General features: G+C 37.1%; 115 protein-coding genes and 1 pseudogene (1 of these 116 only partly in view). 6 read left to right on the top strand and 110 right to left on the bottom strand.

The window, feature by feature from the left end:
* Positions 1-108: 108 nt before the first annotated feature.
* The 10 genes from F606_RS0100800 to F606_RS22550 form a co-directional block, all read right to left on the bottom strand.
* A complete protein-coding gene (locus tag F606_RS0100800) occupies positions 109-294 on the bottom strand; it encodes a hypothetical protein (protein ID WP_019551952.1) in 186 nt (61 codons plus the stop codon).
* Between the two features lie 8 nt (positions 295-302).
* Positions 303-521 (bottom strand): hypothetical protein, encoded by a 219-nt coding sequence (locus F606_RS0100795; protein ID WP_019551951.1) that lies wholly within the window; start codon positions 519-521, stop codon positions 303-305.
* A 5-nt stretch (positions 522-526) separates the two neighbouring features.
* Positions 527-1,276 carry a hypothetical protein gene (locus F606_RS0100790; protein WP_019551950.1) on the bottom strand — a complete coding sequence of 250 codons (750 nt, stop codon included), beginning with the start codon at positions 1,274-1,276 and terminating at the stop codon, positions 527-529.
* A 65-nt stretch (positions 1,277-1,341) separates the two neighbouring features.
* Positions 1,342-2,472, bottom strand: a complete 1,131-nt coding sequence (gene rffA / locus F606_RS0100785) for a dTDP-4-amino-4,6-dideoxygalactose transaminase (RefSeq protein ID WP_019551949.1) — start codon at positions 2,470-2,472, stop codon at positions 1,342-1,344.
* A 105-nt stretch (positions 2,473-2,577) separates the two neighbouring features.
* Positions 2,578-2,931, bottom strand: a complete 354-nt coding sequence (locus F606_RS0100780) for an EamA family transporter (protein ID WP_019551948.1) — start codon at positions 2,929-2,931, stop codon at positions 2,578-2,580.
* The gene (locus F606_RS0100775) at positions 2,924-3,277 is read right to left on the bottom strand and encodes a DMT family transporter (protein ID WP_019551947.1); all 354 of its coding nucleotides are present in this window, start codon (positions 3,275-3,277) and stop codon (positions 2,924-2,926) included. Before F606_RS0100775 ends, F606_RS0100780 begins: the two co-directional genes overlap by 8 nt.
* Positions 3,264-4,217, bottom strand: coding sequence for a glycosyltransferase family 2 protein (locus tag F606_RS20300; RefSeq protein WP_019551946.1), 954 nt, complete (start codon positions 4,215-4,217; stop codon positions 3,264-3,266). Before F606_RS20300 ends, F606_RS0100775 begins: the two co-directional genes overlap by 14 nt.
* A 10-nt stretch (positions 4,218-4,227) precedes the next feature.
* Positions 4,228-6,339 (bottom strand): hypothetical protein, encoded by a 2,112-nt coding sequence (locus F606_RS0100765; protein ID WP_019551945.1) that lies wholly within the window; start codon positions 6,337-6,339, stop codon positions 4,228-4,230.
* 408 nt (positions 6,340-6,747) lie between these two features.
* Positions 6,748-6,915, bottom strand: coding sequence for a hypothetical protein (locus tag F606_RS23070; RefSeq protein ID WP_019551943.1), 168 nt, complete (start codon positions 6,913-6,915; stop codon positions 6,748-6,750).
* A gap of 35 nt (positions 6,916-6,950) precedes the next feature.
* Complete coding sequence (locus tag F606_RS22550; protein WP_154651071.1) at positions 6,951-7,073, bottom strand: YvrJ family protein; 123 nt, start codon at positions 7,071-7,073, stop codon at positions 6,951-6,953.
* A gap of 112 nt (positions 7,074-7,185) precedes the next feature.
* Between F606_RS22550 and F606_RS23320 the strand changes: the two genes are divergently transcribed.
* Positions 7,186-7,554 carry a hypothetical protein gene (locus tag F606_RS23320; RefSeq protein WP_169558407.1) on the top strand — a complete coding sequence of 123 codons (369 nt, stop codon included), beginning with the start codon at positions 7,186-7,188 and terminating at the stop codon, positions 7,552-7,554.
* Positions 7,455-8,324: an IS4 family transposase gene (locus tag F606_RS21910; RefSeq protein WP_019551942.1), complete on the top strand. Its 870-nt coding sequence runs from the start codon at positions 7,455-7,457 to the stop codon at positions 8,322-8,324. The genes F606_RS23320 and F606_RS21910 overlap by 100 nt, the downstream gene beginning before the upstream one ends.
* Here the strand turns inward: F606_RS21910 and pseI are convergent.
* From pseI to istA, 14 genes and pseudogenes are all read right to left on the bottom strand, one after another.
* Positions 8,305-9,342, bottom strand: coding sequence for a pseudaminic acid synthase (gene pseI, locus F606_RS0100745; RefSeq protein ID WP_019551941.1), 1,038 nt, complete (start codon positions 9,340-9,342; stop codon positions 8,305-8,307). The two genes, F606_RS21910 and pseI, sit on opposite strands and share 20 nt — an antisense overlap.
* A gap of 3 nt (positions 9,343-9,345) precedes the next feature.
* Positions 9,346-10,362, bottom strand: a complete 1,017-nt coding sequence (locus tag F606_RS0100740; RefSeq protein WP_019551940.1) for a 3-oxoacyl-ACP synthase III family protein — start codon at positions 10,360-10,362, stop codon at positions 9,346-9,348.
* A gap of 15 nt (positions 10,363-10,377) precedes the next feature.
* Entirely contained in the window at positions 10,378-11,124 is a 747-nt protein-coding gene (locus tag F606_RS0100735; protein WP_019551939.1) for an SDR family NAD(P)-dependent oxidoreductase, read from the bottom strand.
* A 194-nt stretch (positions 11,125-11,318) separates the two neighbouring features.
* Positions 11,319-11,537 (bottom strand): hypothetical protein, encoded by a 219-nt coding sequence (locus F606_RS0100730; RefSeq protein WP_019551938.1) that lies wholly within the window; start codon positions 11,535-11,537, stop codon positions 11,319-11,321.
* Positions 11,538-11,555: 18 nt separating this feature from the next.
* On the bottom strand, positions 11,556-12,101 hold the full coding sequence (gene pseH / locus F606_RS0100725; RefSeq protein WP_019551937.1) for a UDP-4-amino-4,6-dideoxy-N-acetyl-beta-L-altrosamine N-acetyltransferase: 546 nt from the start codon (positions 12,099-12,101) through the stop codon (positions 11,556-11,558).
* A 22-nt stretch (positions 12,102-12,123) separates the two neighbouring features.
* Positions 12,124-13,185: a UDP-2,4-diacetamido-2,4,6-trideoxy-beta-L-altropyranose hydrolase gene (pseG, locus tag F606_RS0100720; RefSeq protein WP_019551936.1), complete on the bottom strand. Its 1,062-nt coding sequence runs from the start codon at positions 13,183-13,185 to the stop codon at positions 12,124-12,126.
* A gap of 7 nt (positions 13,186-13,192) precedes the next feature.
* On the bottom strand, positions 13,193-13,882 hold the full coding sequence (gene pseF, locus F606_RS0100715) for a pseudaminic acid cytidylyltransferase (RefSeq protein WP_019551935.1): 690 nt from the start codon (positions 13,880-13,882) through the stop codon (positions 13,193-13,195).
* Positions 13,870-15,027, bottom strand: coding sequence for a UDP-4-amino-4,6-dideoxy-N-acetyl-beta-L-altrosamine transaminase (gene pseC / locus F606_RS0100710; RefSeq protein WP_019551934.1), 1,158 nt, complete (start codon positions 15,025-15,027; stop codon positions 13,870-13,872). The genes pseF and pseC overlap by 13 nt, the downstream gene beginning before the upstream one ends.
* A gap of 2 nt (positions 15,028-15,029) precedes the next feature.
* Positions 15,030-16,007, bottom strand: coding sequence for a UDP-N-acetylglucosamine 4,6-dehydratase (inverting) (gene pseB, locus F606_RS0100705; RefSeq protein ID WP_019551933.1), 978 nt, complete (start codon positions 16,005-16,007; stop codon positions 15,030-15,032).
* A 231-nt stretch (positions 16,008-16,238) separates the two neighbouring features.
* A complete protein-coding gene (locus F606_RS20290) occupies positions 16,239-16,859 on the bottom strand; it encodes an IS3 family transposase (RefSeq protein ID WP_019551932.1) in 621 nt (206 codons plus the stop codon).
* 82 nt (positions 16,860-16,941) lie between these two features.
* A pseudogene (locus F606_RS23425) lies at positions 16,942-17,235 on the bottom strand (group II intron maturase-specific domain-containing protein); the annotation flags it as partial.
* Positions 17,229-17,597: a reverse transcriptase domain-containing protein gene (locus F606_RS23910; protein WP_407635967.1), complete on the bottom strand. Its 369-nt coding sequence runs from the start codon at positions 17,595-17,597 to the stop codon at positions 17,229-17,231. The pseudogene F606_RS23425 and the gene F606_RS23910, both read right to left, overlap by 7 nt.
* A gap of 7 nt (positions 17,598-17,604) precedes the next feature.
* Entirely contained in the window at positions 17,605-18,357 is a 753-nt protein-coding gene (gene istB / locus F606_RS0100690) for an IS21-like element helper ATPase IstB (RefSeq protein ID WP_019551930.1), read from the bottom strand.
* Positions 18,347-19,885, bottom strand: coding sequence for an IS21 family transposase (gene istA, locus F606_RS0100685; protein ID WP_019551929.1), 1,539 nt, complete (start codon positions 19,883-19,885; stop codon positions 18,347-18,349). The genes istB and istA overlap by 11 nt, the downstream gene beginning before the upstream one ends.
* A gap of 405 nt (positions 19,886-20,290) precedes the next feature.
* Here istA and F606_RS0100680 point away from each other — a divergent pair, with 405 nt between their 5' ends.
* Both F606_RS0100680 and F606_RS23905 read left to right on the top strand, forming a co-directional pair.
* Entirely contained in the window at positions 20,291-20,569 is a 279-nt protein-coding gene (locus tag F606_RS0100680; protein ID WP_019551928.1) for a hypothetical protein, read from the top strand.
* Positions 20,570-20,620: 51 nt separating this feature from the next.
* Complete coding sequence (locus tag F606_RS23905; protein ID WP_083923915.1) at positions 20,621-20,899, top strand: phage integrase N-terminal SAM-like domain-containing protein; 279 nt, start codon at positions 20,621-20,623, stop codon at positions 20,897-20,899.
* A 550-nt stretch (positions 20,900-21,449) separates the two neighbouring features.
* Here F606_RS23905 and F606_RS23415 read toward each other — a convergent pair.
* The 3 genes from F606_RS23415 to F606_RS22095 form a co-directional block, all read right to left on the bottom strand.
* On the bottom strand, positions 21,450-21,611 hold the full coding sequence (locus F606_RS23415) for a hypothetical protein (protein WP_211210005.1): 162 nt from the start codon (positions 21,609-21,611) through the stop codon (positions 21,450-21,452).
* 20 nt (positions 21,612-21,631) lie between these two features.
* Positions 21,632-22,543, bottom strand: a complete 912-nt coding sequence (locus F606_RS22100) for a helix-turn-helix domain-containing protein (RefSeq protein ID WP_051083308.1) — start codon at positions 22,541-22,543, stop codon at positions 21,632-21,634.
* Positions 22,544-22,688: 145 nt separating this feature from the next.
* Positions 22,689-23,018, bottom strand: coding sequence for a transposase family protein (locus tag F606_RS22095; protein ID WP_051083307.1), 330 nt, complete (start codon positions 23,016-23,018; stop codon positions 22,689-22,691).
* A 125-nt stretch (positions 23,019-23,143) separates the two neighbouring features.
* Here F606_RS22095 and F606_RS23055 point away from each other — a divergent pair, with 125 nt between their 5' ends.
* Entirely contained in the window at positions 23,144-23,311 is a 168-nt protein-coding gene (locus F606_RS23055; RefSeq protein WP_019551927.1) for a hypothetical protein, read from the top strand.
* Between the two features lie 91 nt (positions 23,312-23,402).
* Here F606_RS23055 and F606_RS0100665 read toward each other — a convergent pair whose 3' ends face one another.
* The 77 genes from F606_RS0100665 to mreB all read right to left on the bottom strand — a co-directional run bounded on the left by F606_RS0100665 (position 23,403) and on the right by mreB (position 109,704).
* Positions 23,403-24,839 carry a lipopolysaccharide biosynthesis protein gene (locus F606_RS0100665; RefSeq protein WP_019551926.1) on the bottom strand — a complete coding sequence of 479 codons (1,437 nt, stop codon included), beginning with the start codon at positions 24,837-24,839 and terminating at the stop codon, positions 23,403-23,405.
* A gap of 24 nt (positions 24,840-24,863) precedes the next feature.
* Positions 24,864-26,198: a hypothetical protein gene (locus tag F606_RS0100660; RefSeq protein WP_211210004.1), complete on the bottom strand. Its 1,335-nt coding sequence runs from the start codon at positions 26,196-26,198 to the stop codon at positions 24,864-24,866.
* A gap of 894 nt (positions 26,199-27,092) precedes the next feature.
* Positions 27,093-28,232, bottom strand: coding sequence for an NAD-dependent epimerase/dehydratase family protein (locus F606_RS0100655; protein ID WP_019551924.1), 1,140 nt, complete (start codon positions 28,230-28,232; stop codon positions 27,093-27,095).
* Positions 28,219-28,863, bottom strand: a complete 645-nt coding sequence (locus F606_RS20275) for an acyltransferase (RefSeq protein WP_019551923.1) — start codon at positions 28,861-28,863, stop codon at positions 28,219-28,221. The genes F606_RS0100655 and F606_RS20275 overlap by 14 nt, the downstream gene beginning before the upstream one ends.
* Entirely contained in the window at positions 28,844-29,857 is a 1,014-nt protein-coding gene (locus tag F606_RS20270; RefSeq protein WP_019551922.1) for a WaaS/CpsH family glycosyltransferase, read from the bottom strand. Before F606_RS20270 ends, F606_RS20275 begins: the two co-directional genes overlap by 20 nt.
* A gap of 1,032 nt (positions 29,858-30,889) precedes the next feature.
* Positions 30,890-31,705 carry a glycosyltransferase gene (locus F606_RS0100640; protein ID WP_019551921.1) on the bottom strand — a complete coding sequence of 272 codons (816 nt, stop codon included), beginning with the start codon at positions 31,703-31,705 and terminating at the stop codon, positions 30,890-30,892.
* A 172-nt stretch (positions 31,706-31,877) separates the two neighbouring features.
* Positions 31,878-32,690, bottom strand: a complete 813-nt coding sequence (locus F606_RS0100635; RefSeq protein WP_019551920.1) for a hypothetical protein — start codon at positions 32,688-32,690, stop codon at positions 31,878-31,880.
* Between the two features lies 1 nt (position 32,691).
* Entirely contained in the window at positions 32,692-33,237 is a 546-nt protein-coding gene (locus tag F606_RS0100630) for a haloacid dehalogenase-like hydrolase (protein WP_019551919.1), read from the bottom strand.
* Between the two features lie 121 nt (positions 33,238-33,358).
* Positions 33,359-34,207, bottom strand: coding sequence for a glycosyltransferase family 2 protein (locus F606_RS0100625; protein WP_019551918.1), 849 nt, complete (start codon positions 34,205-34,207; stop codon positions 33,359-33,361).
* Between the two features lie 3 nt (positions 34,208-34,210).
* Positions 34,211-35,368, bottom strand: coding sequence for a hypothetical protein (locus F606_RS0100620; RefSeq protein WP_019551917.1), 1,158 nt, complete (start codon positions 35,366-35,368; stop codon positions 34,211-34,213).
* An 846-nt stretch (positions 35,369-36,214) separates the two neighbouring features.
* Positions 36,215-37,600: a sugar transferase gene (locus F606_RS0100615; RefSeq protein WP_019551916.1), complete on the bottom strand. Its 1,386-nt coding sequence runs from the start codon at positions 37,598-37,600 to the stop codon at positions 36,215-36,217.
* 115 nt (positions 37,601-37,715) lie between these two features.
* The gene (locus F606_RS0100610) at positions 37,716-39,059 is read right to left on the bottom strand and encodes a GumC family protein (RefSeq protein ID WP_019551915.1); all 1,344 of its coding nucleotides are present in this window, start codon (positions 39,057-39,059) and stop codon (positions 37,716-37,718) included.
* 21 nt (positions 39,060-39,080) lie between these two features.
* Positions 39,081-39,854 (bottom strand): polysaccharide biosynthesis/export family protein, encoded by a 774-nt coding sequence (locus F606_RS0100605; RefSeq protein WP_019551914.1) that lies wholly within the window; start codon positions 39,852-39,854, stop codon positions 39,081-39,083.
* 526 nt (positions 39,855-40,380) lie between these two features.
* A complete protein-coding gene (locus tag F606_RS20265; protein WP_019551913.1) occupies positions 40,381-41,475 on the bottom strand; it encodes a hypothetical protein in 1,095 nt (364 codons plus the stop codon).
* A 20-nt stretch (positions 41,476-41,495) separates the two neighbouring features.
* The gene (locus F606_RS0100595) at positions 41,496-42,710 is read right to left on the bottom strand and encodes an MBOAT family O-acyltransferase (protein WP_245542065.1); all 1,215 of its coding nucleotides are present in this window, start codon (positions 42,708-42,710) and stop codon (positions 41,496-41,498) included.
* A gap of 366 nt (positions 42,711-43,076) precedes the next feature.
* Positions 43,077-44,132 carry a glycosyltransferase family 2 protein gene (locus F606_RS0100590; RefSeq protein WP_019551911.1) on the bottom strand — a complete coding sequence of 352 codons (1,056 nt, stop codon included), beginning with the start codon at positions 44,130-44,132 and terminating at the stop codon, positions 43,077-43,079.
* Between the two features lie 37 nt (positions 44,133-44,169).
* Positions 44,170-45,099, bottom strand: a complete 930-nt coding sequence (locus F606_RS0100585; RefSeq protein ID WP_019551910.1) for a WlaTC/HtrL family glycosyltransferase — start codon at positions 45,097-45,099, stop codon at positions 44,170-44,172.
* Positions 45,100-45,129: 30 nt separating this feature from the next.
* The gene (locus F606_RS0100580; protein WP_019551909.1) at positions 45,130-46,104 is read right to left on the bottom strand and encodes a glycosyltransferase family 8 protein; all 975 of its coding nucleotides are present in this window, start codon (positions 46,102-46,104) and stop codon (positions 45,130-45,132) included.
* Positions 46,105-46,120: 16 nt separating this feature from the next.
* Positions 46,121-47,038, bottom strand: a complete 918-nt coding sequence (locus tag F606_RS0100575) for a WlaTC/HtrL family glycosyltransferase (RefSeq protein ID WP_019551908.1) — start codon at positions 47,036-47,038, stop codon at positions 46,121-46,123.
* A gap of 17 nt (positions 47,039-47,055) precedes the next feature.
* Entirely contained in the window at positions 47,056-48,042 is a 987-nt protein-coding gene (locus F606_RS0100570) for a glycosyltransferase family 8 protein (protein WP_019551907.1), read from the bottom strand.
* A gap of 15 nt (positions 48,043-48,057) precedes the next feature.
* A complete protein-coding gene (locus F606_RS0100565) occupies positions 48,058-49,038 on the bottom strand; it encodes a glycosyltransferase family 8 protein (RefSeq protein WP_019551906.1) in 981 nt (326 codons plus the stop codon).
* Between the two features lie 12 nt (positions 49,039-49,050).
* Complete coding sequence (locus F606_RS0100560) at positions 49,051-50,022, bottom strand: glycosyltransferase family 8 protein (RefSeq protein WP_019551905.1); 972 nt, start codon at positions 50,020-50,022, stop codon at positions 49,051-49,053.
* Positions 50,019-51,020: a glycosyltransferase family 9 protein gene (locus F606_RS0100555; RefSeq protein WP_019551904.1), complete on the bottom strand. Its 1,002-nt coding sequence runs from the start codon at positions 51,018-51,020 to the stop codon at positions 50,019-50,021. Before F606_RS0100555 ends, F606_RS0100560 begins: the two co-directional genes overlap by 4 nt.
* 15 nt (positions 51,021-51,035) lie before the next feature.
* Positions 51,036-52,139 carry a glycosyltransferase gene (locus tag F606_RS0100550; RefSeq protein ID WP_019551903.1) on the bottom strand — a complete coding sequence of 368 codons (1,104 nt, stop codon included), beginning with the start codon at positions 52,137-52,139 and terminating at the stop codon, positions 51,036-51,038.
* A 14-nt stretch (positions 52,140-52,153) separates the two neighbouring features.
* Entirely contained in the window at positions 52,154-54,025 is a 1,872-nt protein-coding gene (locus F606_RS0100545) for an LTA synthase family protein (RefSeq protein WP_169558409.1), read from the bottom strand.
* Positions 54,026-54,184: 159 nt separating this feature from the next.
* On the bottom strand, positions 54,185-55,207 hold the full coding sequence (locus F606_RS0100540; protein WP_019551901.1) for a glycosyltransferase family 9 protein: 1,023 nt from the start codon (positions 55,205-55,207) through the stop codon (positions 54,185-54,187).
* Positions 55,208-55,226: 19 nt separating this feature from the next.
* Entirely contained in the window at positions 55,227-55,700 is a 474-nt protein-coding gene (gene rfaE2 / locus F606_RS0100535) for a D-glycero-beta-D-manno-heptose 1-phosphate adenylyltransferase (RefSeq protein WP_019551900.1), read from the bottom strand.
* A gap of 36 nt (positions 55,701-55,736) precedes the next feature.
* Positions 55,737-56,723, bottom strand: coding sequence for a bifunctional heptose 7-phosphate kinase/heptose 1-phosphate adenyltransferase (locus F606_RS0100530; protein WP_019551899.1), 987 nt, complete (start codon positions 56,721-56,723; stop codon positions 55,737-55,739).
* 9 nt (positions 56,724-56,732) lie between these two features.
* On the bottom strand, positions 56,733-58,247 hold the full coding sequence (locus F606_RS0100525) for an LPS-assembly protein LptD (RefSeq protein WP_019551898.1): 1,515 nt from the start codon (positions 58,245-58,247) through the stop codon (positions 56,733-56,735).
* Positions 58,248-58,402: 155 nt separating this feature from the next.
* On the bottom strand, positions 58,403-59,329 hold the full coding sequence (locus F606_RS0100520; RefSeq protein WP_019551897.1) for a hypothetical protein: 927 nt from the start codon (positions 59,327-59,329) through the stop codon (positions 58,403-58,405).
* Positions 59,330-59,360: 31 nt separating this feature from the next.
* Positions 59,361-59,807 (bottom strand): hypothetical protein, encoded by a 447-nt coding sequence (locus F606_RS0100515; protein WP_019551896.1) that lies wholly within the window; start codon positions 59,805-59,807, stop codon positions 59,361-59,363.
* Between the two features lie 186 nt (positions 59,808-59,993).
* A complete protein-coding gene (locus F606_RS0100510) occupies positions 59,994-61,316 on the bottom strand; it encodes an S-layer homology domain-containing protein (RefSeq protein WP_019551895.1) in 1,323 nt (440 codons plus the stop codon).
* Between the two features lie 352 nt (positions 61,317-61,668).
* The gene (locus F606_RS0100505) at positions 61,669-62,961 is read right to left on the bottom strand and encodes an S-layer homology domain-containing protein (RefSeq protein WP_019551894.1); all 1,293 of its coding nucleotides are present in this window, start codon (positions 62,959-62,961) and stop codon (positions 61,669-61,671) included.
* A gap of 182 nt (positions 62,962-63,143) precedes the next feature.
* The gene (locus F606_RS0100500; RefSeq protein WP_019551893.1) at positions 63,144-63,545 is read right to left on the bottom strand and encodes a RuvC family protein; all 402 of its coding nucleotides are present in this window, start codon (positions 63,543-63,545) and stop codon (positions 63,144-63,146) included.
* A gap of 22 nt (positions 63,546-63,567) precedes the next feature.
* Positions 63,568-64,785, bottom strand: coding sequence for a DUF3084 domain-containing protein (locus F606_RS0100495; protein WP_019551892.1), 1,218 nt, complete (start codon positions 64,783-64,785; stop codon positions 63,568-63,570).
* Between the two features lie 33 nt (positions 64,786-64,818).
* Positions 64,819-65,904 (bottom strand): LptF/LptG family permease, encoded by a 1,086-nt coding sequence (locus F606_RS0100490; RefSeq protein WP_019551891.1) that lies wholly within the window; start codon positions 65,902-65,904, stop codon positions 64,819-64,821.
* A 10-nt stretch (positions 65,905-65,914) separates the two neighbouring features.
* A complete protein-coding gene (gene lptB, locus F606_RS0100485; protein WP_019551890.1) occupies positions 65,915-66,634 on the bottom strand; it encodes an LPS export ABC transporter ATP-binding protein in 720 nt (239 codons plus the stop codon).
* Between the two features lie 63 nt (positions 66,635-66,697).
* Positions 66,698-67,384, bottom strand: a complete 687-nt coding sequence (locus F606_RS0100480) for an LptA/OstA family protein (protein ID WP_019551889.1) — start codon at positions 67,382-67,384, stop codon at positions 66,698-66,700.
* Positions 67,381-67,938 (bottom strand): LPS export ABC transporter periplasmic protein LptC, encoded by a 558-nt coding sequence (lptC, locus tag F606_RS0100475; protein ID WP_019551888.1) that lies wholly within the window; start codon positions 67,936-67,938, stop codon positions 67,381-67,383. The genes F606_RS0100480 and lptC overlap by 4 nt, the downstream gene beginning before the upstream one ends.
* Positions 67,931-68,845 (bottom strand): lysophospholipid acyltransferase family protein, encoded by a 915-nt coding sequence (locus F606_RS0100470; protein WP_026329158.1) that lies wholly within the window; start codon positions 68,843-68,845, stop codon positions 67,931-67,933. Before F606_RS0100470 ends, lptC begins: the two co-directional genes overlap by 8 nt.
* A 93-nt stretch (positions 68,846-68,938) precedes the next feature.
* Positions 68,939-69,505: a KdsC family phosphatase gene (locus tag F606_RS0100465; protein WP_019551886.1), complete on the bottom strand. Its 567-nt coding sequence runs from the start codon at positions 69,503-69,505 to the stop codon at positions 68,939-68,941.
* Position 69,506: 1 nt separating this feature from the next.
* On the bottom strand, positions 69,507-70,475 hold the full coding sequence (locus tag F606_RS0100460; protein WP_019551885.1) for a KpsF/GutQ family sugar-phosphate isomerase: 969 nt from the start codon (positions 70,473-70,475) through the stop codon (positions 69,507-69,509).
* Between the two features lie 19 nt (positions 70,476-70,494).
* Entirely contained in the window at positions 70,495-71,319 is an 825-nt protein-coding gene (kdsA, locus tag F606_RS0100455) for a 3-deoxy-8-phosphooctulonate synthase (RefSeq protein WP_019551884.1), read from the bottom strand.
* A 158-nt stretch (positions 71,320-71,477) separates the two neighbouring features.
* Positions 71,478-72,212 carry a 3-deoxy-manno-octulosonate cytidylyltransferase gene (gene kdsB / locus F606_RS0100450; RefSeq protein ID WP_019551883.1) on the bottom strand — a complete coding sequence of 245 codons (735 nt, stop codon included), beginning with the start codon at positions 72,210-72,212 and terminating at the stop codon, positions 71,478-71,480.
* Positions 72,213-72,245: 33 nt separating this feature from the next.
* Positions 72,246-74,729 carry a tetraacyldisaccharide 4'-kinase gene (lpxK, locus tag F606_RS0100445; RefSeq protein WP_019551882.1) on the bottom strand — a complete coding sequence of 828 codons (2,484 nt, stop codon included), beginning with the start codon at positions 74,727-74,729 and terminating at the stop codon, positions 72,246-72,248.
* A 76-nt stretch (positions 74,730-74,805) separates the two neighbouring features.
* Positions 74,806-76,539 carry an ABC transporter ATP-binding protein gene (locus F606_RS0100440; RefSeq protein WP_019551881.1) on the bottom strand — a complete coding sequence of 578 codons (1,734 nt, stop codon included), beginning with the start codon at positions 76,537-76,539 and terminating at the stop codon, positions 74,806-74,808.
* 28 nt (positions 76,540-76,567) lie between these two features.
* Positions 76,568-77,728 carry a lipid-A-disaccharide synthase gene (lpxB, locus tag F606_RS0100435; RefSeq protein WP_019551880.1) on the bottom strand — a complete coding sequence of 387 codons (1,161 nt, stop codon included), beginning with the start codon at positions 77,726-77,728 and terminating at the stop codon, positions 76,568-76,570.
* Positions 77,729-77,820: 92 nt separating this feature from the next.
* Complete coding sequence (locus tag F606_RS0100430) at positions 77,821-78,627, bottom strand: LpxI family protein (RefSeq protein ID WP_019551879.1); 807 nt, start codon at positions 78,625-78,627, stop codon at positions 77,821-77,823.
* A 90-nt stretch (positions 78,628-78,717) separates the two neighbouring features.
* Entirely contained in the window at positions 78,718-79,530 is an 813-nt protein-coding gene (lpxA, locus tag F606_RS0100425) for an acyl-ACP--UDP-N-acetylglucosamine O-acyltransferase (protein WP_019551878.1), read from the bottom strand.
* 205 nt (positions 79,531-79,735) lie between these two features.
* Entirely contained in the window at positions 79,736-80,179 is a 444-nt protein-coding gene (gene fabZ, locus F606_RS0100420) for a 3-hydroxyacyl-ACP dehydratase FabZ (RefSeq protein ID WP_019551877.1), read from the bottom strand.
* 74 nt (positions 80,180-80,253) lie between these two features.
* Positions 80,254-81,078 carry a UDP-3-O-acyl-N-acetylglucosamine deacetylase gene (lpxC, locus tag F606_RS0100415; RefSeq protein WP_019551876.1) on the bottom strand — a complete coding sequence of 275 codons (825 nt, stop codon included), beginning with the start codon at positions 81,076-81,078 and terminating at the stop codon, positions 80,254-80,256.
* An 85-nt stretch (positions 81,079-81,163) separates the two neighbouring features.
* Positions 81,164-82,027 (bottom strand): lysophospholipid acyltransferase family protein, encoded by an 864-nt coding sequence (locus F606_RS0100410; RefSeq protein ID WP_019551875.1) that lies wholly within the window; start codon positions 82,025-82,027, stop codon positions 81,164-81,166.
* 34 nt (positions 82,028-82,061) lie between these two features.
* On the bottom strand, positions 82,062-82,709 hold the full coding sequence (locus F606_RS0100405; RefSeq protein WP_245542064.1) for a YjbH domain-containing protein: 648 nt from the start codon (positions 82,707-82,709) through the stop codon (positions 82,062-82,064).
* 51 nt (positions 82,710-82,760) lie between these two features.
* Positions 82,761-83,786 (bottom strand): UDP-3-O-(3-hydroxymyristoyl)glucosamine N-acyltransferase, encoded by a 1,026-nt coding sequence (gene lpxD / locus F606_RS0100400; RefSeq protein WP_019551873.1) that lies wholly within the window; start codon positions 83,784-83,786, stop codon positions 82,761-82,763.
* An 18-nt stretch (positions 83,787-83,804) separates the two neighbouring features.
* Entirely contained in the window at positions 83,805-84,275 is a 471-nt protein-coding gene (locus F606_RS0100395) for an OmpH/Skp family outer membrane protein (protein WP_019551872.1), read from the bottom strand.
* Between the two features lie 27 nt (positions 84,276-84,302).
* On the bottom strand, positions 84,303-85,280 hold the full coding sequence (locus F606_RS0100390) for a hypothetical protein (protein ID WP_019551871.1): 978 nt from the start codon (positions 85,278-85,280) through the stop codon (positions 84,303-84,305).
* Between the two features lie 84 nt (positions 85,281-85,364).
* Positions 85,365-85,835, bottom strand: coding sequence for an OmpH/Skp family outer membrane protein (locus tag F606_RS0100385; RefSeq protein ID WP_019551870.1), 471 nt, complete (start codon positions 85,833-85,835; stop codon positions 85,365-85,367).
* Between the two features lie 134 nt (positions 85,836-85,969).
* The gene (locus tag F606_RS0100380; RefSeq protein ID WP_019551869.1) at positions 85,970-87,250 is read right to left on the bottom strand and encodes a hypothetical protein; all 1,281 of its coding nucleotides are present in this window, start codon (positions 87,248-87,250) and stop codon (positions 85,970-85,972) included.
* 36 nt (positions 87,251-87,286) lie between these two features.
* Positions 87,287-89,272, bottom strand: coding sequence for an outer membrane protein assembly factor (locus F606_RS0100375; protein WP_019551868.1), 1,986 nt, complete (start codon positions 89,270-89,272; stop codon positions 87,287-87,289).
* Positions 89,273-89,314: 42 nt separating this feature from the next.
* Entirely contained in the window at positions 89,315-89,914 is a 600-nt protein-coding gene (locus tag F606_RS22090) for a hypothetical protein (RefSeq protein ID WP_019551867.1), read from the bottom strand.
* Positions 89,915-90,081: 167 nt separating this feature from the next.
* Entirely contained in the window at positions 90,082-90,261 is a 180-nt protein-coding gene (locus F606_RS23885) for a sigma factor-like helix-turn-helix DNA-binding protein (protein ID WP_322786204.1), read from the bottom strand.
* A gap of 13 nt (positions 90,262-90,274) precedes the next feature.
* Positions 90,275-90,724, bottom strand: a complete 450-nt coding sequence (locus F606_RS21895) for a sigma-70 family RNA polymerase sigma factor (RefSeq protein ID WP_322786203.1) — start codon at positions 90,722-90,724, stop codon at positions 90,275-90,277.
* Between the two features lie 36 nt (positions 90,725-90,760).
* Complete coding sequence (locus F606_RS0100360; protein WP_019551866.1) at positions 90,761-95,065, bottom strand: translocation/assembly module TamB domain-containing protein; 4,305 nt, start codon at positions 95,063-95,065, stop codon at positions 90,761-90,763.
* A 250-nt stretch (positions 95,066-95,315) separates the two neighbouring features.
* On the bottom strand, positions 95,316-96,674 hold the full coding sequence (locus F606_RS0100355) for a TolC family protein (protein ID WP_019551865.1): 1,359 nt from the start codon (positions 96,672-96,674) through the stop codon (positions 95,316-95,318).
* A 44-nt stretch (positions 96,675-96,718) separates the two neighbouring features.
* The gene (locus F606_RS0100350) at positions 96,719-97,996 is read right to left on the bottom strand and encodes an MlaD family protein (RefSeq protein ID WP_019551864.1); all 1,278 of its coding nucleotides are present in this window, start codon (positions 97,994-97,996) and stop codon (positions 96,719-96,721) included.
* Complete coding sequence (locus F606_RS0100345) at positions 97,980-98,744, bottom strand: ABC transporter ATP-binding protein (RefSeq protein WP_019551863.1); 765 nt, start codon at positions 98,742-98,744, stop codon at positions 97,980-97,982. Before F606_RS0100345 ends, F606_RS0100350 begins: the two co-directional genes overlap by 17 nt.
* 9 nt (positions 98,745-98,753) lie before the next feature.
* The gene (locus F606_RS0100340) at positions 98,754-99,527 is read right to left on the bottom strand and encodes an MlaE family ABC transporter permease (RefSeq protein ID WP_019551862.1); all 774 of its coding nucleotides are present in this window, start codon (positions 99,525-99,527) and stop codon (positions 98,754-98,756) included.
* 216 nt (positions 99,528-99,743) lie between these two features.
* Positions 99,744-101,612 (bottom strand): SpoIVB peptidase S55 domain-containing protein, encoded by a 1,869-nt coding sequence (locus tag F606_RS20250; protein WP_019551861.1) that lies wholly within the window; start codon positions 101,610-101,612, stop codon positions 99,744-99,746.
* Between the two features lie 34 nt (positions 101,613-101,646).
* The gene (locus F606_RS0100330; RefSeq protein WP_019551860.1) at positions 101,647-101,943 is read right to left on the bottom strand and encodes a biotin/lipoyl-containing protein; all 297 of its coding nucleotides are present in this window, start codon (positions 101,941-101,943) and stop codon (positions 101,647-101,649) included.
* A gap of 170 nt (positions 101,944-102,113) precedes the next feature.
* Positions 102,114-103,517, bottom strand: coding sequence for a phosphodiester glycosidase family protein (locus F606_RS0100325; RefSeq protein WP_019551859.1), 1,404 nt, complete (start codon positions 103,515-103,517; stop codon positions 102,114-102,116).
* Between the two features lie 167 nt (positions 103,518-103,684).
* Positions 103,685-104,044 carry a rod-binding protein gene (locus F606_RS0100320; protein WP_019551858.1) on the bottom strand — a complete coding sequence of 120 codons (360 nt, stop codon included), beginning with the start codon at positions 104,042-104,044 and terminating at the stop codon, positions 103,685-103,687.
* Between the two features lie 17 nt (positions 104,045-104,061).
* Positions 104,062-105,183, bottom strand: a complete 1,122-nt coding sequence (locus F606_RS0100315) for a flagellar basal body P-ring protein FlgI (RefSeq protein WP_019551857.1) — start codon at positions 105,181-105,183, stop codon at positions 104,062-104,064.
* A gap of 18 nt (positions 105,184-105,201) precedes the next feature.
* A complete protein-coding gene (locus tag F606_RS0100310; protein ID WP_019551856.1) occupies positions 105,202-105,798 on the bottom strand; it encodes a flagellar basal body L-ring protein FlgH in 597 nt (198 codons plus the stop codon).
* Between the two features lie 18 nt (positions 105,799-105,816).
* Complete coding sequence (flgA, locus tag F606_RS0100305; protein WP_169558408.1) at positions 105,817-106,761, bottom strand: flagellar basal body P-ring formation chaperone FlgA; 945 nt, start codon at positions 106,759-106,761, stop codon at positions 105,817-105,819.
* 38 nt (positions 106,762-106,799) lie between these two features.
* The gene (gene flgG / locus F606_RS0100300) at positions 106,800-107,594 is read right to left on the bottom strand and encodes a flagellar basal-body rod protein FlgG (RefSeq protein WP_019551854.1); all 795 of its coding nucleotides are present in this window, start codon (positions 107,592-107,594) and stop codon (positions 106,800-106,802) included.
* A 230-nt stretch (positions 107,595-107,824) separates the two neighbouring features.
* Positions 107,825-108,613: a flagellar basal-body rod protein FlgF gene (flgF, locus tag F606_RS0100295; RefSeq protein WP_019551853.1), complete on the bottom strand. Its 789-nt coding sequence runs from the start codon at positions 108,611-108,613 to the stop codon at positions 107,825-107,827.
* Between the two features lie 59 nt (positions 108,614-108,672).
* Positions 108,673-109,704 (bottom strand): rod shape-determining protein, encoded by a 1,032-nt coding sequence (mreB, locus tag F606_RS0100290; RefSeq protein WP_019551852.1) that lies wholly within the window; start codon positions 109,702-109,704, stop codon positions 108,673-108,675.
* Between the two features lie 362 nt (positions 109,705-110,066).
* Between mreB and mutY the strand changes: the two genes are divergently transcribed.
* Positions 110,067-111,206, top strand: a complete 1,140-nt coding sequence (gene mutY / locus F606_RS0100285) for an A/G-specific adenine glycosylase (protein WP_019551851.1) — start codon at positions 110,067-110,069, stop codon at positions 111,204-111,206.
* Positions 111,207-111,330: 124 nt separating this feature from the next.
* Here mutY and F606_RS0100280 read toward each other — a convergent pair whose 3' ends face one another.
* The 6 genes from F606_RS0100280 to F606_RS0100255 form a co-directional block, all read right to left on the bottom strand.
* A complete protein-coding gene (locus F606_RS0100280; protein ID WP_019551850.1) occupies positions 111,331-111,993 on the bottom strand; it encodes a bifunctional 4-hydroxy-2-oxoglutarate aldolase/2-dehydro-3-deoxy-phosphogluconate aldolase in 663 nt (220 codons plus the stop codon).
* Between the two features lie 44 nt (positions 111,994-112,037).
* Positions 112,038-112,919 carry a 4-hydroxy-tetrahydrodipicolinate synthase gene (gene dapA / locus F606_RS0100275; RefSeq protein ID WP_019551849.1) on the bottom strand — a complete coding sequence of 294 codons (882 nt, stop codon included), beginning with the start codon at positions 112,917-112,919 and terminating at the stop codon, positions 112,038-112,040.
* Positions 112,920-112,929: 10 nt separating this feature from the next.
* Positions 112,930-113,541: an SIS domain-containing protein gene (locus F606_RS0100270; protein ID WP_019551848.1), complete on the bottom strand. Its 612-nt coding sequence runs from the start codon at positions 113,539-113,541 to the stop codon at positions 112,930-112,932.
* An 82-nt stretch (positions 113,542-113,623) separates the two neighbouring features.
* Positions 113,624-114,880 carry a PTS ascorbate transporter subunit IIC gene (locus F606_RS0100265; RefSeq protein ID WP_019551847.1) on the bottom strand — a complete coding sequence of 419 codons (1,257 nt, stop codon included), beginning with the start codon at positions 114,878-114,880 and terminating at the stop codon, positions 113,624-113,626.
* A gap of 82 nt (positions 114,881-114,962) precedes the next feature.
* Positions 114,963-115,259 (bottom strand): PTS sugar transporter subunit IIB, encoded by a 297-nt coding sequence (locus F606_RS0100260; protein ID WP_019551846.1) that lies wholly within the window; start codon positions 115,257-115,259, stop codon positions 114,963-114,965.
* A gap of 17 nt (positions 115,260-115,276) precedes the next feature.
* On the bottom strand, positions 115,277-115,343 hold the end of the coding sequence (locus F606_RS0100255) for a PTS sugar transporter subunit IIA (RefSeq protein WP_019551845.1). The gene runs 377 nt beyond the window's last position; the window shows 67 of its 444 coding nt (coding positions 378-444); its start codon lies off the right edge, out of view; its stop codon occupies positions 115,277-115,279.

Here is a 115,343-nt window from a genome sequence, read left to right as displayed (position 1 = left end):
GACTTGTTGCCGGTAAAATATAATCAGATGTTTGCGAAACAAATACAATCGCATCTATATCTTCTTTTTTATATTACTTTTGGAAAAGATGTTTTCTGCTGCTTTAAATCATAAGTCTGCAGTAGTAACGAATTCATCACTGATTCTCAACATTTCAAACCCAGTGTTTTTGGCTAAGCGTTTTGCATCTTTTTCATTAACTAGACCTTTTGTGTATTCTGTAACAGTAAATAAGTTATGCGGTAAAGCCCCATTTATTGCATTAATATGAATACCTTTAATATCAGAAATCATTTTTATCCCTATTCCTTTACTAATTCAAATAAATCACCTATTGTCTGTGCCGTTTTAACTGTTTCTGGTTTTAATTTTTTCCCAGCACTAACATTTGCCATAGCTAAAAAACTTACATAACTTAAGGAGTCCCATTCCTCAATATCTTTCAATACAGAATCCATTGTAATTTCCTCTTCCGTATCCAATAAATCAATCATTTTTTCTAAAAATTGTTCTTTTGTCATTTTTTCTATCCCCTTTTATAATGTTTAATTAATATATTAGTCATCGCTTTTATTTTATACCCAAATAATAAATGAAGTTGTAGAATAACCAAATTATTAGATGATACTGCCGTTTCCATAAATTTTCGCTCTGAAGTAATAAATTCACAAATCATACAATAATCCATCATTGACCCTAATGCCGCATCACTATATTGCAAAAAAAACCCACCTAATAGCCCATATTGCAATTTATTATTGATTGGCTTGGATAAAAAGAAACCTATCTTTTTATTTTGATATATCACAAAATACAGCAATGACCCTTTGTCAACTTCATCTTGTACCCAATTAGCATATCTAGTATTAGCAATTTCTATGCCATAATAGGAATCAATTGCTATCCGATCTGTTGTAAATATACCTTCTTTTATTTTATGCTTTATATTTTCAACATCTTGTTCATTTTCAATTAACTGAAATGTCACGTCTTGATATATTTTCTTATAAAAGTTTTTCTTTTCTAAAGCCTCGATTCGTGGCAACCGTAAGCTTATTTGATTTTCTATCAATAAAAATCCAGCTTTTTGAAAGGTCTCCGATATCTTGTGAAATTTAGTATTGACTTTAACTACAAGATATTCTGCTTTATACCTTGCTCGCAACAAATCAACTTGAGATACAATCGACATTACGTCGTCTCCTGATTCAATCAATATTTCTAATGTTTCACCGCCAAGATTTCGCATTTCCCACTCTGCTATAGTTACTTTCAAAATACCACCCCAAGTTCTTTTAATAATTACATGACTATTTTAAAAGACATGAGTATCATTAATTCTTAAAGATTATAAAAACTTTTCACCACTTCTATAACTTTAGAAATATCCTCCGACCTTAAATTATAGTACATTGGCAATCGACATAATCTTTCACTGTCTAGTGTTGTATAAACATCTCGACCATAAAAGCGACCAAGTTCTTTTCCCGCGATAGATGAATGTAATGGTATGTAATGAAACACCGCATATACTCCATTATCTTTCATATATTGCAAAAGTTTCGTCCGTTCTTCCAAATTTTGGGTCTTTATATAAAACATATGTCCATTATGTGTATCACCATCTGGAATATGAGCTAATTGTACAAGCCCCTTATCTTGCAATATCTTTAATTCTTTATAATATTGGTTCCAACTTTTTAGTCTGTTATCATTGATAGTATCTGCCTCTTCAAGTTGTGCATATAAATAAGCCGCATTTAATTCACTTGGTAAATAAGAAGAACCTATATCTACCCATGTATATTTATCCACCATACCTCTAAAAAACTGTGACCTATTTGTCCCTTTTTCTCTAATAATTTCAGCTCTATCAATATATTTTTCATTATTAATAGCAATTGCTCCGCCTTCACCCATACTATAATTTTTCGTTTCATGAAAACTATAGCAACCAAAATCAGCGATTGTGCCTAGTGCTCTGCCTTTATAAGTAGACATAACTGCTTGAGCTGCATCCTCTACCACTAGTAAATGATGTTTTTTTGCAATATCCATTATAGTATCCATTTCGCAAGCAATGCCCGCGTAGTGTACTGGAACAATTACTTTTGTTTTTTCCGTAATCGCCGCTTCAATCAAATTTTCATCAATATTCATTGTATCTGGCCTAATATCAATAAAAACAATTTTTGCACCGCGCATAACAAATGCATTTGCCGTTGAAACAAATGTATAAGATGGCATAATAACTTCATCACCTGGTTGAATATCACATAAAACAGCAGCCATTTCAAGCGCAGAAGTACCTGATGTTGTCAGTAGCACCCGATATGTTTTAAACTTTTCTTCGAGCCACTCACTACATTTTTTTGTAAACTCACCATCTCCACATATTTTCCTATTCTGTACAGCCTGTTGAATATATTCAATTTCTTTTCCTACATATGGAGGAACATTAAAATTAATCATTACAAAAATTACCTTCTTTCTAAATCTATATTTAATTGTTACTTATAAAATCGACTTTTCTATAACCATGTTTCTTAACGAAATTTTTTTTAAGGAACCCTAATATCACACTCCTTTTAATGAAAATACAATTATCCCTAAAACAATCATAAGCATTCCCATTAATTTAGACCTATTAATTTTTTCTTTTAAGAAAACTGATCCTAAAATGACAACAAAAATGCATCCTGTAAATTCCAATATTGGTCCGAAAGAAAGAGGTATGTATTTATAAGCAAAAATGGTTATTAAAGTTGATGCAAAAAACATTATATATGCTAAAATTACTTTAAAATTGAAATACTCAGCTAATTTATTAGCATGAATTTCATTAGCACTTTTTTTAAGTAATATTTGTGAGACCGAAGAAATAAAAACTGATATTATAAAAACAAAAATATATATAACCTCTTTATTCATCCGCCTTCACCACCAATATTAGTCCAATTAATATCATTGCACTTCCTAACATCATATATCCCGTTATTTCTTCATCAAAAATAACATGTCCCCATATAATCCCCCATATAATCACTGCAGATTTATTAACATAGGCCGTATTAAGGGGCATTCTTTTTAATATCTGTTGCCAGAGAATTGCATAAATAAATAATATAAATACTACAGTTCCATAACAAAATACAAAATCATAGGATAGGAATATTGTATTTGATGCCCACTTAGAAAAGATTGCACCTAATGAATATATCAAAAAAATAATATGCAAAAGTATAAAACTCTTAATTCTTGTTTTAGCCATCATCATGTCTCTGTTGTTCTTCAATATTAATCGTTTCTCTAATAACAAACTGAGGTGAAGAATTTATACTTATATAAATTCTTCCAAGATACTCACCAATCATGCCAAGCATTAACATAATTACACCACCAACAAACACAATCACTGACATTATTGAAGAATAACCCAGCACAACAGACGGATCCATTAATTTTCTTATTACTATGTACCATCCATAAAGAAACCCTATTAATGAACAAACCACTCCGATAACAGTTGCAAGCCTTAAAGGTTTTATAGAGAAAGCTGTAAAACCATTAAGCCAAAGAGCTATAAGTTTTTTTAACGTATAACCAGATATTCCGATTTCTCTTGCACGGTGATTTACTTCAACGTTGGTTATTTTATTTGTTATTCTAAGTAACAATCCTGCTATATAAGGATAAGAATGTTTATATCTTTTTGCTTCATCTATAACGAATCTTCTGCAAGCAAAATAGCTCATCAATGAAAGATCTTCAGGTTTTTCAAGTAAATATTGAGCCATTGCGTCATTGATTTTACTGCCTATATTTCTAAAAAAATCATGATTTTTTTTATTATATTTTGCAAAGACTATATCATAACCACAATTTATTTTATCAATAAGGTTAAACATCTCATTTGCAGGAGTCTGTCCATCATCATCAAGACAAATAATAATTTCCCCCGTTGCAAAGTTGAATCCCGTCATCAAAGCAGCATGCTGTCCAAAATTTTTGGCAAGAGCTATTCCTTTAATACATTTGTCTTTCTCCGCAAGTTTTTTTATCACATCAAAAACATTATCTGGGGAGCAGTCATTTATTAAAATGATTTCATAACTATATTCTTTTCTTGTTTTAACAGTTGAAACAATTTCATTTACGACATTCTCAATAGTAAATGCAGAATGATAACATGGAATAATAAATGATAATTTTGTCATATAGTTGCTCCTAATTTATTAATTTATAAATAGTAATATCTCTATTTGTGAACACTTTCTTAAGTTGTAAATCATCAAATACTAATCCAGGATGAATAAACGTCGATACTACAATATAACTGATATTATTTTCGTTCATCAAATTAACTCTATCCTTATTTATCGGTAAATACAACTCTTCATTTATCTGAAATCGCTCTACTATTTTTTTCTGCATTGCATTATTCCTTGATGTATATGCCCATCCTTCTAAAAAGATTTGTTTACCCGAATAGGCAGAATAATAAAAATACCGACTCTCATCATTAGGTGATGGTATATGTTTCACTTGAGGCTTTGAATTATAATGCCTATCAACTGCTATTATTTCATTATCTTTGACATTGTTTTTTAGCCATAGCATTCCCTCATACTCATATTTTGTGACTGCATTGATGACGGGCTCTGCTTCATATTTCATGTTTGTAATTGCCTGATATGCCACTCTAAATCCATCTAGAAAATTTCTAGCAAACATCGAAAAAGAAGAAATAGAAGAAATGACAAATAACATTATTATAAAAAATTTAAAATATCTATTTAGATTATTATAATGATCATACAGCCACATAAAAGCACTCATTTCTATAAAAGCTGTTGCTCCAAAAATAAAATACAATTGACTACTACCATCTACTGCAAATAAGTAGAAACCCATTATACCACTAATAGCAACTCCACCTATTAATAGTTCTTCTTTTTTGATAACTTTAAACTTTTTAGCTTTTAAAATAACCCAACAAATAAAAGGTACTGATATAAATGGTAAGAAAAGAAAAAAATGAACTGGTGTGATTATATTTGCTAAAAAATATTGAAAATCATTTGCATTTTCTAAATTTAAAATAAGTACTAATTTTTTAATGATATCACCTAATTTAGAATTGAGAATAATAGTTCCCGGTATGATTTTAAGAGGTTCCCCGTTAGCGCCAGCCATGGTAAATAAATATACAATTATAAAAGCCAAAGCCATCGACAAAATGAGTTTAAAGTTTAGTATTATGTTATCTTTTTTTATTAAACTAATTATAAATATAACGAAAACCGTACTAACTATCATTATTCCAAAAGGACCTTTAGCGCCTGTAAGTAAAGCTGTTAATATTCCCACTGCTATAATTTCATTAGTACATACCTTATTATTTCTATATATTTTAATTAAAAAACTCATCAACAATAAAAATATGGGAATTCCCAGGTCAATTCCATTTGGTAGGATAACTAGGTCTAAAATAGTAACGTTCAAAAAGAGTCCTGCAGTATTTTTAAAAAGATAAATCATACTTGCACATCCTGTGAACAGGAATGTCCATACAAAAAATCTATTTTTGCACACATTATGAAAAATTGTTTCTGCAAATACATATAATGATACTACAAGAAAAGGTATCATCACAAATTGAGAATAAACAAAAGCTATTTTTTCTGTTGAAATGCCTGTTGTTAAACCAAGCACCGCTCGAAAGATAAATACAAAATAATGATACTTAAAATCTAATTCAGCAAATCTCGCATCATATACTGGAAAATCTCTCTTTAATGCATCAACATTACCTATATTCCATAATAAATCTTGGTATATACTGGATATACCTGTGATGTCTGGAGGTAAGTTTCTGAAACTTACACAGACAAACGAAATAATTAGGATAAAGCAAATTATAAATACTAATTTATAATCGACCAGCTTAAAATTTTTAAGATTATTAATTTTAAATTTTTCTGCCATTAAGACCAAAGAAACTATAGATAAAATTGGACCGATACTATATAAAGCAAACCTAAAATTTGTTAAATAACAAATAAAATACAGCAAAATAGTCAGAGCTACTCCGAAAGCAAAGGAATATACTATTTTTTCGATTACGCTATCTATGATGTCTACCTTTAATAATTTTACTATTAAAAATCCGGGTAAAAGCACATAAAACAAATTGAATCCAATATATTTTACCAAATCTAAAATTGAAAATTTCAATACCATGTAACTTATGAGAAAAAAAATGCTAAGAACCACTATACCTATTTTAGGTATAATATCTGCTTGATTAATATAATATTTTTTTATATACCCTATCATATATGCATGTCCTTTCGCCAATTGATTTATAATTCGCTATAATATGAAAATCTATATGATAATTAATATTATCGACTATATTTAAAAGTCTTTTTTATTTAATGAAAAAACTACATCGTAAAATTCTTTTAGTTGGTGATTGATATGACTAAGAATATCTATTGTAGTATCTACATATAAATCTAAACAATTTTTTTTATAATATGGATTAATAATTTTAATTTTATTTTTCTTATGAATTGCTTCATGAATACCAGCAGCAATACTATCTTTTTTGCAACTAACATCAATAATACTGTTACCACTGATTCTTCCTTTTTGCCTATCTCCAATATTAACCGAAAAAGCACCTCATGACGGGGCTTCAATGATTCCAGACAAAGAATTACCAATAAAACACGAAACCTTTTATAATAAATGATGAAAGTCCTTATTTTTTAGGTTTACAAAATATTCACAATCATTTTCATTACAATAAGTAATTATTCGTTTTTTTATAATATCAGCATTGGTATCTGCATTATTCCCAATAAATTTCAGATTATCCTCATCTTTAAAACAATTTAGTGCAGTCATAAAATTTGGCTCCTTTATAACGCTTCGTTCATTTTCTAAAGTTTCTCTTCAATCACGCGTATCAAATCACAGATACTGCTGTCTAGTATATCCAGCTTCTTTTCAATGCGCACCAGTAAAAATGCACTGACGACGATTGGAAAGCCATAGCTTGGCATATACCACACGTGTTGATTATCCAAAAATCGGGAATAAACTAATGAGAAAATAGGCACCATTCCTGTAAAATCGTAATTGTCAAAGAAAACGATCAGAAATTAGGTGCCTACAATGAATGATTTCAGCATAGTTCAGACCCTCTTTAAACAATTTATTACAGAACAAGATATTTGCAATGTTCTTCAACAATATAACTATGTTGATACGGCTCGTAAATTTAAGGTTAATGATTTAGTGGATTTCTTTGCTTCATCTGCTATTTTACGATGGAAAAGTTTCCGCCACGGCTGTGATGTATTGGAATCCGTCAATTTTTCAACGGTTTCAAAAAAGCTAAATCAATTTCTTTTGGTGTTTTTAAAGATTTATTTCTCCTTGCGTTGTCACGCTGTAATCGGAAAATTAGACGTACTTTACATCTTCCCAAACCTTTGTTATCCGTCGATTCTACAACAATTACATTTGGCGAAAATCGTTTAAAATGGGCTGTTTTTCATGGTAAACGTTCCGGGATAAAATTGCATATCGCTCTTGAAAATTCTACACAGATGCCTGAGCAAGTCGAAGAAACTATTGCATTAATACATGACAACTTAATGCTTGAAAAGCTTCTTGATCCAGCCTCTATTCTTGTAGCAGCAGATCGGGCGTATTTCAAAATTAAAAGACCCGATGAATTTTTAGCAACAAAGCAATCTTTTGTTATTCGGCTGAAAGCAAATATTGAAACATCTCCCCCTAAATCTTTGAAACGTTTACCACAAGAAGGTTCCAATGTTACGGCAGATTATACATGTTTAGTTGGAACTGAACAAAATCGATCTTCTTATCGCCATCGCATCGTTGAATTTACGGATTACGAAGGAAAGAGCATTCGCGTAATTACGAATTTGTATAGCATTGATGCTGATACAATTGCACAAACCTATAAAGCGAGATCGGCAATTGAGGCATTTTTCAAGTGGTTGAAACAACAGATGAATCTAGCGACAATCTTTGGTAATAGCCTAAATACCGTGTACAACCATTTATATGAAGTATTATTGACATACGTAATATTGAATGGCATTTATAAGGTTCTTTCTGTATGTGTAAAATTCAAAAAACTATCTTTATTGCAATTTACACGCAATCTTTTTGCTAAAAATCTACCTCTAGAATGGATGTATTACCTTGAAGACGCTATTAATAATTTGATGGAAAATATGGCTAATCAACACGTGTGTCTCTTTATATCAAATTCCAGCTAACCGCTGTTCCTCTTACAACATCACATTTAACTTTTTTTCCCAATACTACATCATAATACTTTGGACTAAGCCCCAAACCTGGTCGTATACTTCGCATATTTTTTTCGGTAATAACTTCTCCAGCCTTCATATCTTCTACGATATATAAACTACGCCGAAACTGTAAAGATTTTTCCTCCTGTTCTGCACGCTCATAGCTAACATGACCGAGTGCCTGATATGCACTCTTGCATTCACGTACAAGCTGCGCCATTTCTGCTGGCTCTAGAGAAAATGCTGCATCTACCCCACCATCTGCGCGTGATATCGTAAAGTGCTTCTCTATGACAGCTCCACCAAGTACAACACTTGCTACGGCTGCACCGATCCCAAGTGTATGATCTGACAAACCCACATTACAATTAAACAATTGCTTCATATGCGGAATCGTTAGTAGATTCGTCCCTTCCGGTGTAGATGGATAGTTGCTAGTACATTTTAAAAGAGTCAAGTCCCTACAGCCATTCTCTCTGGCGGTTCTAACAAGATCATCCAGTTCCGCAACTGTCGTCATTCCGGTGGAGGCAATGATCGGTTTACCTGTCTGAGCAACTTTTTTTATCAAAGATAAGTCTGTATTTTCAAAAGAAGCAATCTTATAGCACGGGACCTCCAAACCCTCCAAAAAATCAACTGAACTTGCATCAAATGGCGTACTGAATCCGATAATCCCCAATTCTTTACAGCGTTCGAATATCGGTTCATGCCATTCCCACGGAGTATAGGCTTTTTGATAAAGCTTGTATAAAGACGTTCCATTCCATAGACTATTTTTATCTTCAATAAAGAATTCTCTATCATCTATATCTAATGTCATTGTATCAGCTGTGTATGTCTGTAATTTTATTGCATTAACTCCGGCACCGGCTGCTAACTCAACAATCTCCAATGCTCGATCTAAAGATTGATTATGATTACCCGACATTTCGGCAATAATAAAAGGTGCTCCTTTTTTCTCTAAATGAAAAGTGTTATTCATAATTTATACCTTCTTTAGTTTTTTTATTTCACTCAAATCTAATATACAGCCAGCCCATGACAAGCCTACGCCAAAACCTAATACCATAACATTGTTACATACTTTTGCCTTGCTTACTGCCATCATGTCCACTAACGCAATTGGTATTGAATTTGAAACTGTATTGCCATAGTTACTAACATCATTCCAATAAGGTTGATCCAACAGTCCACATTTTTCCTGTAAGAACTTCAGTATAAATTTATTCGCCTGATGGAACACATAGTAATCTATATCTTCTTTACTCATTTTACACTTATTTAAAATTGCTACTAACATATCCGGTACTACTTCTAATGCAAAATTACTAATAGCAGCACCATTCATATAAAGATTGGCATTCGTTCTGACATTTCCATATTTATCTTGTTCTTCTTTAATCAAGCTTTCATCGTAATGTACTTTTTGTGCTCCCATTGGTACAATCAAATTCTTGTATCCACTGCCATCTGTCCCAAATGTAATTCCTTTTATTCCTTTACTTTCTGATTCTTTTCCTGTAATCAAGGTTGCTGTAGCTGCATCACCAAATAAAGGACGAACCGTATTATCTTGACGATTGATATATTTACTATATGTTTCCGCTGTAAGAAGTAAAACATTTCGTGCTTGCCCTGTTTCGATCAAGCCTTGCGCCATAGAAATTCCATAAATATAACCCGAACAGCCTAAATTAAAATCAAAAGCACCAATTGTTTTGGGTAAGCCAAGTTTGTCCTGTAAAATGCAGGCAGTCGTTGGTAATACATAATCTGGAGATTGCGTACAAAGCAAAAGAAAATCTATAGATTCTTTCTCTATCATATTATTAGAGAATAATTTTTCTGCAGCCTTAAGTGCCAAATCAGAAGCACATTCATTTTCAGTTGCTATATGTCTGTGGTAAATTCCCGTTTTCTTCGTTAATCGATTCAATTCGTTATCTTCTGTTTTTTCTGGTAAATAATATGCAAGAGCACTTATATATGCTTGTAAACTCATTTTCAACCACCCTATTCACGCTAAATATCCACCATCTACAACAATATCTGTTCCTGTAATCCACCTAGCTCGGTCACTTAATAAAAATAAAACAATACCAGAAACATCATCAACAGAGCCTTCACCAAGCAAATTATTTTCAAAGAATTTTTCTAAATCAGCTAGCTGTGCTGCTTGATCCGTCATATTTGTTTTTACCCAGCCAGGAGTTATTGTGTTAATTCGATGATGTTTCCCAGCGATTTCTTTTGCTATTGATTTAGCACCTATTTGTAAAGCAGCTTTTGCTCCCGCATAGGCAAACATTCCCTTTTCAGCACTATGAGCACAAATCGAAGAAAATAGAATATTGGACATTCCCTGTTTGCCATACTTATTTTTTGTACATATCTGAATTAAATTTGCACCTGCCCAAAAGCTAATATCCATAATCTCATGTGCCACTTTTTCATTATACATCTTTATAGGTGTAATATCACTGATTCCCGCTGCATGAACAACACCATTGAGTTTCCCATTTTCATTCACAAACTTACAAACAGCAATTTCTAAAGCTTCTTTATCCGTTACATCACACGCGGCATATTTTATTTGCATTGGATATAATGTACTCAGTTCTCGCAATTTATTTTCACCACGAGCAAGCCCCAATATCAGTGCTCCTGCCTCAGCAAGTTCCATAGCAATTTGTCGTCCCATCCCCGAAGAGGCCCCTGTAATAACAAACCTTTTACCTGAAAAATCATATATTACTTCTTTCATCTCGCGATCGTCCTTACTATATTTTTTTTCAATAAATCATAACCGTTGTTACAACTAATAGTCCCATGCTAAATCCACAATCAATCATAACCTTGTCCAATTCAAATTTTTATCACAAGATTTTTTGGCATATAATAATTGAATATACACTGGTCGTGTAGTAATATAAATATATTTTGTATCAGAATTTATTGTTATCCCTTTACTAACTCAAATAAATCACCTATTGTCTGTGCAGCTTTAACCTTCTCTGCTACCAAAACTTTACCCGCACTCACATTTGCCATTGCCAAAAAACTAACATAACTTAAAGAGTCCCATTCTTCAATATCCGTTAATATGGATTCCATGGTTATTTTATTTTCAGAATCCAATATATCATTCATTTTTTCTAAAAATTGTTCTTTTGTCATAAGTATATCCTCCAAATTTTAAATAAAGTTAGCTAGCTCTTCTTTTTTTTTAATCCAATCTTTTTTGTTCAATTCTAAAAGCACTACTTTTTCCCTTTGTCCATTTTTTATATAATAATCAACTTTATCGGCAACTATTTTGTATCCAATAAATTCATCTATTTTTAACGCTCTTTTATTATTTTGAAAAACAACCGTTTCAAGTGTACTCATCTGTAACTGCTCAAATGCATACTCCACACTCATGTACATCAAATATAAACCAGTATCAATAGGGGATACATTTAACTTGCCCAAATATGCACCAGGAGAACATTTTTTAGCATTAACATCATAATCTGTATAACCAATATAACCTATTGATTCTTTTTTATATTCAAATACAAAATTTCTTATAGGATTATATTGTTTAATTCGCTGAAACCAATTTTGGTGTTCTTCCCAGGTAATACGATGATCTGTTAACATTAGTGAATGTATTCTATCAGAATTCCGCCATTCCAATACCATTTTTAAATCTTCTTTAGCTAGTGGACGCATTGAATAAACACTCAATGTTTTCATATATTACTCTCTCTCCAAATTTCTATAATAAATTCACATCAAAGTTCGCCTTATTGTAAAAATTTTTTTTCATTCTATTAATCATAACGTCATAAATAGTTTTATCATTAAATAACTTACAGACTATATTATAAAGTCTTTGTACTGTTATTTGATTTGAGAAACCAGCATAATAAATAACTTCTTTTTCTCCACAAAACCGGCTCCCAGTAATCTGATTTTCTGCAATAGCAATCACAATAGTTGGTAAGCCCAAAAAGCATCTCTCCCAAGTCGTAGTCCCACCTGCCCCTATTGCCAAATCTGCTTCATTCATAAACTCTGCTATATTATCGACCTGACAAAAGTACTGTATGCCATTATATTGAGAGCAAAAAACTTCTACTTGTCCTTTGTGAGGATTACTCTTTCCTACAATAACATTGATTTGAATACCGGAAAGCTTAAACATAGTAAGAGCTTTCAATGCCTTCATAGTTTCATTCGTTAAGTCACTTCCACCAAAAAAGACTAATATATTTTTTATATTTCCGTCCCGAACCCGCATCTTCTTCCTTGCTTCATAAAATTCTTCTCTAAGAAGTGCATACTGTGGTCCTAATAACATTTTGCATGCACTTGAAACAAGTCCATTATATCGTGTTTTCATGTCACTATAATAATTTTGATCAAGCAAAATATTACAATCATGCTTCCGATTTGCTAAATCATCAATAACCATAATTTTCTTCACATAAGGGCGCACAACTTTTTCCCAGATTTCATCAATCGCATAGCTGTCAACAATAAGATATGCAACGTCCAATTGCTGCAAAACTTCTTGTGTTTGCTCTGCATCAAATGGTTGTTTTACCGTCAGCCATTTTTCATAATCTTCTAGTTCAATATTAACTTCTGCTTTTGGTAATACATACAACTCATAACCTTGCTGCATAATCAGACAATTCAGGTTTCCCTCTAACTCACGAGAAATGAACACGATATCTTCTTCTTTTTCTTTTTTTAATTGTCCCGCCAACGTAAGGCAACGCATTAAATGACCACTACCAATCTGCGTTGATGAATCCACACGAAAAACTATCATTTGCAAATCACCTATTTTTCATTACCTGATATTTCAACTCAGCAATTTTCCAATCATCAAGGGTATCGATGTCCTGCACATCCACTTCATCAAGAATATATGGTATCGTCTTTTGTAAAAAGGCATTTTTAGTTTCTAAAAATACATTTATTTTCCAAAAATAATATTGCCCTGCATCATGATAAAAAAGTTCTAAATCTTGCGATCTAGAACGCATATATTCTGGCCATTTATAACTTAATTTTCCATTGTTCATAATAAAACATCGCTGCGGCGGATAAGAAAATCTCACAACCGGAATTAACGCATCTGCTTTTTTTTCTTGAACTTCCATAAAAGAATCTTTTAATTTTTTTGCCGTTACAAATGGTGCTGTTGGATAGATACAACACATCCAATCAAACGCTTTTCCTATATTCTTATAATCGCAAAGCACTTCCTTTAAAACATCCGCCGTTGTTGCATAATCATCTGATGCTTGTTCACTACGAAAAAACGGCACGATTGCCCCATACTTTTTCGCAACTTCTGCAATTTCTTGATCATCTGTAGACACCATTACTTCATCAAAAATCATACTTTCAAGTGCTGCCTGTATCGAATACGCAAGAATCGGCTTGCCACAAAATTCTTTTATATTTTTGTGAGGAATACGCTTACTACCACCGCGTGCTGTTATAATTGCTATACTGCGCATTGCAAAACCTTCTGTAATGCCTCTACAATTTGCCCCTGCTGTTCATCCGTCAAACTATAATAAAGCGGCAACGTAAAAACTTCTTCATAATACTGCTCACTAACAGGAAAATCACCACTTTTAAAACCAAGCTGCTGATAATACGGCTGCATATGTACCGGAATATAATGTACATTTAAAACAATACCTTTTTCTTTCATTTGCACAAAAAATTCTTTTTTAGACAATTTTATTTTACCAAAATCTAACCGTACTACATAAAGATGCCACGACGAATTTGTTCCAGCAGCTTGATATGGCAACGTTAATGGTAAGTTTTGCAACAACTCATTATATCGCTTAGCCAAGTATCTGCGCCTAGCAACAAATTCATCCAAACGATCCATCTGACTGTATCCTAATGCTGCCTGCATATCAGTCATTCGATAATTGAAGCCTAAGTCTATTTGCTGGTAATACCAAGGACCATCTGATTTGCCTTGTAAGAGTGCTTCATCTCGCGTAATACCATGACTGCGAAATAACAGCAATTTCTGATATAATTCTTTATTATTCGTCAAAACCATCCCGCCTTCACCCGTTGTAATGATTTTTACAGGATGAAAACTAAAAATAGTCATATCTGAATATTTACATGAACCTATTTTACTATCTTTATAGTTGCCCCCAATGCAATGTGAAGCATCTTCCAACACGATAAAGCTATATTGTTGGGCCAGCTCATATATACGTTCCATATCACAAGATTGCCCCGAAAAATGAACCGGCACAACTATTTTTGGTTTTTTTTCTGTATTTTTAAGTTTCAATTCCAGTTCAGCAACACTTATATTATATGTTGCTGAATCAATATCAACAAAATCAACTTCTGCACCACAATAGCGAGCACAATTTGCTGAAGCTACAAAGGTATTCGGCGAAGTCCAAAGGATGTCATCCTTACCAACACCCGCTGCCAAGCAAGCAATATGCAATGCCGATGTAGCATTAGTTACAGCTACAGCATATTGAGCACCACAATATTTTGCTACACGTTTCTCAAACTTTTCAATCATTGGACCTTGTGTCAAAAAATCAGATTTCAATACATCTATAACCTGATTTATATCTGTTTGATTTATATCTTGTTTTCCATAAAATATCATAATTAATTCATCTCTTTCAATTCATCTACAGTTAAAAAATGAGGATTAGTACCAGAATTATATTCAAATCCATCTTTTACTGGCAAGCCTTTTTCACCCAATTGATTGTGAGTATAATCCATCCCTAAATTCGTAGAAGGCATTATAACATAATGATCTCCAAATTCTAACGTTTCATAATAGATATCGGATGGACACATAATTTCATGCAATTTTTCTCCAGGGCGAATTCCGATAATTTTTATTGGCATTTCCGGCGCAATTGCTTTTGCAAGATCCATTATACGCATAGAAGGAATTTTGGGGATAAATATTTCTCCGCCCTGCATGCGCTCAAAATTTTTCAAGACAAAGTCCACACCATCTTCTAATTTAAGCCAAAATCGCGTCATTCTCGCATCTGTTACTGGAAGTTCTTTAATTCCATCTTTTAATAACTTTTGAAAAAATGGAACCACCGATCCACGTGACCCCACAACATTCCCATACCGAACTACAGAAAATCTTGTGGGACGATTCCCCACCAAATTATTTGCTGCCGTAAATAATTTATCAGAAGCTAACTTTGTCGCCCCATAGAGATTAATCGGATTAGCTGCTTTATCGGTAGATAAAGCAATAACCTTCTGCACACCACAAGCAATTGATGCATTAATCACATTCTGTGCACCATAAATATTGGTTTTAATACATTCCATAGGATTATACTCTGCCGCTGGAACTTGTTTTAACGCTGCTGCGTGAACAACATAGTCTACTTGGTACATGGCTTGCTTCAGCCTTGCTTCGTCACGAACATCACCAATAAAATAACGCATACAATGTTGATTGTATGTCTGACTCATCTCAAATTGTTTCAATTCATCACGTGAAAAAACTATAACCTTTTTCGGATTATACTTTTCCAGTAAAATTTTAATAAACTTTTTGCCAAACGAACCAGTCCCGCCTGTAACTAAAATCGACTTATCATTAAACATTGAACCCACTCCAAACGATTTAATTTTATTTTGCTTTTACTTCTTAAAAACATGATTCATTTAAAACCACATCATAATCATATCATAATTTCTTTTAACTACCAAACAAACTTATCCAAAACCAGTAGCGATAAATAATATCATATTATTCATAAATCCACCATTTCTCTATTCCTTATAATTTCTTTAATTCTTTCCTCAATATCGGTAGATGTCAAACTAGTTGTCGCATTAAATACCTATTTTATAAAGTTCTTTTTCCTGCTTTTCTGGATTTAGCCACACTTCATTTGAAATCAACCAATCCCTTGTCTGCCGTGCCAAACGTTCTGGATTTTTTGCTTTAGCAGCTTCATAAACCTGATTCCGCTTTTCCAAAACGGCTTCGCCTTGACCGCTATGACGCTGATGTGGCGTAAGAAATTTAATTCTACTATGATTATGCTTATTGTTATACCAGTCGACAAAATCTTTCACCCAGCCTCTTGAACTATCAAGCGTTGTAAAGCCTTTTACAGGATAATCTGGACAGTATTTGCACGTTCGGAACATTGCCTCAGTAGAGGGTTTGTCATTACTGTCTCTTGGACGACTTCGGGATGGCGTAATTCTCAATTGGTATAAGGTTTCTAGCATGGAAGCACCTTTCATCGGGCTGCCGTTATCCGAGTGTAAAACAAAAGGGATTTTTCTTTCTCTCATAATATTTTGTGCCATTGTCGCTCGCTGGATAAGCTGACCTGTATGTTCGACTGACTCTTCATTCCATACTTCCCAGCAGACAATTTCTCGGCTGAAAATATCTAAAATCAGATACAGGTAAAAATAAGTACCTTTCGCTGGTTCAAGCAAGTAGGGGTGAGTAGACCGAGGGAGTTCCCCCCTCAGCCCCTCGCAGAAACGGACGTAAACCTCTCAGCTCATCCGACTCCCATTATCCAGCCTTGGAAACATATCCCAATTTCCAGTGTATAAAAGATTTTGTATTTGAATTTTCCAGTTTTGCTAATTTTTGCCTTGCCTTTGTTTTATGCCGTGCAAGATGCTTATATTTCCGTCTCATCCATCGAACTAAATAGTCATTCATGTGATTCCATATCACGGACATTTCGGATGGGTAGAATCGACCATAATAGTTATTCCATCCTTTTAATACAGCATCAAACATAAAAGAAAGGTCTTCCAGTTCTTTATCGTATTTCAGTTGCACATGCCAGCGTCTTAAGTTTGTCTCATGTTTCGAAGTGCATCCCGGCTAACTACCGGCAAGAAATTTACGTATAATCTTCCATATTTATCTTTTGCCCTACGAGGTCTAAATTTATATCCCAAAAAAGTAAATTGTATATAGGGATAATCTTCTTGCCGATTCACACCCTTGCAATATACTATTTTCGTCTTTTCAGGATGCAATTCAAGCCCACATTCATGAAAGCATTCACCTATCTTATGCAATATATATTCAACCTGTTTATGGCTTTTACAGTGAATTACACCATCATCTGCATAACGACAGAATGAATATTTCGGTGTTTGAAAAACACTCTTCCGGCGGTGGAAATCTTTATTCCGGCGATTGGAAACCGTCAGAACAGATTTAAAGATTCTGCTTAAGTCCGTATTCGTGACGCATATTTATACCATCACTATGAATTTCAATCGTGTATGAGTCGTGAACAATGCGGTCAAGAATGGCATCCGCCAAGGTAGGCTCGCCAATCTTTGTATGCCAGCCAGCTGGAGCAAATTGGGAACAGAAAATGGTTGAAGCATGCTTATGACGGGCGTGGATAATCTCCAATAAGTCCCGAGCCTGAACTTCCGTCAGTTTGATCAGCAGCCATTCATCTAGGATGAGCAGCTTATATTTTGCGTATTGCTTGACGATTTTAGTAAAATTTCCTTCGGTTCGTGCCATTTCCATCTCAATGAAAAGTTCTGGGAGCCGGAGATACTTCACAGTGTAGAAGTTTTTGCAGGATTCAACACCAAACGCACATGCGAGATAGGATTTTCCAGAACCGGTAGCGCCTAAAAGAATGAGGTTGTAGGCATCCGGAATATAGCGGCAGCTTGCCAGATCTAATATCTGATTACGGTTGAGTTTACGTGTTGGAGCATAGTTGATATCTGCGATGCTGGCCTGTGTCTGATCAAAATCTGCGTGCTTGATTAGGCGTTTTAAATGGTTGTTCTTACGACTGGTGTATTCTCGGTCAACGATGAGCCCAATCCGTTCTATAAAGGAAAGTTGCTCCATGGAGCTATCCGCTAGCTGCTGGCGTAAGGCATCAGCCATTGTAGTCAAACGCATTTCGATGAGTTTCTCAAGTGTTGCTTCATTTGTCATGATGTTCCAGCCTCCTGTAATACTCAGCGCCACGGACATAGCCATAAGCTGGTTCTTCTTTTACAGGTTCTGGTTCATCTTTTTGGTTTTCCAAAATTGTTTTTATGCTCTTGAAACTAGTATTGGGTGAATAATTCAATGCTTTCTGACAAGCGGTTTCCAGCTGTTTATTGGAGTATTTCTTTGATAACTGCAGGAGTCCCATGCAACTACGATAAGCTTGCTGCTCAACTTTTCGAGAAGACAAAATAGATTTTACGGCAGCAACGGTATTTATGCCTATTTTTTCAGCCCAAAGAGTAAATCTTTTTGCATCCCATTGCAGATATTGTTTATGATCTTCCGGCATATGTTCTGGAAGTGTGTTGTAATGGTTTTGATTGCCAGCAATACGCGGATGAGAAGCAATCCGATGATTCTTGTAAAAGATTTCAACGATGTTCTTCGTCATTCGTACATCGACAGAGCAATGGATGTATTCGTATGGGCATGAGTAGTAATTTCTATCCACAGAAATGTGATAGTTGAAGCTAACCGTAGCCTTTTTCCATTGTGAAATCTCATACTGCGTCGGGGGCAGTGGTGTAAGAAAAGGTTGTTCTTCTTTGAAAAGGCTGCTCCGACAGCCAGACTTTTTTTGGAAAGGTTTGTCGTTGTAATTACGTAGTTTGCATTCAATCGCACGATTCAGCTCCACGATGGTAAAAAATTTCATATTGCGTAGAGCCGCAATGATCCAGAGACCCGCAAGTTTGACAGCGCCTTCAACATTTGGTTTATCCTTGGGCTTACGTATGCGAGCGGGTATAATAGCTGGATTATAATGCTCTGCCATCTCATGATACGCTTTGTTGATGACTGGATCTTCATAGCCCTTGGCAGCCTTATTGATGCCTGCACGCAAATTATCTGGGATGGTGATTCTGGGAACACCACCAAAGAATGCATACATGTGGTTATGTGCAGCAATCCAGGTCTCAAGGTTTTGGTTCAGACAAGCCTCGATATATGCGTATTGGCTGTAAGATAAGGCACCAATAAAAATATATGCCTTGATGATTTCGCCAGTATCTCGATCAATGATTTGCGCTGGTTGTCCAGCCCAGTCAACTTCAATAGAGTCGCCGGGCTTCCTTGGAATATGCATACCAGCATTTTTGCTCAGCGCAAATTTTTGATAATGGTAGCAAAATTGTGTGTACATGAAAGGACTTTGATGAAGAAGATGACATTCTTCACAGTACTCATTCCAGAGAAGTTTTAAGGATACGCCATTGCGTGCCAATTCTTTATGGATATATTCCATGTCCGGATATCTCCGGTTGGAATCGACTGGAGACCGCGGAAAGAATAGCTCCTCAAGTCTTTCGTCCGTCATGTCTTGAAACAACGGCCATACAAGAACAAGTTCTTTAGCACGTTTTAAAACTTTGGAGATGGTTTTCGTAGAACACTGACAGCTGCCAGCGATATCTCGCTGGCTAATGCCTAAACTGTGGAGCCCAATGATTTCCCGATACTTGGTCATAATCTGATCCTCCCTTAATAAAATCACACAATTATGTATGTGCGTGTATATTATTAAGGGCGTTAAAGTTGATTTCCTGCTCCGGATTCACGGTTTCCAAAATCCGGACTATTGGTTTCCTAAAAACGTGCTGATGATTTCCCAGTGGCGGAACGATGACGTTTTGGCGGTGTATTATTCACAGAAGCGCACACTTTTAAGATTTCGGGTTACCCATTCGTCAAATGCATAATGCAAAAACAGATTAGCCAGTATAGGACTCACTACTCCGCCTTATCCAAAGTAAACTCGCAAACAGTGTGATAATTACGGATAAATTCCCTATTTACTCTGGATAATACCGCAGACCAAAATATGTAGGGAGATCAAAACAACGATCTCCCTACATATTGGGGAGGAATACTAATGAATAATCTGCCGTTACAAGATCTAATCGCTCGTCTCGAAACTGAATTGTACCGTCTGCATTACAATGAGCAATCAGTCAAGTATTACCGAAGAATGTGGAAACGCATCGCAACATTTTTCACAAACGAAGAAGTGGATCACTTTGAAGAAGACATAGGCATGCGATTTCTGGAAAAAGAATATAATTTTCTTAAATTAGAAAAATCCGGCAAGTTAACACAATCGATCATTAACGTATTTCGAGATCCGTATGCTTGGCGACTTCCAGCAACATGATAGCATTTTACGGCGGTACTACAAACAGAAAGAACTCCTGCCAAATAATGAATTCAAGGACTTACAGCAGCAGTATGTAAGCATTGCCAACAAAAAGAATACTCCAAAGTGACAAATGACCACTACAGGAAAATCAACGAACAATTTCTAAGCTTCCTGGAATCGCATGAAATTAGGCATGTTGCAGATATGAGCCCCAAACATTTAGCCGACTACATCAATACTTTGCTAGGATATAGTTACAAAACGATTGAGCTGAATCTCTGTGCGCTGCGTTCATTTTTACGGTTTCTTCACAACAACTCCCTTTATTTGCAACATTTATCGTGAACCGTTCCATCCGTCAATACCAGAAAACAAAACAGAATCCCTTCCGTTTGGACGCCGGAACATGTCACTCGGTTGCTCGAAATCATTGACAGAGGCAATCCCGCCGGAAAAAGAGACTCCGTCATGCTTCTTCTGGTCACTCGCCTAGGTCTCCGATCAATGGATATCAAGCATCTGAAACGGGACAACTTGAAGTGGCAGGAGAATCGCATCGTATTATGCAGTCGAAAACATCTAAAGAAATCAATTTGCCTCTTTTGCCGGATGTTGGTTGGACGATCATTGACTATCTGAAGAATGGACGTCCCAAAGTTCAGTCACCTTTCGTATTTTTGCGCCATCTGGCGCCGCTGGAACCATTTTCGGATGAAGAGCATTTGTATCAAGTTGTCGTCAAATATATGAGATTAACCAAAATCCCAATAACTCCCTCGAAGAAAAAAGACATGCCTTCTTTGCGGCATACACTGGTGAATATTACGAACTATATGGAGGTTCTTCCGCAACTAGCCGTAATTGTTCATCAGCGATTGATGAATAAGCTTTGCTTTCAACAAACGAGTTCCGCATCGTCCATACATAACCCGTTTGACCATCTTAATCTTGTTATTGGTACCTTGACAAATCCGTTGCTTAAATCACTGGTTACAGCCTTTTCCACCGTTTCAATATCTTGCTGCAACCCTTTTGCAAAAGCAACAAGCTTAGGCATGGACGAAACAAGGCAATTATCTATGAACAGATATAGAAGAGATGGATTCTTACGAATAAATATCTCACGGAATTCCAAATACGCTTCCTCAACTCTGGCACAACCGGATATTTTTCAAAAAGATATTTACGGCGGTTTTCTGTTAATTCGCTTTCATTCCATAAGTACTGAAATACACCCGTTCGTTTAAGATAATCAAAATCATTTTCTGGGACGGTATTATCAGGAAGCAGCACTGGCTGATGTCTGAACTTTTTCAATGTGAGACCAAGATTTTTTGCTATATGCTTTAAATACACATAGAAATTTGATATACCTCCCGGATCTTTACCATCTGATTTCAACTCTTGATATATGGCTTTTCCAGTATGTCCGGCATTGATGCCCTTTATTATTTCTGCCAGATGCTTATCAAACATTAAAGCACGACTATTACGGCATAACTCATTTATGTCACCATGGAGAACTTTGCTGATAGTGTTTCTTGAAACCTGCAATAGTTTGGCTATTTTTCTTGAGGAATATCCAGCATCATACAATTGCCGGATTTCCTCGTAAACTTTACGGCGCAATAACTCGTTTTTTGAATATATGCTATCCGAATCTGGTACAATATCCTCATTTTTTTTCGAGTCAAAAGCTATAGGATATCGATCCACCTCATGAACTTGTTGTTGCTGCATCTGACAAAGTATATTGGGAATTTTCATATGCACCGGCAAGTTTTCGGCTAAAACATCTTTGACCCACGACATAAGATTTTGATGCAAATGGAATCGATCAGCTATCTGCCTCGCATCGGGTAACTCTTCTGCTATCGCTTTTGCATATGCACTGGCTCTGTCACGGGTAACGATCCTAACTTGCTTGTTAACAATAACGGTACAGTGGCTCTGCCCTTTCTTGTAGGCAAAATCATCAACACCAAACAAGCACCGGCAATGGGGATCGGACTATGTTTAGCATAGTCATAAGCATACGAATGCTACTGTCTCCACTGGTACGAATACCAAGATATTGGCATGTTTTAGCACAACTTTCACAGCTGGTTTTAAGAGCGAGCAAACAAATAAAATCTCAGCAGCGTTCCGTCATCCGTTTCTTAAAGTGCAGGAAGTTATGAAAAGTTTCTACCATAGAATGAACCTTACAAACTGGGTTTTCACAAGTGTGCTGATATGCATTGAGATACAACCAAACAGTTTTCTGAAATAACGGCAAGTTCTGAACACGACGATGGTAAGTTCCGTGATGGACATGTGATACTGAATTACAGCATGGACAGATAAATTCAGTCGACTTAGACTGCATATAAAGGATGACACTGTCCACTTTTTCTTCTACCGCAAGAATCACTAAATCATCTGGATAAAACTTCGCTAAATCTATTGAAGATGTCGCTTCCATGATGCATTCCTCCTCGATGATACAATGACTTTCTATTTTTAGAATAGCACAATTTTAAGACTGTAGTATAGATATTTTAGCATTTAAGGTATTTTGCGGAAGAACTGTGCGAGGACATACAGGATATGGAACTCGTTGACGCACTTAGAAGTTTGATGAAATTATTTATTGAGAATGCCAATGGTTTTGCCGCCGAAAACACGGAAACCATAAAAAGTAAATTAAAGGATTGGGTTACCTCCCAGACCAGATTTGTTCAGGCTTTATTTGCTAATTTTTGCTGGGAAAGTTGAGTTATTAAAGTTGCGCATTTTTGTATGAAGATAATCTTTTAATTTGTTTTAATCAGTATAGTAGCTCACTTGTACTAGCTACCTGTGCTATTTACAAACGTGCCTTGATAAACAAAACCATGTTATGTAAGTCTCTTATATACACTATTGCTACCAATAAGAATACGCCACATACAATACTGCATTCCATCCAATAGTCATTGACAAACCAGCAGTTAGATATAGCTAACAATAGAATCATCAACGTACCAAAAACAGTCTTTTTTAAACTCTGAATGCTTCGATAATATCTCTGACCTAAATATAGGCCAAGAATAAATCGTACAACTGCAGCAAAAGCCGAAGCAATAACAGCTCCCCAAATACCCATTGTTGGAAGAAGCAGCCATGCACCACTAATGTTTATAACTACAGCAATAATAAATTTCAACAAGCTGAGATGATTTTTTTTCACAATGGCAATACCATAATTCGTGGTCTGATCAAGAAGCATAAGCAGAGGATCTACCAATACCAACGTAAAAAAAACTCTGCTGGCATGGTATTCACCGCCAATGAGCAGATAAACACCATGTTGGAATAATATAAATCCCCCCAATAATAGAATGATAAAAAGCATCACATAAGCATGGACGCTAATTATAGTTGCTTGTTCGTCTTTATAGTGAGCATACATAAAGGAAGCCCAGTATGTACGGAAACCACTTTGGATAACCGCAAAAGTAGAAACAAAGAAACCGGCCGAAGCATAAATTCCCAGCGCATAACTGTCCAGCTGTGTAGTAATAACGAAAGGAATCAAGAACGCACTAAGATATACAAGTGTTGATTCTGGCCAAGAAAACACTGCAAATTTAATGACTTTCCCAAAGTCATTAAATGACCAAATTATTTTCCTTGGCAATATGGTTTTTCTCTGAAGAAAAAAATACATAATCATTAAAATAAAAAGACCAATCGTATTCATAGTTAGTACTACATCCACTGTAGGTGAAATTAAAGCAGCACTAACAACGAATAATCTTGAAAATATTTGTATAAGAACACTTTGGATAGTGAAATTCCTAGCATCGTTAGCCATACGATAACAAGAAGAAAAGAATTGCAATACCATTAAAGACAGCACATTTATAGATAAAAGTACAGTTAAGTAAAAACTAACCCGATGAAATAAACTATTTGAAATGTCCACATAAAATAAGAACAACCCAAAAACAGTTAACCCCATGAAAAAAACAATAGCAATGATCAAACATTTTCCTAAAAGCTGCCTCACATCCCAGCCTAATGGCGGATCATTATAAAAACGAATAAAGGCTCCATCTAGCCCAAGACAAGATATTCCTAAAAACACATTTGAAGCACTATTGAAAAGATTCAGCACACCATATATATCTGGGGAAAACATTCGCGTTGTTATCATCACAGAAGCAATCCCCACAACAAAATTAATCCAAGAAGAAACTGAAAATTTAGCTACTGATTTGATAAATGCGCTTGCAGATATGCTCTTATTGTTATAACCCATAACATAAATTCCCTTTCACAATAATTACATGAACGTCTTTAAATACTTCTTATAATGCGCGCCTACATCTCCTCCACCATAAACAAATTCAACCATAGACTCTATATGTTTATGGATTTTTTCGGGCTGGGAATCAAGCATTTTTATCAACACTAGCACCTCACTACTGTCCATAAAACCTCCCCATGCAAACTTAGTAAATGTATCAAAATGCTTGATATATCGAAAACTCGGTTGACGCATATAAAGCATCTCAAGATAGGTGGTTGATATTCCATCTGTAATACTGAAATCTACTTTATCAACTAATTTTATCAATGGATAAGTATTCCAATATTGATCATGTAAAAATTCTTGTTTGATACTCTTACCATACAATAGATCAGTTTCAGCCTTATCTTCACCTGGATGATATTTTATGATATATTTCATTTTCATCTTCAAGCAAATTTCATTGGCAATTTCTATCATCTCACGATTATTAGCGATAAAATCATAGCCAGTTCCAGCTTCAAGGCTACGCGACAATAATAAGCAAAATATTTTTTTTGGGCAAGTTTGGTAACGTTTGTTCATATCTATAAATTGGGGATTACCAAGACAGACAATTCTATTCAACTCTATACCGCTGACCACAGCACCTTGTTTGCTATACTCACCATAACACAGAAATTTATCACTAACCATACCTTCTAAGCCCAAATTAATATCACGAAATGAATCAGCCTTTGGAATAGTCATAGAATACCATCCGTGTTGCAGCGTAGCCGTCATGATTCTGTATTTTTTAAAAAGCTGCGTTGCCATATTATCAGCCATATGAGCATCACACAGCGTAACCAGTAAGTTGTATTGACCATTGAAATCTATTTTATATAATTCTCTAGCCCAACGTTTTCCCCAGACCAAATTCCCTATATAATAAAGTCTATCCTTTAGCGATAACTTAATATACCTGATCTGCCAAAACCAAATCATCACATAAAATAAAAGAAGAAAACTGCTCCAAGAAAAATCTATACGGCGTCCACAGTGATGTGCCTCTAATACATCACGAACTGGCAACAAATTAGCCGTCTTAAAAAACATTACTCTATGATCCTCCCGAATAATATAGCTGTGTGAAAATAGAAATAAAATCTTTGATGCATTATCATGCTCATAACTGTAATAATAATCTTGAGAAAAAATTTCACCAATAAGTGATTTTAAAACAGATAAAATTCCTGAATAGCCCGCTGGAAAATCACGCATTCTCACGCCAATCGGCACATTCATAGCCATACCCATTTTGAAGTCATGTAGTCCAATAAAATTCACCTTATCAAACTGCCCCTTCAATCCACGAAAATCGTTCAACAACATCTAATTATGCAATCCTTTCTATTTCATCAATGGAATTTTCAAAGTGACCTTCTTTAAGTAGCTTCATCTATACACACAAATATTTTTAGACATTTTGCAAGATAAATGCAAGCACAAGCCCAAAAATTTCTAATATTTCTGAACTCCATACACATTTTTTCTTTTGAATATTTTATCACTCTATAATTATAGAAGACAACCTAATTTCTAACGTTCTTCTTCAGCTGAGCATTCCGCACTTAAGGAGCCAAAAAATATTCTAGAGAGAGCCACTCAATCTGCTATACATATCCACCTGAATTAAAAGATCAAATCATCAGATTTTAACGGATCATGTATCTGTATCGTGTACATCTAAATCCTTGCTTTGCTGTTGGTAGGCTACTGCATGTAGACAGCATGTCAAGAGTGCTTCGCAACACTGGCGCGTGTCAGGCTCTTGAAACACTAGCCTACATGCAGTCTATACTGAGAAAGCAACGCAAGGATTTCTTAGGGAATGTCCATCTTGATAAGACGGCTCTGACTAGCATATTGCTTATTTTAACTATGCTCTTTCAGCGCGGAATATTCATCAGCTTTGCTCATTGCTGAAAATTAGAGATGTCACAACAAAACATCCAATCCATGATGTAATAATCATTGTATCGAGCAAACATAACGGGCACCTCCCCAATTTCAAAAGGATCTATATAGTTAAATATCCTCACTATCTAAAAAAACGATAACTTAAAAAAATATATTTAAAACTTTTTTTCCCCTACTCAATTGTTTTAATATTAACTAGTGTAGCTGCACATTAATATTTAAAATTATGTACTGCTAGTGTGAAAATTCGATTTAGATTTATTTAAAAGTCAATATAGCAATACACTAATATAGTCATGCTTACTTATATAACCCTTTTTTTTGCATTTCTGCGATGGATACCTCATATTTATCTTCTTCGATTTCTTGGCTTTCAACCCAGTCAACAAATCCACCTATTCCTTCTGCGAAATTAACCTTTGGCTCAAACCCAAGTTTATTTTTTATCAGACTGAGATCCGCATAATTATCTCGTATATCACCTAAGCGATAATTTCCTGAAATATGCAGCTTTACATGCTTGCCAATTTTCTCAATCAAAGTATTTGCTACAGTCAAGACATCAGTTGCTTCACCAGTTCCTACATTAAAGCACAAAAAGTTCGCTTCATCCTTTTCAATACCCAATATTGTTGCATCGACCACATCATCAATAAAAACAAAATCTCGACTTTCTTTCCCATCTTCAAATATATTAATATCATTTTCATTTTTAATCCGTGTTGAAAAAATAGATAAAATACCAGTATAAGGATTTTTAAGTGATTGCCCTGGTCCATATACATTCTGGTAGCGGAATACAACAACTGGTATATTTATGGACCTCCCAACAAGCATGCATAATTCTTCCTGAGTCTTTTTAGTCACGCCATACACAGATGTCGGATGAATTTTTGAAGCTTCATCAGTAGCCATCAGTTCCGCATCCTTATTGCATATCGGACATTTTACATTGAAATGTCCAACTTGCATATCTTCATCTAGTCGCGCTGTAGGATAAACATCTCCATGTTCAGAACAATGATATTTCCCTTCACCATAAATTGCGCGTGATGAAGCTATAACTATTTTTTTTACAGAATGTTTTTCATTCGTTAATATATCCAACAATAGCGATGTTCCTGTAATATTAACTTTTGTATATTGTTCTATTTCATACATAGACTGTCCGGTGCCAGTTTCTGCAGCTAAATGAACGATGACATCAATGTCTTTTATCGCATTAATCCATGTCTGTCTATCACAAACTGTTCCTATTACTATTTCTGCAATATCTTTAATCGATCTGTACAATTCGGATTTTTGGTAATCTTCCCCATGTATTTGTGGTGACATATTGTCAAGAATTCGAACTTTATACCCCTTATGAATAAGTTTTCTTGCTAAATTACTGCCAATAAATCCAGAACCACCTGTTATCAATATTCTATTGCCTGTCATTTAAAAACACTCCTCTATTATTTGTTCTTCTCCATTTTTTAACCTCAAAATCATATCGCTTGATAATCCGCGCGGGGCTGCCTGCAAGTACCGAATAGTCCGGAAACTCTCCCATCACAACGGAATTAGCACCCACAATACAATTTTTACCCAATTTTGTTCCCGGCATAACTTTTGTCCCCATACCAACAAAACAATAATCTCCAATGACTGTTTCTTTTACAAGTAATGATTGTTGCATGATATTTCTATTTATTTCTTTATATTCATGATTATTATCAGTAATCATAACATCCGCTGAAAGAACAACATTTGCTCCTATTTCCACTTTTTCAGCACATATCAAATGAAGACGTTGCTCGATTGATGTTCCCTCACCAATTGTTATTTTAGGGTGAAATTTTACATCACCCCATTTTTCAATAGTTTCTATACGGCTATCCTTATATATTCGCACAGTGTCGCAAATATATATATTTTGCGGATTTATTAACCGAAGCGGTTTAAATATAACACAATGCATTCCTACTTTACCAAAGAAATGTTGATACCAAAATATAGTTTTTAGCCGCGCTATCTTTTCGCCAAAATGATTTCCATACTGATAAGCTTTAATCATAAATTTTATCATTTCCACACTCTTTTCCATCCAAGATTGTTTTAAGCCAATTGGACAATGAATATCGCTCAACTGTTTCTGCTGAAATATTTGCATAAGGTTTCTTAAGAAATTCTGGATCTATGACTAAATTTTCTCTATCTATTATTAAAATGTTATCAGATCTATAAAAATCATATTCTACGATATCTCGATTGGTAGTAATGAGCTTAGACCTTCCGGACAATGCCTCTATAGTCCGCATTGTCAAACCATGCTGTGTCGGATGCTGAATATCAATTAAGATTCGGCTCCTTAAGGTTAATTTTGCATTTTCCTTTAAAGGCAGCTTATTATATTTAATATAGTCAGGTTCTTTGCTAAAATCTCCTTTTTTTATTTTTTCTTTTAATGCTTGCCATTTACCAGCATAAAGATGAAAATAAAAACTTATTTTGTTTTTTTTGAGCACAGGAATGATTTTTTCAAGCAATTGCCGTCTATCAGAGTGATCCCAGCCGGAAAAATAAACACCTATATCTTTTTCATCGTCGTGATTCCTAAACTCATCACAGAAAAACAACGGTAAAAATTTCAAGCCATATTGTTCTGCATCTTTTTTATCAAAGCTGTAAATTTCATCATATATATCTTGATTAACAAAAAAATTGGCTATTCGCGCAACATCATCCCACACATACTCTATAAATTTTGCTTTAGGATTAAGTTCCTTTAGTTCTAGTAAAAATTGCTTTGTTAACTTTTCACCTTTTATAACAAATATATAATCATATCCGATTTTTTTCTTTTCCAAGATATCAATAAAGCATTTCTGCATTTTTTCACTTTTTATAGAAATATGATTCGGTTTGAGTTTTTGAATAATTTTATCTAAGATCCCTAACTCAGGATCTTCACAAAAACAGTCCACACTATAACCTAGTTCAGATATCTTATCTTGTATTCTCTTATTATATTCATAAAATTGTATATGAATAAATAATACTCTTTTATCATTTTTTTTCATATAACTAAGCACCTGACTTCTCAATTTATGTTCGTTTAAAATATATATGTATACACGACAAAAACAACTGAATGAAAACATCTTCACCTACAATAATAGAATTAACAGTTTGATTTAACCGAACTAATAATTCCAACGACTGTTCCAATCTCCTAGTATATTAAAGTCGTAACTAAACAGGATATATTGAAAGAAAACCATCTCCATTTTGTTAGAGTTATTTTCCTTATGATTCTTTGAATAATCTCCGCTAATTTTTGTATAGTTATTCATTTCTCGGCTTTGTCTTTCATATAAGGTATTATTTTTCTTGACATCGGTAAATCGACGTGGGCCTCCTAGGGTACCGCTCTCTTTCGACGCTCCCTATTACTTTTAGATGATTCCCCCATTTATATGCTGGTTGGGGAGCTCGTGGCTATACCCATCACACACATACATGATTCTGTATTGCGTTATTTTTATGGATTCGCAACTTATATATGTCCCTTGCATCTATTTTAAAAACCCGTAAAAGAAGGACCCAACAACTATTTTCGTAACGCTGAGTATTACAGCTGGAACATCCTGACGAATGAAACAACACTTGAGAAATTCAGCGAAATACGTCTACCCATCAGCTAGCGCATAGCACCATCGAACAAACTTTCCTTTATGGAACAGATTGTGACTCATCGTTGATCAAGAATACAACCATCACAAGAACAACTATTGCCTGACTAATCACGCAGATATCAACTATAATCCGACACGTAAGTTTAACTGCATCAGATATTGGGGCAGTTGGCGATATATTCTGGATGCCTACATCCTCATTCTTTTAGGAGCCACCAGTTCTAGAAAATTCTATCTTACATGTGTTTTTGGCATTGCAGTGTGCAAAAATTTCTGCACACTGATGTACCCTTGACTTCTAGAGTTTTTCATTGAGATGGAAATGTCACGAACTGAAGTAAACTTTACAAAAATTGGCGAGCCGATCTAGCGGATTCAGTTTTCCCTCTGCATTCTATGAAACATTTTTCTTTGATATTATTTTCTCATATATTTTTTATATAAACATTCCCTGATTATATTTGGAACTACTCTTGCAATCATACGTATGATTATATTTCGCATACACTCAAAAAAATCTATAAATCCACTCTGATAAAATATTTTTTGCAATTTTATCTCTTGAAAAAAATATTTTACTCCACCACGTCGTTTAAAAAAGTTTTTATCAACTCGAACAGAAACCAAGCACTCGGACAAATTTTTTGCTTTATAGCCTTTATTTAATAAGCGAAACCACAAATAATAATCTTCATTTGAATAAAACGGCTGATAACTTCCCACGGATAAAACTGCTTTTTTTCTAAACATAACCGTCATATGATTAAATGGATTTCTTTTTTTTGCATACTCGATTATCTCCTGATCCAACAACGGAACATTACGAATTGTATTTACGACAGTCGGTATTGTAGAAAATTCTTCAATGGCACTACCAAGAATAGCTAGATTGCGATCTTTTTCAAATTCTCTGATTTGCTTTTCAAATCGATCCGATCTTGCAATATCATCAGTATCCATTCTCGCAATAATATCATATGTGCAATAATTTAAACCTAGTCGAAGAGCTGTTCCTAATCCTTGGTTTTTCTCTAATTGCACAAAACGAATCAAATTAGAATGTTTTCTTTCATAAGTTAAACATACTTCGTTTAATTCAGTCGTTAAGTAACCATCTTTGACAACTACAATTTCTGATGGAAGCAATGTTTGATTAAGAATACTTTCTAAAGCTTGTTGAAAATATTGCTTTTTTTCTTTTTTATAAACCGATAATAATACAGAAAACTTCACAGTTCCACCTACCTTATAAAAGATATAATTAGATATTAAATTATTAGTAAATAACAATTATTAAGCAATGTTATTTCCCCATTTTCATTGATAGAAATTATCTTTTGATCTTTAAAAAGATTCTATATCAAGTTACCTAATATTTCAATATCTGAGTCAACATTAATCCTTTTTATATATTTTTATTAATTTTTCGTATATAGTTAATTTTATTTTTTATATTAGGTATTTTTAATATAATTAATATGCCTATCCTAAACAATAAAAACACACCTCCAAGAAATGCCCCAAATAAAAAATACCGATAAAAAAAGCTAAGAACAAAACACAGTATCACGATACAGCTATAATAGCTTATTCTGAAAGTATCAACATTCAATTTTTTTAAAAAATCAATGTCAAATTTTTTCTTAGAAGCATATTCTATACTTCTAAGAAAAGGAATTATAAGTATCAATATAAAAGATACTGTGAAATAATCCCCTAGCGGATAAAATAAAACCGGTATCGCCACATACTTTAACCCAACAATAAAAAACATAGTAATTATATTAATTTTATTTCTATATGTATTATGTATGGCATATGATAAATTTAAAAGTACTATTAAAAAATAAAACAATTCTAAGTTATATACCTCAAATAACGACAGTATAAACAAACACAGTACCGTATAAAATATTCTTACAGCAATTAATAATGGAAATTGCTGCTTAACTATTTCAAAATATTTATTTTCCAATCTAAATGTTGGATTATTTTCAAAATTCACAGTATATATGTCATTAAATAAGTAACCTATTTCATAAACAGAATAGATTGCTAAAAAGGCTATACTGAATATCATTAAATTTTTTACATATTCATCATTGCTTAAAATCACAAAATACAATATAGGGAAGATTGTTATTACAAAAAATGTTATTTTATAAAAAAGCCCTTGGCAACGACTAAATATTCCATATACAAACGGTAAATAAAACATTTTAATCCTCCCAAAAATGCGGCGCATCTAAATTTCTTTTAAAAAATTCTCTATGGGTTTTTTTACAACATATAACATGACTGTTTGCAACTCGCAAAATATCTAAATCAGTTTCATTATCTGTACAAACAAATAAATAATCATACATAAATTCTTTTTTTATAACTTCCAATTTCCCGTTTTTTTCTGCATGAAACCACTCTATGTTCAATTTATTTGCCGCTACTTCTATAAGTTTATTAGGAGCTGTCGACACAATAAGGATCTTAAATTGTTCTTTCTTTTTTTTATTTAAAATCCGAATTATTTTTTCTTTAAACTTTATTTCAAAGTTTATAATATAGTCATTTGGAATTTTATTATATAATACCCATAGTATCTTAACTTGAGCACTAGGTAATAATTTCCACAAAGCTCTAAAAAAAAGCCCCCTAAACAATTTTGTATCATAATAAGCTTCTAATACTAATAAATGTGAATTTCCATCGTATAAAGTATCATCCAAATCAAAAACAGCTAATTTATCAAAAAATCTTTTATCACTCATAAAATCACCATTAAATTTCTATTTAATAACATACAAAATCATCCTCATTGTCATAACAAATAATTTAGAAACAACTTCTTACATAAATAAATTTTTCTTAACCAAAATTTCTATTTGCAGGTCAACTATATTTTCCCATTCGATTTAATAGACAATCTATGATCCCTTTTTGTATATATATCAATTTTTGAACTTTATTCTCTTCAAAAATAATAATTAAAAACATATTATATAAAATACGTAAAATGGATTTAAGAAAGAACATGGGGTTATGTTTGAAATATCGAATAGCTAAGTATAGTCGATTTCGTACTATGTAATATTGTCTAATAGGAACATAGTTTATTGGATAAAACTTGAAACACAATATTTTATATTCTTTTAAGTTGCCAAGTTGTTGATATAACAAAGCATTATTGATTTGAATAATATGATATCCACTCATTTTAATTTTAAAACAATAATCAAAGTCTACACTATCTATAAAAAAAGATTCATCCATAAAACCAATATTAGATATGATTTCTAAGTTAATACAAGAGCCTGACGTAATAGCAAAATTTACAAAATGAGTATTACTCATTTTGTTAGGATACGTGGAGGATATACCATTGTAAATAACTTTAGGTACTGTCATTGCAACATTTCCTGCTACTTTGTGACCAGCAATTAAAAACTCAACCATGTTTTTATCTATTTTACTATCTTGATCTAAAAGAACAGCATATTTAAATTTATTTTTTATAGCGAAAGTCAAACCTATATTTAAAGCTTTAGCAATTCCTAAATTGTCCCCATTATTAATTATCTCAACATCGATAAAGCTGTAATTTCTTTTACTGTTATTAACCACAAAAACCTTATCAACTTGCTTTTTAATATTATCAATATTGGCTGTTACCAAATCCAGCTCCGGATTGTATACTACAACAATTGCTACTATATTGTTTTTTCTTGAAAAATCTGCCATTGCTTATCCTTCCTGTTCTATGCGTTTATCTATTGTTATTGGAATTGACACCAAAACATTTATAACAATCAAATGAAATATATTAAATATATAGGGATTCGTTATGGCATATGAAAAATAAGCTATGTATATTATTTTCGCCTGCATACTTTTAAAATAATTAACAGATAAAATAATATTCATGAATATTACCAAAATCATTCCCATAAATCCTATTTGATTGAAAATGTACATTCCTTGAACTTCATAATACCGTTGACCGCTATAATCTCTATATTGCCCTCTTACATTTACATTATTCCCCATTCCTTTACCTACAACAATATCAAATGCAGTATCAAAATCATCTACTAGAACATTTACTTGGTCGATCCGCGCTGACCAAGAACTATCTTGCTTTCCCGATATATATTCCGATAAATCTGTTGATAAAATACTCCCAGAAACAAGTAAGCCTACAAAAACGCAACAAATAGTTTTATATTTTTTTTGATATATCCACCATAAAATATAAAATATAAATAATGCCATAATAAAACCGAAATTCCCCGCTATAATCGTAGCAAAAATAAAAATACATAATAAAAGGTATTTTTTCATCTTTTCATAATGGACTTCAACAAGCATGATGGCCAAGGGGAGCAGTTCATTTCCCTTAATAATAATTCTACATAAATAATCATTTACAAAAAATGCATCCCCGCCATATCCATTTTCACTAAAAATTGCCCTTATTATAAAATTCTCATGTACCATAGTAGTAATAAAGAAGTAGTTCAGCCCAATCAAAACAATAGCGTGTAATAATGCTAAAAAAATATATACACTTATAATTTTTTCATTTGGTTTTATATAATATGCAAATATCAAAAGCAGTATTACCGCATACGTCTGTAAAACATAATAAAATTCGTTTCCCAATGCAATGGCATAAAAAAACATTATGCTAAAAAACATTACATAAATCAATATACAGCGTTGCATATATTTTTCTTCACTATATATATTTTCTCTAATATTCCTAATATAAAATATTAGAGAAATGATATATAGTGGAGTTATGAGTCCGCCTAACTGTTGAAAAGGAACTTGTCTTGTTATACAAAAAAGAGATAATGCCATAAACAATATAAAGAACTTATCCCACATATTTTTAACCATTAAAATACTCCTTAAAAAATAAATTTCTAGTGGTATATCTTTGAATTAAACACATTAATATTTTAAAAGCTTATCTAATTAGCATTAATTATACATTCATATCACAATGTGAATTCAATTGCTTTATGAACATTTACACCATTTTTCCGCACTACTGAGTTTGAAGGGTATTAATGCATAATCTTGCCTGATTATTGATTATCGAATGGAAGTTTGATTTTTTTAAAAACAACCCATTCTCACACTTGTATACTCTAAAACGATTTATGATAATTCTATCTTACTGCGTTTTCACTTTATTTTTTTCTTGAATTAGACCTATCTATAGCACGTCCTTCATTTTTTTCGTATAAAAGAAAGCCATACGATCGGTCATTTCATAAGCACACCAATTAATTAACGTAAAATGAGCATAACATCTGGCATTCTCAAGCTATTTGAAAACCTCATAAGGATGGAGTAAGAAAACGGATTGTTTCAATAAGAGCAAAACTACGACAAATGATTACCTCATTTTGCAAATACTGCCTGCCATACTGATTGATGAACTGTCCCTATACAATACTCATATAATTCGTATTCGTCAAACAAATATACGAAGTAGCTCTATTTATTCTTAAAACTGATGTGTTTGTTTTGATTTCCAATAATCTATAATATTTGTTGGCAAAATGATCATATTTCTCTTTTTGTTTAATACAAGTAATCACAAAGAATATTCTAGATATCTAAAATAAAAATTTTAATTATAGTAAAGACATCATGCTGAACCTAAGCGCATACAACTGATGCACCATATTGAATTCACTTAATTTCATTTGACATTTATTCATATTAAACAAGTAGTTATTTATAAATACCACGTTTAAATGTCCCAATATCACTAATCTTATAGATATCTAAATTAACGTTTTTCTGATTAGATCCAACACCTTCCGTAGCACTCTTTGTAGCCAAGACTCTCACTGTTTGTATAATAATTACTAAATCATTTAACATGTTACATTTTTGTATATACATTAAGTCATAGATAAGTTTATCATACGGCGTTGTATTATATTTGCCATAGACTTGTGCTAGACCAGTAATCCCAGGTTTTACATTATGCCTATAGATATATTCTGGTATCTCTTTTTTGAATTGTTCCACAAAGAATGGTCTTTCTGGTCTAGGCCCTACTATGCTCATATCACCAACAATGACATTCCAAAGCTGTGGTAATTCATCAAGTCGTGTCGCACGCATAAATCGTCCTAATTTTGTAATGCGCGGATCATTTTCTGTCGACATCATTGGTCCAGAAAACTTTTCAGCATCAACACGCATTGTACGGAATTTGTAGACTTTGAATTTTTTTTCATTTCTACCAGTTCGCACTTGACTATAAAAAATCGGTCCCGGATCAAAAATCTTAATAGCAATCGCTGTTATCAAGAAAAAGGGACTAGCCAATACCCCTACCGACCAAGAAATTAAAATATCTAGCATACGTTTCAAGGAACGCTGTTCTAAACTAGGCACCAATGGTTGTGGCTTAAAGACTGGAATATCATCAATTTTTTGCAATTCCGCTCCACTGCAAAAGAGCTCATAAATATCCGGTATCAAAAGCACCTGTTTTTGCTTCATATTACAAGTATGAACAATATCTGACTTCTCTTTTAATTTCAAATCCGAACAAACTACCACAAGGTCAATCTCATCAATGACATTCTTCCAGTTGCACCGCTGTCTATCTGTACAAATATATTTTATTTCCAAATTCATTTGAGGCTGCATTCTAAGTCTAGTAAACACACGCTCACATTCTTCATTATTTCCAATCAATAAAGCTTTCGACACTGTACTATGTAAGGAGCATTCAATACGCCAAAAAATGTATTTCCACAAAGCAATCATAATAAATTGCAAAAATACCGACAATAGCAATACTCCACGTGAATAGCTAAACTCTCTCACAAAGAAGCTAATTGCCATCATAATAATCATCAAATTAAGAAAAGACACCGCTAAACTAAGCAATATTTCGGCATAACGCTTTCTTTCGAGCGAAAAAAGTCCATTTACATTAAACAAAATCCCCATTAAAATTAGCATAATAGGAACCATTCCCGAATATAGGTTTATATTCACTTTCAATAAATCTTTATCCAAAATTAGGTTCGCCGCAATAATTGCTGCTAACACCATTAAGCCTATATCACCAAAAAGCAAAATTAATTTTCTTGACATAGGGAATCTTCTTCGCATAGCTTCACACCTCATCTCTAAAATTGCATATCTCAACTTATTCTAAACCTACTCGTAAAAAACAATAGGGCGAAAACCATATGTTCGCCCTTGTTTTTTATAAATGACGTTTATTATACAATACAAATGTATAGCCGAAGGCAATCATAAGGCCGATCGTACCACCAATTGCTGTGATGAGCAATTTCCACGGTCCTGTTGGTTTTTTCGGTAAATCTGCCGGATCGACAATTTGAATATCCATACTATCCATTGTTTCTTGAATGCGTGCTGTTTCAAAATTTTTGACCAAAGTCAAATATATTTCTTCATCAATAGATACCTCACGTTTCAAGTTAATATACTGCAAACTGTCAGCCGATAATTTACTCATATCCCCTTCCGTTTTATTTTGCATAGCTTGTACCGCGCTGATACTGGCTTGTGCTACCGCAATATTGGTTTCAGCAAGTGTTTTACCTTTGAGAATTTCTGCTTGTACCGGATTCATCGTAACCGTACCAGCTGCCACATAATCAGAAACTTCTTGATTAAGACTCGCTTGCAACGCAGTGAGTTCTGCTTTGGCAGCAATGACACTCGGGTGTTTCTCTTGATATTGTTGCTCTAATGTCACAAGCTCAACTTGTTTATCAATGATACTATTGCGAATCTTTTGTACAGTTTCATTATCGGCAACATTAAATTCTTTGAGCTTTGCATTTTGCTGACCCAACTGCGCTGTAGTACTATCAAATTGAGCTTTTGCACTTTCTTCTTGTACTTTCAAATCACCATAGGCTTTATCAAACGCGGTCATTCTTTCAAGTTCAGCTTTTGCCTGTTCTTCTGGAACATAGATTTTTTTATTCTGACTAAAATCTTCCAGCTTTTGTGAAGCATCATCCAGTGTTTTTTTTGCCGTATCAATACGTACTGATAAAAACTTCGCCATGAAAGATTGTTCATTTTGATTCATCTGTGTCATAAGGTTCAAAAACCCATCGACGACTCTTTGTGAAATCATCTGAGCTTCTTCCGGTGATTTTCCTTTTGCAGTAATTTCCAGCAAATCCGTACCTTTTACATTTTTAATGTCTAAGTTACTCTTAGAAAAACTTTTTGCAGACATATTTTCCTTCTTGCCTTCGGGTATATCCAAATCTTGAATAAGTGGATCCAGCACAGCACGACTCTTCATAAGTTCCATATACACAGTAGTAGGCGAAGCTGCTGTAGCCCCTCCCAGCATTGCCATAGCCGCAGAGGTACCGGATAGATCCAGTTTGCTCCCTGATTTTGCTCGAACCAAGGTCGTTGATTCATAGGTTTTTGGCAATATAAAAAATGCCGTAAACATTGCCACCATCGTACAAAAAACGATAATGGAAACAATAATTTTTTTATGCTGTAATGCGATTTGCATGAATTCTCGTAAATCGATTGATGCTTCTTTATCCATAAAAGTTAAACTCTCCCCTAATTAATTTGTCAACGTCTTATACAAAGCAATTGCTGTAACATATGGCATGATATCTTCTTTAAAATCAATCTTATTTGAAGTAGGTACATAAACAATATCGCCATCTTCCAGCTTTAGGTTCTGTGCCAAATCATGTTTTGTTACATAAGCATCCATATTGACCTCTTTATAGTACATCGTATCACCAATATTACGAAGAACTTGAATGTGCTTTGGTCTGCCATGGGTAGCTACACCTTCCGCTGCTGAAATCGCCGCATAAACATTCATGGAATCAATCGTAAGTTCTTGAATTCCAGGTTTTTTCACTTCTCCCATAACATAGACTTTTCTCGGTCCATACCGTTTAATCATCACCGACATGCTGGGAATCTTTATATATTCGCTCAGTTTTTGTGATAAAACAGCCGTTGCCTCTTTCACGGTAAGTCCAGCAAGCTTAACTGTTCCAGCATAGGGAAGCTGCGCATAGCCATCCGGTCCTATCATGATATCATTTGCGCCTAATGTGTCGGTCGCAGTGGCGGATTGTGATGACGATATCCCCGCACTATTACCGCTATTACTAGCACCAAATGCATTGGAAAATCCAATAACCATTACATTAATCACATCATACTTGGATAATCTGTATTCATCAATCAATTGTCCCGCTCCTAATTGAGCAATTTTAAATTGATCACTATTTACAATTTCTACTGGTTTTTCTTCTTGGGCAGCATAGGCACACGAAAAGTTCGCCACAGCGAATGTCAGTGCAAGCAAACCTGTCAATATAGAACGTTTAATGATATTAAACACTCCCATCTCATTTTATTTTATTTTATTATAAATATACCTTGTATTATAACATATTTCAATTCTATGGTGCATGAATTTTCCGGTTATAATTCAAATCCTTGCAAAATGATATCATTTTTATACATATTTCTATATGCAAGCACACATAACACATGTACGATGCACAAACTTTATTTCAGTATAATACAAAATCCTTTTATTATACTTTGAATTTGAGATATTACTGCGACGTTTTATAAAAAACAAAAAAGGTATACGTTCACTTGCCAAACAGCAAATGTCTATGCGTATACCCTAAAGCACAATAACAGCCAAACCTTCTATTGTGTTATTATATAGTTCAGCACATTCCCTTGTTATTTCCACAGTCCTTTGTGGTTTTCATTCAAATAGTTTACTTATTCTTTATAAATCTTAATATTCTTACCTAATTTTGATTTATACCCTTTAACAATATAGCAAACGTGTCCCTGAAGTAAAATAGGCTTATTGTCCTATTTTATTGTGTTAGAATTCCAGATTTAAAAACCCTATCGACTGCTTCGGTTTTTATATGCATACCATCATAAAAATCAACTGCAGATAAACCATTGATAGCTGGATTGTAAGACCCCAATACACTAATGTTGTGTTGTTTGGCAAAATCTCTAAAGTAAGTTTCCGTTTCTCTTGCGACCGAATATTGAGGATTTATTTGCAAAACATTATAAACAAGTGGATGGTAGGGCGGTAAAAAGAAAACAACTTCTATATCTTGAGATTGTAAATAGGCAATAAATTTCTCAAATTCTTGCTGATAATCTTTGTCCATTTCATTAAAATCACCAAGGAACTCTATTGGTTTAGACGCAGCCAATTTAACAGCTTTTGCTTCTGCATCTTCTACTGTGACATTGCGCTGCGCAGCTGGATAACCTAATGCCCCATCCGCAAACTTAATAGAAACTGGTAAGTCAGTTGCCGTCGTTTCATAATATGTGTTTTGTTTCGTTTTGCTCTGTTTCCAATTTTGATAAGATGCCTGCAAATAAGGCAATGATATCAACTCCAGATATTTTTTATACATCCTTTGCTCTAACGTTTTTCCTTTTGCTGAAGAATAGCTTATCCCCATATAACCACACGCATTTTTGTAATCATTCGCAATAGACTGCCAATCCATACGTCCATTATATTTATTTAAAAGCCATGGATCTAACCCAATAATAACTTTTTTAGGAAGTATTTTTTTATTCTGATACATTCCGAAGATAGCAATATCATCTTCCAAAGCAGCACTAGACACACTATTATTAAAAAATTTCTTTTGAGGGAATAAGTAGCTATGAATTTGCATCGTTCGACTTGAACCCAGAACCAAAACGTCTAATTGATCTTTGCTATTTTCGACAATGTATTTTTGTACTAATCTTTCATCACAATTACCTACATTAGCTGCATTTTTTCCGCTAAGAATTATATTGGCAATTCCGGCTTCATATTGGCTCGTCCGAAAGATCCCCGCTGGATCGATATAATAATTAAAAACGGCACTTCCCGCTAATCCAAATAATAATACAGATAAAATTAAAATAAAACTGTGTTTGTATGACATGACGTAACCACCTATATAATTTAAAATTGAAAATATAAAAATGCTGAGACATTTGACATTGATAAAATGCTAAGAACAGCAATAATTCCAAGTGCAATAGACCATACATAAGATGGTTTCCATTGCCAATATTGTACATATTTTGTCTCAATATTTTTTGTACTAATTCCCAATGCAGGTTTATAGGCAGCCGTAAGTTCCATAGTATTCGGCAAAAGCAAAACAATAATCAAAGCTATAAGAATCCAAGGCACTACTTTAGTTAGCGACAAATTTGTTATTGTCATAAACCCAGAAAAATCAAAGCCAAAGCCTGATAATAGTGGTATTCGATAAGCTAGGTTTTCTGCTAAGCTTATCCCATTGAAACCAAACATGCCCTTTATTATAAGGATCGCCGTCTGTAGTGTATCGGCACGAAAAAATACCCAGGCCGTCACTACACTGACAAAAGTTAGACCCCAATTTATAATATTTGGCAAACAAATTTCAAATTTTCGCCAGGTATGGTTCACTATTAAATAAAAACCATGTAACCCACCCCAAACAAAAAAAGTCCAACCTGCACCATGCCATATACCACCAATCAACATAGTCACAAGTAAATTTCTTAAACGACGAAATTCCCCGTACCGATTCCCACCTAATGGAATATATACATAATCTTTTAGATAACGCGATAACGTCATATGCCATCTACGCCAAAAATCAATAACAGACTTTGCCTTATATGGAGAAAAAAAATTCACAGGCAATCGAACATTACATAATAATGCAAGTCCAATAGCCATATCCGAATAGCCTGAAAAATCAAAATATAACTGTAATGTATAAGCCAGAGCTCCAATCCAAGCTTCAAATAATTGTGGTACATTGCCTTGTGCTGCAGCATCAAAAATTGGTGTAGCATATAGTGCAAGATGATCCGCAATAATTACTTTTTTAAAAAGTCCTAAAATAAAAACCACTGTGCCAATTATTATATTTTCCCAGTTAACCTTCAATAATTTGTCTGATTCAAATTGCGACATCATTTCTTTGTGATGTAAAATGGGACCCGCAATTAAATGTGGAAAAAAGGTCACAAACAACATATAAGAGATAAATCGATATTCTTCAACGCAACCACGGTAAGCATCAACTAAAAAAGCAATTTGCGTAAATGTAAAAAATGAAATGCCTATAGGTAAAATTATATTTTCACTTGGTATAGATAAATTAAATAAAGTATTCATATTTAAAATAAAAAAATTAAAGTATTTATAATAAGCTAATGCCAATAAGTTTATAAAAACCCCAAAAATTAATAGATATAGAGGTTTTATATTCTTATAAGAATGGTGATTTTTCTGCAACAAAAAATAACCAATACTATAGTTAAAACAAATGGAGGCACCCAACAATATTAAAAAGACTGGATTCCACCATGCATAGAATATAAAAGACACAAAAACGAGCCACGGCACAGCCAATCTTTTAGATTTTAATTTTACAATGAAATAGAAAATCCCCATTGCAACCGGCAAAAAAAAGAATAAAAACTCATAGGAATTAAATAACATCGGACTAAGAAACCTTCCTTTTCTGTAATGTATTGACATTTATTTAACCAAAAGTTGCACCATATATTTTGTTTTTCGATCAATCAATAAAGCATAAGCTAGTATTTTTAAATAATTACGTTCAAAGAGCCATGCATATATTTTATTTTTCAATCGTTTACTCTGTTCTGTTTTATGAAAACCAAAAAAAGCAGGAAGATAATATGTTTCTCGCAGCGTATGAAGAACCTGCAATACTTCTTGCCATGATAATTTTGCTTCTGGTTTTCTCATGATACTGCAAATTAAAATCACATAGGTGATAACTCGCTGCTGCCAATAAGCAGGATAACTTTTTGATAATTGCAGGCTATCAAATAAATTTTGTTCATACGTCAACAGCCTTTCCGTATCGCCAATTCGATCAATTGAAAAAACTCTTGATGTCGATGTTTTATAGACAATATGTTGATAATAAATTTTAGGATTTATCACTACACACTTGCTATGTGGATATAACTGCATGCAAAAAACTCGATCTTCATGTCCATATTTAAACTGCGAGTCAAAGGTAATTTGTTTTTCTCGAATCAACTCCGTCTTAAAAAGACCATCCCACACATATACTAATAAGTCCGCTTCATTCAGTTTCTTATATTCTGCCGGCAGATCATTTTTCCTTATAACAAGCAACGCTTCTTCATTGAGCTTTCCCGATGAATGAATCGCATCAACTGAAAAAATTTTTTGTTTGATATATTGGTTTCCATATTTTAAAATATCAGCATTATATTTTTTTGCCAAAATATAATTTTCTTCTAATAAATCCGGCAAATAAACATCATCATTATCAATAAATGCTATATATTCGCCTCGAGCTAATGTCAAGCCTTTGTTGCGAGCTGAACAAATCCCACCATTGTTTTGATGAATCAGCTTTATTCGTTGATCATCTCGTGCATAGGATGCACAAATTTCAGCACTTTTATCAGTTGATCCATCATTGATTAAAATAAGTTCAAAGTCTGACAGCGTTTGGTTTAAAACGCTGTCAATTGCCTGCGACACATATTTTTCAGCATTATAAATTGGCATTACTATACTTACTAAAGCCATAACTCACCTGTCCTTTATGTCAAAACCAACATTGTATTTATCCTTGTCTTGGACATCTCCATATTTTCTCTTTTCCATATTTCAGATACCATTTTATGGCTTCTTGATATTTTCTTTCCTGCCAATGTTTTCTGGCCTCTCTTTTATAGGTCTTATAAAGCGGCTTAGCATGTTTAATCGACAAATGCTTTGCCCCAAATTCTTTGAATACCATAAACCAATCCATCACAGCATGCACAGAAAACAAGCTTGGTTTTTCACGATAAGCCATAACGAGTAAGGTCTGATCTGCATCTGCTAATCCACAATGAGTTAGATGTAAAATCGACTGTCTGAATAGTGTCGCGAGTTCCGTCCATAATAATGCAGGAGCTACAATAATTCCACCTGATATATAAACTCGCATTTTATGGATAATATCAAATATGGGCATATCATCGATATCTTGTGTCGTAAAAATATGAATATGCTCTGAAAAATCATATTCCCATAAAAAATCAAATTCTTTTGTATCTGGATATGCTTCACCATTATGATTATAACCAAAATCAACCCACGCTATCATTCCATCAATTCGTTGTTTTTTTACCGCATCAGCAATAAAATATGGTTTTAAATAGGTAACATAATTATATTTGGCACTATATGATTCTGGATTTTCTGGTCGTTCGCGAAATTTGAGCAGAGTTTCATTGGCTACTACTTGATTTAACTGCGAAGCGACCTCTGGATCTAATCGATCAATTTCATTCACTATTATAACTTGTGTTTGATTTTTCAATCCATATCCTTCACGAATTTTCCACACTTGCTGTGCTGTAGCTTCATCTGTATACACAACCAGTTTATTTTTTATTCGAGCCCAAAACTTGAAATACTCCACATATTTATTCGAGTTTCTTTCAAAACCTTTCCAGTTAGCCCTGCCTATATCAAAAAATGCAGTTACGATTGTAAGTTCAGACATTATTTTCTCCACACCACCAAATCTACTAGATTAACTTTTTGCTTTTATTTTCGCAACGGCATAAGCAAGGTACCAATAAAGTGCCTGCAAATACATATTTCGCTTCCGATAAGAACGAGCCATTCTTTTTTTCTCTTTATAATGTTTTGGTTTTACTAACGGAACATTAGCCCATGGCGTTTTTTGTGCATATTCCTGATAAAGCTTCACCATGAAATGATATTCAGACCACTGCTGCCATGGTTTATCACCAATAAAATGTATAAAAACAACATCTTTGGGAAGTTTATTATCCATTTTGCGCATATCATATAGATAATTCCATTGCTGTGCAATAAATAAAGTTTTACCATCTAATAGTATATTCAAGACATCCTGATCAAGATAGGTATATTTTTCTGGATTTTCCGTTAATAAAGCAACCGCCTGCTCGGCAATCTGAGCATCGTTCCATTTATTAATGTCAATATACAAGAAACCAGCGTTAAAATATTTTCCGTTTTTCAGTGACAACCGATTTACATTAAATTGCCCCTCTTCACTGATTGCTAAAACAATGTTACCCTTCATATCCATCTTTTGCAGTTTGTCCAGCATCCCAATACATAAAATATCCGCGTCAATATAAAGTACTTTATCTACCAATCCATGTAAAACTTTCCCCATAATAAAGCGATAGTAAGTAGCATATGACCAAGCCAACGTCGTTGGTAAGTTTCTAAATGCTTCAATATTAATATAATAAATTTTTATACTAATATTATTATATTGTGTTAATTCTTGTAATTTCGCTAAATCTTGCTGCTCAATTCCATCTGTAAAAACATGAAAACTAATGTTTTTTTCTTGATTATGGCAATGGATACTATCCATTAAAATCCCCATACCTCTGGCAAAATTTTTGTCAATACCAAAGGCAATGTGAAAATCAGTCTGACATTCTTCAACGGTACGTTTAATGTTTATTTGTTCTATTTTTAAAATAATATTATCAAATAGTTCCATTAGTAAGACCCTCAACTTATCGTTTTGTCTGAAGTTTTTCCCTTGCATATTTCCCATACCATTTTAAAGCTTGTGTATAGTTACCAGCTTGCCATAAGGCTTGCGCTTGTTTTTTTGATTCTTTATATTGTATTTTTGAAGCTCTTGTCAAATGTTCACCGCCCACTTCTTTTAAGGCAATAAACCAATCATCCACTGGATGAATTTCAAATAGATCTGGATTTTCTCTATATGCCATAACCGAAACGGTCTGATCATCATCAGCAAACCCACAATGTGTTAAGTGCAATACCGACTGCTTGTACAAATCGGCAAACTCCTGCCATAGTAGTGCTGGGGCTACCATAATAGCACCTGCGATGTAAGCCCGCATGGTTCGTACTATTTCAAAAACCGGCATGTCATCCATTGGTTCCATAGCAAACAAATGAATTTTTGGAGTAAAATCATAACACCATAGAAAATCAAACTCTTCCGCATGAATGCAGGTTTGTCCACCATGATTGTAGCCAAAATCAACCCAAGCTACCATTCCATCTGCATAACCATTCTTTACTGCATCAGCAACAAAATATGGTTTTAGACAAGTAACGTAGTTATACTTTGGATTCCAAGATTCTGGATTTTGTGGACAAGTTCGAAAGTTAACTGCCTCTTTATTATCAGTCACAGCACAAATTTGTTTAAATAAGTCCGGTTCAAGTTTATATACATCATCAATAATAATAATTCGTGTTCTATCTTTTAAATGAAATGAATCTCTTATTTTCAATACTTGTTCAGCCGTAACTTTATCTGTATAAACAACAAGTTTATTCTTCATTCTTGCCCAAAATCTAAAATATTCTACATATTTTTGAGTACTACGCTGAAAGCCTGCCATATCACCTCGGCCAATATCAAAAAAGCCACTCACGATCGTGATTTCAGACATACGGATTCACCTCCTTTTCATTCTTTACATTTTATTTGAATTCTTGTATATATATATTTGACAAACCATATGAATGCCTGTAGGTACTCCCCATTTTTTTTGCAGGATTTCGCCATTCTACGTTTTTCCTTGTAATGGAAAGGTACTGTTAGCGGCACACTATTCCATGGTGATTTAAGACTATAAGCTTCGTAGCATTTAACCATAAAATGGTGTTGCGTCCATTGCTGCCAAGGTTTATCACCTGTAAAATGGATTAAATTTACATTTCCGGGCAAAGCCTGTTCCATATAGCCTAAATTATAAATATAGTTCCATTTTCGATCTATAAAATTTGTCTTTCCATCCAGTAAAACATTTAAAACATCCTGATCAAATGATTTATATCGTTCTGGATATTTTCGCAATAAATCGATCGCTTTATCTGTAATCTTTTCTTTATTCCACCGATTAATGTCTATATACATTACACCAGAATTGAAATATTGTTTACTTTGCATCGATAAATATGTAATTCTTTCTTGCAGTCCACCAACTTGATCTTCAATAGCTAAAATTATGTTTCCTTGCATATCTTCTTGAATAAGACCATCTAAGGACCCTATACACAAAATATCTGCATCAAGATATAAAACTTTATCTACTTTATCGCATAAAAATTTTGCCATTATAAATCGATAATAAATAGCCTGTGACCATGCTATCGTAATAGGAAAAGCTTTAAATCCATTGGCATCTATATAATAAATCTTAATGCTTATGTTTTTATACGTCGTTAACTGTTTTAATTTTTCTAAATCAACAACATGTAGTTGATCTGTGAAAATATGGAATTCAATGTTTTTATCTAAATTATTTAAAATAATAGACGTGATACAAACTCCCATACCGCGAGCAAAATTGGCATCAATTCCAAAAGCAATATGTATATCTATCTTTTTATTTTTAATTTCATCTCCACTGAACGATTCCATTCTAGTTATAATATTATCAAAAATATCCATAAAAAACCTCGTAATCTATTTTTTTAGCTGTCTCGCTACAAGATATTTCCAATACCACTGTATTGCAATAATATATTCCTGCCGCCGAAAATATGATCGCGCCAATTTGCGTTTTTCTTTATAACTGGAAGCGTCTCTCATTTTAACATTATGCCAAGGAGATTTTTGTATATATTCCATATAATATTTCGCTAAAAAGTGATGCTGCGTCCAACTTTGCCATGGTTTATCACCCGTAAAATGAATTAAAATCGTATCGTTAGGCAATAGATGTTTCATTCGCATCGTATTATACATATAATCCCACTTTTTATTAACAAACTTTACTTTTCCATCCAAAAGAACATTCAATACGTCTTGATCTAAAGACTTATATTTTGTTGGGTCTTTACTTAATAATTGTATGGCACGCTCAGATATTTCATCCTCACACCAGCGCTCAACATCAATGTACATAACACCTGCATTGAAATATTTTCCATTTTTTATTGATAATTCTTGCATGCGTACGATAAAGTTTTCTAAAAAATCACAAATTCCAATAATTGTATTATTTTCCATATCAATTTCAATCAATTCTTTTAAAGAACCTATACATAACACATCTGCATCTAAATATAAAACCTTCTTAGCTTGTCCATATAAGACTTTCCCCATAATAAACCGATAATAGGTTGCATAAGTCCACCCGACAGAAGTTGGAAATTTTTCAAAAACCTTTTTGTTTATATAATATATTATAAGCTTCACATTTTTATAATGCGTCAGCTGTTTTAAGCGTTCAAAATCTTCGGCTTGAATGCCATCTGTAAAAACATGAAAATTTATTTTTTCTTGCTGGTTATGTAAAGCGATTGACGTCATACATACACCCATGCCTATTGCAAAATTAGCATCTATCCCAAATGCAATATGCAAATCTTCTTTTTTCATTTCAAATGTTGGATTTTTATCTATAATTTCAGTTTTTAAAATAACATTATCAAAAAGATTCATGATTCCACCGCCTCATTCCTTTTCTACCCGCTTAGCCTGCCAATATTTCCAGTACCATGATAATGCTTTCCCATATTGTCCCTGCTTGAGCATCGCTGCCCCCATCATTTTCATTTCTTTGTAACTACGCGGTACAGAAAAAAATGGGACATCGCACCAAGGAGAAGCTTTGGCATAACGAATAAATAATTCCTTTTCTTTATGCATACACCAGATATGCCATGGTTTGTTGCGGGAGGCAAAATGGACGATTACAGCTTCCTCAGAAATTCTGCTGTATTTTTTCTCCATATTGCAAATTTCATTCCATTTACGTTCAATAAACTTTGCTCTGCCATCCAACAGAATATTTAATGCATCCTGATCGAGCAAAAAAAACTTTCTTTTTGCTAAAAGGTCCATAGCCTGTTCCGAAATCTGATTTTCATTCCAGGCTTTTAAATCAATATACAGCATGCCAGCATTAAAATACTGTCCATATTTTAAATCTAATGTTTTCATATGGTTTGCCACAAATTTCCCCTGATCGGCAACCACCATAGCAATCTTATCGGAAAAATCAAGCTGTATAAGTTCTGCTAAATCTCCCTTACAGACCATATCCGCATCCATATAAATCACTTTATCAATCGAAGGATACAGAAGTTTCGCTACGATAAACCGGTTGTAAGTAGCAGCTGTATAATTCCAGGTCGTTTGCATCGACTCAAAAATAACTGGATTGATATGATATAAATGGATAAGAACATTCTCCGTCTGTGCCAACTCGTTTAGTCGTTCAATATCTACCAATTCAATCGAATTAGCAAACACATGAAACACCAAACTATGCTGCTGGTTATTATCGAGCAATGACGTCATCGCTACGCCCATTGGGCGAATGAAATTCGCATCCACACCAAATGCGATATGTATAGGCTGTTTGTCTTCGTATTTGAGAACACCAAATGTTTCTTGTTTTTTTACCGCATGATTTAAATTCATAGTGTTCTCTCCTTGATTTCGCTTGCTAACCAGCCTTGTTCTGTAATCACTTGTTTTACTTGTTCCGGATGAATGAGTTCCATACAGTTTTGTTCACATTTTGGCAACGTACAATCCAGTCTCTGACAAGGCACACAAGGCAGGCTGCTCTTTAGTATGATAGCATTCTCTGGAGCCCAGCGTATTGGATCACTGGGACCATATAAGACAATAGTCGGCACGTTTACCGTACTTATAATATGCATCGGCCCCGTACAAACTGAAATGGCAAATGCAGCCTGCTTAGCAATTGTTGGCAGTTCTCGCAAACTAAACAGACCTGCCGCATTAATTTTAGTTCCTTTAATCTGGTTGATATAGTCTTTATCACCATTTGAACCAATATACACTGGAATAATGCCTTCTGCATTTAAAAAATCATTTATTTCACTGAAATATGAGATCGGCCAATTTTTGTTAAGCGCTGCACTTTTGGGTACAATAAGAACTAGTTTCTTTGTTATATTTTTGTGTTCTGCCAGCCAATTTTCCAGATAATTTGTTCTTGTCTTATCAGGATTTCCCAATACGGCTGTTATTTCATAATTTTCTGCCTCCGGATTTATCAGTTTAATATAAGAAGCAAAGTCTTCTATTGCTTTTACTTTATGCAGTTTACGTTTAAAGAGCCGATTTGCGCCTAACGATATCTCAAATCCCCTATTTAACAATTTGCAGTTTGCTTTCCAGGCTAGTACAGTCGAAGTAAAACGATCATCTACGATAATGGCTTCATCATACCCTTTTTCCCTGATGTCCAAAATGATGTTTTTTTTATTTTTTTTACTATAAGGAAAAACATCATCAATATAAGGATGATTAACTAGTAAATCCGCAGACTTTGCCGCAACGACAAATCCAACTTGAGCACCATTATACTCCTTGATGAGTTTTGCCAGTGGCGTAGTCACCACGACGTCGCCAATTCCCAATCGATTGATAATTAAAATTTTTCTCACCAGGGAAACCTCCTTCTATGTAATCCGTTTAAATACATCCATATAAGCTTGTGCCATCGTGTCTAAACTCAAACGATCTTTAATATAATCAGCAATTTTCTGGCTTTCCTCTTGCTCTAGTTGAAAGGCCCGATCCATCGCACTTGCCATATTATCTGCATTTACCGGCTGATCTTTCCCATCGAAATTCACATCACAAGCATACGCAATATTGGCTCCATTTATAGAGCCAATAAACGTATCAGCATTTCGAATCGCGACAATCGGCTTTAAACAAGCCAAAGTCTCCATCGCAACGCGCCCTTCACCAATCAGTATGTCAACAGCATTATACCATTCGGTAAGGGACGAAACAAAATCATAAATTTGAATTTTATCGCCATATTGCTGATTAAAAGCAAGAATTTTTTCATTGATTGTTGCTCTTAATGGCCCCTCACCGATAAGGATCAGTTTTGCTTCGGGTCTTTTTTGCAGTACCCTTGGCATACTGTCAATAATCTTTAACGTCACTGCTCCCTTGACTCGACTGAGACGACTGACGTGCAGGATAAAAGGGGCTGTTGGATCAAGGCCTAGTTCCTGCCTGCATGTTTGTTTGTCTTTTGGTTTAAATTTTCTAAAATCAATACCATTATTGATGAGTTGAATCTGCTCTGGAAGAAAACCAAAGTCTTTTTGTAATGTATCGGAAAGATTCCGACTGACACAAAACACCTGAGAAAATATTTTTGCATAAACCGATTTGAACATAGCGCGATGCCATGGATCATGCATAGTTACCGTATAAGGGACCCGCGTATAATGACGAATTATATAAGCCCAAATCCCAGCCGTTCTTTGTTGCGCTGAAATCACCTGTATATGTTCTTTTTTTATGAAAGCACATAAGCTTTTAATGTCGCTTATCCACCGAAAAATATTTACACCGCGTGCTTGTATTTTGATGATTTCTACGTTAGGGAACTTTTTTTGCAGCTGTCTCAATTTGTCTGTATCGCTGCCCTCATTAACCGTTAAAAATAAAGTATGCCCGACGAGCCCCTGCATTAATGCTTCCACATGTGTTTCAGCTCCACCAACGCGCCATGGCTGTGAAAATAAAATCAAAATATTCACGATCCCTGTACTCCTTATAATTGATTTCCTTTGACTAAAAGCCACCAGGACAGAGTTCTCATCATAGATATTTTATCTTGTGAACTATCTTGTGCTGCCTCTATCTTTGACAGATCACCATGATTGAATACTTCATAATCTGTTGGATTTGTTATCTTGCCAATCGCATAAGGCGTAATCGAATAGTCATTATTAAAACCTATTTGATTGCCTTTGGTTAAACTATTTGCAATCGAATAGTAAGTAAAACCTTTCGGTGCTAAAAGTTCAATTAAAGTTGGCATAATATTCACCTGACTGCCAGCTATATCACTTGGCAGCAAAGCTTTGGTAATACCAGGTCCAGAAATAACAAGTGGAATCGTATACCGTTCATAAGGGGTTGGTGTGTCCGTAACATTAACCCGATCTGAATGATCCCCTGTAATAATAAATAGGCTGTCCGGATATTTTTCTTTTGTTTCTTTGACAAAGTCATGAACCACTTTATCCATATACCAGTAATGTCCAAGTTTACGAATTAATTCTTTATTATTTTTCTGATCTTCTGGTAGTCCATCCATGATTTTTGCCGCATCAAATCCAGCCTTATCCAAGTCTAAATTATAGGGTGGATGATTGGATACAGTTAAAATTAGATGCACCGTCGGTGCTTCTTTATCAAGATGTTTTGATAACGCCTGGAAGATATATTCATCTTTTGTTCCCCAAATATTATCTGGTTCAGCACCAAAATCTGCACAACTATAAAAATGATCAAAACCTTGAGCCAAGGTAAAATCTTTAATCCGTTCCCAGGAGGGAAAACCACCATACCAAAAATCAACTTTATAGCCCAATTTCTGCATTTGTGGTGCCAATGCCGTAATATAGGTTTGTTCATAGCTCCGCTGTTGATAATTCACGGGAATTGAAACGTCTGAGAGCCCTGTGACGAGTGCTGTAACAGCCATTGCGGTAAAGGATGCATTGGGCAAAAAAGCCTGCGTATACGCTGTGTCATCTTGTTTGATGATATCTTTCAAGCCATTTGCTAGATTCAATTTATCAAATTTTTCCATCAAAGGCCATTGTGAATAGGTTTCACCAATCACGATAAAAATATGACGTGGTTTTGCAATCTGAGCACCCGCTGCCTGCCGTGCTAAGTAAGGTGTCAAATCATCTGATTCTACATTATTCCCAGCAACCAGTTTACTGTATTCGCGGATTTTCTCTTTGTGAATACCACTTATCTGATCCCCCTGTGCCATACGATCATGAACAGCATACGCACGATACAATGCCTGCATATCATCCAGGATAGCTTCATTCAAAAAGCTGGACTTCGTAATAGCTCCATTTTCCCAGTTGATAGAATGGTTATAATTAAAACTACCTCCGAATCGCATAAAAATCATAAAAATCGGGATCATCATTACGACAAAGACACGAAAAAACAAATTTTGTGTCTTTGTCGTAAAATGTGGCAAAGGATAATTGGGACTTTTTAGCAATGTTTTGAACAAAAAATACAAAAAATACAAAATAACCAGTGCACCTAAAAGTCTAACAGGTAAATTGTATTCCTGAATCATCGTAATAAACAATGCATAGACATCATCATTCATGGTATTAAACACATTTTGATTAAATGTCACATGAAATGCATTGTAGTAGGGAAATCGTGCTTGAAACAGAATCGACAAAATAGCAATGTAAAAGCCACCCATCCATAAACGAATGGAGTCTGTTTTAAGTTTTGGTACAAGAACATTGCTCATTGTGCAGACTAAAAAAGATAACAAAACCAAGACTCCAGCTGATTTCAAGCTCAGACGAAACCCGGCCCACATAGCCAATGCTATATCAGTCATACCTGTATTCGGTTCGATATAACTTTGCATAATCCATATAAAAGCTCCACGATACAAACAAAATAATAATAATAAAAACACATACGTTTTTATATCTCTTTGAATATTTTCAAAAAACACCGAAAATCGCGACATCATATCACTCCACAATTCTATCTTTCATCCTATCTAGAATTACTTAAAATAACCCTAAATAAGATTTTTAATTTTTTCAATCACTTGTTGTACGGATATCGCGTCGAGACAATCTCTGTCAAACTTACACGTACGATTCCAACAGTGTTTACAATCATAGGACACTTCGATCACGTGATCCAGCTGACGATATGGACCATTGCGATTTGCATCCGTTGGTCCCATTAACATAATGGTTGGTATATTAAGCCCCGCTGCCAAATGGACGGGCCCGGTATCGCCACCGAGCGTAACTTTTGATTTTTTAATAATGTGGGCTAGCTGTTTGAGCGTTGTTTTTCCCACAAGGTTCACCGGAGGAATTTCCGCTGCTGCTGCAATTTCATCAGCCAAACGTTCATCGACTACACCACCGCCAATCAGAACCGGAATAATATTTTGATTATAGAACCAGTCGACTAATTTTGCATAATATTTAGCTGGCCAGCGTTTATTCGGCCAATTTGCACCGACGGCTAAAACCACATATGGATTTTGACTATTCATACCAGCCTGCACCATTAATTTATCAGCAATATCAGCTTCTTTGTCCGTTATTACAAGGGGAAATATAACCTGTTCGACCTTGCAGCCAAGTTCACGTACCACATCAAGATATCGTTCAACAATATGGCCTTTTGCATTTGTTCCTATGACTGGTCGACTTATTTTATCGCTAAATTCACGCATATCCACACATCCCAGCTTCAAAGACGCTTTGCTAAGCCAGGCGATGGCAGCAGATTTAAAAAGCCCCTGCAAATCAAGAACGACATCATATTTTGTTTTTTGTAGAGCAGACGAAAACGGCCCTATCTGTTCCATAAAGCCGCCGATTGATTTGAATTTCTTTTTTTCAAAAACAATAATTTCATCTATGTAAGGATTATTCGTCAAAAGGTCATAAGCCGGCGGTTCAACAACCCAGGTAATTTTTGCCTTGGGAAAGGTTTCTTTAAGCGCATGGGATACTGGCAGGGCATGAATAACATCACCAATTGCGCTGAGTTTGATAACGAGGATATTTTGAATTATCATCAGAGGAAGACCCCTTTCTCTATGAATTCGGAGCTGCTTTTATTTTTTCAATTACATTCGTCGTTGAGCGTCCTTCAACAAGGTTCACAAATTCAATTCTACCACCATTCGCTTGAACTGTTTTTGCTTCAGGCAATGTAGCAATTGTGTAATCGCCGCCTTTGACATAAACATCTGGTTTTACTTTACCAAGCAAAGATTCAGCCGTGGGTTCATCAAACAGAACTACATAATCGACCGATTTTAGCGCCCCCACAACTTCAGCCCGATCAAGTTCATTATTGATTGGACGGTTCTCGCCTTTGAGACGGCGTACGGAAGCATCCGTATTGAGTCCAAGTAGAAGACAATCACCAAAGGACTTTGCTTTATTTAAATACCGTACATGTCCAGCATGGAGAATATCGAAACATCCATTGGTAAAAACAATGTTCTTTCCATTTTTACGCAGTTCGGCACAGAACGCTTCTATTTTAGTGGCATCAATCAGCATACATTTCTCCTACCTTCTTCACAGTTTTTTAATTTTTTATTTTACAAGTTTCATTAATTCACTAGCCGATACTGTGGCCGTACCCAATTTTCGAACTGCAATTCCAGAGGCAAAGTTCGATAATTCGGCAGCCAAAGCCGGTTCAACTCCAGCAGCAAGGGCCAAAATCATAGTTGCAACACAAGTATCACCAGCCCCCGATACATCATACACTTCGCTTTTATCCGATACAGGTATATCATGAATCGCTCCATTGTTTTCAAACAAAACCATCCCTTTTTCACCACGAGTTATAAGTACGCCTTTGGCTTCCATCTGGTGTAGTAATTTTGTTCCAGCTTCATATAAAAGTTCTTCTGTAGTCAATTTAAACCCCATGGCTGCTGCCAGTTCACCATCATTTTGCTTGATAAAATCTATACCTTTAAAACTCAAAATATCGTAGCGCGAATCTACCATCGTTGGAATACTATTTTTTGCACAATGATAAAGTATCATTGCCTTAATGCTGTCCGTCAAGGTTCCACTGCCGTAATCACTTAGTACCACACCTTGAACCTGTGGCAATATTGATTCCAGATATTGCATGATATTCGCTTCAAAAGCTGGAATCATCGGCATTTTGCTTTCTTTATCAATCCGAACGATCTGCTGACTCACCGTTGCTCTGCCGCCGGCAATAATCCTTGTTTTCGTGATCGTTGGTCTTTTTTCATCACAAAAAAATCCCGCCGTATTGACGCCCTTTGCTTCCAGAATTTCTTTTAAGCCGCGCCCGGCATTATCCAGACCAAGCAGGCCTACGGCAAACACTTTACCGCCAAGCGTTGCTGCATTGTGTACGACATTAGCTGCGCCGCCGGCAATGATTTCTTCATCCGCTTGTTCTAAAACTAACACCGGGGCTTCCCGCGAAATTCGCGAAATTGTTCCATGCAAATAAACATCCGCCACCATATCACCAATGACAAGTACCCGTTTACCTTGCATCTGCTCTATTACATCTAATAAATCACTTTTCATAACGATCTCCTACCAATTCTTTAAATGAAATTTCACACTCCAGGCATCCCGTTTTTCACGATAACGGACTTCCATTTGTGCACAATGTAAATCATGGTACCAATAATAATCAAAATCATGCGTCTGTTTTTTATCTACATCATAACTTTGTTCTGCAACAAAGCGATTTTTGTCATCAAATTTATAAGAAAAGCCACTTTCAATATTTTTGGCAAAATCTGCATTTCCATAGTCGAAAGCGGATTGTACTTTACTGTCTTTTGTATAATGATAACTTGTATAAACTGTTAATTTAGGATTGATATCTTTCAGTAAAACGCCATCATACATGACCGTATTAATTTGTGAATTATCATACGATTCTTTAATGATTTTATAACCAAAGCCTGTATAAAGACTTAAGCTTGGACTAAACTTAATAGGATCACGATCTACATAGACAGAATAGCTTTGATGCCAGCTTGTCTTGATATCATCATCCCATTTACCATATTCAGAACTAAAGGAATAGTGGAACGGAAAATCACCGATTTGCTTTGGACCATAATCGATCAAAAACGTTGGTTCTTTTTTAATCCAGTTGTTATCGCCATCTTCGTAATCACCTGTTTCAAGTGCTAGTTTCAATAAACTATTTTTCCAGCCAACACCATACACATTTTTAAAATCGCGTTTTGGTGAATAGGATAGCTCCGCATAGGCATTCACATTTTTTTTGAGTTCTTGTTCAAAGTCCTGACGGATGGTTATACCATCTTCTTTACTATAGCGAACGCGGGGAAAGGCTGTGTTTTCGCCTTTTTTATTTTTCCCGATTTTCGTTTCATATTTTTTGGTCGAATAAATGACTTGATTTTTAATATAAAATTTAACATTATAAGCAACCATATGATCATCCGGCCAAATTTCAATTTTTTCCGCACTAATATGATAGTCTGGTTTAATCGCCGGACATTTTGTAACGGAACCATTATAAATGATCATTTCATCCGGATAAAACTCCAGTTTTTCGCCTTTTATATACCGTCCATCAACTTTGCCTTTGGCATTTTCCATAGTTCCTGTTTTCTTTTGATAATTATAGTTTGTCTTATAACCATCCAAAACCAATGGTGGTGCTTGAACCTGCAAGAGATGCATTTTGTCCTCGACATATACATCTGAGTTTTGTGTATTGCCACGCAAAGCATCTGTCGTCATCCGTGCCTCCAGCTGCGTAACTTTTACATGCCCTTTTGCAAAGACTTCGCCATTTTTTTCATTGAAAGAAATATCATCGCCTTCAAAGGTTACCGGGGGCGGCAATTTTGCATCAATAGTTTTCGGTTCATTTTTTTGCTGAGCGGCAAGTTCGTCATGCAGTGCCTGCAGCTCCGGGTCCAGACGGTCTTTGGCTGCTTCTCGTTCATTTTCCCGATCTGTTAAAATATCTAATGCATTCGGTGCCGCTTCTGCTAAAAGATAGGAATTAAATACCGTAACCAAAGCAAACAAACCTGAACATATTTTTATCTTATTTTTCATTACGTTCTCCTGTCTATATCCGTCAGAATCTCTAACTTAATTTATGTTCGACATCCATTCATAAATACCTGCTCTTATGATACTCCCTTATATTGTATCAAATAACAAAAAAAAAGACAGCCTTTTTTGACTGTCTTGTTTTTCCCATATAAAATTTATTTGGCAGCAGCTTGAATACCAAAGACAGTTGTATCCTCTTTTGTTTGGATATACAGCTCCGTACCAGCTTCAATATTAATGTTTTTACCATTAATAAAAGCACCTGTCACCACGCCAATTGGTCCTAAAAGAACCATGCCCGCAACCGTTGCACCTGCTGCCATAGCAACGGATTTCATTTCTTGTTTGGCTTTTTCGCCCAGAAATGTCGTTACGGTGCTGCCATCAATCGCGGTCGTCTGATCAAAACCAATTTCGACTTTCGCATCACGACCAAAATTGCGTGCCTGTGTCACTTTATTGACAGTTCCTATTCCCGGTGCACCTTTGGCAAAAACCAAAGTTCCATTGATCATAACATCTTCCGCTACCTGATATTTTATTGTATCACCAACTTTGAGTTCCTGACTTTTAATTGGTGTCACAAGCGCTATTTTCACCAATGTATCGGTTGGAATACTGGTCTGCACCAGAGGAATTTTCACTCCCCCAAAAGCCAGTTCTCCTAGCTTCGCTATACGTTTTTTCAAGGTACCTTCTTTTGGTCCGCCTTCAATAACTGTTTCCAGTTGCTCGCTTCTTGCCTGGATGGAGTTCATCGTAACTTCATGTGTGACAGCCCATTCAATAGCATTCAATTGTGTTATAGCCGATGGCGCAGACGTATTATCGTACAGAATGTTATATAGATTATCAATACGGCTAATCATTGTACCAGTAGGATGCATTCCCAAATAGTCTTTTTCTAATTTATTGGTTCGTTCCAACAATGCACCTGTTTGTGTATGCCCGTACATGCCATTTTCGATTGCCACGAGTTTGCCTTGTACTGTATTGTCGATCTCCTGTGCGGATACCATTACAGTCGAAAAGAAGAACATTCCTGCCAGCAGTAAGGATGTAATTTTACGAAATTTCATCATATTTTTTTAAAACCTCCTATTATTTTTCTAGTTATATTTTTACATCGATTTGTGCAGATACCCCAACTCCCTGAACACGCGAAAAGTTCGTAGCGGTTTTCGTGTTGATTGGAATCAACGCCTTGATCCGGAAACGATCCCCACTAAAATCTCCTTCAAGCTGCAAAACCGCTTTTGTTTGATCAACTAAATCCTGCGGTCCGGTAACCTGTGCTGCTCCAGCATAAGTTCCATTGCCCACGGTAATAACTGGTACGACTTTTGTTGCATAATCTGAGCTAACACCATTTTTTGCGGTAAGCGTATTAATGAAACTATTCAACTGCCCAGAAAAGGTATCAACCAATACAGCAATCCCACCAGCTTTTATGATGCCCCCCAGGCTGCCCAGACTAAAAGCCTGCGTTGAATTGATCGCTGCCGTACAAGTCAGGCTTAACACCAAAATTGATGCAATAAGTATTTTCTTAAAATTCATACGATCCCCTCACTTTGAATAAATACATTTTTTGTTGACTCTTTTACAGATTCGCGATGAAAAAGAAAAACCCTTTTAATCGAGCTCATTCTAGGATGAATCAAATTTATAGCATATCAAAAAGAGCCTTTGCCGAAGCAAAAGCTCTTTTTGTCTGCTATAAATAGCAAATTATATAATTTAAAATTAAAACGCGAATTCAAGACGTTCGAATACTTTTTTAATATCTTTACCACCCGTGATATTTTCACCATCATAGTAAACTGTTTTGGATAAAATATTTTTATCAAGCATATACATTGCGCCTAGTTCATACCCTTTTGTGCCAGTTTCAGCACCATTAAAAGTCGTATTGATGGTTGCAAATGAACCAAGCTGACGATAAGCAGCCCAGAGACCATAAGAACCAGGAACGCTGGCTTTTACGCCTTTGTATGTTAACTGTATAGAATAAGATTTAGCTTCACTACTATCGGCTTGAATGGAATTAATCGTTGCATTATTTGTTTCGGCATCACTTTTTACATAAACACCGCCAAAAGTGAAATCTTTTGTGAGTTTATAATCAAAACCAGCATTCCAGAAACCATAATTATCACCTATGGATTTTCCGGCATATTTAACATTTGTGAAACCATCATCACTCAAATAATTATAACCAGCTACTACGGTTAAGGCTTTTGTCGGTGCATAGCTGAATTGTGCCGATGCATAATCCGCAACCTGACCAGCTTTTGAACCAACTATACCAAGAATGCTCCCGTTTGCAATACGACCATAAGTCAATGTAGTTTTTACCGCTTTACCAAAAGCAAATTCTGCCCCAGTAAGTTCTTTATCGATAATAAGACCACCATTGGTTAATGCAGCATTATCGAATGTGCCAAATTTACCAATTTTTGCTGTTGCACCAAATAATGGTCCCTGAGCAAAAATTCTTTTGGTAGTAACCTGGTCTTTACCAGTCGATGTGCCAATTGTACCATTATCATTATTCAAACTAGTTTGTCCATCTAAACGGGCTCTTACTAACCAATCATCATTGACAGCGGCATTGATTTCTAAACGAAGCAAGCCGGTACCCGCGATATCATCATTACCTTTATAAGCTTTATTATAACGTACACCTTCCAAACGCATTAAACCATTGAATTTAACGTTATCGGATTTTTTTTCGAGGTTTGTCACACGAACACCAAGGTTGTTTAATTCATCGGCATATTCAGCTGACAATTTGTCAATCATTGCTTTATCAGCAGCAGAAACATCCGATTTAGTCATTGCTTTTGCTACCATTTGAGCCATTTCATAGCGAGTGATTTTCTGATCGCCACGGAATGATCCGTCGCCATAACCTTCAATAACACCGTCTTTTGCTAATTTGCTGACAGCATCATAAGACCAATGGTCTGTTGGAACATCGCTGAAAGGATTGGCAGCAGCAAACGTTGTGCTGGCAGCACCTACTACTAATGCAGTTGTGATCGCTGTGATTAGAGTTTTTTTCATAAAAATAAGTCCTCCTAAAATTTATTGATGAATTCTAAATTTTTAGAAAGAAGAACAATTCGCTGAGTTTCCTCGTTTCCTCATTGCTGTTTTCTTCCAATGAATCTCAAATTCTTTTTTATGATAGCATGTAAAGTTGTTAATTACAAGCTGTACACCCAAAATTTACATAAATTTAACCAAAAATCAATATAATCACCCTATTTAGGGTTGTTTTATCCAATGCACATCTTTTATGCTCAATTTATCTATATAAGTTGCATTATATTTCTTTAATGCATTTTATAGATGGTATTTGACGTAAAAAAAGGCTCTCACCGAAGTGAGAGCCTTTTTGATATTGTATCTCAAATTAGAATGCGAATTCAAGACGACCGAATACTTTTTTGATATCTGTATCGGAAGTAATTTCGCTACCATCAAAATAAACTACTTTAGTCATGATATTTTTATCAAGCATGTAATTTACACCAAGTTCATAACCTTTAAGACCAGCTTCAGCACCATCATATGTTGGAGCAATTGTAGCTAATTCACCGATTGAACGGTAAGCAGCCCATAAGCCATAAGAACCAGCAACATCGGATTTAGCACCTTTGTATGTTAACTGTGCAGAATAAGCCTTTTCTTCATCGCTGTTATAACCAACGTTTTTAGCATCAGCGTCACTGCTTGCATATTCGCCGCCGATAGTAAAATCTTTGCTTAATGCATAGTCAAAACCAACATTCCAGATTCCAACTTTGTCATCACCATAATTGTTTGTAAATCCAGTGGTATTACCGTTAGCATTATCTTTAAGATGTGTATAACCTGCACCCAAAGCTACTTTGCCTGCAGTATAACCAAACTGGATAGCAGCATAATCAGCAGCAGATGTAGAATAACCAATATTAGCGATATCTTCTGTATCTAAACGACCATATGTTACTTTTGTTTTTAAGGCATTGCCAAATATAAATTCAGCACCAGTTAAGTCCGTATCGATGATTAAACCACCATTGGTTAAACTTTCGTTGTCAAAAGCACCAAATTTACCAACTTTAGTATCTGCGCCGAACAAAGGACCTTCTGCATAAATTCTCTTAACAGTAACTTTATCGTCACCATTAGCATCGCCTTTATCATTGTTTAAGCTAGTCTGACCATCTAAACGTGCTTTTACAGCCCAGTTATCATTTACAGCTGCATTGATATCTAAACGGAGTAAGCCAGTTCCAACTGTATCATCATTATGAACAGCAGTATCATTATATCTTTTAGCATCCAAACGCATTAAACCAGTGAATTTAACGTTATCGGATTTCTTTTCAAGGTTTGATACACGTACGCCAAGGTTGTTCAATTCATCAGCATATTCAGCAGCTAATTTGTCGATCATTGCTTTATCAGCAGCGGAAACATCCGATTTAGCCATTGCTTTTGCTACCATTTGAGCCATTTCATAACGAGTGATTTTCTGGTCGCCACGATATGTTCCGTCGCCGTAACCATCGATAACACCATCTTTTGCTAATTGACTAACAGCGTCATAAGACCAATGGTCAGATGGAACGTCGCTGAAAGGATTTGCTGCAGCAAAAGTTGTGCTTGCTGCGCCTACTACTAATGCAGTAGTAATTGCTGTGATTAATGTTTTTTTCATTTGAAAAATCCCCCTAAAATTTATTTTCGAACTATCGATTTTTTTAGGAAGAATAACCGTTCGCTGAGTATCCACGTTTCCTCATCTAGGCCTTTCCTCTTCATCCAATCTCAAGTCCTTTTTTATAATAGCATATTCCGTTGATGATTGCAACAAATATTATGAAAAATTTTACAAAAATTTTACGAATTCTTAATAAAATATCGTTCGGCTAAAATCACGGCAGCATAATCATCCACTGGATCTGGCGGTACCTGCATCGTCGTTGGCAGTAAGCGCCTCCAGCCGCTCGGAGGGTTTTCCTGCCAGTAACGAATTTTTGCCGCATCGGTGGTGCGATATTCCTCACAAATTTGCAGGGGCATATCAGGAAAAGCGGCTTTGATTTGAAACTGTGCCGCTTTACTGGTCGTGCCATTTCCCATGATAATCAGATCAACCGGATAACAATCGCACAGTTTTCCGATTTCTGTCAGGAGATTTATTGTCGCCACTACCTGCTTAATTAATATGCCGGAGCGCGAAACAACCGCGACCCCGCATTTTTCACGTCCCGGATCAATGGATAGTATTGTCTTTTGCATTTCAATCACCTGACTATTTTTTTCATTTTTGCCCCAAAATTTCTTCTACCTTTATCCGTAACTTAAGCGGCCCCAGTGCATTGGTATCTGATTGAGCATAGGCAGTAAGCAAAATATCGCCGCGTATCGGATCGATGCTGTTAATAATATCATAAAATTGTGATCCCGTCATAACACCTACGGAACCTTTAATCGGATCGGACAGAATACCTTTTTTAATAGCCGAAATGTTGACATGCTTTAGAAATTCAACAACCGTGCGTTCTGCTTCATCCGCACTTTGTCCTTTTACACTGAATTTTTCAGCAAAAACATAATCATTTTCATGATAAATAAGACTGTTTTTATAAATCTGTATATTAGCCCGAACTGGTTCACCATAGACAATATTACCAGCAGCTACAATACGAATAACTGTATTTTGCCTGGCATTTTTTATCGTATTAAAGGCTTCATCAAATTCCTTTTGCGAAATCCAAACCCCTTCTATCGGGCTCTTAGCTCCCATGCGCTGGGTAATATTCCGGTTAGCCAGATAGACAAGGCTCGTAAGATCAGCATTGATCGTTTTGTCATTGTTTGCGACATCCACCACACCACTGGCAATAATTTCTCCGGCCCGATAAATAATATCACCTTGACGAACAAATTGCAGACCTTGGCGAAATTCGGCACTTCGCACAGCCAATATGTTATTCTCTTCATTCAATGAACTATTAGCTTGCATGAGACTGGTATTTTGATCACCTAAAGTGCTGTTTTGTGCCATTAAATCATCATTGTGCAAAACAAGCTGGGCATTCCCAGCTTCAAGGTTTCGATTATTGACTTCTAATGCCATATTACGGCTTTCCAGTTCCACTTGGATTGTTTTTAATGCACTCACTTCGTTTTGTGTTTTCACCAAATCTTTATTCGTTTTTTCTTGTTCCATATTCGCCGCCGCAAGTTCATCCGTGACCACCGTGAGATTCGTCTGCGTTTCTTTAATTTGCCGATTGAGTTTTTCCATACCGAATAATGCCGTCCGTACATCTTTCGACACCGCAGCCATAATACCAAATGTCAATGTTGTAATCAAAATCCCCGTAATAATCGTTACAATAATCGATGTATGTCTCGGGCGCAGCCCAAAAATCGACAATTTTTTTTTGCCGACTTTTGTCCCTAACCGATCACCAATAAAAGCAATCGCACCACCCGTAATCACAAGAACTATGATAAGAACGATTCCATACATAAGGTGTCACATCCCTAATAAAATTAAAATCTATTACTTCGCTGCTTTGCGCAATAATATCACTCCAGCAATGAACCCGATCAAATTTGGAATCCAAACGGCATAAGCTGGTGACAGTATGCCGCCTTGCCCAAGCGCACTCGATAATGTCATTATACTATAGTAAACAAAAATAATGATGATACTAAGTCCAAAACCAATGGAGGAACTAGTCCGGTTCGGCTGCAGCCCCAATGGCATGCCAATCAAAGCAAAAACCAGACTTGCCATGGGAATTGTGATTCGCTGGTACAATTCTGTTTCAAGTTTTTTCGTATCTACATACTGCGATTTCATAATGTTAATCTGCGCCCGCAGTTCTTTCATGGTAAGTTCTTCCGGTTTTTTTTGTTCTCGTACCAACGCTTTTGGATCTTGCATAATTGGCAAATTTTGTTTATCAAACCGAATCGTTCGTTCTGTTTCTCCACCAGAAAAATCGTACAACATTCCATTATACATAGTCCAATGATCCGATTCCCATGTAGCGTATTCCGCATTTTCCACATGGACAAGAACTTCTTTTTCAAACTCTTGCACGGATACGCCCTGCATAGAATTTGTTTCTGCATCATAACGCCGTGCATAAACAAGCCGTTGGATATTATTATCTTTTATCTCTTTCACTATAATATGATCCTGTGATTTTGGCGAAGTATTTCCCTGAATTTCATAACGCACAATATTATTATAAGATTCGTTTGCTTTTGGAACAACAAACTCACTAAAGGCAATTGCAAAAACACTGACAAAAAATGCAATCATAATCACAGGCATTGCAATTCGTGAAAAACTAATACCACAAGATTTCATCGCGGTAAGTTCACTTGACCCTGATAATTTACCAAATGTAAGTAATGTAGCCAATAGCATTGACATAGGAAATGTTAAAACAATAATGCTTGGCAAACTAAAAATAAACAGCCGCAATACTGCCGTAAAGGATGCTCCATAATCTGTCATATATTGAGCAATTCGGAATAAAGTTCCTGAGCCAACAAAAACAGCGGAGAATGCAAATATGCCGAATATAAAGGTAAGGAAAACTTCTCGTATAATATATTTGTCTAAAATTCGCATTGCATTTCTCCTATAATGTAAAATTATGGCCTAAGTAGAATTTTTTGGCAATATCGCTGTTGGCTATTGTATCTTTGTCACCTTCAAGCAGAATTTTACCCTCATTTAAAATGTAAGCCCGATCGACAATACTAAGTGTCTCTCTAACGTTATGATCGGTAATCAAAATACCAATACCGCGCTGCCGAAGATATTCAATAATTGCTTGTATATCAGCCACAGCTATCGGATCAACACCAGCAAATGGCTCATCAAGCAAAATAAAGTGCGGTTCAATCGCCAGACACCGAGCAATTTCAACACGGCGGCGTTCTCCACCAGAAAGTTCAGTACCTTTGCGACTGCGCACATGCCCAATGTGGAACTCCGCCAGCAGTGCATCCATCTTTTTCTGCCGATCTTCTTTGGATAAACTAGTCGTTTCTAAAATTGCCATGAGATTTTCTTCAACCGTAAGCTTGCGAAAAATGGATGCTTCCTGTGCTAAATAGCTGATTCCCTGCACTGCTCTTTCATACATTGGCATATTGGTAATTTTGACATCAGATATATAGACATCTCCACTGCTTGGCCTTTCCAGACCCACAATCATATAGAATGTTGTCGTTTTCCCTGCACCATTTGGTCCCAGTAAGCCGACAATTTCACCTTTTTCGACTTTCAGAGAAACCCCATCCACAGCATTGCGATTTTTATATGTTTTAACTAAATTTTTAGCTTCTATAAACACGGGGGCAATTCCTCCATTTTTCTTACATATATAAATTGCATTATATATACTAAACTAATTTCATTATGTTGTTACATCGGCTTTTCCACCCGCGAGATAAATCGTTAGTTTATTGCTACGCAGTGTATTATTATTTTGCGTTGCCACAGCATTTCCCGTCAAAATAACCTTGCCATCATCTTTTCCATAATACGTGGCCTGATCGCCTACTGCATCTAAGTTTCTCGGCGGACTGACAATATGGACATTACCTGTACCAATCAAGCGATTCTCATTAAGATATGCTTCCATACGATCTGAGGTAAATGTACCATCTGTCATTGTCACGCGCGCATTCGATTCAATGACTGCATAACTTGTGTCTGGATAATAATCAATTTGCGGACCAGTTAATGTTTTGTCGGCTTTTACAACAACTACATTACCTGTTGCTATCATATGATTTGGACCTGATGTTTTGATCATAGAAGCTGTCATATGCATATCTTCTTTATCGGCCACAACGCCACCAGTTACAAAACCTTCCTGCGTCTTGGAATTATACTGCGCCGATGCTCCAGTCAGAACCGCTCCGTCTTGTATCATTTTCACACTGCCAGTCGCTGTAATCAGGCCAGTCTGCGTATCATATTCAACGGTATTTGCATTGAGTTCAACGGGTTTACTGTCAGCAGCATACAATGTACCGGTCAAAATAAAGCAGACAGCCATAGTAAGCAGTACCATTTGCATTTTTTTTAGTTTCATCATTGAGCTCCTCCTTTTGTAATATGCGCATTCCCGCTTACTTTGACTTTTTGGAACCCATCCTGCGTTTCAATTTTATCTCCGACAATCACAGCATCACCATGGGTCAGGATAATATTTTGTTCGCCTGTAAGGGTTTGCGCAGCCGCATCCCAAAACATTTTTTCTGCCTTCAGATCACTATCATCGGTCGTAGTCGCATGCACACCACCAGCGATGGTAATGTTTTTTGCTTTCGCTTCATATTGGGCTTGTGGTGCTGTGAGCATAACCACGACACCATTTGGTTGATAAAATTTACCAGTTATGTTTTTGAGTGTCACATTTTGTGAGGCAGCATCTACTTCGATAAATTCAGCTGTCATTTCCCATATTTTCACACCATTTTTTGCCTCTGTAATGGTATTGCCTGAATAACTCATACTTTTATTATCCATTGTTACTGGCTGAATATCTTTACTTTGCGGAGCTGGCTGGGTGACAATCGCCCAATAAATCAAAGCAGCCCCCAGTGCAATAAATGCAAAAATAATCATTTTGCCTTTTTTGTTATTCATTTTCTACCACCTGTTGCTTCACCGTATGATGTTTTGTTTTTTTCATCTCGGGTGTCGTATTCCAACGTTTCTGAAACCACAGCCATTGTGTGGGATTCTCTTGAATAACCTTTTCTACGATACGAGTCATCTCGACCGTAAGATCATATAGATCCTGATCGGAGTTACCTTTATCTTTATAATGGAGTACTTCACCAATTATAACTGTATGCTTTCCATCTGGTTTACGAACAATAAAGGCGGGTACAATGGGAGCAGAAAATTTTTTTGCAAATACCGCCGGTCCCATCGGTGTTGAGGCAGTTCGCCCTAAAAAATCGACAAAAGCACCGCCCGGTCCGGCATCCTGGTCAACAAGGAAGCCTAATGCTTTCCCTTTTTTCAGAGCTTTTGCAGCACCAAGAAGTTCACTGGTACCACGAGAAAAAATTTCCACCCCGACCATCGCCCGAAATTCATTTAATATTCGAGTATGCTGCTCGTTTGGTTGTGGTTTGGCTATCGCCGTAAGTGGTATACCAGAAAAAACAAGTGCCGCTGAAAGCCATTCCCAGTTTCCAACATGTGCCGTTAAAATAACGACACCATGTCCTTCAGCCAGAGCAGCTTTAAAACGTGCTATATGATCGATTTCCATATAGGTTTCGAAATTTTCTTTTTTTAAATTCGGCATATACATAATTTCCAAAAAGTTACGACCAATATTGATAAAAGAACCTCGAATCAGCTTTTCCGCATCTTTTTGTGATTTACCAAGTGATTCCCGGAGCTGCCGAATAGCACGATTGCGTTGTTTCGCCGCAATGTTGAAATACAATAAACCCATATATTTGCCAAGCCACAAAATAAAAGAATGCGGTAGTTGGCATAAAATATAACTGATCAATTTTAAAATTTTATATTGCATGGAGTTCGAATCTCCTTTTCCATCAGTCAAATGTAATAAAAATCCCCCAAAAAGGGGAATGACTTCATAATCTATCATACCATATTTTTCTCTTTATTGCTCTATATCTTCGAACGTTTTTGCCTGCGTATAATCTGAAATAATCTGATCCCAAAAACCTTGTGCCCTTAGAATCATTTCAATAACCTGTCGTACAGCTCCATGTCCGCCATGAGCCGCTGTTATGTAATGTGACCTCGCTTTAACTTCGCACACAGCATTTGGCACAGCACAAGCTAAACCGACTCGAGTCATAACTGGCAGATCAATCAAATCGTCCCCAACATAGGCAATTTCATCGAGATTGACATGGAATTCCTGCTGCAGTTTGTCCAAAGCATGCACTTTATTACTTTGGCCCTGGTAAAGTGCATCAATTTTAAGTTCATTAGCCCTGAATTCGACCATTTTTGATGTTCTTCCTGTAATAATGGCCGTTTTTAAACCAAATTTTTTGCTAAGCGCGATCCCCAAACCATCGTGTACATGAAATGTTTTGCAAAATTCACCGGATGGGCCAATAATGAGCTTGCCATCTGTCAGCACACCATCCACATCGAGAATCAAAAGTTTAATTTTTTTCGCACGTTCGATAAGATCCAGACTTACTGTCTTTTCCATCCTAGACAACTCCCTGACGCAATAAATCCGTAAGATGGACAATACCAATTGGTTTGTTTTCATTGTCAACAACAGGAAGCACCGTAATCGGACGGGGTTTGTTTTTTTCCATAACGCTTAAAGCTGCTGCTGCCAATTTTTCTTTGCTGATTGTTTTTGGTGTTCTGGTCATCAGATTTTCGATGGGTTCATCAAGGAACTGACTTCCTTTTGCAAGGCCGCGGCGAATATCCCCATCCGTCACGAGTCCAATGAAGAATCCGTTCGCATCAACGACAGAAGTTGCACCAAGCCCTTTATCGGTCATCATAAACAATGCTTCTTTAGCAGTTTGGCGAACCGAAATAATCGGATTGTCTTCACCTCTATGCATGATATTTTCTACCGTCAAAAGAAGTTTACGGCCAAGAGCACCACCCGGATGGAATAAAGCAAAATCCTGTGCGGTAAAGTTGCGTGCCGACAAGAGGGCAATAGTTATGGCGTCCCCCATAGCAAGTGTAGCTGTCGTACTGGCAGTTGGTGCGAGCCCAAGTGGACAAGCTTCCCGTTCTACACCAATATCAATGAAAAATTCCGCATTTTTCCCAAGTGTAGAATCACGACGACCGCTCATCGCAATAATCGTAGCGCCAATCCGTTTAATTAAGGCTAATATATTTACAATTTCAGTCGATTCACCACTATTGGAGATTGCCAAAACAATATCATTCTCTGTTACCATGCCAAGATCACCATGAAAAGCTTCGCCGGGATGCATAAAAAATGCTGGTGTCCCTGTACTTGCCAGACTGGCAGCGATTTTTCGGCCAACATGGCCTGATTTTCCCATACCAGTTACAACAACACGCCCTTTGCCGGCCAGAATAAACTGCACAGCTTGCTCGAATTCGTCATCAATTCGCGGGATGAGGGCCCGAACAGCATCTGCTTCAATATTGAGTGTTTCAATTGCTTTTTCTTTAATCATGGAAATACCCTCTACTTTCTTATTTATGTTTATTCACAATTTCATTAATCGCTAATGCATCTTTTAAAAGATCTTCCAATTTATCAAGATAAACCATATTAGGTCCATCACACAGAGCTTCTTCCGGATTATCATGAACCTCCATAAAGAGTGCATCCACCCCTGCACCAACAGCAGCCCGAGTAAGATATTCGACATATTCCCGATTTCCCGCCGAAGAGGTGCCGGCCCCGCCAGGAAGCTGTACACTATGCGTTGCATCAAAAACAACTGGATAGCCAAAAGAACGCATAATCGGAAAAGATCGCATATCTACAACAAGATTATTATACCCGAACGATGCGCCGCGTTCTGTTAGGAGAATATTTTTATTCCCGCCTTCTTCAAGTTTATGGATGACATTTTCCATGTCTTTTGGAGACATGAACTGGCCTTTTTTTACGTTAACGGTTTTGCCGGATTTGGCCGCAGCATATAAAAGATCAGTCTGGCGGCATAAAAATGCTGGTATCTGAATGATATCAAGCACTTTTGCAGCGGCTTCAATCTGATTTTCATTATGAATGTCACTGACAATTGGCACTTGTAATTCGTCTTTGATCGTTTGCAGCATTTTGAGACCATCTTCTATTCCCGGGCCGCGAAACCCATTGAAGGAAGAACGATTGGCTTTGTCAAACGATGCTTTAAAAACATAAGGTATACCAAGTCGCTGCGTAATTGCTTTGATACCTCTACCAATCTTAAGACTGCGTTCGAGTCCTTCTAATACACAAGGTCCTGCCAACAAAACTAATGGATGACCGGTACCTATTTTAATATTTCCCACGGATACTGTATTCATACTATATACCACCTTTCAAAATTTACGAAATTTATATATGGCAATCGTCAGTAAGGGAGTATAGGGTTGAGTGGCGTTACGGAGGAAGCAAACGATGCCCTATATTCCCTTACTGACAGACTGATAGACTGGCTGTAATTTCTTTTATGATTTTTCATTTAAACATTTTCTAAAGCTTTATAGATTTCATTTACTTTCAGCAGGTCTTCTTGTGTATCAACGCCAACAAATTTAAAATTCGTTTCCAATACTTTAATTTTATAACCATTTTCAAGGGCACGTAATTGCTCGAGTGATTCGGTTTTTTCCAGTGGTGTAGATTCCATCACTGCATACTTTAACAGAAAATCTCGTCGGTAAGCATAAATCCCGATATGTTTATATACTTGAACCCCCGTATCAACACGTGGATATGGCATCAAAGAACGCGAAAAATACAAGGCATAACCATTTCGATCTGTTACAACTTTTACATTATTTGGATTTTCTTTTTCAGCATCTTCAATCGGTGTTTTGATTGTTGCCATGTTAAGCTCGGGATCTTCTATAAAAGCAGCAGCCAGTGCATCTATAATCTGTGGTTCAATCAGAGGTTCATCTCCTTGCACATTGATAATGATATCCATATCTGTATATTTTTTAGCCACTTCAGCCAAACGGTCTGTACCTGTGGCATGATCTTTTGCTGTCATCATTACTTGCCCGCCGCATTTTCTGACAGCATCAAATACCCGCTCATCATCCGCAGCTACCAAAACCTGTGCGGGAGTTTTTGCCAGGCAGGCCCGTTCATAGACTCTTTGAATCATTGGTTTCCCATTGATATCGGCAAGCGGTTTACCAGGCAGACGTGTCGAAGCATATCTGGCTGGAATTACACATAATATTTTCACGCAAAACAACTCCTATCTTGCCTTACATTTTATTTATTTTCCCAACTTTTTTTTAAGACTTTGACTTAACAGTTCATGGAATTCAAGATCGCCTTCCTGGAAGGTAATTTCAATACTGATTACATAAATTGGGATTGGATGATCCGCATGGATGATCTCATTTGGAATCTTAACAGCATCTTTTTCTGTAATGATGATTGCCTCAACACCTTGTGTAAGCGATTGCCGAAAAACATCCTGCATTTCTTCTGTCGTATAATCATGATGATCCGGATAGCGCAGACTTTCAACAATAACAGCTCCAATATCACTGATTGTCTGCTCAAAGGATGCAGGATTGCCAATTGCGGAAACAGCCATAACTTTTTTGTTATGCATATAACTTATATCAATGCCTTCTGCCGCAATATCACGATCCCAATCCGCTACTTCAATAAAGCAGCGTGGTAAATGAATGCTTTCGACAATAAGCGCATGTTCATTGTATTTTGCAACTGTTTCTTTAATTTGTTCACAAACCCCCGGAGCAGCCTGGTCAACTTTCGTCATCAGGCAAATATCAGCCCGATCCAAGTGAGTGACCGGTTCACGCAGCGTACCACGCGGCAGCATATAGCTATTGCCAAACACGTTAATTGCATCAATCAGTAAAATATCCATGTCACGCTTAAGCTGCCAATGTTGGTAACCATCATCTAAAATGGCCACTTCCGCGCCAAAATGCTCAACAGCATATTGCCCCGTAATAGCTCGTTCGGCCCCAATAAGAACCGGTACATTCGGTAAATTTTTAGCCAGCAGGAATGCTTCATCGCCGGCTTCAGCCGCCGACATATAAAGTTTTTTACCATCTGATACCACACCGACCTGCCCTTTCCATTTGGCCCGATATCCGCGGTTCAAGATTACAACCCGATATCCCATATCACGAATGGCGCGGGCTAATCTTTGGGCTGTTGGGGTTTTTCCTGTACCGCCCACGGTAATATTCCCCAAACTGATTACATGACAGGCAAGCTGCTGTTGTTTCAAAATTCCCCAGCGATAACCTGCCAATTTAAAATTCACCAGCAAGTGATAAATAAACGAAAAGCTATAGAGAATACTGATGGCAAATTGTGACAAAATACCATGCTTCGCTCGCCCATGAACCAGTTGGTACAAATACGTCTGAAAATTTTCTATTTTTTCGGTTGATTTAACGATACCGGAATTTTGTCGTTGTTCACATTCATTTAAAAGTTCATGCAGCAAAACTGCACTTTTACGAGCAGCACCACGATTTTCTTTCATAATAGCTAATGTTTCCTGTTCCATGCGGCATCGTTCAACCGAATCACGAAAAAGGTTTTCAATGCTCACACCTAGTTGAGCCTGATTTTCAACCGTAATGCAAGCATTCCGTTTAGAAAAAAGGGCATGCGTATCTTTAAAATTAAACATTTTATTGCCAACAATAATGGCCTTACCATGTGCGGCCGGTTCCAAAATATTATGCCCGCCATGGGGGATTAGGCTTCCGCCAACATAGATAACATCCCCTACACTATAAACTTTACCCAGTTCGCCAATTGTATCCAATATCACCACATCATGATCCGTTGCGGGATGAGCTTGCAGCTCCGTCCGGGTCTTGACTTTAAATTGAAACATTTGGCAGAGTGTCATGATTTCATCTTTGCGCATGATATCACGTGGTGCAATCACCAGTTTTGCCGTTGGGAATTTTTTTCTAAGCTGCCGAAATGCCTCTAGTATATGATTTTCTTCGCCTTTATGGGTACTGCCAGCCAATAAAATTCCGGTAGCATTTGTAAGTCCCATCTCAGAAATCATTTGCTGTTTTTCAGCTAGTGATACATTGGTATAAGTCTGATCAAATTTCGTATTACCAGTAACCGTAACGAGATTTTCAGATGCTCCGAGACGAACAATATACTGAGCATCAATATCGGACTGCATCGCAAAGGTATTAACGGTGCCAATCATATCTTTTAACAAACTGTGTAAATGATGATATCGTTTCACGCTCTTATCACTGATGCGGCCATTTACCATCATAACTGGAATATGAAAGCGACGGGCAGCTTTCAGAAAATTAGGCCATAATTCTGTTTCTACTGGCAAAAAAACACGTGGCTGAACTTTTTTTACAAGGCTTTCGGCTATCCATGGTAAGTCCAAGGGGAAATAGATAATCGTATCGGCATCTTTTACAATCCGATTGGCCATAGCATAGCCGCTGCTTGTTACAACAGATACTAAGATTGGACTATTAGGAAATTCAAGTCGAAATTCTTTGATGAGCGGACTGGCCGCTACGATTTCACCAACCGAAGCAGCATGAACCCAGATGCATTGTTTCTTTTCAACCGCGTCCAGTGCATGTTTTGGAAGGTTTCCCAGGCTCTGCTTTATTCGTTCGATAAAACCATCTTCTCTTATCGCGCGAATAATCAACAATGGTATTGCCATAATCGCCAGCAGAACTGTGGCTATATTGTAAAGTATCTGCATAGTGTCTCCACCTTTTGTACTAATTGAAAGTCAGCAAAAAATTTTAGATCTTTGTTTGACTTTCAAATGTTAGTCTTCATATTTCTGTTTTTTTATTGAATTGAATATTATATAAATTACTATAGAGCCCTTTTTGATGAAGAAGTTCTGCATGCGTGCCGACTTCCTTGATTTGACCACGATCAAGCACAATGATTTGCTCAGCCTGTAATATCGTCGACAGCCTGTGAGCTATAACAAACGAAGTCCGACCAATCATCAGCTTATCAAGTGCACCTTGCACAAGCTTTTCACTTTCAGTATCCAACGCCGATGTAGCCTCATCCAAAATTAAGACCCGCGGATTTTTGAGTATAGCCCTTGCAATTGCAATACGCTGTCTTTGTCCACCTGAGAGGTTGGAGCCGCGTTCGCCAATTTTTGTTTCATAACCATTGGGAAGTTCTAGAATAAATTCATGGGCATTGCCAGCTTTGGCAGCTTCAACCACCTCTTCCAGTGTCGCTTCCAAACGTCCGTATTGAATATTTTCCGCCACAGTCCCACTAAACAGCATTGTTTCTTGCGGAACAATACCGATTTGTTCTCGCAGTGAATTCATCTGCACATCACGAATGTCTATATCGTCAATCTTAATCGCACCAGAGTTCACATCATAAAAACGCGGGATAAGATTTGCGATCGTTGACTTACCGGCACCAGATGGACCGACAATTGCTACCATCTGTCCTGGTTTCGCTTCCAGTGAGATACCCCTAAGTGCCGGCGTGTCTTTTTTATATTCAAAAACAACATTTTCAAACGTAACTTTTCCGTCAATTTTTGGTAAAATAATCGCCGTTTCTTTATCTTTGATATCTTCCTGGGTATCCAGTACTTCAAACACACGATCGGCTGCCGCCATGGCTTTTTGAATCGTTCCATATACCCGGCTAAGGCGTTTTACCGGGTTTGCTAAATTTACAGCATAGGTTAAAAAAGCAATTAAAGCCCCTGCCGTAATCGTACCATTAACAACTTCATAACCACCATACCAGACAATCAACGTAACTGCAATCGCTGCTAAAAATTCTACCGTTGGGGTAAGAATCGCCATGAGCTGCGTATTTTTCATTTGGGCCCGAAAATTCAAGAAATTTTGCTTTTTAAACCGTTCTATTTCATAATCTTCCCGTACAAAGGATTTCACCACACGAACCGCTGATATTGATTCTTGTAAAAGTGATGTAATGTCGGCAATGCGTTCCTGAATGACGGTACCACTTGATTTTAACTTACTGCCGAAAATTTTCATTGCCTGCGCAATCAGCGGAACGGTAATCAGTGTGAGCAGCGTTAATTTCCAGTGCAGATAAAACATCGTAGCTACCGAACCGATCAAGATAGACCCTTCCGTAACCATTTCGATTAAGCTGTCTACCAGCGCTGATTGCAGAGCTGCCACATCATTCGTAATATAACTCATGATGGTCCCCGTTTGTTTTTTTTCATAGTAGGCCAGTGATAAACGCTGGAATTTCATATAAAGCAGCTGTCTTATATCGATAATTACTTTTTGGGCAATATAAGACACCAGGTAAGTTTGTCCGTAAAAAAACAACCCTCGCAAAAAAAAGACCACAACAATCCCAATGGCAATTGTATTGAGCATCTGCATATCACGGTTCGCCAGAACATCGTCAATAATGTCTTTAATAATCCATGGTACGTAAAGATTCGCGGCCGCTGCAAAAACAATGCAGACAACTGCCATACCCAATCTTGGCAAGTAAGGTTTTATAAACAAAAGCAAACGTTTATAATTATTCATTTTATGTAGTTCCTCCGCTGATTCAATCTCAATTCTTGTTCGAATTTTGCAATGCACAATGGTCAGCTGCTTCTATAATGAGCTTTGCGATGCGGTCTACTGCATGTGGCTGGCCAAGTTTAGCTTTGGTTTGGGCCAGCATAAGTTTAACAGCAGCAGCACCGGCCGTACCTTTAAACAAGGCAAGCATTTCACGTGCAATTCTTTCTGTATTAACTTCTTGCTGGAGAAGTTCCGGAATGATCCGTTCGCCCGCAATAATATTTGGCAAACTAAAATTAGTAACATGAATAAACAGCTTACCAATGAAATAAGAAATAGGTGACATTTTGTAAAGTACTACTGTGGGCAATTCCATTAAAGCTGCTTCTAATGTGACGGTTCCCGAAGTGGCAACCGCTACATCACAAATATTCATCAAATCATACGTATAGGTATCCGTTATACGAATCGGCAGATGAAATGGTGCAATAATTGTTTGCAGCATCGTCCGTGAAATCGTTGCAGCTGCCGGCAGATAAAACTGTGTTTCTGGATATTTAGCATAGATACTTTCTGCTGCTTTTAACATTTCCGGCAATAAAATTGTTACTTCCTGCTGACGACTGCCCGGTAAGAGCAAAACATTAGGGTTATTTAGATTTGCGTCAAAATAATCTGCCGCCGTTGCTTTATCCATCTCTGGTTTTACTGAATCAATCATAGGATTGCCAACAAATTCAATATTAGCGCCCACTGCTTCATATGCAGCAAGCTCAAAAGGAAAAATCGCTACAATTTTATCGGCAATTTTCGCCACTGATTTCGCACGGCCTTTGCGCCAGGCCCAAGCCGATGGTGGAATATACGAAAAAATCGGCACACCCAGCTTTTTAGCTTTTTCAGCGAGCCGCCAGTTAAAATCAGGATAATCAATTAAAATTAGAAGATCTGGTTTTTCTCTTTGGATGACCATAAGTAAATCATCGCGAAGCTTAAACATCCGCCGCAAATTTTTGAGTACTTCCCAAAATCCCATAACATTATACTCTTTCATATCATAGAGGATATCTACACCGGCTGAGCGCATCTTTTCACCGCCGAAACCAAATAGTTTGCTTTCTGGCTGGATTTTCTTCAGTGCCTTAGCGATAGCCGCACCGTGTAAATCGCCAGAGACTTCCCCGGCAGAAAACATAATTTTATACATGCTCCTCTTCCTCCAACTTCTATCCATTCAAGCATAAAAAGACGCGAGGACACTTTCTGTAAAAGTATCCGCCGCGCCTCATAAATCTTGATTTACATAGCGACAATGGTTATTTCATTTTTATCAGCCAGTGCAATCACTTTTTCTTTTTCTACCAGCAAAGTTTTGCCAGCTTCTAAAACAAGCCCTGCTGCACCTGCCTGAATCATAGACTCTATTGTTGTAACCCCAACCGCCGGTACATCAAAGCGAATATCCTGCTTCGGTTTTGCAACTTTCGCCACAATGGCACCGCCACGCGCCAGCTTCCCGCCACGAAGAATACAGGCATCCGTGCCTTCAATTGCTTCTACGGCCATTACTGCCTGATGTTTTACAACAACGGTTTGTCCTATATCCAAACCGCCAATGGCTTTCGCCATCTGAAATCCATAGTCCATATCTGCTTTTTCCTCTGCAGACGGCTCCCGTCTGGTAAGAATCCCCTCATGCACCATCAGCTTCCGAATCAAAGCCGTTTGATCAAATACCTGAATATTTTCTTTGGCAAGTTCCTGTATAAACGCAAACATCATTGTATCATCACTGCGATCTGATAATGATAACAGCAGCCTTGTCATCCGCTCATCCGGCTGTGCATGTTCGCCGCTAAACATGATTTCTTTCGTGACTTTACCAATCATTGTAACCTGCGTAATACCATGTTCTTTTAAATATTTTATAATTGTATCAAGACGCGCAATACTTATCTTTTGCATGTCTGTAACATTCTGTTTCAATGCTTCGTCTGTGCCATCAACCAGAGCAACAGCAAAAACTCCCAGCCCCATAGCTAATGCAGCCCGAGCAAATTCTACCGGCAATTTACCAATTCCGGCAAGAAGACCTATTTTCTCCATGTTCTATCCTCCGCAAACACTTTTTCAATTTATCGAATTATAGTTATGATTATACACCCAATAATTGCATGATACATCTTCTAAATTAATTTATTCTATATCGCGGCGGCTTCGACAAATGCCACGTTCCGCATTGCGTAAAAACCGCAAAAAATGTTCGACTTCGGAGCAAGAATCTACTTCCTGTTCAATCATAGAAATAGCCTGCGTCAGGCTTAAACTCGAACGATATAATAGTTTGTAAGCTTTTTTTATATTACGACGTGAATCCAGAGCAATGCCCGCCCTCGCCATACCAACACTATTAAGACCTGCTACTTTCGCCGGATGCCCATCTACAATTGTATAAGGCACAACGTCCTGAACAATCTTTGATGCACCGCCAACCATTGCATTGCGACCAATTTTTACAAATTGATGTACGCCTGTAAGCCCCCCGATGACAGCACGGTCTTCCACAACGACGTGCCCCGCTAATGTCGCAGCATTCGACATAATGACATTATTACCTACAATACAGTTATGGGCAACATGCGTGTAAGCCATCATAAGGCAGTCTGTACCAATGCGGGTTTCTTCGCCTTCACCCGTCGCACGATGTACGGTGGCACATTCGCGGATTTTGGTACGATCCCCAATAAATACATAAGATTTTTCACCAGCAAACTTAAGATCCTGAGGTTCTTCACCGATTGAAGCTCCCTGAAAAATCACACAATCTTTTCCAATACTTGTCCAGCCGGTAATAACTACATGCGGGCCTATTTTAGTACCTTCATCGATTATGACATTTTCACCAATTACTGCATAAGGCCCAATTTGCACATTTTTTCCAATACGAGCCCCTGGATGAATCACAGCAGTGTCATGTATATAAGCAACGACCTTGTTGTTTGATATCATTCGTATTTCAACTCCTTAAGCTTCTCAGCCCCGCTAGTATCCCAGCGCATTATTTTTTCACATAGCAGCTATCTTGATGATAACTGCATCTAATTTTATAATCCAATTGTTCATCATAAATTCCACCTGTAGAATTTAGTCAAATTTACCTATAATTCAGCAAAAATCGACCGTTAGCTAAGGCATACACAAAAAATCAGCTGATTTACTGTTCATTTGCCGGTTTTTTAAGGGCGAATGTAAAATCTGCCTGTGCCGCCAGCTGATCATCAACAAATGCTTCCGCATGTATTTTACCAATATAGCCACGCATTTTTACTAGTTCCGCTTTCATAACAAGCTGATCACCTGGCACAACTGGCTTTTTGAATTTCACATTGTCCATCGCACCAAATAAAGTTAACATGCCACGATTTTCATCCGGATAAAGCATTGCCACCCCGCCAACCTGTGCCATGGCTTCTAAAATCAACACGCCCGGCATAATTGGATTGCCTGGAAAGTGTCCGCGAAAATGTGGTTCCATCATAGTTACATTCTTTATGCCGACGGCACGTTTCATCGGCTCTAGTTCAATAATCCGATCTACCAAAAGGAATGGCGGACGGTGTGGTAATATTTTTTGTATATCAGTTACAGATAAAATCATATTGTATTTCCTCTCTTTCATCTAGAACTTATAAAGTTTAAGTTTCTTATCGCCTGTATATTTTTAAAATTTTTTTATTTAAATGCAGCGGTAATTTTTTTTGCTAGTCGAGCATTTAAGGCATGTCCTGATTGTACGGCTATGACATGACCGCGGATAATCCCAGCGAGACGCAGGTCACCGATAACATCCAGAACCTTATGGCGGACAAGTTCATCTTCATATCGAAGCTTATTGAGCCAGCCTTCATCATTATAAACAATGACATTCTCTAACGTACCGCCTAAACCAAGTCCCATTTTTTCCAGTTCAGCCACTTCTTTTTCATACGCAATCGTCCGCGCCGGGGCAATCTCTTGCTGGTAAGTCAATGTATCCATGGTAAAGTCAACATACTGCGTACCAATCAAGCGATGCGGATTGATTGATGTAAAACTCACGCGAAAACCATCATAAGGCAGCACCATCACAAATCGATTATCATCATCAATCCGATACACTTTGTCAATAATAATTTCTTTGCGATAGGCAGATTGTTCTTTGATCCCCGTTTTATGTATTAAATCAAAAAAGATGAGCGCACTGCCATCTCCTACCGGCGGCTCTTCCGCATTGATCTCAATAAAAGAGTTATCAATCCGGGCAGCATGTAAAGCCGATAAGAGATGTTCGATTGTGAATACTTTTACATCATTCTCCGCAATCGTTGTCGCTCTTATGGTCGATGTGACATTGTCTGAAATAGCTGCTATTCTTGGCAATCCATCAAGATCAACACGAATGAACACGATACCTGTATCTACCGGAGCCGGTTTCAATGTAATGGTAACTTTCCGGCCTGAGTGTAAACCATTACCCGTATATGTCACGTCTTTTGCAATTGTGGTTTGGTATTGCATAAAAAATATCCTCCTGACATGTAGCCTTCGTCTATTTTACAAAATATTATCGATTCCTGCAAGTATTCAAAAAAATATCTGCTTTTTAGCCACGTTTTTCAACTGATTTCCAGCGATCATGCAGCCAAAACCATTCTTCTGGATGGTTTTGAATATGCTTTTCAATTATATTTGTTAATTGCGCTGTCATTTTGGCAATATCGTCCTGTTTATTCTTGGTTTGATTTACAAAAAGAGCTTTGTAAATATGTATCGTATGTAAACCATCTTTATTTTCCGTAATAAATACAGGTAAAATCGGTGCATTTTTGAATCTTGCCAGTGATGCCGGGCCCTGTACACAAGCAGTATCCCGATTAAAGAACTTGGTAATTATTCCATTTGATCCAGCATCCTGATCCATTAGCAGTCCGATCAGCCAGCCTTGTCCAAGCATTTGAATCATTTCTCGCACTCCGGTTTTATACGTGACATGCATACCTATCAATTCACGATATTCATTAATAAAACGATCCATATTCTTATGTGTTTGTTTTTGAGCAACGCCAACAAGGGGAAATCCATTCCTGGCTAATGCCCCGCCGAGAAGTTCCCAGTTTCCGCTATGTGCTGTAGCAATAATACCGCCTCGTCCCAAAGCGAGTGCTTCTTCTAAATATTCCCGACCTTCAATCACTGCATAACGATTAATATTCTGCTTAATTTTTGGATACAGTAAAATATCAATAATCATTCTGCCAAAGCGCGTCCAGCTCTTTTTGGCAATTTGTGCAGCTTCTGCCGGCGCAACATGTAAACATTGTAGAATATTACGAACTGCCATCCTTTTTCTTTTTTTAGGGACCAGCAGCCATGTCAATTCGCCAAGAAAGCTGCCTAGGCTTCGATTCACACGATTTGGCAGCAAACAAATGATGTGGCTGAAAATTTTACTTATATAATAACTCATTTTATCATCCCCAGCTTTGATTTAAGCATACTTATCAATAACAGTTATAGGTGAAACCAATGTAAGACGAATTGTCACGCCAGCCAGCATCGACTTTCAAGCCAGCGACAATAGACATTCGGAGTCCATAATTCATGGCATGTCCATCATGTTCAATAATTAAAGATGTATCTGGAAAAACACCACCGATTGACATTGGAATCAGTTTTTTTTCAACAGCAAAAAACAGTCCATCATAACGTCCATTGCCAACTCCCGCATGTACTCGCATACCCAGCGGCAGTCCTTTACTTATAACGGCATACACCGTCTGTTCTTTCTGATTGGTTATATCTTCAATCCCCACGGCCACGCCAGGGGTCAATATGCCCTCATGCAGTACACCATATTTTAGGTTCAGACAGGTCTCAGCCGCTGTATGTTTATATTCCTGTCTGGCTCCACTCAGTTCAACGTTTTTCGCGATGTTTATCCCAAAAGTGAGATCGTTTCCTTCATTTAGTTTATAATACGCAGCAGATGCCTGCCCGGGTCTTAAAACATCCGCGGATGGTGTATCAATATTTCCGGTGGTTCCCGTAGTAGCAGGTGCCGCACTCGCCTGTGAAAAAATCCCCAGACAAACAATCATAATCAGTATGGATTTTTGCATAAGACCTATCCTTTCTCCAATTATAATCATAAAAGAGACTGCCCTATGCCCGCAGTCTCTTTTATGATTGCCTTAAAACAATCAACATTTATCTTGTTCAAGTTTTTTCAATCGTTTTTCGAGATCTCGAATCGTTTTCATCATTTCCGGCAAACGTTTCGATGCGACTTGGTTTCGCAGCCATTCTTGGTGCGGCCGCGCCGGAAAGCCTGCATAAAACACATTAGCTGGAATATCACTGATTGGTCCCGAACGAGCGGCCAAAACAGTGTTATCGCCAATATGAATATGTCCAACACACCCAGTTTGACCACCAAATGTTACATTGCGGCCGACAATTGTCGATCCGGCAATGCCCGTTTGTGCAACAATCAGGTTATTGGCGCCGATTTCACAATTGTGTCCGATATGTACCAGATTATCAATCTTTGTCCCCTGTCCAATAATGGTCGATCCCGTAGTAGCTCGATCAATGCCCACATGCGCGCCGATTTCGACATCATCTTCAATCCGAACATTACCCACCTGCGGTACTTTAGAATGCTTGCCGTCTTTCGTAATATAGCCAAAACCATCAGCACCTATTACTGTACTGCTGTGAATAATAACCCGTTTACCAATTTGACAAAATTCACGAATGGTCACATTCGAATAAAGCAGACTGTCATCACCAATTTTTACATGTTGGCCGATATAGGTATGCGGATATAAAATTACATTGTCGCCAATGATTGCATGATCATCCACAACAGCAAATGGCATAATTGAAACATTTTCCCCAAGCTTTACGTCTTGACCAATAAACGCCTGTTCGCTGATTCCTCGGCGGATGGTAAGCGGTGGATTAAATACTTCAAGAAGTTTTGTAAATGCGGCCCTTGGTTCTTCAACACAAATCGCAGTTTTAGCAAAGTCAGTAATCGTATTTGGCAATAAAACAGCGCCAGCATTACAATTTTCTGCTTCTTGTAGATGCGGTTCGACCGCAAACGTAATATCATGTTCTCCAGCTAAAGCAATATTCGTTACTCCCGTGATCGTTATATTACCGCTGCCTATAATCTTCCCATTTACAATATGAGCAATTTCTGCTAATGTTTTTTCCAAAAGAAACTCCCTCTTTTACTATTGTAATTTTTGGATCAGGTCATCGGTAATATCTATACCACCCTGAATAACAAACTGTTCTTTCGTCGGTTGACCCATCTGATTTGTTTGTACAAGATCTTTCATCACGACTGCCGATAGATTTTTTTCTTTACTCACATCAGCCATGGCTTTATCAATCGTAGTTTTGAGTTCAGAATTAAATTGGCTTTCCATGCCACTAAGTTCTGCTTTTGCTGCATTAACTGATTTTTGATAATCTGCATCTGACATATTCGCTTTATCATTTTGCAGTTTTTCCGTAAGGTCTTTTTGTTTTTGCGTATACTGTTCAGTTTGCGCTTTCGTTATTGTTTGAATCTGAGGACTTTCTTTCATGATACGTTCCGTATCAACTACCCCCATTTTTGTATTTGAACAGCCGCTGACAAATATGGCGATAATACCGACCATAAGCAGCGCACATAGAGATTTCTTATTTAAGTTCATTATAGTGCCTCCACTTTTCTGCTTTCTTTATTCGTTCTTCGGAACCGGCTTGTTTGTTTGAAATTCTTTGATTACATCATCCGTAATATCAAGTGCATGAATATTGACTTCTACATTGGCAAAGACACATTCCAAATGATTGGTGATAGCAATTTTCGCTGCAATACCAGCAATATCTTGCTTGATCAAATCTTCTAACAGGGTTATTTCTTTATCCTTGTTATTCAGAGCTTCATTTTTTTGCATGATATCATCTACCGAAAATGGCATTGCCTGATCCTTCATAGTTTGATCATCACGACTTTGTGCCTGCTGGCGATTTGCGGCGGCTTCTTGCTGCTTTTGCTGCAGCAATGCTGTTTCAAAGGCTTGCTGTTCTTTTTGTTTTTGTGCGATGAAGACTTGCAATGACTGTTGAACCTTTTTATCATATTGTCGATTCACTGCATCAAGTTCTTGATTACGTTTTTGCCGTTCTGCTTCTATATCAGCAGCCAACTGCTGTTTAACTTCATTATTCGCTTTTAAGTTATCATATTGCAGCTGCAAATTAAATATAACATTTAAATATTTTTCTCGAACCGCTTCAAGATCAGCTTCTCGCTGCGCAGCCACCGACGCACCTAACGTCTTTTTCTGATTAAGGACTGTTTGCTTCAGTTTAATTTTGTTTTCTTCTATTTGCTGACTGCTTTGCTGCTTTACAGAATCATCAAATGCCTGCGCATCGATAACAGGTGGTGGATTAACAAGATTAAAATCCGTTTTAACTGCTGCTGCTGCTGCGAGTGTACTGCGTTCTTTACGCAGTTTAACCAGATCATTGTATCTTGGGTGAGCTTGCATTGCCTGCTTCAAATCAATGACACCAATGGTATAGTCTTGCGTCGAAAGATTGCCAGCAGTAGTCGTTTCTTTATGATTTTGCCAATAAAGTCCACATAAAAAAGCTAAAACTACTAAGGTTAAAGAGCCTGCAATAATCTTCTTTTTACGTTCTTCCACAAAACCCACCCTTCCTAATAAATACCGAGCGCGGTCACCCAGGCTCGGTATTTATCGTTTCATCAATAAAGCTATTCTTTTTTCTTATTTCGTAATTTTTTTAACTACATCAGCCGTAATGTCCTGACCACCGTAAACTACATTGCTTTTATCTAAAACAACGGATAATCCTTTTGCATCAGCAATGCTTTTAATAGCTTCTTCGATCTTCGTACGAATCGGTTCAATCAGCTCTTTTTCTTTATTTTGTAAGCGCTGCTGTGTTTGCTGATAATAGGCTGCTTTTTCCTGATCATTCATACCAGCAGATTTTGATTCAAAATCCGTTTTAGCACTATCGATTTCTTTCTGCATTTCTGTATTAGCAGCAGCAAGATCTGGATGCTGTGACATAACCTGACGATAATCTACAATACCAACATTTGAAGAAGAGGCGGCAGATGCAATCCCCATGCTACCTGTTTGCGATACAGCAATTGCTACAATACTAAATACAAAGACCAACGCAATTGCAACACTAATTAATTTTACCTGTTTTTTTTCAAATTTTATCATGTTTTTCTCCTTTACCCTTGCGGGAATTTAATTAATCAACGACGAACATAGTTTCGTTCTTTCCTTACAATAAAAAACTGCCTAAATAAACAGCAACTTCATTATAACAAACTCTTTTTTGAGATTCAAGGAATTTAAAAATTACCAATAAGCCTGAGCCAGCTGTCTTTATCATCCATAATATATTCGAGACTGACAAAATCATGTATTTTATAACGCAGACCCATTTCTTCTGTCTGATCCGCAAAAGCATATTCATAACGCAACAGCCATTTATTATCAAACTTTTTCTTTAAAAGAAAAACTCCATTATGGGCATTGCTGTCATATTTCATTCCCATTCTGACCGTTGGCAGCAGTTCTCGTTCGTAACCATAAAAAGCTTTCCAGGTAACAGACTGCGGATAAAAATCTATTTCCGTGAAGACTTCATCCAACGATGATATGAACCGCCCTAAATGAATACGAAATGCGGTATTATCATCTTTGCTATTTAAATCAAAATACCCTTCCAATGTAAAACGATAACGTTCGGTATCCGAATAGCTTTTGACATACGTTTTTTCACCAGGATTCAATTCAACCGTAGTTTTAACACGTAAAAACCGAAAATCTTTCTGTTCATCCAGTGAAGTTACAAGGACTTGATTAAAATATGCACTATGACGTTTGACAAAATCAACAGGAACCCCCAGCATGATATCCGCTTTTTTTTGAATTTGCGGTCGATAGTTTAAGAGCAGTATATTTGGCATAGATTCGGAACGCATTGCTAAATCGACATTGCGCACCACCGGAACTTTTGGATAAAGAACAATTTTCACCTTTGTCACGGTTCCTGGTTCTACATCAAAATCAGCCCTGAATTCCGGTAAATGTTCCTGCATGAAAGAATTGAGACTGCTTTTTAAAATACCATTTGTCCAATCCGCTGCATCAATGGGAAGTCCCAGCATATTTTGTTCAAAAAGGTTTTCAATACCAGTTACATCCTGTAAAGCCAATGCAGCTATTTCAAGCGGCATGCCTTCTACCTGAACCGTTGTATCTATTTTTTTAATTACATCATCCCATGGTACAAGTTTGACTGTTACCTGCGTATCACTGCCGGGAATAACCTTTACCGCTGTTACTGTATAACCTATCAGTATTCGATTAAAAACTTCGCGAATAAGCTGTTCATACTCCATACGTTTCAGTATTGCCTCATTTACATTGTGTCCAGTAAGGACTTGTTCGGCAATCGTATGTACACTAGCTTCCATACGTCTTTGAATTAAAAGTGGTAAATGTCCATCTGCCTGCACTTCTACCTGCACCGTATCAACAAGTGCCGGAGCTGCTTTGGCAACAGCACTTGTCGAAACAAGACCAATCGTACATAGTATTATAATAAGCAGCCATCTGCGCAGCATATAGCAACTCCTCCTGCGTCAAAACACGGATGTATATTAGAATGTACCGCCCAAACTAAAATGGGTCCTGCCGCCATCTTCACCGCGTCCATAGTCTAAACGAATCGGGCCGATTGGTGTTTGAAGTTGTATTCCAACACCGATACTTTTATGAAATTCAAAGTCTTCATTGGATTGACCACCCCAAGCATCACCAAAATCGGTAAACAAAGCTCCCTGAACTTTACTCACAATTGGAAAACGATACTCGACCGTTCCCAGCATCATCGTATTGCCGCGGAACTGATCATCGCGATAGCCGCGCAGTGTAGTCTGCCCGCCAACCATATAACGAGCCGATTCCGGTAGTGATCCGTTCGCCTTACCAACTTGCCCCCGCAGCGCGATGACTTGTGCATGACCAACTTTGAAGAATCTTTGATCTTCAACCGTGTATTTCTGATAATTAAAGTCGCCGCCTAAACCAGCAAATTCGGTAGTCAATGCCACACGAGTGCCTTCGGTTGGCGAATAAATATTATCGCGCGTATCCGTCACATGGGACAAAGTCACACTGCGTGTTTCACCAAAATTCGCATCCCGCCAAGATTGATAAGCAGGCGTACTGCGATCTATTGTGCCAGAATCATCGACATGCCCTTTGTAATAATCTGTACGGTCTCTTAATGTAACATAATTTGTTGAATATTCACTGACCGGACGGCCTAAGGAAATTTCACCACCGCTGTATTTCTTATCATAGGTTTCAGTTAAATGTCCGTTGGTATCATAGTCATCATATTCAGAGGATTTATTATAAACACGAATTGTGCCAGTTGTCTGTTTACTGTCGAGCCAAGGCCTTGTATACGTGAAAACAAAACCATTATAGGCATTATCCGTACCGCCAAATTCATAATTAATCTTAACCGCATCGCCAATGCCACGGAAGTTCGTATCTCCCACTTCAATCAAACCAATCATACCATCTTTACTGCTGTAGCCAGCCCCCACGGCAAATGTTCCTGTACGTTTTTCAACAACTGTCGTTTCAAGAACTACAGAATTTGGTTCACGACCCGGATTTAATTTCATATTAACATCTTCAAAAAAGCCTAGATTGTAAACACGCTGCATACTGCGGCGGGCCTGTTTTACATTAAAAGGTTCACCCGGCTTCATGCGCATTTCACGCGTAATGACTCGTGCTTTCGTTTTCTCATTGCCCTTAACAGTATAGCCTTCGAGGGTTCCTTCATTAAACGTTAATTTCAAGACACCATCTGGCGTAATACTAATATCGCTGATTTTGGCAAGAATATATCCATCCGTTTTGTACTTGGCTTCAATCGCCTTAATATTTGTGTTCAAGGTTTTTGTATTCAGAATGGTTCCTGGCGATACCGTAAGCAAACTTACAATTGTTTTTGTATCCAGGGCTTTATTACCGCTAATTTCAACAGATTTTAAAATTGGATTTTCAATAACGTGATAGGTAAGTTTCACACCTTCGGGAATTGGTTCAAACGTATAATACACATCATAAAAATATCCCGTTTCCGCAATCGCCTGGCTGGTCTGTGTAACAGCATCAATACTGACCGTATCACCAGCTTTTATCTTAACTGGTGCCATGGCATCCGCTTCTTGAACCTGTTTCAAGCCTGTGATATTAACTGAAACTATTGTTTGCCCAACGTATTGTTTTAATTCGGCTTCGACTTGACTGCGTGCCTGCTGTTTGGCTGCGAATTCAGCAGCAGCCAATGAGACAGGTGCTTGTGCTTGTGCACCTGGAGGGGCTGTTTTGGGCGGTTCAGCTGCTGGTTCAGGTGCCTTTTTATTTGCATCGGCCTCCGTCGTTTCTTGTGCTGAAACCGTCTGATTGTCTACAGCTGCAGTTTGATCCGTTTGCTGCGTTGTTACTTGATCTTGATTATCCGCTGCCACCTCATCTGCATAAACTGGATTTAAATTTGTAGCGATAAAACTTGTTGTCAATACTAACGCACAAGCAATTGATCTATATTTATTCTTACTCAATCCAAGACCTCCTAAAATTGTTTCAAAACGCTATTTAAATTATTATTGCTGACCTCTTAATGTTTTACCTGCAGCACGCATCAGCATCTGCATTTTAGGCGGGGGAACTTCTAAAGACGGTTCTTGCGGTATCTCCTTATTAGACATTTCAGATTCTACTGCTGTTTGCTGCATCGGTTTATCAACTATAATTTTTTTTGGTTCAGATACAGCAACCGCTTTTTCCCCATCTTCATATATTTTTTTCTGTTCCAACGGCTCTACAACAGCTTGTTTACTTTCAGCTTGCAGAATTTTTTGATTGTTTTTATGTTGATCTTCAGCTACGGTTTGAACCTGTATTCCTTGCTGATTTAGTAGGTGTTCATCCGTCTGACTCGTTGAACTATGATAAACACTATTCCAGCCAACAGCAATGATAATCCCCGCTGTCATAACGGCCGTTACAGTTCTAACCCAAAAATAAATTCGCGTAATCCGGCCTGTTTTTGTTTCTTGCGCCCGCTGCAGTTCAGCTTGGGCAAGCATCATATTCAAGTCACCTTTTATTTCATTTTCCTGATCAAAGGACTGTTCTGCTTTACCCAGCCATTCCTTAGCGGCTGTGACATGTTTTTTCATGCCTTTTTTCTGATCCGACATCGTATCACCCCTAAGCAAACATCCTACTTAATATATTCCATCATTCATGGTATATTGACACGAATGAAATTTCCGTAAAAATGAACGATATATGGGATAACATGAATTATACTCGGTATTCCATCTCTTAACAGCCTATTTACTCGATTATACAAATAGTTATGCATTTATCGCCATTGCTGCATCAGTTTAGACAGCATTCCCCGCACTCGACGGATACCCGCCTTTTGCAGCCGATAAACATGGGTTGTACTGACCGAAAGGGCTTGCGCCACTTCGCGCGGTTCCTGATTATCCAAATAAACACTGCTTAAAACCATCTGTTCTTTTTGTGGTAAGCGCTCCAAGGCACTTTTGAGCTCAATCCACTAGAAAATTAGTCTCTGCCTGCTGCATAACACTCGCAGCGTTATCAACAATATTTTCGATATTAAAAGTTTCCATTCCATCTGCCGAGACAGTATTTTCATTATAAACAAAATCAAAGCTATTTTCTTTTTTGATGTAATTTAACATTCTGCCACGAATACGATGCAGCGCATATAAACTAAACGCCACACCACGTTCATGATCATATTTTTCTACCGCCTCAATGAGTCCTACGGTGCCTTCTTGAATAATATCCATGATATTACTCAACCGGCTAAATTGCATTGCAGCTTTGAAAACCAGTGGCTGATAGGATTCAATTAATATCCGTCTGGCATCCATATTCTGCTTAATTTTACATTCACTCCACAATTCCATCTCGTGGGGTAAATCTAAGATCTCAATTTTCTTTAGTTCTTGCAGATATTCTTGGAGTTCCATGCCTATCACCTCACCGTTTTTCATTAAAAAATCTGTTTAAAATTTAATTCGAGCCTCAATACCAACACTATAATTATTATCCTGATTGACATCACTGGTTAAACTAATACGATTATTTAAATCATATTGTATGCCTATTTTATACAGATTGCGTGTAATCCCTGTTGTATATTTCAGCATGAATTTATCACTTAGATATTTACCAATCTCAACGTTATAAATTTCCCGATTGGCAGTATTGTTGCTTTCAGTCGACGACAGCGTATCGCGCACAACTTTGAATTCATCAACACTCAAAGCATTCCTCAACGTTGCTTCCACTTCGCTCAAAAAACTCATCTGCAAACCAACATCAAGAATATTTGCCAACTGATCTTTGCCCAAATTATTGTCTGTACCATGGGATTGATAATTGCTGCGAAGAGTCAACAGCTGCAAAATTTCCGTTTCACTCATCGATGGATCTGAGCTCAGCTTGACACTCATCATTTCCGCGGGACCATCTACTACCAGATAAACCTTAGTTCTGTCAAGTTTTGTATCGGCTTCAAGATGAATGCTTGGCAGAAGTGAATTGACTTGATTGAAATAAGCCGATGCTTCATGAACTTTAAACGATGTTTTAAGATAACTGACCGTACCGCGAATCGCTGAAATTTCACCTGAAGTCTGTGGGTGTACTGTAGTCCCGGCAAACTTAGCCTGTCCTTGCAGCATGAGGTCATAGAGAAAAGAATTATAAAGATGAACTCGTTTACCTAAATTCACGCTAATATCCAAAATAGCTGGTGGTAGTTCGGTTGTACCATTCGGCATCGCCGGAATATTAATCGTACAATCGGCCAAATCAATGTTACCAGCAATTTTAGGCATTTGCCTGCCAAATCTTTCACCAGTTGACAATGTAAGCTGACCGGTAAGCGGACCTTTATAAACTGCACTATCTAAATCAAGTTGATTCAAATTGAGAGTGAAATCATAATTAGCCAAACCGCCGCCTGTGATCAAAGTCGAACCACTCAAATCATAAGACCCTTTACCCATCACACCACTAAATTTTTTAACATTCAGCTTGTCATTGATAAATTCAAAATCAGCCTCTATATTTTGCACTGGTTTGCCAATACCTTTAAATTTCATTGCACCATTAGGAATCACAATGGAACCATTAATAAATGGATGTGCGACTGTTCCCGTAATTGTAACGCCGCCCTTCGTCGGCCCCATAGCCCACTCAACCTGTGTAGTCAAAAATGGCAGAATACTTAAATCAGCTTGATCCAATGATATTTTAAGATTCATCTGCTGATTTGGATCCGGCATTTCCCATGGTTTTGAAGTCAAAGCCACAAGCGGTACCATGCCATAAGCAGAGGCTTTGTACTGTCCTTTTTGAATAAGCAGCTGATTTACATTCACTATACCATTTTTTAAATTAAATAGACCCTTCATTGCATCAAATGTTGCAACGCCAAGGCCACCGCCTTCAATATCAATTGATACATTGGCTTCGGGGTTACCTACAGTACCACTAAATTGCGCTTCCAGATCCAAAGCTCCGGTCGCCGGCAGTTGTGAGCCCATCAAATGCATTAAAAGTGCCGCATCGATTCTTTGTGCCGAGAGCTGTGCATCTATTGGTCCATCAAGATCAATTGTGCCCGCTGCCCGGAGAATGCCTAAACCTTGTTCTCCATAAAACTTATGAATCGTAGCCACTCTATTTTCCAGTTCAATATCAAGAGAGATATTGCTAAGCGGATAGCCTTTTAATGTGCCTGATCCCATAGATCCAAGCAGTCTGACATGCGGATTATCTACGGTACCACCAAGATCAATTGTACCATTCAACTTGCCATCAACCCATTCATTTTTCAGGTTTACCATAGCCAAAATCGCTGCTAAATCAGCATTTTCCACCGTAAGTTTACCCTGGAGTGTACTCGTATTTAAATTTGTACTTCCTTGCAGCGCAAATGTACCGCCAGATTGATGAAATGTAAATGACGTAAGATTAATTGTCTCATTGCTATACTCTATATGTCCATTGATATCTGTGAGATCTTGTCCATTTAAGCTCAGTTCACTTGATTGCAGTAACCCATTAAAAACGGGTGAATCAATTGTACCTTGCAGCTTACCCACAAATTGTGCCGTACCAGAAACAGGATAAGGCATATGCAAATTTAATTTATCGAAATGTATATCATCTGCCCGAATATCAAAATCAAGATGATTATCACGGTCTGCTGTTCCGTTTAAATGCAAATTAACATTTGGTGATGTGATATAAAAATCCTTAAATGTAGTAATTCCATTTTTTCGTTCATATTTCCCATCAGCACCACTAATCAACATGCCCCGGTAGCTGCCTTCATAAAAATGCAGGCTCCCCACAGCTTCTATATCATTAAGTGTTCCCGTAAGGTGAACTGTATTATCAATATTACCGGTTATAGTTTGTCCAGGTGCTATCAGTGCCGCAAGATCTTCCATGCGAGCCCCTTGCGTGGCAATTGTCAAATCTAAATACCTGTTGCCGGTAAAGCCAACAATTCCATGGGCAGTATGTGTTATCTGTCCATTGTTTTCCATAGTGAATTCTTTGACAAAAACCCCATGTAAACTTCCTGCTGCACTACCATGCAGTGTTTGATATGGCTGATAAAACAATTGACCGTTTGCTGCCGAAAAATCTAATCTAATTTTGGGATCATCAAAGCTCCCTTTAACATGCCCTGAAAAATCCGCTGTACCACTGGCATTAATCTCAGGATTTAATTTAGCCAATAATGTCAAATCAACCTTTGATCCATAAAAATCTAAATCCAGTGTCTGTCCTTTAATGGTGCCGGAAGCTCCAATTTCACCCTGAGGCAATATAAGACTCAGTGAATCAATTGTAATCTGATCACCAGTTTTATAAAAGCTTGCATCCATTCTTTGAAAAGGATTGTTTAAATAAAAACCGTTTTGTATAGATGCGCTCCCGTAAACCAAAGCCTGATTCAGATCACTGCCTTCTCCACTAATACCGACATCAGCTGTAATCCTGCCTGAAACACCAGGAATAAATTCCTGCAATTGATTAGCATCAATATTTTCCATTTTCAGATGGGCATTGTAGGTTTCATTGCCTGAATCATATTGTCCTTGTGCTGTAACATTACCACCAAATACCTGTCCTTCAAAGGCATCAATAAATACAACATTCTTCGCAAACTTCACTTTTGCCGTTGCATTTTCAAAATGATATCCATAAGCTTCAGCCGATTTAATTTTCAACTGACCATTCGCTAGCGGATCAGCCAATGTGCCAGCAATATTCATCGTAAAAGCAACATCGCCATGAAAGGGAATATTCGGCAGCACGGTACTTGGATCAAATTTTTCTGATTCTGCGATCAGATTCATATATGAATCCATTCCGTCCATGTTGACTTTACCATGCAAAGCAAGTTTTTGATCTGCTATGACCGCATTACTAAATACCAGCAAATCTTTTTCATTAAATACAAGCAATGCATTAATATCTTCAATATCCGTATTCATAGCATTTACGGACCCGCCGCTAAGCTCAACTTCTCCATTTACGGTATAATCATCAATGTTTTTGACTTTCAGCAGTGTAACATTCACTGATTTTAAAATACCTTTTTTAATCGTAATTCCTAAATCAGCCGGTAAAAACTGCGTGTAATTTTCAACATCAAAATCACCGCCATTAATACTAACGGCCTGGTGTGCTCCACCCAAAGTACCTGAAATATCAGCATGACCCGTTTCATCGGCGAATGCCGCTTTAAAACTGACCGCCGGCTGACTGGCAAAATTAAGTTCACCATTGATTTCCGTAAGCTTTAGTGTTTTTCCATCTATTTTTCCGGTTACCATGGCATCTTCAATATAGACTTTACCCGCAAAATCATGCGTAGTCTGCTGGTTCTCACTTATAATATCGGAATAGTTCCATGTACCATCTGCATTTTGTTCAAGCAGAACGTTCGGCTTTATAATGGTAACTGACGCAATTCCTTTAAGCGGCGCAGCTTGAAACATCAGCCATGGATCGAAATTCACCTTCATGGAATCCGCTGTTACAAGTACTGCTCCAGTTTTATCATAAAGCGTAATGCCACCTGCCGTCATTGAATGAAATGAATCTATCTGAATTTGATCAAATTTCAATTTCGTTCCTACTATTTTCACTGCTTCTTGCGAAACCAACTCGCCTGCGGTTGTCATAAAGGATTGCGACTTGCTATACCAATAACCACAGAATCCAACAAGCACCACGAATATGGTTATAATTCCTATTATAATAAACGGCTTATGCCTCACTGTCTTTCCCTCCAAGCTAAACTAACCATAAAAGGGTATCTTCGACATGAACCTGCTGCCTTCCTGTTAATTAGTAGACATTTCTATTATACGCACTGTTTCTTTGAAAAAACTTTGTCATGTCTAGTAAAATACAGGACCATAGTTTCATTTTAAGGGTAAGCTCATATTATCCATCGTATCGATAATAAAAAACAGGACAGAAGCTTAATGATTGCCCTGCTTTTTATTTAAACATGCTTGAATCATCTTACTTATTTTGTGTTTTGTTTGTTGAAACCACCTTATTGTCATTATATTGACTGACATCAAGATCTACCTGTATCCCCATTGCTTTATCGAGTGTGGCTTTACTTGTATTATAATCATATAGTGTTTGAATATAATTGGTTTGTGCCGTCGTTAATGCTACTTGCGCATCAATGACATCAATATTGGTCCCCACACCGGCGCTATAACGTACCTGGGCTATTTTATAATCTTCCTGAGCTTGTGCGACAGCTACTTTTGTTGTCTGAATATTTTTTTCAGCGGATATCATACTGAGATAGGCCGTACGCACTTCCAATTGAATCGTATCGAATTGTTGATTTGCTGCAATTTCTGCTTTGTTTTTTGCAGCTTCCGCTGTTTTTATTTGTGAATTTGTTACATTACTATCAAATAAATTCCAGCTGGCCGAAACACCAATCCCCCATTTATCGGTTTGATCACCAAACGCTTTTGTATCATCGATTGTGTCACTTGCTACTAAATCTACTTGTGGTTTCTGACCTGCCTGGGCAACTTTTATAGAAGCTTCAGCCTGTTTAACTGCTTTGACAGCGGCAATTCCATCAGGGCGATGCTGCTGAGCATAAACGATACAATTATCTAAAGAAAGATCATACTTTTCGTATCTAAGTTCATCACGGATCGTAACATTCGTGTCAAGTGGAAGTCCGATAACATTATTGAAGGTGGATACGGACAAATCATAATCATTCTGTGCTGTAACCAAACTTTGCTGGGCATTTGCGAGTTCAACCTGGGAACGAAGTACATCTGACTTGGCAACTGTCCCAACTGCGTATTGCGCACTGACATTTTTCAAATGTTCCTGCAATTTATCAACAGAATCTTTATCGACTTGAACCAGGTTACGATTTTGCAAAATCGTAAAATAATCTTTCGTTACCGTAAGCTTTACAGTTTGTTTCGTGTCTTCGAGATCAAGTGCTCCAACATCAATGCCAATTTCGGCTTTTTTGATGCTGCCTTCAATTTTACCACCACTATAAATCGGTAAAGAAGCACTTAGCGTGTTGGAAAAATCTCGATCCTTGCTTGATCCAGAATAATAATTCCCACCAATTTTCTCAGCTGTTGAACTCCATGATAAGGAAACTCCATTACTGCCTTTTGCTTCCTTCAATGCCCATTTTGCGGTTTCAGTATCAGATAAAGATTGTTGAATATCCTTATTGTTTTTCAAGGCTAGTTCAATGCTTTCATCCAATGTCAAATCCACGGTATCCGCAGCCAAAGCCACCCCGCTAGCCAAAGACATGGTCATAAGTCCGCCTAATACCATAGCTGTTAATTTGTTCTTTACACTATATTTATTCACGCTAAAAATCCTCCTAAAATTATCTTCATTATATATATTTTATGTTAAAAGGTGCGGCGTATCCCAAAATACGTGACACGCTCAGCACTTTTGTTGACATTATTTGTTTGTCCAACTAAATACGTATCCGGCATAAATTCATATTGTCCTCTAAATTTCAACCTTATATCATTTGGATCATAGGCATCAAGGGAAAATTTCAATTTATCATTGATATAGCTATCTACTCCTATACCAACTTTACTATCGATGATACCAACTCTGCCTGCTAAGGTATCATTACCTGAGCCAAGCTGTAAATTGGTTTGGTCATCTCCACCAATATCGTCTACGCCCAGCAGTAAAAATTGATTTGGGCTGGTCGAAACTTTCAAATCAAAATTCGTCATCCATTGGTCTTTACCACCACTGTATAAAAAATCAATACCGGGTTCTGCTGTAATATTAGAAACTTGGCTCATCATGGTATCGGCACGGGCTGTAACATTTTTGGCACTGGCCAAAATTGTTTTAAGGTCTTGAGCCGTTTGCGGATCCGCAACTACCGGTTCCAGATTTGCTGCCATATTTTCAATGCGGCGGCTTGTACTGCTAAGATTGACAATGGCCTGCCGCATTTGCTCGGCGGTCTGACCATCTCGCGAAAAGTCTCGAATCATTCTGTCCATTCCATCGGCAGCACTTTTTGCACTTTGCGACATCATACTGAGATTTGTTATCATGACACGCAAATCTTGTTCATTATTCACTGCCATTCGCTCCATCACGATACTCATGTGATTAAAATTATCTGTCATAGTCTTAATATTTTTTGCTGACTCTATCATTGAATTTTTAACTTGTTCATTCCCCAAAACATCATTTAATGATTTGATTAGTGTTTGCAATTCATCGAGCGTTGTTCCGGCATTGGCCATTAAATATTCCATACCTCGTTCATCCACCCCTTGCACTACAGCACCATCTAATAGATAGGTATCACTTTCCATATCACCAGGCAATATATTAATGAATTTTTCTCCCATCAACCCATCGCCGCTGATTGTAACCAGCGCGTGATCCGGAATATTAATTCCAGGATTGATATGCAGCTTAACCCTTGCTCCTAAGCCATCTGCATCAACAGTTTTCACACTACCAACCGCAACTCCGGCATAACGAACAAAAGCTGCAGGTTTTAACCCATTGACCTGTTTAAATAAAACTTGTATATGATACCCTTTTTCACCGCCAAAGCTAAATCCACTTAAATGGATAACGATAAATGCTAATAATGCCAGTGAAATCAGTGTAAATGCACCAACTTTAGCTTCTGTCGACATGCGTCTGCCTCCTCTTTATTGGCTTAATTGTTCCATGAATGAATTCTCTGACCCTTAGATCTTGAGAGTTTTTAATACCATCTACATCATCAATAGCAATCAGTTCACCGTCATAAACCATGGCAATTCTGTCTGCTATATGAAAGGCACTATTCATATCATGCGTAACAACAACCGATGTAACCCCTAAGACTTGCTGCGTATTGACAATAAGTTCATCTATTTTTGCTGCCATAATTGGATCAAGTCCCGAACTTGGTTCATCATACAAAACAATTTCCGGTTCAAACGCAATCGCGCGTGCCAGACTGATACGTTTTTTCATACCACCGGATAATTCATTCGGCATCATTGCCTCAAAACCTTCCAGCTCAACCAACTTTAATTTTTCTTGAACCACTTGCTGAATCTTTTCAGAAGTAAATTTTGTATGTTCTTTAAGACCAAAGGCAACATTATCGCCAACGGTCATGGAATCAAACAGTGCTGAATATTGAAATACCATTCCCATATTGAGGCGAATCTTATCTAAATCAATTTCAGGAAGCTGGGAAATTTCTGTATCTTTAATCCAAACTTCACCACTAGTCGGCTGCAAAAGGCCAATCATCAATCTGAGTAATGTACTTTTCCCTGAACCACTGGCACCGATAATAGCCAGAGTCTCCCCTTTTTCGACATTTAGATTTATGTTATGCAAAATAATTCTTCCATTAAATTCTTTATTTACATTCTTTAAATGAATCATAATCCACCTCTATCGATACAGTATAAGCGACATAAAACAATTTGAAATAAAAATCACAATAATTGCTCCTACCACGGATTGTGTCGTCGCTTTACCAACACCTTCAGCGCCATTCGGTGCATTAAGTCCATAATAACAACCGATCACTGCAATCGCAGCACCAAAAAACACAGATTTTATCAGACCACCTGTAATATCATGTACCACTGTAAAAGTAGTAATTGACTGTATATACAGCGCCGAACTGATATTCGCATAATATGTAGATATGATCCAACCGCCAAATGTTCCAATCACATCACCACAGATAACTAATAAGGGCAGCATTAGCATGCAGGCAATCACTCTAGGCACGACCAGGTAGCCAATCGGATTGGTGGCCATAACTTTAAGAGCGTCTATCTGCTCTGTTACTTTCATCGTACTGATTTCAGCCGTAATGGCAGCACCCACTCGTCCAGCCGCCACAACGCCGGTCAATACCGGTCCTAGTTCCCTGGCCACACCAATTGCAACGATCCCACCGATTGTTGACTGTGCACCATACCGGATGAATTCATTCGCTGTCTGCAATGTAATAACCATTCCTGTAAAAAGCATTGTCAATGCAACAATTGGTAGAGTGTCCACACCAAGGCTCGCCATCTGACGTAATACATGTTTGCCGCGGGGAACATGTTTTAATTGATAAAAAATCTGTCCAATTAAAATAATAACAGCGCCAAAGCCTTCCATGACATTTATAACACGGCTGCCTACTTTCTCTAAATAATGCATAAGCATGTTTATTTGACTCCTTCGACAAACAAAATTCCTCGTAACAGTCCTTTGAAACTCCCGTGAAGACTCTTTCGAAAAAGTCATTCACCGAAGTACTATTTATTGTATCAGTATTATTTATAATAGTACATATTAGTTTACTATTTTTTTGAATAATATTCAAATTTTTTTTACAAAGCGAAAAAGAGAGATGAAATATTTTTTTTCATCCCTCTACCATTAGTTCTTTTTTCCAATTACTTGAATTGAAGTTTTGATTATATTATCAATAATATAATTTGTATCAAATTTTGCTGGTAAGTCAGCTTCCGATTTATCCAGTTTTGTTTTTTTATTTTCTACATTCACTTGGTCATTTGGTTTTATTTGATCCAATTGAGCCGATTGTTTTATAGCTGCTTCGATAGCGGCTGCCTGCTGGACTTCATTAAGCATTATTGGAGCCGCCGGACTAATAATAATTTCATTGTTTTTATTTGCTTTCATAAAAGCTGTTAACTTCTCGGACAGTGGCTGCATTTTATCTTCTTCCGGACTTAAATCAAGACCTTGCTGCTGCATAAGAAGTTGTGCAACTGGCACCAGTCCACCACCACGAATTTCTAAAGTAGTCATCCCTACTGGCTGGTTTTTTGAAATTTTATAAGGTACGATTAGAGTTTCTGCCGGTTTCCGATATGGCTTAATTTGAAGTTTTACATTAACCGTTTCACCCTGTTTTACTTTTTGTTTTTCAGGAACCGCTTCAATAATGGATGCTGTCCGGCGATTTGCATCAACTTTTATGTTAACTTTAATGCCAACAATATCTGTTTCACCCATTGTATTCGTACAAAGAAGGTTTAACGCCTGATAAATTTCAGTAATTGAAAGTTGCCCTACATCTTGAGGACTATAGTACATATTCGACCGTTTTATAACTCCGCTGTCAACGGCATTGGTCAAAATCTCAAATTCTATTTTAGCTGTGCCGGTGCCAGCACGATCAATGGTTTGATCAATCGCATTGTAGACAACCGATGCAGCCAGAGATGAAGCCAATTCTTCATCATATGCAAGTTGTACTGCATAAGTTTGGTGACGATTTAACTGCAGATCATCCACATTAATTTGTATCGGAATAACACTTGGATATCTGCCAATGACACCAGCGACACCAGCTGAACGATCCTGATTAATCCGTCCCACTAAATTACCGGGAGCACCAACTTTAAATCCCGTATTATCTCCACTCGCCGTTGTGATAATATGAGCATCTGTCATAAAATAATTGACATTACCTTTGCGTAAAAAGGGATGTCCAAAGGCAAGGACCCTGCCATTATCGACAGCAGTAACTGTACCGATTGCCGCTACGCTAAGGTCCCCTCGAACCACCTCAACACCGACCGAGCTTCCCGGTTCCAGTGTTACAGTTTCACCTTTACCTTCATATGACCCTACTGCATAAGGAACCAGATTATAAGGAGCCATCTTTTCTTTCAAAAGGTTTAGTCCTGCATCCGTAAATCCCGATACCATCAAAGGGGTCATGAGTGGTTTACTTTTTTCTGCCGCAACCGCCGCCTGCGTCGTTGCTACTGTATTTTCCGAAGCCGTTTTTATATCTGTTTTATTATCTGCAAGTATAACGGTTGGCGGCTGTTTTAAATTCACTTGTTGAATCATCGTTTTATTTTTTAGATCTGGCATATCCCAAATTTTCATCATATCATGAATCGGTGTAATAATGCAGGTACGATTGTTAATTTCTTTCCAACCACCTGATACTGCACCAATCAGTTTATCGTCAATATATACAGGGCTTCCGCTCATTCCCTGAAGAACTCCACCTGTTTTATCAATAACGGGACCGGAAGCAATCGCAATAATTCTGCCATCACTGTCTTTGCCGGCATCAATAACACCCGTGATTTCAATATCAAATGTATCAATCGTTGTTCCTTCAATAACCGTTTTTGCAATTCCATGCATACCAGTCTGGATTTGATCTGTTCCCATTATTTCTGGCATTGCTAATGCCTGGCTCCAAGGAAAGAAAACAATGATACAAAACGATACCATATAAAATTTTATGAACTTTGTCAAATATTTCACCTCTTTAGTTTCTCGGTCCTGTTAGTTATTTCGCAATTCGAACTACAACTTCGCCGCTTTTCACGTTATCACCAGGCTTCACTAATACCTGCTGCACCGTCCCTGCTGTTGTAGCACGAGATGCTGCCGCTGAACCAGTAAGTGTTGACACACGAACGAGTTCACTACCTTCTGTCACAGCTTGCCCTACCGGAACAGTCCAGGTAACCTGTCCTGTCAAAGTCGTTTTTTCATCTATCATTGAAGCGGCCGCGGTAAGTTGCGCAAGCCCAAGTAAAACACAGACTAAAACTATAGCTATCAGCTTTTTTTTATGGAGCATAATCAGCCCTCCCCTTTCGTCTCGTACCTTTATCCCTGCTGAAATTATAAACAAGTATATTTAAAGCAGGTTTACTTTCATTATAACCGATTCATCCGTAATAGCAAGATTTATCCATCGCTTTTATGCGAACACGCTACTATATCACAACAATACTCCCCTCGCAAAATTTATTTTTTTATTACAACTAAGGCTGCACCAACTTTACGTTCGCTGCCATCAGATGGGCTATTAATAATCGTACCACCAATGACCATTTCACTGGAACCCCCACCATCAAAATTAACTGCATCAACTGCACCAAAATCCTTCATCAGCTGCCCCATTTCATTCAAAGTACAACCGATACTGCTGCTTTGTCGACCATCGACCACAAATAAAAGCACATGTTTATTTTTGGTAATTCCTACTGCGGTACGAGGAGCTCGACCGCTTGCCACATCACCGCCAAATTGTTCCTGCTGTGCCGTTACATTTACAAGACCATTTTTAACCAAAGTTGGACCAACCCCAAGAATTTGTTTTGCCATATTCCAAGGTGATCCAATATCTTCTTTTATGTCCATACGATCACCAATTTTGACCGATGCTAGTGCATCCTTCGCTGTTCCATGTGCTGAAACAATAATTGTCCCCGGTAAAATTGGTGAATTTGCCTGTTTTATATCAATTACTTTATTGTTCTTAACCGTGTATTCAATTCCGTATTCATTTGTCATCGTCGAATCGTCATAATAAGAATTGTAAATCGTCAGACCATTTTCGCCGCGTTCGCAATTCACACCTGCTATAGGTAAGATTATCCCCTTACTTGACACTGTACCAGTATAATCGACTACACCAGCAACCGGTGTACCATCGGGCATGATTCCAAAAGCACTGCGGGCTAAATAGGTAGTGCTGACAATTGTTGAGTCAATCTTCGTAAGTCCTAAAAGTTCCCCGTTTAAAGCAAAGTATGAGGCGTTAACAGCCGCAATGGCATTTGTATCATCCGAGATCCCGCCAACTGTTTCACGTCCGCTGATTTTTCCATTCGCAATTGCCGGGCGTAAATTATAAAGAGCCGGATCTATATCCAAAATATGTGCCGTAAGCATCCCTAAATCATTATTTCGAACATAAGTAGTGTGAATTAACCCTGGTGCAACCTCATCTATTTGTTTGCTTTCATAATTTTTACTGATATTGATAAAAATCCGCTGTGGTCCCTGCAGTGTTTTTACAGTGTAGGCAGCTGCTCTATTTAACTCAATAATCGTCCGAAAACCTTGATTGTTTTTACTGAATATTACAGATTTAACGAGACTGTCATTTATATCTAAGTTCGCTAGATCGGTATGATTCACTGTAGCCGGAAAATCCAAAATCAAGCGAGTTCCATTGTTTTCCGTTGAAACTTTGTAATCAGGAATAACATCCACATCAAAAACAATCCTAACAGCAGCTGGCCCTGCACTAAAACGAATCCCATTAACATTTCCCTGAACACCTGCTGCCGAAACAACAGCCGTTTGCACTAAAAACAGCAAAATCACTACTAAAGCTGTTAGATTACGATATGCGAATTTCATACTAAACCACTTCCAATCAAATTTTATTGCACTATACAAGAAATTAAAAAATGTCGCTTTGTTTGACAGCCTGTCCAAAAAGAACGATGGACATCAATCCATATTTAACTTATTCAAAAAAAAAGAATACAGAGTCAGGCTGTGCCTAACTCTGTATTTATTATAATTTATTTGTTAGAAAGTGACAACTGCTTATACATCATATCTGCTAAACCAACACCACCAGCATTTGCCATTTGCTTGGTGAGTTCTGTATCCATCATGGATTGCATGATTTTTTCACCATTAGATGAACCAAACAATGGATTATCCGGTACTGTTTCCCGCATTTTAGTGTACATCAAATTTAAATACATCGCTTCGAAATCTTTACAGGTATCACGAAGTTTCTTATCGTCTTTCGCCGCTGTTGTCACTTGTGTCTGTGCTTTTTTTAATTGATCGGAAAATGTAGTATCTTCCGCGACCGTTTGCGCACTCTGCAAGCTGTTGAAGCCCGATTGAGCATTAATTCCATTTATCTGCATAAATAATACACTTCCCCCTAAATGATTTGAAGATCTGCATGAAGAGCTCCCGCTGCCTTGATTGCCTGTAATATTGATATGATATCACGTGGTGTTGCACCAACAGCATTCAGTGCACCAACGATATCATTTACATTGGCCGTGGCCTGCAAGACAATGGTATTTGCCTTATCTTCTTTCACGGTTGTCGTTGTATTTGAAGTCTTAATCGTTTCCCCTAAGGTATATGGTGCTGGCTGTGTCACATCCGTATTTTTTTGAATCGTAATATTCAAGCCGCCCTGAGCAATTGCGATTTCATCAACACCTACATTACCGCCCATTACAATCGTTCCAGTTCGTTCGTTGACAACAACTTTCGCAATATTATCTGTTGTTACATAAAGATCTTCCAGGTCCGCAACAAAACCAACAACGTTCCCCCGATAATAAGGCGGAACGGTAATGTCGACCCGTCCTGGATTTGCAGCACTTGCCACGCCCCCGTAACGAGAATTCACAGCGGCTGCTACCCGTGAAGCTGTGGTAAAATCCGGTTGACTGAGCGACAGAGAAATAGTTCCACTATCACCGAGTGAACTTTCCACTGTTTTTTCCACGATAGCACCATTTGGTGTCATCCCCACGGTAGGGAAGTTTTTCTGCTGGCTGCTTGCACCATTACCAGCAGCAAATCCGCCCGTTGAAACGGCTCCCTGCCCTACAGCATAAACTTGACCATTTGCCGCTTTTAACGGGGTCTGCAAAAGTGTTCCGCCTTGAATACTTTTTGCATCGCCCATTGATGACACTGTCATATCGATTGTATCCCCTTCACGGACAAAAGGCGGCAGAGTAGCCGTGACCATAACAGCAGCCACATTTTTTGTTTTCAAGGATGATGCCGTAATATTTACGCCAAATTCTTTCAGCATATTTGCTACGGATTGCAATGTTTCAAGTGTTTTATTTGAATCGCCTGTACCAGATAATCCGACGACAATTCCATAGCCCACAAGCTGATTGGAACGAACGCCCTGGACTTTAGCAATATCTTTAATTCTGCTGCTGACTACACTCGCTGCGGCAAAAGCCGTGCTAAACGACAGAGACAAGACGATCAATGTCAAAATTGCTGTAATTTTAGATAGTTTATGCATAGTTACCTCCATCAGATATTAAAATAATATATTTAATACCTGCGTCAAAATACCCTGACGTTGTTTTGCATTAAGTGGACCTTTTCCATCAAATTTAAGAGTAGCATTCGCCACCAGGTTCGATGGAACTGTATTATTTGATGTTACATCATCTCGGCGAACAATACCATTCAAAGTAATTTTATGTTCATCTTTATTTTGCCAAATTGATTGTGTTCCCTCGACGACCATGTTGCCGTTTGGTTGTACTTCTTTAACCGTAACGGACACATTACCCGTGACGCTGTTATTTGCACTGGCAGCACCATTTGCTTTAAAACTGTCTGAACCAGCAGCTGAGGCTGCATTCAAAAACGTAAAAATCCCCACTCCAGCACTTAAGCTTTGGCTGCCTGATTTTGAGTTGGTATCACTTTTCGTTGTACTTGTTTTTGTTGATTCACTGATCACAATCGTAAGAATATCACCGACATTTCTTGCCTTATGATCGGCAAATAAATTCATCGCCCCATTATCGACCCAAAGCGACTCTGCTGCTGCAGATTGGATATTCGCAAAAGTCAAACTTCCCAGAACGACACAAAAAACCAATATATTTTTAATCCATTTATCCATTACTATCACCCGTTTTCATTAAGCTGCTACTTGGACCGTATCAGCATCAATAACTGTTCCGCTAACGATTTTTTTCGTAACGGTATTACGAACACGAATAACCTGCCCATTTTTACCATCTTGCAGAGCAATGCCTTGCGTTTGCACATTTGCATCACCTATTTTAGCGGTAATATGAATCATACTTCCTGTTTTAAGAACCACTGGCTTATCGAGCATAGATTCCTCTAAGACAATACCACTATTTGTCATCCGTTTCATAATAAAGCCAATTGGTTTCTTACTATCCGTCATATACCCAGCCATCAATGCATTAATTTCTTTTTTTTCTACATGAATATCATCTGGTGTGACTAGTTCTCCCGCAGCCATTATACGATTCGTCACGACCACAGACTCATACATATGAACTTTGGCACGAAAAAAAGCTTTTTTATAGGGCTGACCATCAACGTTCACCCAAATATAAACACTAGTTGGCACAACAGATTTCACCCCCAAAGGTATCGACAAATCATAAGATATTGTCCCCATTGGCACCCTCATTGGTTTAGGAACTGTCAAAACCTCGAGTGTATATTCCCGTTTATCCTGCTGTGACTTAAGTTGATCCGTGATCGCTTTTTGACCCATTTCAGAAAACATTTCACTGGCAATCGTTTGTGAATCGGTACTAATTGCAATCGTGTCAGGAATAGTCCAAGAAATATCATCACAGTTTACACCAGAAGATCGTGTTCTAAGTTCAAAAACACGTGATGATAAAAGTATCTTCTGCCCCGGTACAGGAATAGTTCCCAGCTTCATAGCACTTAATTCAGCCGCACGGTTTACATCATCACAACTGATTTGTGCAATATCCCCCAACAAAATTTCCGATTTAGAAATCGTCACATTATCATAAACCGAAATCACTGCTGGTGCTGCCGCCAGAACTGTTGCAGCTGAGATAAAACATACCATGCTAATACACAAAATACAAAATTTTTTAATCATAATACTTATCGTTTAAGACCATTAGCTACTTCCAGCATCGAATCTGATGTTGTGATAGCCTTCGAATTCGTTTCATAAGCACGCTGGGCGATAATCATATTTACCATTTCTTCCGCAATCTGTACATTTGACATTTCCAACGAGTTTTGTACAAGTTTTCCTGCGCCATCTTCCCCCGGGTTCCCCACAATTGGATCACCTGATGCTGCCGATTGTTCAAACAAATTATTGCCAATACTCATAAGCCCTGATGGATTTACAAATCGAGCCAGTGTAATCTGTCCAACTTCTTCAGGAGTCGTAGTCCCAGCTGCTTTAGCTGAAACACGCCCATCTGCTGCAATCGTAATCGTATCACTCGGAGCATTTTCTGGTATATAAATTTCCGGTTCGAGCGGATACCCTTCCGTTGTAACCAAACGGCGATTTTCATCGAGTTTCAAGGATCCATCACGTGTATAACCAATGGTCCCGTCGGGCATGGTAATCTGCAAAAAGCCTTCACCATCGACCATTACATCTGTAGGATTGTCTGTAGTCTGATTATTACCCTGCGTGAAAATACGATTCGTAGCTGATAAACGAGCCCCATGTCCCATTTGCAATCCGCCTGGATACTGCGTATCGGCACCACTAGGCGCACCAGCCTGACGTAAAGTCTGATACATAAGATCTTCAAACTCAGCGCGTTGTTTCTTGAAACCAGTTGTATTTACATTCGCTAAATTGTTTGCAATAACATCCATGTGTGATTGCTGCGTTCCCATACCCGTTGCAGCTGTCCAAAGTGCTCTCATCATAATAGCAAAACTCCTATCATTATATATGTGTTTCTTTCGTTTTACATTCCACTAAGGACCAAAAAAGCTTTATTTTTTTAAATAAAGCCTTATGATCCTGTTCTTACTTTTATTATCGTAAAAAAACAGAAAATCTTAAGTCCTATTTTTCTAAAAAAACAGATTAAATTTAAAGGAAGCGAAAAAAGAAAGTTCCTCTAAACTTCCCTTTTCCGCTTCCTTTCATTCGTTTATAAACGTCCGACTTCATTTACAGCCTTGTCAAGCAGGCTGTCCTGCGTCGTCACCGATTTTGAATTTGCTTCATACATTCGGTAATTATTGATCAACTGCACCATTTCAGATACAACATTGACATTCGATTTTTCAAGTACACCTTGCGATATAGTTCCCGTTGCCGCGGTTGGCTGCGCTCCTTGCTGAGGGGAAAATAAATTATTTCCTTCTTTTAAGAGTGCACGTCGATCTTGAAAATCAACGAGCTGCAATGTTGTCAGCGGTTGATTATCCGCATAGACCTGACCATTCGCACCAAATGTAAGTTTTGCATTTTGCGGCAATGTAACTGGTCTATTATTATTATCAAGAACAGCTTGTCCATCAACAGTCACAAGTTGACCGATATCCGAACGGTAAAAATTACCATTACGTGTATATCGATTCCCCTGCGGTGTATTTACGACAAAATAACCCTTACCTGATATAGCCAAATCATAAGGGTTCCCGGTTGTTTGCAATGCACCCTGATCTTGAATGGTTGCAATTTCAGATACTTTCGAGCCTCGCCCCAGCGGACCAACAACAGGTGCTTCCGAACCAACACTGAAGCCCTTAATTGAAGTTGCATTATTTTGTTTATCATTGATTCGATGTAATAAAATAGCCTCAAACTCTTCACTTACCATCGTATCTTTTTTATAACCTGTCGTATCTACATTGGCCAAATTATTTGAAATTGTATCTGTTCGCAGCGATTCTGTAATCATCCCACTGGCTGCTGTATATAAACCACGTAACATTTAATCATACTCCAATCTATTCGTTCATGTCGGTAAGACTATATTGCTACGTGCCAGCCTTACCCTTTAAAGTTATTTGTTCTCAATGAAGTTAATCCATCTTCGATTTTATCCATCGAATCAAGAGCCTTACCTGTTCCAAGAGCTACGCAAGATAAAGGATCTTCCGCTAAATACGTAGGTATGCCGGTTTCATGCTGAATGAGTTTGTCCAAACCAAACAGCATGGATCCGCCCCCTGTCATAACAATACCACGATCCATAATATCCGCTGATAGTTCCGGTGGTGTATCTTCGAGTACTTTTTTGACACATTGTACAATACGGTTTACTGGTTCATCAAGGGCTTCACAAGTTTCATTAACAACCATTTTAATTGTTTTCGGCAATCCTGAAAGTAAATCGCGGCCACGAACATCAAAAGACCCTTCACGGGCATTACGGCTGGCGGAACCAATCGTAATCTTAATTTCTTCGGCTGTACGTTCGCCTATCATCATGTTATATTCTTTTTTGACATAACGAATAATTGCCTCATCAAATTTATCACCGCCAATACGCAGCGATTCACTGATAACGATACCGCCTAAACTAATTACCGCAATATCGGTTGTACCACCACCGATATCAACAACCATTGAACCATACGGTTCAGAAATTTCAAGTCCGGCACCAAGTGCTGCTGCTAAAGGTTCTTCAATCAAATACGTCTTACGGGCTCCAGCCTGGACAGCCGCTTCTAAAACAGCTCTCTTTTCAACAGTCGTTACGCCGGATGGAATACAAATCATAATACGAGGTTTAAACATGAAATTTTTACCAGCGACTTTTTCAATAAAGTGCCGCAGCATGCTTTCCGTTGTGTCATAATCAGCAATAACACCTTCGCGCAATGGACGGATTGCTACAATATTCCCTGGGGTCCGGCCAATCATTCGGCGAGCTTCTTCTCCAATTTCAAGAACTTTATTTGTATCTCGGTCAATTGCAACAACAGAAGGCTCTCTTAGTACGATTCCCTTGCCTTTTATATAAACTAAAACATTGGCGGTTCCTAAATCTACCCCAATATCCATTGACATTCCAAACATATGATTTATATTCCCCTTCCAAAATGATCTATTCCTAGATTTTTTTCCTACTTTATTATACACTATTGCATAATAGATTGCGTGGGTTTTCCTTTAAATATTTATGCAATGTAAAATATTTTTGTCACTTTTATTAATATATAATAAATTAGAAGGGTTGACAATAGGAATCTAGTTTGTGTTGTCAAAAATACAGCATCTTGCTCAAACATAAAGATATCATTCTAAAAACAAGTAAATTTAACTAAAAATTAAATCATATACTAGTTTTATCGTAAAAAAAAGATAAAACTTAATAGCCTAAAAAAAATTGAGCTATTGGTCTTAGACCTAAAGCTCATAAAAGAATGGAAGAATATATAATGAAAAATGTTTTAGAAAAAGATATGAACCCAGATATGCTATTAAAAACAGAACAGTTATATGAAATAGTCCAGCCACTTTTACGCTGGTATCACAGCCAGGCTCGTATACTTCCGTGGCGTGAAGATCCTACCCCCTACCGCGTATGGATTTCTGAAATCATGCTGCAACAGACTCGTGTGGAAGCCGTCAAGCCATATTTTGAACATTTCATCACAGCTCTTCCTACTATAAAAGATTTAGCTGACGTGCCGCTTGATTCACTATTAAAATTATGGGAAGGGCTAGGCTACTATACCAGGGCCCGTAATCTACAAAAAGCTGCCCAGCAAATTGTTGCTTGTTTTGGCGGGACTATGCCAAATGACTATAATGATCTTTTAAGTTTACCGGGAGTTGGTCGTTATACAGCCGGTGCAATCAGCTCAATTGCTTTCGGTCAAACTCGCGCTGCTGTTGATGGAAATGTATTGCGGGTAATTAGTCGAATCCTTGCGTATCATGAAGACATTATGTCTGCTAAAGTCAAACTGACTATCGAGCAAAAGCTGGAAAATATTTTACCCGCTGCACAGGCAGGCGATTTCAATCAAGCTCTCATGGAACTTGGTGCAATGATCTGCCTGCCCAAAGCAGCTGCAAAATGTCCGTTATGTCCCCTAAAGCAGCTTTGCCTTGCTATGGCCCAGAATATTGTTCCATATTTGCCTGTAAAAAAAGCAAAAAAAGCACGTCGAATTGAAAAGCGAACCATCTTGTTATTTGTCGAATCAGGTCGAACGGCACTAATGAGGCGACCAGCTGCTGGATTACTCGCCTCAATGTGGGAATTACCAAATCTCGACGGCCATATTCCGGAAAAATCCGCGTTTCAATACGCACGCAGCCTCGGTCTTATAGTAAAGAGCATCACCGTTCTTCCTGCCGCCAAACATGTTTTTTCACATGTAGAATGGCATATGATCGGCTATCAGATTAATCTGAACCCCGCCAGAAACATTGCTGAAACAAAAGCTGCTTATGCTACCACACAAGTGGCTCCCCTGCCTCAGCTGCATTGGGCAGCCAAAAATGAGCTTCATGCCGATTATGCCATCCCAACTGCATTTAAAGCCTATATTGATATTTTTACAAAATAATTTTATGAAGTGAATTGTCATCGTGCCTGCTGCTTAATAAACGCGATTCTTTATAATGAACATATTATTTTACCAATTACAAATTACCGATTTTTTCTTCCAAATTACACAGGGTTCTATAATGTTAATATTTATTGAATTGCTGTCTTGCTTGCTTTATCGCTGCCACAAATACTTCTGCTGCCTGTGTTACCTTTTGATAATCTCCATCGTTGCTATGCGCTTTTGTTATATAACTGCCCACGCCAACAGCAACGCAGCCAGCAGCCAGCCATTCACCAACATTCTCAGGGGTCACACCGCCGGTTGGTACAAGTGCCGCTTGCGGCAATGGACCATTCAATGTTTTTACATAATTGCTTCCAAATAGATCAGCTGGGAAAATTTTTACAATATCCGCACCCGCTTGAATAGAATTGAAAATTTCCGTTGGTGTTAAAGCCCCAGAAATAGTCACAATTTGATAATTATTCGCGAACTCAATCATCTTTGGATTCAAATTTGGGCTGACTAACAATTGAGCACCTGCTAAAACAGCAGCCGCAGCATCTTCTGAAGTAAGAACGGTACCAGCGCCAATAACAATTCCTGTTTTACTATATTCTTCTGTTAATCGTTTAATAACCGTCAATGCATTCGGAACAGAAAATGTAATTTCAAGTGCTTTTGCGCCTCCCTTAATTGCCGCTTTAGCAATTTGATAAGCATCTTCTGTATCTGATGAACGGATAATCACTACCATTCCACCATCTGTAATTGTTTTTAAAATTTCAAATTTTGTCCACATACGTATACATCATCCTTTTTTTATAAATAGAAAACTCCCTAATTTTAATGCAAGTTATAATACGTTAATGTTTCTTGGATTTTCTCATCGATTTTTGCGTTAACAGCACTCACTGGAGAACGTGCAGATCCTACATTGATTCCAGATAAAGTCACAGCACGTTTAATAACAGACGGTATGGTCCCGAGTTTCAAAACCGTTCGCAGTTTTTCAATTTCGTCTTGATTTTTTTGTGCCTGTACCAAATCACCTTTTATAAAGTTCCGATAAATAGCCACATCAATGTCTGTCAACAAATTACTGGTTGCCGCAATTGCACCAACTGCACCAATTTGAAGAGCCTTTAGTATAAGTGAATCCGATCCTGATAATACAGAAAAATCCTCGCCCTTACTTACATTGATATAAGCTTCGATATTAGAAATATCACCACTGCTGTCTTTGATTCCGACAATATTCTCTATTCGGGCTAATTCACGTACACTTTCTGGAGCTATATTAATCCCCGTATTTTTCGGGATATTATAGAGAACAATTGGCCTGTTTACCTTGGCTGCAATACATTTATAATGCTCTACCAGCTCATTTTGTTTAATTGGTACCAAAAAAGGCGTAATAATTGATAGTGCATCTGCTCCGACTTTTTCCATACGTTTCGATAATTCAATAACGTGTTTGGTACTATTGCCCCCAGTACCTACATAAACAGGCACACGTTTATTCACTGCCTTGACAACCATTTCTGTAAAATCGATTTTCTCATCGTCATTCAGAACATGAAATTCCCCATTGGTTCCCAAAATAAATATTCCGTCTATGCCTTTGCTGATTAATTTGTTTATCAACTTTTGTGCAGCAGCCTGATTGATGTTTTGGTTTTCATCAAATGGTGTAACCATCGCCGTAATAATGCCTTTTAACTGCATTTCGTTCAGCTCACTTTCCTTGAAGAATAGATTTCCCCAACGCACCACCTGGATGCCATTTTATATATTGTTCCAAATTTAATCCTTTTTCATATTCCAAAATCACACTTAGACATTGTAAAACAATGATTTCTGCCAGAATAGAAGTACGCGGCGGTTTATTTAAAATATCGCCTTCTACTTTAACCCCAGCAAACAAAGTCACATTCGCCTGTTTTGCCAGCCAAGAATTTTTGTTTCCAGTGACTGCAATAATCTTAGCACCATTGTTTTTTAATGTTGTTATCGTCTGTTGCAGTTCTTTCGTTTCGCCGCTATTACTGATGGCAATAACCACATCACCTGCAGCTACCTGTCCTGCAGACCCATGTATGGCCTCTGTTCCATGCAATTCATAAGCTGCAGTCCCCGTTGATGATAGAAGTGATGCAATATAGCCAGCCACATGCCCTGGTTTTCCAATACCCGTAACGTGGACACGATTTTTATTTTTCTCAGCTTCAATAATTAGCTTTTTTCCCAAATCAATGGCTTCCATATCCAGTTCATCGGCAAAACTATAAACTTCACCGATGGAAATTTTCACATATTCTCGTAGTGCTTTTTTATTTTTTAAATTCATATATTTTTGCCTCCTCAAACGGTCTGTCTATACGGTTTTATCTTCTAATATTCTGAATTTAGCTTTTCTAGGCGAACATTCCCTAAAAAACACTTAGCAGACTATTTAGCAGCATACCGATCATATTATAATCAACATTTGGGAACGTTGACCCTAACACACCCATATCACCATATAATGGATACAATACACATGGCAGAAATGCTAGTAATAACCCAACAACAAAGGAACCTGCTACAGCCCCTCGCCAGCCGCCATAAGCATTGCCAAACACACCTGCCGTTCCTCCTGAAAAGAAACATATATGCGCAGCTGGAATAATTACAACTGAAAATTTAAAAACAACCATCGTCACAATTGCCAGCAGCCCTGCAGCGTAAGAACAAAGGAACCCGACAATAACTGCCGTTGGCGCATAAGGAAATATAGTTGGTACGTCTAAAGCCGGACGAGATCCCGGAATGAATTTCTCGGAAATAGCAACAAATGCTTCTGTAATTTCTCCCAAGAACATGCGCACACCTGTCATCAGTACAGACATCCCTGCTGTGAATTGAAAAGCCTGCAACAATGGAAATACCAACCAATGTGTCGTACCGGACAATTTCGTAACAGCTTCTGGTCCTGCTGCAAAAGCAGAAACATAAAACAGAAGCAGCATCACAAACGCACAGCCCATTAAGAAGTCACGAAAAAAAGATAACCAACTAGGAAAATTAATATCCTCGGTGGTTTCATCTCCCCACTTAATAAATAATTTACCGATATATCCGGATAATGCATAACCAAGCATGTTAAAATGTCCAATCGCCTGATCATCATTGCCTGTCATCTTACGCATAAAAGGCTGGCAAAGTTCTGGTAAAAACGCAGAACAAAAACCTAAAATAATACCTCCGGTAAGAATTGCAACCCCATCGCTAAACCCATGAAATTTTAAAATAAGGCCCAAAACACAAGCAAAAAACAGACTATGCCCCCCAGTAAAGAAAACATTTTTAAATCTTGTAACACGCGCAAAAAACAGATTCATAATAAACCCTAAAATCAAAATGGAGGATGTTACAAAACCATATGTGCTCTGCGCTAACGCAGTAGCCGCTTCTGGTGATGTGATAACTCCCGATACATGAAAGCCTGTCTGAAACAATTCATTAAAATTCTTCAAAGCTCCAGTCATGGTACTTGCACCAATTCCAAAGATCAAAAATCCAATTGCGGTCTTCGATGCTCCAGTGAATATCTCCGTCCCTGTTTTTTTCTGTGCCAACAATCCAATCAGGGCAACCAAACCCAGCATAATAGCAGGATTACTTAATAAACTTACTAAAAATTCCATTATTGCTCCTCCATTTTATAAAAATAATCTTTTCTTACTGCAAATTTTATATAAACTGTTTTTTTTAATGAATTATGGATGCTTATTCTTTTGTACTTTCTTCAACCAAAAATTTTTTCAGCTTATCAAAAATCTCTATTTTATTCATAATATTGTCTATACCAACAATTTTTTGTTTTAATTTTTTTGCTTTTAATTCTTTCGCAACATCACTTAATGTAATAATGACTTGTCCATTAAAACCCATAATAGAATCTAATGATCCATGTTCAATTTTAATTGGTAAATCATGTTCCTTAATTACCTGATTCAGTTTGATTTTCAGCATTAAACTCGACCCTACACCTGCACGGCAGGCAACTAATCCTTTGTATTGCATTTTCATTCACCCTTTTTTTATAAATTTTTAATAAAATTCATTATTTCTGATGGTTTTTCGGCACAATCTAATAATTCATAAAAA

Source organism: Propionispira raffinosivorans DSM 20765 (assembly GCF_000381065.1).
Lineage (GTDB): Bacteria > Bacillota > Negativicutes > Selenomonadales > Selenomonadaceae > Propionispira > Propionispira raffinosivorans.
This window is presented reverse-complemented; position numbering and strand designations above follow the sequence as displayed.

What these genes read in the sequence shown, in the direction of transcription:
- F606_RS0100655 (WP_019551924.1), bottom strand. Translation starts at nt 28,232, where the DNA reads ATGACAGGCAATAGAATATTGATAACAGGTGGTTCTGGATTTATTGGC.
- rfaE2 (WP_019551900.1), bottom strand. Translation starts at nt 55,700, where the DNA reads ATGCTGATTGATGCCACTAAAATAGAAGCGTTCTGTGCCGAACTGCGT.
- F606_RS0100505 (WP_019551894.1), bottom strand. Translation starts at nt 62,961, where the DNA reads ATGAAAAAAACATTAATCACAGCAATTACTACTGCATTAGTAGTAGGC.
- mutY (WP_019551851.1), top strand. Translation starts at nt 110,067, where the DNA reads ATGAAAAATGTTTTAGAAAAAGATATGAACCCAGATATGCTATTAAAA.
- F606_RS0100340 (WP_019551862.1), bottom strand. Translation starts at nt 99,527, where the DNA reads ATGCTTATGCATTATTTAGAGAAAGTAGGCAGCCGTGTTATAAATGTC.
- F606_RS0100795 (WP_019551951.1), bottom strand. Translation starts at nt 521, where the DNA reads ATGACAAAAGAACAATTTTTAGAAAAAATGATTGATTTATTGGATACG.
- istB (WP_019551930.1), bottom strand. Translation starts at nt 18,357, where the DNA reads ATGACAAATGAAGCAACACTTGAGAAACTCATCGAAATGCGTTTGACT.
- F606_RS0100470 (WP_026329158.1), bottom strand. Translation starts at nt 68,845, where the DNA reads ATGCAATATAAAATTTTAAAATTGATCAGTTATATTTTATGCCAACTA.
- dapA (WP_019551849.1), bottom strand. Translation starts at nt 112,919, where the DNA reads ATGCAGTTAAAAGGCATTATTACGGCGATGGTTACACCATTTGATGAA.
- F606_RS0100560 (WP_019551905.1), bottom strand. Translation starts at nt 50,022, where the DNA reads ATGAATTTAAATCATGCGGTAAAAAAACAAGAAACATTTGGTGTTCTC.
- F606_RS0100680 (WP_019551928.1), top strand. Translation starts at nt 20,291, where the DNA reads ATGAATAATCTGCCGTTACAAGATCTAATCGCTCGTCTCGAAACTGAA.
- F606_RS23415 (WP_211210005.1), bottom strand. Translation starts at nt 21,611, where the DNA reads ATGCCTAAGCTTGTTGCTTTTGCAAAAGGGTTGCAGCAAGATATTGAA.
- F606_RS0100540 (WP_019551901.1), bottom strand. Translation starts at nt 55,207, where the DNA reads ATGATAATTCAAAATATCCTCGTTATCAAACTCAGCGCAATTGGTGAT.
- lpxA (WP_019551878.1), bottom strand. Translation starts at nt 79,530, where the DNA reads ATGATATCAAACAACAAGGTCGTTGCTTATATACATGACACTGCTGTG.
- F606_RS0100325 (WP_019551859.1), bottom strand. Translation starts at nt 103,517, where the DNA reads ATGAAATTCGCATATCGTAATCTAACAGCTTTAGTAGTGATTTTGCTG.
- rffA (WP_019551949.1), bottom strand. Translation starts at nt 2,472, where the DNA reads ATGATTAATTTTAATGTTCCTCCATATGTAGGAAAAGAAATTGAATAT.
- F606_RS0100320 (WP_019551858.1), bottom strand. Translation starts at nt 104,044, where the DNA reads ATGCAGATAAATGGAATTAATGCTCAATCGGGCTTCAACAGCTTGCAG.
- F606_RS0100440 (WP_019551881.1), bottom strand. Translation starts at nt 76,539, where the DNA reads ATGAATAATTATAAACGTTTGCTTTTGTTTATAAAACCTTACTTGCCA.
- F606_RS0100315 (WP_019551857.1), bottom strand. Translation starts at nt 105,183, where the DNA reads ATGCATAAACTATCTAAAATTACAGCAATTTTGACATTGATCGTCTTG.
- F606_RS0100395 (WP_019551872.1), bottom strand. Translation starts at nt 84,275, where the DNA reads ATGAACTTAAATAAGAAATCTCTATGTGCGCTGCTTATGGTCGGTATT.
- F606_RS0100530 (WP_019551899.1), bottom strand. Translation starts at nt 56,723, where the DNA reads ATGAAAAGTGATTTATTAGATGTAATAGAGCAGATGCAAGGTAAACGG.
- F606_RS22095 (WP_051083307.1), bottom strand. Translation starts at nt 23,018, where the DNA reads ATGGAAGCGACATCTTCAATAGATTTAGCGAAGTTTTATCCAGATGAT.
- F606_RS0100380 (WP_019551869.1), bottom strand. Translation starts at nt 87,250, where the DNA reads ATGCTGCGCAGATGGCTGCTTATTATAATACTATGTACGATTGGTCTT.
- pseF (WP_019551935.1), bottom strand. Translation starts at nt 13,882, where the DNA reads ATGCGCAGTATAGCAATTATAACAGCACGCGGTGGTAGTAAGCGTATT.
- F606_RS0100610 (WP_019551915.1), bottom strand. Translation starts at nt 39,059, where the DNA reads ATGGATAAAGAAGCATCAATCGATTTACGAGAATTCATGCAAATCGCA.
- F606_RS0100565 (WP_019551906.1), bottom strand. Translation starts at nt 49,038, where the DNA reads ATGAATCTTTTTGATAATGTTATTTTAAAAACTGAAATTATAGATAAA.
- F606_RS0100270 (WP_019551848.1), bottom strand. Translation starts at nt 113,541, where the DNA reads ATGAATTTAAAAAATAAAAAAGCACTACGAGAATATGTGAAAATTTCC.
- pseI (WP_019551941.1), bottom strand. Translation starts at nt 9,342, where the DNA reads ATGAATAACACTTTTCATTTAGAGAAAAAAGGAGCACCTTTTATTATT.
- F606_RS0100625 (WP_019551918.1), bottom strand. Translation starts at nt 34,207, where the DNA reads ATGGCAGATTTTTCAAGAAAAAACAATATAGTAGCAATTGTTGTAGTA.
- F606_RS0100385 (WP_019551870.1), bottom strand. Translation starts at nt 85,835, where the DNA reads ATGATAAAATTTGAAAAAAAACAGGTAAAATTAATTAGTGTTGCAATT.
- F606_RS0100350 (WP_019551864.1), bottom strand. Translation starts at nt 97,996, where the DNA reads ATGTCGACAGAAGCTAAAGTTGGTGCATTTACACTGATTTCACTGGCA.
- F606_RS0100430 (WP_019551879.1), bottom strand. Translation starts at nt 78,627, where the DNA reads ATGGAGAAAATAGGTCTTCTTGCCGGAATTGGTAAATTGCCGGTAGAA.
- F606_RS0100265 (WP_019551847.1), bottom strand. Translation starts at nt 114,880, where the DNA reads ATGGAATTTTTAGTAAGTTTATTAAGTAATCCTGCTATTATGCTGGGT.
- F606_RS0100310 (WP_019551856.1), bottom strand. Translation starts at nt 105,798, where the DNA reads ATGGATAAATGGATTAAAAATATATTGGTTTTTTGTGTCGTTCTGGGA.
- F606_RS20270 (WP_019551922.1), bottom strand. Translation starts at nt 29,857, where the DNA reads ATGAAAAAAAATGATAAAAGAGTATTATTTATTCATATACAATTTTAT.
- F606_RS0100545 (WP_169558409.1), bottom strand. Translation starts at nt 54,025, where the DNA reads ATGCAAAGTTATATCGAACCGAATACAGGTATGACTGATATAGCATTG.
- pseH (WP_019551937.1), bottom strand. Translation starts at nt 12,101, where the DNA reads ATGAAAACATTGAGTGTTTATTCAATGCGTCCACTAGCTAAAGAAGAT.
- F606_RS23320 (WP_169558407.1), top strand. Translation starts at nt 7,186, where the DNA reads ATGAATGATTTCAGCATAGTTCAGACCCTCTTTAAACAATTTATTACA.
- pseC (WP_019551934.1), bottom strand. Translation starts at nt 15,027, where the DNA reads ATGATATTTTATGGAAAACAAGATATAAATCAAACAGATATAAATCAG.
- lpxC (WP_019551876.1), bottom strand. Translation starts at nt 81,078, where the DNA reads ATGCAATACCAAACCACAATTGCAAAAGACGTGACATATACGGGTAAT.
- F606_RS0100615 (WP_019551916.1), bottom strand. Translation starts at nt 37,600, where the DNA reads ATGTCAAGAAAATTAATTTTGCTTTTTGGTGATATAGGCTTAATGGTG.
- F606_RS0100330 (WP_019551860.1), bottom strand. Translation starts at nt 101,943, where the DNA reads ATGCTCCATAAAAAAAAGCTGATAGCTATAGTTTTAGTCTGTGTTTTA.
- F606_RS0100280 (WP_019551850.1), bottom strand. Translation starts at nt 111,993, where the DNA reads ATGTGGACAAAATTTGAAATTTTAAAAACAATTACAGATGGTGGAATG.
- F606_RS20275 (WP_019551923.1), bottom strand. Translation starts at nt 28,863, where the DNA reads ATGATAAAATTTATGATTAAAGCTTATCAGTATGGAAATCATTTTGGC.
- lptC (WP_019551888.1), bottom strand. Translation starts at nt 67,938, where the DNA reads ATGAATAACAAAAAAGGCAAAATGATTATTTTTGCATTTATTGCACTG.
- F606_RS0100665 (WP_019551926.1), bottom strand. Translation starts at nt 24,839, where the DNA reads ATGGGTTATAACAATAAGAGCATATCTGCAAGCGCATTTATCAAATCA.
- fabZ (WP_019551877.1), bottom strand. Translation starts at nt 80,179, where the DNA reads ATGATTTTATCTGTAACTGATATACAAAAAATATTACCACACCGTCCG.
- F606_RS0100765 (WP_019551945.1), bottom strand. Translation starts at nt 6,339, where the DNA reads ATGATAGGGTATATAAAAAAATATTATATTAATCAAGCAGATATTATA.
- F606_RS0100495 (WP_019551892.1), bottom strand. Translation starts at nt 64,785, where the DNA reads ATGTATGGAATCGTTCTTATCATAGTTCTTGTGATTACGGGTGGTGCG.
- F606_RS0100465 (WP_019551886.1), bottom strand. Translation starts at nt 69,505, where the DNA reads ATGGAAAAGACAGTAAGTCTGGATCTTATCGAACGTGCGAAAAAAATT.
- F606_RS21895 (WP_322786203.1), bottom strand. Translation starts at nt 90,724, where the DNA reads ATGGAACTCCAAGAATATCTGCAAGAACTAAAGAAAATTGAGATCTTA.
- F606_RS0100775 (WP_019551947.1), bottom strand. Translation starts at nt 3,277, where the DNA reads ATGATGATGGCTAAAACAAGAATTAAGAGTTTTATACTTTTGCATATT.
- F606_RS0100490 (WP_019551891.1), bottom strand. Translation starts at nt 65,904, where the DNA reads ATGCGAATTTTAGACAAATATATTATACGAGAAGTTTTCCTTACCTTT.
- F606_RS0100525 (WP_019551898.1), bottom strand. Translation starts at nt 58,247, where the DNA reads ATGAAAAATAAGATAAAAATATGTTCAGGTTTGTTTGCTTTGGTTACG.
- F606_RS23070 (WP_019551943.1), bottom strand. Translation starts at nt 6,915, where the DNA reads ATGACTGCACTAAATTGTTTTAAAGATGAGGATAATCTGAAATTTATT.
- F606_RS0100595 (WP_245542065.1), bottom strand. Translation starts at nt 42,710, where the DNA reads ATGAATACTTTATTTAATTTATCTATACCAAGTGAAAATATAATTTTA.
- F606_RS0100260 (WP_019551846.1), bottom strand. Translation starts at nt 115,259, where the DNA reads ATGCAATACAAAGGATTAGTTGCCTGCCGTGCAGGTGTAGGGTCGAGT.
- F606_RS0100735 (WP_019551939.1), bottom strand. Translation starts at nt 11,124, where the DNA reads ATGAAAGAAGTAATATATGATTTTTCAGGTAAAAGGTTTGTTATTACA.
- F606_RS0100520 (WP_019551897.1), bottom strand. Translation starts at nt 59,329, where the DNA reads ATGATGAAATTTCGTAAAATTACATCCTTACTGCTGGCAGGAATGTTC.
- mreB (WP_019551852.1), bottom strand. Translation starts at nt 109,704, where the DNA reads ATGTTTGGAATGTCAATGGATATTGGGGTAGATTTAGGAACCGCCAAT.
- F606_RS0100580 (WP_019551909.1), bottom strand. Translation starts at nt 46,104, where the DNA reads ATGGAACTATTTGATAATATTATTTTAAAAATAGAACAAATAAACATT.
- flgF (WP_019551853.1), bottom strand. Translation starts at nt 108,613, where the DNA reads ATGTTACGTGGTTTATATACAGCAGCCAGTGGGATGATTACAGAATCG.
- lpxB (WP_019551880.1), bottom strand. Translation starts at nt 77,728, where the DNA reads ATGTATAAAATTATGTTTTCTGCCGGGGAAGTCTCTGGCGATTTACAC.
- F606_RS20265 (WP_019551913.1), bottom strand. Translation starts at nt 41,475, where the DNA reads ATGTCATACAAACACAGTTTTATTTTAATTTTATCTGTATTATTATTT.
- F606_RS0100630 (WP_019551919.1), bottom strand. Translation starts at nt 33,237, where the DNA reads ATGAGTGATAAAAGATTTTTTGATAAATTAGCTGTTTTTGATTTGGAT.
- F606_RS0100800 (WP_019551952.1), bottom strand. Translation starts at nt 294, where the DNA reads ATGATTTCTGATATTAAAGGTATTCATATTAATGCAATAAATGGGGCT.
- pseB (WP_019551933.1), bottom strand. Translation starts at nt 16,007, where the DNA reads ATGTTTAATGATAAGTCGATTTTAGTTACAGGCGGGACTGGTTCGTTT.
- F606_RS0100405 (WP_245542064.1), bottom strand. Translation starts at nt 82,709, where the DNA reads ATGATTATAATTGGAGAAAGGATAGGTCTTATGCAAAAATCCATACTG.
- F606_RS0100460 (WP_019551885.1), bottom strand. Translation starts at nt 70,475, where the DNA reads ATGATTAAAGAAAAAGCAATTGAAACACTCAATATTGAAGCAGATGCT.
- F606_RS20300 (WP_019551946.1), bottom strand. Translation starts at nt 4,217, where the DNA reads ATGACAAAATTATCATTTATTATTCCATGTTATCATTCTGCATTTACT.
- istA (WP_019551929.1), bottom strand. Translation starts at nt 19,885, where the DNA reads ATGACCAAGTATCGGGAAATCATTGGGCTCCACAGTTTAGGCATTAGC.
- flgG (WP_019551854.1), bottom strand. Translation starts at nt 107,594, where the DNA reads ATGATGAGAGCACTTTGGACAGCTGCAACGGGTATGGGAACGCAGCAA.
- flgA (WP_169558408.1), bottom strand. Translation starts at nt 106,761, where the DNA reads ATGGTATGTTTTATCTCAGCTGCAACAGTTCTGGCGGCAGCACCAGCA.
- F606_RS0100620 (WP_019551917.1), bottom strand. Translation starts at nt 35,368, where the DNA reads ATGGTTAAAAATATGTGGGATAAGTTCTTTATATTGTTTATGGCATTA.
- F606_RS0100480 (WP_019551889.1), bottom strand. Translation starts at nt 67,384, where the DNA reads ATGATGAAACTAAAAAAAATGCAAATGGTACTGCTTACTATGGCTGTC.
- F606_RS0100635 (WP_019551920.1), bottom strand. Translation starts at nt 32,690, where the DNA reads ATGTTTTATTTACCGTTTGTATATGGAATATTTAGTCGTTGCCAAGGG.
- F606_RS0100515 (WP_019551896.1), bottom strand. Translation starts at nt 59,807, where the DNA reads ATGAATTTTAAGAAAATACTTATTGCATCAATTTTGGTGTTAAGCCTG.
- F606_RS0100410 (WP_019551875.1), bottom strand. Translation starts at nt 82,027, where the DNA reads ATGAGTTATTATATAAGTAAAATTTTCAGCCACATCATTTGTTTGCTG.
- F606_RS0100780 (WP_019551948.1), bottom strand. Translation starts at nt 2,931, where the DNA reads ATGAATAAAGAGGTTATATATATTTTTGTTTTTATAATATCAGTTTTT.
- F606_RS22090 (WP_019551867.1), bottom strand. Translation starts at nt 89,914, where the DNA reads ATGTCGGATCAGAAAAAAGGCATGAAAAAACATGTCACAGCCGCTAAG.
- F606_RS22550 (WP_154651071.1), bottom strand. Translation starts at nt 7,073, where the DNA reads ATGCCAAGCTATGGCTTTCCAATCGTCGTCAGTGCATTTTTACTGGTG.
- F606_RS0100590 (WP_019551911.1), bottom strand. Translation starts at nt 44,132, where the DNA reads ATGGCTTTAGTAAGTATAGTAATGCCAATTTATAATGCTGAAAAATAT.
- F606_RS0100510 (WP_019551895.1), bottom strand. Translation starts at nt 61,316, where the DNA reads ATGAAAAAAACTCTAATCACAGCGATCACAACTGCATTAGTAGTAGGT.
- F606_RS0100730 (WP_019551938.1), bottom strand. Translation starts at nt 11,537, where the DNA reads ATGACAAAAGAACAATTTTTAGAAAAAATGAATGATATATTGGATTCT.
- F606_RS0100585 (WP_019551910.1), bottom strand. Translation starts at nt 45,099, where the DNA reads ATGTCTGAACTTACAATCGTAACTGCATTTTTTGATATAGGCAGGGCT.
- pseG (WP_019551936.1), bottom strand. Translation starts at nt 13,185, where the DNA reads ATGATAGTTTTTCGTGTGGATTCATCAACGCAGATTGGTAGTGGTCAT.
- F606_RS23055 (WP_019551927.1), top strand. Translation starts at nt 23,144, where the DNA reads ATGGAACTCGTTGACGCACTTAGAAGTTTGATGAAATTATTTATTGAG.
- F606_RS0100575 (WP_019551908.1), bottom strand. Translation starts at nt 47,038, where the DNA reads ATGTCTGAAATCACGATCGTGAGTGGCTTTTTTGATATTGGCCGAGGT.
- lpxK (WP_019551882.1), bottom strand. Translation starts at nt 74,729, where the DNA reads ATGCAGATACTTTACAATATAGCCACAGTTCTGCTGGCGATTATGGCA.
- F606_RS0100740 (WP_019551940.1), bottom strand. Translation starts at nt 10,362, where the DNA reads ATGAGTTTACAAGCATATATAAGTGCTCTTGCATATTATTTACCAGAA.
- kdsA (WP_019551884.1), bottom strand. Translation starts at nt 71,319, where the DNA reads ATGAATACAGTATCCGTGGGAAATATTAAAATAGGTACCGGTCATCCA.
- F606_RS0100500 (WP_019551893.1), bottom strand. Translation starts at nt 63,545, where the DNA reads ATGCAAAAGACAATACTATCCATTGATCCGGGACGTGAAAAATGCGGG.
- F606_RS0100345 (WP_019551863.1), bottom strand. Translation starts at nt 98,744, where the DNA reads ATGATTCATTTAAAGAATGTAAATAAAGAATTTAATGGAAGAATTATT.
- F606_RS0100570 (WP_019551907.1), bottom strand. Translation starts at nt 48,042, where the DNA reads ATGGATATTTTTGATAATATTATAACTAGAATGGAATCGTTCAGTGGA.